Here is a 115,343-nt window from a genome sequence, read left to right as displayed (position 1 = left end):
TTTGTCATTTCTCAAGAAGTCTTAAAAACACAGCCACATATTATTTTCCAAGGCATGATCCAGGCGGTGATAAAATCAGATGCCGCCGCCGTCAAGATCTTGCTGCCACTTTATCAGGCGCAGCCAGGATACGACGAGAATCTAGCCGCATGGGGTAAGGCTATTTTAGCCAAAGAGGAGGGTAATTATCGCGACGCCATCCGTTATTACCGCCGCGTCATCGCCAAGGAACCACAGCTAAACATTGCCCGCCTGCAGTTGGCTATCGCGCTGTTTCAGAATAAAGACCGCGCCTCTGCGCTACTGCAATTCAATAAGCTGCGGGCTAATAGCAACGGCGAAGTGATTAATGAGATAGTGGATAGCTATATCAGGGCAATACAGCAGAAAGACAGCTGGTCGTTCAACCTAGGTGTTAACTATATTAATGAGAGTAACATTAATAATGCGCCAGGCACTAACGTAAAAATTGGCCCATGGCAGGCGGAAAAACGGCAAAGCGGACAGGGCTTTTCTTACTATCTTAGCGCTAGTAAGACCTGGTCATTGCCGGAGGGGTTGTTCAGCGAGATCCGCACGCTGGCCTATGGGAAGTACTTCACTAACAATCATCGCTACGATCAGGCAACGGCCCGTCTGAGCGCCGGTCTAGGCCTACGCGATCTTAACGCCTCCCTGTTGCTATTGCCCTTTATAGAGCGCGAATGGGCATCGGATAATCAGGCGCCCTCCCTTTCTAGCGAGGGAACATCGCCGGGGCTGCGCATTGAGACAGAATACCGTCTGAGTCCTCGCTGGAAAATAGACGTTGACGCTGAGAAAAGTCACACCACAAATAAACGGCGCACACAGCGCGACAGCAAAAACCATCTACTGTCAACGACGCTCTATTATTCCTCGAGCCCCGAGCAATTTTGGTTTTGGGGCAGTGACTACCAACGTGAAAACGTTGAGCGTAAGAGTTTAGCCTTTCAGAGGATAAAGTGGCGGGCGGGCTGGGGAAATGAGTGGCCAGGCGGCATATCCAGCATCATGCAGATAAATTACGCCAACAAGTTTTACGATAGCACAGACTTCTTCGGAATTCAGCAAAGAAATAAAGAGTACGGCGCCCTGATAACCCTCTGGCATCGTGACATTTATTACTTTGGCATCACGCCAAAAATCAATCTGTCATATTTTAAAAGTGACAGCAATCATCCATTTTACGAATACGATAAAAAAATGGCCTTCCTGACCTTTAGTAAGCTTTTCTAACGCTAGGGATAACTATGAAACCACGCTATAACACACTCTTCTTACTCTTATCTTCTGCGCTATTGACCGCCTGCGGTGGCGGTGGCGGTGGCGGTGGCGGTGGCGGTGGCGGTGGCGATGCTGCGCAGGCGCGGGCCATCGCGCCAGCACCGACGGCACCCAAGGTTCTCCCCAGCACTGCTCAGCCCGTCCCGGCCGCGCCGACGGCACCCGAGGTTCGCCCCAGCGCCGCTCAGCCCATCCCGGCCGCGCCGACGGCACCCGAGGTTCGCCCCAGCGCCGCTCAGCCCATCCCGGCTGCGCCGACGGCGCCCGAGGTTCGCCCCAGCGCCGCTCAGCCCATTCCGGCCGCGCCGACGGCACCCGAGGTTCCCCCTATCGCCGCTCAGCCCATCCCGGCCGCGCCGATAGCACCCGAGGTTCACCCCAACGCCGCGCAGCCCATCCCGGCCGCGCCGATAGCACCCGAGGTTCCCCCTATCGCCGCGCAGCCCATCCCGGCCGCGCCGACGGCACCCGAGGTTCGCCCCAGCGCCGCCTTCGGTGAACCAGAGGCGGTATATGAGGCGTACCTGCGGGAGATCGGCCCCCATGACGCCATCCATATATCCGGTTTTAACGCACTCAGCCCCGACAGCGAGTTCACCGTAAAGGTCGAGGGGACCAATATCGCCATCGAGGTCACTCCCCCCATCAAGCTCGATGAAAAGGATAGCCGCGCCATTACCGGTCAGAGAGTCCTGACGCTGCGTGATGCCGATGGCAAGCTGGCGGGTTACTATGGCTATGTGCACACCTATACTCACCGCGAAACGGCGCAGAATGAAGATGATCAGGATCAGACAACCACCAGCCTGGTCTACGCGGTCAACGCCAGCGACAGACGCCGCCCTGAAACCCAGGCGGACTATGTGGGCACCCTGTTCTATAACCACTTCGATATCCCACGTGAGGCCGCCATCCGCCTACACTATCAAGATAATAAGATCACTGGCGCTCTCAAGGGCACGGGTCTAGCCAGCGATATCGACTACGTTATCCGGGACGATGGTGACAATACCGTTAGCGACGAGGGGACCTTCGGCGCCAGGCTGCACCGTGTCAATGCTCAGCGTAACGCGGTTAACGGCCACATCGTCGGCGGCTTCTATGGCAAAGAGGGCGAGGTCGCCGCTGGCGAGGTCAACTTTATCGATGACTACAGCGTAGAACGCGGCGGCGTCTTCGGCGCACAGCGGGTCAAACGCGACTGATCCGGTTTGGGCATGGCCATTCCGCCATGCCCCATCCCCGTCAGCCGCGCGAGCCCGCGTTAGGGGGCTCTCCGGACAGGGCGGGCTCAATGCCCTACACTACCCGCACTCGGCGGGGCATCGCTCCCCGTCCAACGGACGCCGCATGGCGGTCATCATCACGGAGGCCGACAGCATGTCAATCGTCGCCAGATGACGGCATCGCAACCGGTGCAACCGCTGACGCACCAGGCGGGGCGGCGCACGCCCGGTAAGCCACAAGGCACATCCACGGCTGGGAGAGCCGACGCTTAGCCCACCAATCCCCAATAGCCATGCAGACCCATGTAGATCCCCACCGCGCCGATCAACAGGCAGGAGGCGTAAGGCGCCTTCGCGGCCAGCCGATCAAAGCCTGGCCAACGCTTGCTCGCCTGGCGCACGCTAACGGCGGCGGCGACCCCAACCGTGACCAGGGTGATCGCCAACCCGAGGCTGAAGCAGAGCACCATCGTCGCTCCCAGGGCGATCGCCTTCAGCTGGATACAGATCAACAGGATGGTGATCGCCGCCGGACAGGGGATCAACCCCCCGGTCAGGCCGAACAGGACGATCTGCCCATTACTCACCGAGCGCTTACCGACGAAGCTCCGCTGGATCTCCTCGGCATGCGCCTTGGCGTGCGCATCCTGGTACTCCGCGTCGTCATGCCCATGATGATGGTCATCCGGCTCATGGAAGGCACAGTTCAGACGCTGCGGCGCCTCGCGAGGCCCGAGCAACAAACGCACCGTGAAGCTATGCGGCTCCGGGATCGCCTCGACGGATTGGTAGTCGTCGGCACAGGAGCGGAAGCGATACTGTTCCACCTCCCCGCTCTCACGCGTCAGCTGCAACGTCACCTCGTCGGTTGGGGGTAGACGTCCCGCCTCGGCGCGGAGCTGGAAGTAAGCCCCCTGCGCCTCATCGTGAATGGCGAGACGTAAACGCCCTGTCTCGCCATCGAGGTAGCAGCATTCATCATGATGGTGATGATGGTGGTGTGCGAGCCAACCGCGCTCACCGCGCCAGGTGCGTAAAAACATCCAGCACGCCGTCGCCAGGATCACCAGCGCAGAAATCAGCTGTAGCCAGGGCTCGACCGACTGCGCGGTGAAGCGTTGACTGAGGAAGATTCCGCCCAAGGCGATCAGCCACACCACGGCGGTATGGGAAACCGTCGCGGCCAGTCCCAACATCACAGCCTGACGTACCGTGCCTTTAATCGCGATGATAAAGGCCGCCATCATCGTCTTAGAATGGCCTGGCTCCAGGCCGTGGAGGATCCCCAGCAAGATGGCGCTGGGAATAAACCACCAGGCATTTCCTTGCTGTAACAGAGCGGTAAAGGTGTCCATGATAATGATTCTTACTAATGAAATGTGGCCGGCATTCTACTCCCCCCCCAGTATAGAATACTACCCCCCAGTATGTAGGGGTGTTATAGTCCTCCCACGCTACGGTTATGGGAGGGCGCCGATGTCACATACTACCCGGGATAAAAAGAGCCTGCAGACGCGCGTCAACAAGATCCAAGGGCAACTTAATGGGTTGAAAAACATGCTGGATCAGCCACACGAATGTGCGGCGGTATTGCAGCAGATCGCCGCGATCCGTGGGGCGGTCAATGGCTTGATGCGGGAGGTGATCAAGGGACATCTCAGCGAACATATCGTGCATCAATGCGATGAAGAGAAGCGGGAGCAGGATCTGACCGTGGTACTCAAGGTGCTGGATTCATATATTAAATGATCCATCGCCGGCCTGAGCGCCAGCGAATGGCGTGACGTGCCCGTTTAGGCGACGCGGCGTATCCGCAGATACGCCGCCGAAACTGAGTGTGCATGTGAGCCCTACGGCACATCAATGCATGCTGTGCGCTGCCTCGCTACTCTTCGCGCCCTTATCGGGGTGCGCGGCCAACCAGGCCTTCATCTCTTTAATCTCTTTATCTTGTGCCGCAATGATGTCTTTGGCCAGTTTACGCATCTGTGGATCGGTGCCATATTTCAGCTCAACTTTCGCCATCTCGACGGCGCCGACATGGTGAGGGATCATTCCGGCAGCGAAGGCCACATCGGGATCGTTACTCATCATTCCCTTCATCATCTCTTCATGCATCCCGCTCATCGCGGTGTTCAATTCATGATGCATCGCCTTCGCTTGATCGGCCGGCAGTTCGGCGGCGAACGCCGACGTCGCGGAAGCGGCCAGTAACAGTGCGCCAACTACGGTGAATTTCTTCATACCCGACTCCTATTGAGAGAGAATTCTCTTACTGATAACGATTTGTTGCATACTTGTTCCAGTTAACTCTACAGCTTCCCCTAAGGGGAGGGTCAAGCGCCGCTCCTCCTCACCATATTCTTTTTTAGTCTATCAGTTTACTTTTTATTCTTTTGTGCGCGAGTGAGGCGGGACTACCATCCGGCTATTCCTCACTGCCGGACTTCGACGATGATCACCGACTCCATACTAGACCTCATCGGCAACACACCACTGCTACGCCTGCAACGCCTGGAGAGTGGGCGCTGTGAGCTGTTGCTTAAGCTAGAAAACCATAATCCCGGCGGCTCGATCAAGGACCGGGTCGCGCTCGCGATGATCAACGAGGCCGAACGGCGCGGTGAGCTACGGCCGGGGGGCACCCTCATCGAGGCCAGCGCCGGCAACACCGGCCTGGGCTTGGCCCTGGTTGCCTCGCTACGCGGCTACAAGCTGATCCTCGTCGTACCGGACAAGATGAGCCAAGAAAAGATCGCCCACCTACGCGCCTTACAGGTCGATGTCCGCCTGACTCGCTCGGACGTTGGCAAGGGACATCCCGACTATTATCAGGATTATGCTCGACGTCTGGCCGCCAGCCTCCCCGGTAGTCTCTATATCGATCAGTTCGCCAATCCGGCCAACCCGGCGGCCCATGCCCAGACCACCGCGGCCGAGCTGTGGCAGCAGTGCGACGGCCAGATCGATGCCATCGTGGTCGGCGTCGGCTCCGGCGGCACCCTCAATGGCTTGCAGCAATTTTTCGCCCGCCATTCGCCACAGACCCGTTTCATCCTGGCCGATCCCTGCGGCTCGATCCTGGCGGATGCGGTGCAGTTTGGCCGGCACGCGCAGGCCGGCAGCTGGCTGGTCGAGGGGATCGGCGAAGACTTTGTGCCGCCGCTGATGACGCCCGCGGCCATCAGTCAGGTCTACCGTATCCCCGATCGTGAGGCAGTCACCACCGCCCGCGCCCTGCTGACTCATGAGGGTGTCCTGGCCGGATCCTCCACCGGCACCCTACTGGCCGCGGCGCTACGCTACTGCCAAGCCCAAACGACGGCGCAGCGCGTCGTCACCTTTGCCTGCGACAGCGGCAACAAGTATCTCTCAAAGATGTTTAACGACCAGTGGCTTAGCCAACATCAACTGGCATGATAAGTGAAGGAGACGCCATGAACCGATTCGCCACCCAGAGCGTACACAGCGGCAGCCATGATGATGGTTTCGGCGCCGTGATGCCGCCGATCTATGCCACCTCGACCTTTGCCCAACGCGCCCCGGGCGAACACCGAGGCTTCGAATATGCGCGCAGCGGCAACCCGACCCGCCAGGCGCTAGAGCGGGCGCTGGCCGAACTGGAGGGGGGACGCCAGGGCTACGCCTTTGCCTCCGGTTTGGCGGCGATCGCCACGGTGCTGGAGTTGCTGGACAGCGGCAGCCACATCATCGCCTTGGATGACGTCTACGGCGGCACCTGGCGCCTGCTCGAGGGGGTACGCCGACGCAGCGCCGGATTACAGATCAGCTGGGTTAGCCCCGACGATCTGCCGGGGATCGAGGCCGCGATTACCTCTCAGACACGGATGATCTGGGTCGAAACTCCGACCAATCCGCTGTTAAAGCTGGCCGATCTCCACGCCATCGCGACCCTGGCACGCCGCCATAGCTTGCTCAGCGTCGCCGATAACACCTTCGCCTCACCGGCGTTGCAACGCCCCTTGGCGGCGGGCTTTGACATCGTCGTCCACTCCGCCACCAAATACCTCAACGGCCATTCCGACGTGCTGGCGGGTGCGGCGGTGGTCGGCGACGATGAGACGTTAGCCGAACGTCTGGCCTACCTGCAGAATGCGCTCGGGGCCGTGCTCGACCCCTTCGGCAGTTTTCTGACACTGCGCGGTATCCGTACCCTGGCGCTGCGTATGGAGCGCCACAGCGCTAACGCCAGCCAGCTGGCGCCGTGGCTGGAGAGCCACCCGCGCATCGAGCGGGTCTACTATCCTGGGCTGGCAAGCCATCCACAGCATGCGTTGGCCCAACGCCAGATGACGCGCCCCGGTGGGATCATCAGTTGCTTGCTGCGCGACGACGAGACGCAGATCGTCGCACGTATCGCCCGACTGCGCCTGTTTACCCTGGCGGAGAGCCTGGGTGGGGTAGAAAGCCTGATCTGCCAACCCTTCAGCATGACGCACGCCTCGCTGCCGCTGGCGCAACGCCTGGCGCGTGGCATCGTACCGCAGCTGCTGCGCCTCTCCGTCGGCATCGAAGATGTCGCCGATCTGCAGGCCGATCTGGCCCAGGCGCTCGACTGAGCGCCTGTTCCTGCCCGCCATCGTCTAACTCGCCATGAGGTTGGCCCCGCCGTGGGCCGCCCTCTCCGCCCACAGCACTACAGATTTCGCTACCGTTGAGCCGTAACACGCTGTATATTCACATATACAACGATAATGCCATTACCCTTAGCGAGATGGAGATCCTATGGCGACGCTACGACGTCTGTTGCTACTATCCCTCTGTTTTCTGTTTCTTCCCATGGCGCAAGCCGAACGTAGCGTGACCGACCAGCTCGGCCGCCACGTCACCCTGCCCGACCACATTCAACGCATCGTCGTGCTCCAGCATCAGACCCTCAACCTGCTGGTACAGCTCGATGCCGCACCGCAGATCGTCGGCGTCCTCGCCAGCTGGCCGAAACAGCTGGGCCCCGGTTTCGCCCGTCTGATGCCCGGTATCGCACAGCTCCCGACGCCGGGGGATCTGACGCAGGTCAACATCGAGAGCCTGCTGGCGCTGCGTCCACAGGTGGTCTTCGTCGCCAACTATGCGCCGGCCGCTATGATCCAGCAGATCGAGCAAGCCGGGATCCCGGTGGTGGCGATCTCCTTACGCGCAGACGCCCAGGGCGAGCGGGATAAAATGAACCCGACCCTGCACGATGAGGAGCAAAGTTACAACCAGGGGCTGAAGCAGGGTATCCGCCTGATCGGCGAAGTCACGGGTCATCAGGCCCAGGCCGAGGCGTTGATCGATTACACCTTTCGCCAACGGGCGAAGTTTAATGCCGCCGTCGCCGATATCCCCGAGGATCAACGTGTACGGGTGTACATCGCCAATCCGGATCTCTATACCTACGGCGCGGGGAAATACACCGGACTGATGCTGCGCCATGCCGGGGCCGTCAACGTCGCCGCCGCCAGCATCAAGGGGGCGCGTCAGGTGGCGCTGGAGCAAGTTCTGGCGTGGGATCCCCAGGTGATCCTGGTGCAGTCACGCTTCCCACAGGTGGTGCAGCAAATCTTGCACGATCCGCAGTGGCAGGCCATCGACGCGGTCAAACACCGGCGCGTCTGGCTGATGCCGGAGTATGCCAAGGCCTGGGGCTACCCGATGCCGGAGGCGCTGGCCGTCGGGGAGCTATGGATCGCCCACAAGCTCTACCCGCAACGTTACCGCCAAGTCGACGTCAACGCCGAGGCGCAGCGCTATTATCAGCGCTTCTACCGCACCGATTGGCGACCCGATGCCCAGTGAACGCCGCTACCGCGCCTGGCTCATCGCGTTGATGCTGCTGACCGGGCTGTTGCTCCTGGGCTCCCTGGGGATCGGGCGCTATCCGCTCACCCCTTCGCAGATCGTGGGCCTACTGAGCGCCAGCGGCGAGCCACATCCCATCGCCCAACAGATCGTCTGGTCGGTCAGGCTACCCCGCCTGGTGATGGCGCTGCTGGCCGGGGGCGCCCTCGGCTTATGCGGCGCCACGTTACAGGGCGTGTTTCATAATCCGCTGGTCGATCCGCACATCATTGGCGTCACCTCGGGTTCAGCCTTCGGCGGCGCCCTGGCGATCCTGCTGGGCATTACGCCGCTGGCGATGATGGCGTCGACCTTCGGCTTCGGCCTGCTGGCGTTGATGCTGATCTACGGCATCGCCGCGCTTCAGGGGCGAGAGAACACCCTGGTATTGATCCTCTCCGGCATCATCCTCAGCGGTTTTTTCGCCGCTCTGGTCAGCCTGATCCAATACCTGGCCGATAGCGACGAGATCTTGCCCAACATCATCTTTTGGCTGCTGGGCAGCTTCGCCACCGCCAATTGGCACAAGGTGATGTTGCTCGCCCTGCCCGTCTGCGCCGCCGCGTTAGTGCTATTCAAGCTACGCTGGCGCGTCAACCTGTTGGCCTTAGAGGAGAAGGATGCCCTGGCGCTGGGGGTGGCGGTGGTCCCACTACGGCGCGTCATTCTGACCTGCTGCGCCTTGTTGGTCGCGGCGCAGGTCGCCGTCAGCGGCAGTATCGCCTGGGTCGGCCTGGTTATCCCCCACCTGGCGCGCCTGCTGGTCGGGCCCGACCACCGCCATCTGCTCCCCTGTGCCTTTTGGTTGGGCGGCGGCTTCATGATCGTCGTGGACGATCTGGCGCGTACCCTGACCAGCGCGGAGTTACCCATCGGCATCCTCACCGCCCTGCTAGGCGCGCCACTGTTTACCCTGTTACTGATCCGTAACAGCCGCACCCGGAGCCACACATGCCACCATCCCTGAGCCTAACGGCACTCGAATTCGGTTACCAATACGCGCTGTTTCGTCCGCTGACCCTACAGTGTCACCCCGGTGAAATCTGGGCCCTGCTCGGCGCCAACGGGCGCGGCAAGAGTGCGCTACTCGCCACCCTAACCGGCCTGCTTCCCCCCTTGGCGGGGACGATGCACATCAGGCAGGGCAGTAGCCTGGTTCCACAGAGCTTCCGCCCCGCCTTCGCCTGGCGAGTCGCAGACATCGTCTTGATGGGACGCGCGCGCCATGTCGCCCTGCTCGCCCAACCAAGCGCCGACGATCGGCGCCGGGTGATGGCGGCGCTGACGCAACTCGGTATCGCCGATCTGGCCGATCACCCCTTCCCGGCGCTCTCCGGCGGCCAACAACAGCTGGTAATGATCGCCCGCGCGCTCGCCAGCGATGGCCAGAACATCTTATTAGACGAGCCTTGCTCCGCCCTGGATCTGGCCAATCAGCAGCGCGTATTGCAGCTCCTCGCCGATCTGGCACAACGCCAAGGGCGCACCATTCTATTCAGTAGTCACGACCCTCTGCATGTGCAGCAGATCGCCAGCCATGTGTTACTGCTACTGCCCGCGGGAGAATGGCTGGCCGGCCCGAGTGAAACCATCTTGCAGGAGGCGCCGCTCCGGCGCGCCTACGGCATCACGGTGCGCAAGATCCATCTGGCCGAGTTCGACACGCCGCTGCTGGCCCCGCAGTTTGCGCTGCGGCGCACGGCGGCAGAAACCCCGCCTGCCGCAGATACGCCTGCCCCGCCTCGCTCAGCATAACGTGGCACAGGCGCTGGCTGGCGGCATCTGTCGCCAGTTGTGCCAACTGATAGTCACACAGCACATTCCAGGGTTCGGGGAGAGTCAACACGCGTAGATCCGCGGCCTGCGCCAGCTGTTGGCCGTAGTGGGCATAGCCGATAAACAGATCGGTCAACCCCTGGCGGATCAACCAGGCGGCGGCACACTCGCCGGGGGGAATCGTCACGCCGCCACGGCCTCCGACCAAGGGGCGCGCCCGCCGCTTCAACGCCGTCCCCAAACCGGGATACCCCTGCTCCAGGCGTGTAAACAACTGCCAGGCATAGTCGCCACCGGGATCACAATGCGGCGTCGAGGTCGCCACACGCAGCGTCGGATCGCGCAGTAACGCTAACCAGTCGTCGCCCGGCCTACAGGCCGCGGCGCGAGCGCTTAGCATCAGCCGATTCGCGGCCAGGGGAAAGCGGGCTTGCGCCAGTCCGGCATCGATCAGCGCCTGAGCATTGTGGCGGTCGGCGGAGGCAAACAGGCTACAGGGCTCACCGGCCAGGATACGTTCGCGCAATAGCCCGGCCGGACCATAACGCAAGGCGACCCGGAGGCCAGTTTGGCGCGTAAACGCCGCGATTAACGGTGTCAACGCACTACGCAAACTACCGGCCGCCAATACGCTGATCATCGGCTCCATCGTTGTCCCTTCTTCATCATGCACGTCATGCCGCCATTCTACGCCGCTCGACGCGCGAGGCGAGGCAAAAACCTAGCGTCCGTGCGAGAGCGCACCCTCAATAGGTGACAACGTCACGAAATAGAGACCCTACCCCATCACGCCACGCTCTCAATTCGGTACGATACGCCGCAGGATGCCGAAACGCGCCATCAGCCATAGCGTCATCAGCGCCGATGCGTGGATCAGGGTATTGCTCAGCCAGGCATGGTGCCACAGGCCAAAGGTGACCCACTGGCTGATCGCGAGCACCACATACAGGTGCAGGATAAAGACATAGAGCGAGTTCTGCCCCAGCAGGATAAAGAACCAGCCGCAGAGCCCGTTAATCGGACGCCACAGGTAATCGAGGATCAGATACAGGGTAAGCAGCAGACAGGCATCGTTGATCACCCGTAACAGCCCCAACTCATTTTTCCCCGCTAACACATTGTTGATGTAGTCGAAACGGTAGTCGGGAATGAGATGTAGGAAGAAACGTGCGGGAATAAAGGGGTTAGTATTGTTCTGCATCACGAACATCAGTAGCAGGAAAATGACGACCATCGCCCCCATCGTCCGCTTACCCGCCTCGCTCCTGGCCAGCGATTGCAATTCCTGTTTATACCAGCCACACATCATCCCCAAGATATAAATAAACTGCCAGGCCAGGAGTGGAAAGGCATACTCAAACTGGGCGCCGGTGAGGTTAACGGGGTGCAGCTGATAGGCAATGTAGATCTCCAGCGAGATGACGAACAAGGCTCCGGCGTGGCGGCGATGCAGCAACCAGACCACCAGTGGCGTCGCCAGCAACAGATAGAAATAGAGCCCGAGGATCTGGGTCTGTTGCGGCCCGATCTGAAGGAACAGGATCTGGTTAAACCATGCCTCACGCGCCTGGGCGGCGATGGGATACAGGGCATAGGGGATCTCGTCGTGCCGCTGGACGAAATGCGTCACCTCGAAAGTATTCAACCAGGGCAGTTGGCTCAACACCAGAATCGAGACGATGATGACCAGGTTGACCACGTACAGGGTGGCGGCGCGGCGCAGGAGCGAATAAGAGACCGTCACCATATCCTGATGCTGCAACTGACGCCGTTTGGTCTGGCCGAGGACAAAACCGGACAGAATGACGAAAATCTCGGCCCCGGTGGTGAAACCGAAACGCTCCGAGGTAAACAGGTTAAAACAGGAGATGATCTCCACATGGGTCACGATCATCAGCAACAGGGCGAGCCCCCGCATGAAGTCAATACGCCGATCGCGCGGGCCCTCTGCCACATAGCGCCAACGCTGTAGCCACCCTCCGCTCTCCTGCTCGCGTCCGCGCCACCCCGCTATCCACATCATCCTACCGCCCATTCAGCGCCGAGGCCCTGTCGGCCACTCCTCTTGCAGTGTAGAAACAGTCGGGCTAAAACGCCAAATCCGCTGATGCCGCCTAGGCCGCTAATCCGTTGAATCTTGGCTTAAAGCGTGATCGATACAGTTTTCTTGTCGCCTTACGCGCCTGCGCTACACTGATTAATACCAGCGAGATCGCGGTAACGTGGAGCCAGGGAGACTGCCATGTATTTTTATTTTTCTCCATTTGAGAAACGCCGTCCCCCCGCTCCCCTCGCCCATCATCCCGGCGTCGAGTTTCTCTGGCAGATGCTGATCATCGCGGCGCTGCTGCTCGGCGCCAACTATATCCGCTGGCGTTGGATGGATTCGCTGAATTATGAGGCGCTGTGGTACGCCGTCCCGCTGGCGCTGGCCGAAACGCTGGCCTATATCGGCACCTGCCTGTTTACCTTCAACCTCTGGCAAACCCGTGATCCCCTGCCGCAGCCGGCACCTGACGACATCACGCAATGCCTGGCGCAGGCGGATGGCTTGATGCCGCGCCCCCTCAAGGTCGATCTGTTTATCGCCACCTATTCGGAAGATCCCGAGCTGGTGCGCCTCTCCATCCAGGATGCCAAGCGGCTGGTCTACCCCCATCCCCTCGACTACAAGATCCACGTGCTGGACGATGGCCGGCGGGAGACGATGCGTCAGGTTGCCAGCCAAGAGGGGGTAAACTACCTGACACGTGACAACAATGCTGGCTTTAAGGCCGGAAACCTGCGCAACGGCATCGAGCAGACCGACGGTGATTTCATCGTCATCTGCGACGCCGATACCCGGGTGTTTCCCACCCTATTGAGTCACACCCTGGGCTACTTTCGTGATCCTAAGGTCGCCTGGGTACAAACGCCGCAGTGGTTCTACGATCTGGCGGAGGGGACGCCGCTGCCCCACTGGCTGGCGCGCCGGGGCGGACGATTGGGCCAATGGCTGGGGCGCGGCATCGAGCGACTGGTCGGGCCGATCCGCGTCGGCGAAGATCCCTTTCTCAACGATCCGCAGATGTTCTACGACATCATTCAGCGGCGGCGTAACCGAGCCTATGCCTCTTTTTGCTGCGGCGCCGCCTCGATCCACCGGCGCGAGGCCATCATGCAAACCGCGCTGCGCCAATACGCCTTGGACATCGAGAGCGAGATCGCCCGCTACACCGACGATATCGCCAACCCGCAGCTACGTCAGGATCTGCAGCAGGCCATGCTGCCGCACGTCGCCTATGACATGGAGTTGATGCCCTACCGTTTTCATGTCTCCGAAGATATCTACACCTCGATCATGCTGCATGGCGACCTGGAGCACCCTTGGCGTTCGGTGATGCATCCGCAGATCGAATCCAAGATGCTATCGCCGCAGGATCTGCAGACCTGGATGATCCAGCGCTTCAAGTATGCCGCTGGCTCCCTAGATATCTTGCTGCACGACGAGGTCCTCTTCAGCCGTCAACTGCGCCTCTCCTGGGCGCAGAAGTTGCTCTACGGCGCCACCTTCTGGTCGTATCTGGCCTGCACCTGGAACCTGATCTTCCTGATCGCCCCGTTAATCTACCTGTTTAGCGGGATTCCACCCCTGTCGACCTACTCCACCCCCTTTTACCTCCATTTCGTTCCCTACCTGGTCCTGTGCGAGCTGGCGTTTATGTTCGGTACCTGGGGGATCTCGGCCTGGAACGGTAAGGCCTCCTATCTGGCGCTGTTCTCCATGAACCTGCGCGCGCTGGATAACGTGCTCCGCGGCGAAAAGATCCGCTTTCGCGTCACCCCGAAAGAGCGCCAGCAGGGTAACTTCCTGGCACTGGTCAAACCGCAACTGGCGATCGTCATACTGACCTTACTCGCCTTGTGCTGGGGTGCCCTACAACTGGCCTGGGGCAACATCGTCGACCCCTCGGGCTACATCATCAATATCTTCTGGAGCGTGATGAACATCCTGGCGATGATGCCGATGATCCTCGCCGCGCTCTGGCAACCGCCGGCCCATGATAGCGACGCCGACGCCGCTGACAGCAGGGAGTGCTGAGATGGCACTATCGACCAATTTACTCCGGGCCAGAAGCTACATCGCCACCCTGTGCGGCTTCCTATTGGCATTGGGCATCGTACTCTATGTCGAGCGCCATCAGCCGCCTCCCGCCATTCCCCTGACACCCCAGAACCTCGGCACCGATTTTCCCGCCCTGCCGCCGGCGCGGGCCCTCAGCTTTCAAGAGGCGATTGGCGCACGTATCGCCTGGCAGTATTTCGTCAACAATACTCAAGCCAGTGGCCTGGTTAACGCCCTGGACCGGCAATCCTATGTCAGCCTGTGGAGCATCGGCGATCAACTGATGGCGACCCTGGCCGCCGAGCGATTAGGGATCATCAGCCGTGCCGAGTTCGATCGCCGTCTCACGGCGACGCTACAGGCCTTGGCCACCCTGCCGCTCTCCGCGCGCCAACTCCCCTGGCAGTACTATGACAGCATCAGCCTACGGCCCTATCCGCAGCAGGATGAGGGGGGCATTACCTGGTCCGCCGCCGACATCGGCCGCTTGCTCAGCGCGCTACAGGCCTGTCGTAACCACTACCCCGAACAGGGGGTGGCGATCAATCGCCTCCTCTCCGGCTGGCAGTTAGCCCACCTCTTTCAACAGCGCCCCTATGCCCCCTATGCCCTGCGCCACGCCCCACGCTGGCGGCTGATCAGCCGAAGCGGTGCGGCGGGGCTGGGTTATCGTCTCTATCTACAGTCGGCCCTGAGCGGTCTGGCGCCCAGCGCGGGCATCATCCTGCAACAACCGCTGAGCGGGCAGCGTACCATCGATGTGAATGGGGTCATCCAGTCCGATGATGACCAGATCGATGCGACGGCACTACCTTATGATGAGGTGATCACGCTACGCGCCACCCGCCACCCGCTGATCGTGATGGCCCCCTATCTCTTGTCTGCGCTGGAGTATGGTTTCGGACTGGATAATGCGGCCGTGACCTGGCGCATTATCCAGGCGCAACAGAGCCGTTATAACCCCCAGACTGGTAAAAACTTCATCTTCGATGCACGCGAGGGCGCCGCGCCTTCCGCGCTAACCGGCGCGCTCACGCCACCGGGCCAGGTGTTGCAGCTCTCGACCCAGGCCGCCTTCGGCTGGCATGCCCTCTTTGACTCGCCGTGGAGCACCCTCCTGCGCCAACAGGTTCAATCGCTGCCCGTTCCCGGTCGGGGTTGGCGTGATGGGGTACGCCTCGACGGCACGGCCAGTCCGGTGTTAAGCGCCGCGACCAACGCGCTGATCCTGGAAAGTCTGCTATACCAGATACAGGGGCCGCTTTTGTGTGCCTACTGCCAGTCTCCCGATGCAACGCTCGCCACCGGCACGACGAGCGTACAGACGCAATGATGCGATAAGGAATGCCTATGTCACTGCCAACGTCAAACTCCGCTTCTCTCTTACGCCTGCTAGGCGGGCTGTGGCTGACGCTACTGCTGGTGCTCCTTGCGCCCGCGACACAGGCCAGCGACATGAGTATTCTACCGGCGGCCGGTTACCCGGCACGGCATGGCGAACTGACTGCGCAAGAAATGGCGGTGGCGCAGAAGGCCCGGGCCTACTTCGTCACCAACTACCAACCGACTACCGGCCTGGTGAACGCCGCTAACGCCTATCCCTCTACCACCATGTGGGACACGGCCTCCTACCTTGCGGCGCTGGTGGCGGCGCGTGAACTGGGGCTGGTGAATAAGAGCGAGTTCGATCAACGGATGATCAAACTGCTGGCGACGCTGAATAACCTGGCGCTGTTCCAGAATCAGGCGCCGAACAAGGCTTACAACACCATCACCGCCCAAAAGGTTAACTATATCAACCAGCCGGGCGAGATCGGCTTCTCCGCATTGGATCTGGGGCGCATGCTGATCTGGCTCAAAATCGTCAAGGAGCGCTACCCGGAGTACGCCAACGATATCGACAACCTGGTGCTACGCTGGGACTTCAGCCATATCATCGATCCCTGCGGCACGCTGTATGGCGCGATACTCGACGACAAAAATCAACCCCTCTATGTTCAAGAGGGGCGACTGGGGTATGAAGAGTACGCCGCCGCCGGTTTCCAGCTGTGGGGCTTCAATACCTGCCAAGCCTCTCGTGCCGAGCCCTATCAATTGGCCGATATCTACTGTGTCCTGGTGCCCTACGACTCGCGCGATCCGCGCCCGACCCAGCAACACAACTATGTCACCACCGAGCCATATGTGCTGTACGGCATGGAGTTAGGTTGGAATAAGGCCAGCACGCCGGCCGCGGGCAACGACGCAGAGACCCACCCCTGGATACATGACTTCGCCAACCGGGTCTATCAGGCGCAGGAAAACCGTTATCAGATCGCCGGCATCGTCACCGCCCGCTCCGAGCATCAATTAGACCGCGCGCCCTACTTCGTTTACGACACGGTCTTCTCCGATGGCTACGATTGGAACACTCTCACCGATAAGGGGGTCTACACCCCAGAAGACGCCGCCGTCTCGCTAAAGGCGGCGCTGGGGATGTGGGCGCTGTGGCAATCGCCTTACACTGATCTGCTATTCAATACGATTGAGAATGCCAACGATGCCACGAAGGGGTTCTACGAGGGGCTATACGAAAATGGCAGCGGCCCGATCAAGGAGTTCACCGCCAATAACAACGGAATCATGCTGGAGGCGCTCCTGTTTAAGAAACAGGGTCACCTGCTGCCGCCACGGCCAACCGGCGCGGACGACCACGTGCCGGTGCCATCATTATGGGAGAAGACGCTGCTCAATGCCTTCGACGAGAGCAACCAGGCGCGTAGCCGCCCCTTCCTAGCGGCCACGCCTAAGCAAACCAGTTGGTGTAAACAGCAGGGGATCGCCCTACGCAACGCGCCGGCCTGCCCAAGTTGTCAGTGTGCGCAGTGTACCCTCGATGCCCCGATTCAACTGCCACTGGTCAGCGCCTCATGCTTAAAACCCTAACCGGTCTCGCCATCATCGCCGTGCTGGCGCTAACCGCCTGGCTGCTGCCGGGCGGGGTCGCCCCGCTGGATAATGCCTGGCGCTACCTGAGTCACGGTGGCTGGCATCACGCCGGACGCCTGGGCGCCCTCAGCCTTGAGGAGCAACGTTGGGCCGCCATCGCCTGGCGCTACTTCCAGAACAATAACCAACCCGCCAGCGCGCTGGTCAACGGCCAGGATAACTACCCGGTGATCGGCAGCGGCCAGATCGGCGACACCCTGGTAGCGTTGGTCGCCGCGCGCCGGCTAGGGCTGTTGGATGAGGCGGGATTCGATCAGCGCCTCTCCACCCTGCTGGCCACCCTCAGCCGTCTGCCGCTTACCGAACAGGGACTCCCTAACCGCTACTACGACACCCAGCATCTCACCATGGTCAACGCGGCGCATCAGCCCAGCGGCGACAGTTGGTCGGCCGTCGGCATCGCACGCCTGCTGCTGGGGTTGCGCCTGGTCACCATCGAGGCACCGCAGTACGGTGAGTTTGTCGATCGTCTGCTCCTCGGCTGGAACTTCTGCCCACTGCTCGATGCGCAGGGACGGCTATTGGATGGCGAGCGGCGAGATGGGCGCTGGCAAACCCAGCCCATCACCGATGTGGCGCAGAGCCAGTATGCCGCCGCCGCCATGGGGCTATGGGGCTTCGATGCCCAGCGCAGCGCCAATCCCCCCTATAAGACGATCATCATCGGCCCGAACCAGGTCGATGTCGGCACGCGCGACCCACGCCTGGGCGGCGGTAACCTCAGCGCCGATGGCATCCCCTACCTGCTGGCCGGGCTAGAGTTCAACTGGACGCCGCCGGGCAAGGCGGCGCTCTCCCTGCACGACCTACGCCAACGCGCCCAGGCGGTCTACCAGGCGCAGGCCTGGCGTTGGCAGAGCCAAGGCGTACTCACCGCGCGCGCCAGCTATGTGCTCAACCAGGCGCCATGGCGCGTCGATAACGCGATCTTCGCCAACGGCTATCCCTGGAACGTCCTCACAGAGACGGGGCAATATCGCCCCGAGCTGGCGCTGATCGCCACCCGCGCGGTATTCGGCCTGTGGGTACTGTGGGACAGCCCCTACACCGACGCCCTGATGCGGCTGGGCCGCTTCCCGTACGACGAGCAACGCGGCTGGTATGAAGGCCGTTTCGAGAATAACGCGCAATACAATCCCGCGCTGACCCTCACGACCAACGCCATGGTGCTGGAAGCATTACTGTATAAGGTGAACAACGGCCCGCTGATCCCCCGCTTGCCGGCGGCCAAGGGATATCTGGATAGCCTGTTACGCGAGCCCCTTAACTGGCCACGCCATTGTCTGCCCCAGGAAGGGCGCCAACCTTAAGCCAAGGAGTCGTCATGTCCCGTTGTCCGTCCCTCCCGAGCGCACTGCTGCTCATCCTGATCCCGCTGACGGGTACGACACAGACCTTGAGCCTGAACGGCGCCTGGCGCACGCATGACGCCAATCCCCCCTTCGACACGCTCGCCACCCTGCCCGCGTCGGCAAGCGCCTGGCGGACGCTGCGCGTACCGGCCAACTGGTATAGCCAGGGCCTGGATCACCAAGGCGCACTCTGGTATCAGCGCGAGTTTACCCTACCCCCCTTGGCCGCCGATCGCATGGCGACGCTGATCTTTAACGGCGTCGATTACCGCGCCGATGTCTGGCTCAATCGCCGTTATCTCGGCGCTCATCAGGGCTACTTTCAACGCTTCGCCTTAGATGGCAGCGAGGCACTACAGCGCCATAACCGCCTACTGGTGCGCGTCGACAGCCCATTCGAGGCGCCGGGCACGGTTTGGCCGTTACACAAGCAGCTCATCAAGGGAGTCTTAAACCAGCATGATACGCGCCCCGGCGGCGCCTGGTCACCGCAGGGGCAAGACGCCAACTCCGGCGGGATCTGGCAGCCCGTTCGCCTGAAGATCAGCCGACGCGCCGCCATCGATAATCTGCTACTGACGCCGCGGTTTTCCGCCGATGGCCGCCAGGCGACGCTCAATCTGCGCCTGGACTATCGCGCCCAGGCCGCCATGCCCGCCACCCTCACCTTGCGCATGATCCCCTATAACTTCGTCGGCCGTCACTACCGCCTGACCTTGCCGGTGACGCTGCAACGCGACGGCACCCTCGAGGCGCAGATGGCATTGCCGCGCGTCACACGCTGGTGGCCGGACGGTTATGGCTACCCGGCGCTCTATCAGGTGCGCGTCGCCCTCAACGACGATCACGGAATGATGGATGACGTGCAGCAGGTCACCGGGATCCGCCAATTCCGGCAAGATGTCGCGACACAAGCCTGGTATATCAACGGCAAGCGCATCTTCCTACGCGGCACCAACTACATCGCCTCCCCCTGGCTCGGCCAGGTCAGCGCCGCCGACTACCGGCGCGATCTGTTGCTGATGAAACGCGCCCATATCAATACGGTGCGTATCCATGCCCATGTGGCGGGCCAAGCCCTCTACCGCCAAGCCGACGAGTTAGGCATGATGCTCTGGCAGGATATGCCGCTACAGTGGGGCTATGACGACTCGCCCGCCTTCGCCGCCGAAGCCGCCCGTCAGGCTACCGCTCTGGTGCGCCAGTTTGGCTCCCACCCCGCCATCATCGTCTGGGTGGGACAGAATGAGCCCCCCTTCAATGCTCCCTGGATGAAGGAGATGTTCGCCGACTGGCAGCCTAACCTCAACCGCCAGCTCGCTCAGCGTGTCGCCGACGCGCTGGGGCAGGATAGCTCACGCGGACTGCATCCCTGGTCTCGGGTCGACGAGCACTTCTGGCAAGGCTGGTACTTCGGCAAGATCAGCGACGTCTTAAAGCCCGCCTATCGCCCGATCATCACCGAATTCGGCGCCCAGGCGTTGCCCGCGTTGCCGACGTTGATGACCATCATCCCGCCCGCCGACCGCTGGCCTGCCAGCACCGATCCTCGCGATCCCGCCTGGCGCGTCTGGATGTATCACAACTTCCAGCCGAGCAATACCTTCGGCCTGGCGGGTGTCAAGCGAGGAAAGGATCTGGCGAGCTTTATCTATAACACCCAACTGAATCAGGCGCACATCATCCAACTGGCCGGCGAAAGTTATCGGCGGCAGCGTTTCCGCCCGGTCACGACCCTGATGCAGTTCATGTTCAGCGAGAGCTGGCCCTCCATGAATTGGGCCGTGGTGGACTATACCCGCCAACCGAAACCGGGCTACTTCGCCCTACAGCGCGCCTTCCAGCCGATCCTGCCCTCCATCGAGCCGATCACCCTGACCTGGCGCGTCGGCCAACCGGGACACGCCGCATTGTGGGCGATCAACGACACCTGGCGTGCCCATCCCGCCAGTCGACTGGTTTGGCAGCTGCGTCAAGGCGGGGTCAGCCTAGAGCACGGTGAGTTGCGCTTCGACCTGCCCGCCGACAGCGGGCAGAAACTGCGCCAGATCCAGGCGACACCACGCGATCAGCAAGATCTGTGGCTCTACGCCACCCTGTACGATGCCCAGGGCAAGACCTTAGGGGAGAATAGCTACCGCTTCGAGGTGGCCGCGCCCTGACACAAACCCGCCGCCTCACGGTGGGTTAACATGGCGATGCCCCACTCGGGTGAAGAGCGCCGTGGCGAGCGTTAATCGTAGCGCCGATCGGCGCTACGCCATCCATGACGTCATGTGACGTACCCGCCAAGGCGCGCACCGTCAACGCACCGTGCCGCTAGCGCCCTGACGCCGACCCATTGCCACGTCGTCGCTTAAAACGGTAGTGTCCAGCTTACGTTGATGGTGCCTTGGCGGAAGTTGGCGTTGCGATCGCTACGCCAGGCGTAACGGGTACCGCTGTAGTTACCGTAAGAGATGGAGAGATCGCCGGGCTGATAGCCGGAAACATAGCCGAAGCTATAGTTATAATCGGAGTCCCAGGGCTGCTGCTGCGAGCGATCGGGGTAATAGAAGGCTGATAGCCGGAAGAAAAAATGCTGCTTCAAGGTATAACCACAACTCCCCAATAAGGCACTTTTCCCCCGTTTCATCTGATTATCTTGTAGGGAATAGTAACGCGGTCCATAGCTATAACCCACCTGGCAGGTCAGGCTATCTTGCGGAAAGATCAACAGATGTTTATTCCAGCTGTCCGGCAAGGCAAACTTATAGGCGGCGGTAATGGTCCCCTGCTCAATATTGGTGCGGCGCTGACCCTGCTGAGGATAAAAATGGTTATTATCGCCGTAGTTACTGTAGACCAAGCTAAAGGTGCCGGGATGCCAGTCATCATAACCAAAGCTATAGACAAAATCGGGGCGATAGCGATTGAGATGCTGTAACGGCACGCGCACCGTCATATTGGCAAAGAAATAGCTTAACGGTGAGTATTGAAAGCTGGCCAGCATGCGCTGATTGACGATATTGCGCATCTCGCTCTGCTCACTATTCAACGGTACGTTGAGCCATTGGTGAGAGAGTGGCGTGCTGTAGGTCAAGGCGGTAGAAAAACGCGCCTCACTACCGGAAAAGAGACGCGCCCAAGGGGTAGTAAAGATTTTGACAGGCGCTTGTTCCGCTTGACTCGCAGCGCCCAGCGCCAACCCTGGGCTAGCGGCTAATAAAAATAATACAATTACGCTACGATAAACTTGCTTATCCATGGTGTTATCCGACATCGATCCGCCGTCATGTTCCTTACCGTAAGGATAGATAACATTGTGGCCACCCACCAGCTCAGCGCCAATAAAATCACTCTCTCATCATCATCTTAGTCTGCCAGCAACCCCCCATAGGAATAAGCGTAAGAAAATCCATTTCAAGCCACTTTACTGATGGCGTATCGGCACAATGCAGAGCGATTAATCTTTCCTATACTCAAAGAAGCGTGCTCACGAAGAGCCAATGGCGGGCGGATTATGTTTATAAAATACTTTATTATCGGCATACTCAATACGGCCATCCATTGGTTGGTTTTTTTTATCCTGCACCTACAGGGACAGCTGTCACAATCGTTCAGTAATCTATATGCCTTTGCTGTCGCGGTTACCTTCTCTTTTTTCTGCAATGCGCGTTTTACCTTTCGCGATCGTCCTACACTGAAGCGTTATCTCCTGTTTACCAGCTTTATGGGCGCCATCAGCTGGCTAACGGGAGATGTCGGCGATCGCCTGGCGCTTCCCCCGCTTGCGACGGTCGTCGTCTTCTCGCTCATCAGCCTGATCATGGGCTTCTTCTACTCTAAATACATCGTGTTCCGGAGTAAGGCACAATGAAAATCTCCCTGGTGGTTCCGGTATTCAATGAAGAGAGCGCGATCCCGCTGTTTCACCAGGCGGTACGTCAATGCGACGATCTGGCGCCCTATCGCATCGAGATTGTGTTCGTCAACGATGGTAGCAGCGATCAGACCGAAGCAGTTATCGCGCGCCTGATCGACGATGATCCGCTGCTGGTGATGGTTAACTTCTCACGTAACTTCGGCAAAGAGGCGGCACTATTCGCCGGGCTGAAATATGCCAGCGGCGACGCCATGATCCCGATCGATGTCGATCTCCAAGACCCCATCGAGCTGATCCCGCAGATGATCGCCCGCTGGCGTAACGGTGCGGATGTGGTTCTGGCCAAACGCATCGATCGCAGCTCGGATACCCTGATGAAGCGCCTGACCGCCAGCCTCTTTTACCGGGTTCATAACCAGATCGCCTCGACACCGATCGAGATGAATGTGGGAGATTACCGGCTGATGAGCCGCCAAGTGGTCGATGCGGTACTGATGCTGCACGAACGTAACCTGTTTATGAAGGGACTACTCAGTTGGGTCGGCTTCAAGCCCGCCATCGTGACCTACACCCGCCACGAACGGGTGGTCGGACGCAGTAAGTTTAACTTCTGGAAACTGTGGAACCTGGCGCTGGAGGGGATCACCTCCTTCAGCACCATCCCGTTGCGCCTGTGGACCTATATCGGTACCTCGATCGCCGGCTTCGCGCTCTGCTATGCGCTGTATGTGATCATCAAGACGCTGATCTTCGATAACCCGGTGCCCGGCTATCCCTCCATCATGGCCGTGATCCTCTTCCTCGGCGGCATTCAACTGATCGGCATCGGCGTACTCGGCGAGTATATCGGACGGATCTACGTCGAAACCAAGCAACGCCCCCGTTTTATCGTCAAAGAAATCAAGGGTAAAAAATGAACAGCATGCTAAGACGCCCACTCTCCAATCGGGATGCCTTCCTGTTAATCGCCGCGATCCTGCTGTTCTACGTGCTGCCGCTCATCCTGGCTAACGTCTACTACCGCGATGATACCGAACGCATCCTCAACCCGGCGGCGCCTTGGTACACCCTCGGCCGACCCGGCGCCGATCTGCTGATGCGTCTGTTTACCTTTAACCTGTATGAGTTGACCGACAGCGCGCCGTTGACCCTGATCCTCGGCGTCCTGTTCTTCGCCTGGACCCTGACCTGGGTCGCACGCCGTGCCGAGCAACCGCTCAGTTTTGCCGCGCTGTCACCCTATATTCTGTTATTCTTCAACCCATTCTTCCTGCAAAACCTCTCCTATAAATACGATAGTTTCCCGATGATCATCGCGCTGGCGCTCTCCACGCTAGCCTTCTTTTTCCCCCGGGATCGCGGCCTGCTCAGCTACCTGATTCCGACGCTGCTGTTGTTCGTCGCACTGACGCTCTACCAGCCCTGCGCCAACATCTTCATCGGGTTATATGGCGCCAATCTGATGATCAACTTCTTTAAAAACGGCCAGTCCCCTTGGCGTGAGACGCTATGGGTCGGGGTGGTATTACTGGTTACCAACTCGCTCTATGTCTTGATCATCGACCACTTATTGGCCTTGGGCGGCGGTAATCGTGGGAATATGATCGGGCCGCAGGATGCCCTCTACTGGCTGACGCAAGATTGGCTAATGCTGAAGAAGCTGCTGACCTTCGTCCTCAGCCGTGAACTGAAGTTCCTGTTTTACCCCGCCCTGCTGTGCGTACTCTGGGTCTACCTCCTACGCCTCCAGCAGATGTGGCGCGACGATGTACAGGGCCTAAACGGGCTGATCTCCTGGCTGATTACGCTCTGCTCGCCTCTAGTACTCTTCTTCGCCCTGCTCGGCCCATTATTCTTGCTGAAAGAGGGGGTAACCGACGTCCGCGTGTTATGCGGCTTCTCCGCCACCCTGTTCCTGTTCGCCCACGCGCTCTATCAAGTGGTGATGCGCTACCGGCCCAACTGGAGTTGGCTATGTATCTTGCCCCTGTTCTACTTCCTCGCCTTCAGTTTCCAGTATGGCAACGCGGTTAAAAACCAGCGTGACTATGAGGCACGCATCTTCGGGTGGCTAAGTTATGACCTGATCGCGCTCAACGCCACCGCCCACGGGAAGATCCTGGTGAATAACTATCCGGATACCGCGCCGGTAACACAGAAGATCGTCGAACATCAGGCGCTGATCGACATGATGTTCAGTCCGGCCTATAACTGGACCGCCCGGCGTATCATCGCCTCCTATGGCCTCAACAATGTCGATACCGGTTGGGGGCCGGACTACCGCGACAAGTTGAATGCCCTCTGTGGTGCCAGCACGCCGCCCTTGCGCGATAATAAATTCTACGCCATCTACTCATTCAATAACGACACGCTCGTCTGGTTGAAAAATAAATATTTCTCCGTCTGTGGTAAACCCCACTGACCTCGTGTGTTAGCCACACCTCATCCGCTAAATACTGCCTGGCAATCGCCGGGCAGTATTCACAAAACCCAGCCAAAAGAAAAACGGGCGAGGCTAAATCCACCGCCCGCTATTGATATAGGCCAGCAGCCAGGAGCGGAATAAAAAAAACACCGGCCTAAGCGGTGGCATTGATAATACCCCATAGGGGCGAACTAAAAGCCCTAACAAAAGGCGCTGCCGACTCAGAGCGCGTTAAGTCCAACGACAACAAGGCGAAGCCAAAATCGGTTGCTGAGTACCTTCCTAGACCGGGGTTTATGCAGAAATAAAAATTTATAAATTAGTTACATAAAAAAAATTGCCCGGCGCGCAGCGAGCACGCGACACTCATCTGGCTAATACTTGCGAATAATAACAATATGACCTGCCGCGTGATACGCCAACCAGCGCATCGCCAGGCAGGCCGATGATGTCACACAGCACAGCGCGACCGCCAACGGCGGCGCCAAGGAGATCGTATGTTGATCCGTCAAGCCCAGGTCAGCGATGCCGAGCGCATCAATCCCCTATTTATCGCTTATCGTCAGTTTTACCACACCCCCTCCGATGCCGCGCAGACACTGCACTACCTACAGCAACGCCTGCGCAACGGCGAATCGGTGATCTTCTACGCCGAAGATGAGCAAGGGCAGTGTGTCGGTTTCACCCAACTCTATCCCCTGTTCTGCTCTCTGGAGATGAAACGCACCTGGCTGCTCTATGATCTGTTCGTCGATGCACAGGCGCGTCGTCATGGCGTCGCCGGATTGCTGATGCAACGCGCCGAGGCCTTCGCCCGCGAGAGCGGCGCGGCCTTTATCGGCCTGGATACGGCGACGGATAACCACGCCGCCCAGGCGTTGTACCAGGCGCAGGGCTATTGCCGTGATACCGCCTTCTACCACTATCAGTTGAATCTGTCAGCGTCATCCTAACGCACCCTAACGGTGGGGCGGCCCCATCCGCCGCCCCACACGCATCCCGCCTAGCCGCGCGCTCGACTCAACGCGCGCTCAGTCGCCGCGCCAACCGCTCCAACTTCACCATCAGGAGTAATGTGAGCACCACCAGTACGATGGTTAATGCGGCACCGTCGGCAATATTCCCGCGATCGGTCAGGCTAAAGATCGCCACCGGCAGCGTGGCCCATCCCGGCGGATAGATCATCATCGTCGCGCCCAACTCCCCCATCGAAAGCGACAGGCTCAACGCTAGCGCAGACAGCATCCAGGGCGCTAACAACGGTAGGGTGACATGACGCAGACAATAACCGGGCGTCGCCCCCAGACTCGAGGCCACATGCTCCAAGTCTGGCGCCAAGCGAGCCAATCCCGTCGTCACATTGCTAAAGGTGAAGGCCGAGATCAGCACGAAGTGGGCCGCCAACACGATCCACAGCGTACCATTCATCTGTAACGGCCCTTGGCTAAAGGCCACCAAGATCCCCAGCCCCACGGAGACGGAGGGAATGGCGCTCGGGAGATAGAAGAGCAAGCTCAGCCAACGCTGAGTCCTGGCGCCGTAACGTCGCAGCGCCAGCGCCGCCCAGACGCCGCATAGCAGGGCAAACAGGCTGGCGCCAAAGCCGACCGTCAGGCTGGCGAGTAACGCCTGCCAGGCCGCGCCGCTGAGGGCATTCACATAATGTTGCAGCGTGAATCCGCTGGGCAGAATGCCATTCCACTGTTGACTCAGGCTAGACATCAGGATCACCGCCAGCGGTAGCAAGAAGAGCAAGCCAAATAGCGTCGTCGCCAGCGCCCCGGCCACGGCGCGCCCCTTACGTGACCAAATCAGCATGCCTGACTCCTTACGCCACTGTGTGCCGTCGCCAGGCGATACAAGGCAAACAAGCCCAACGACAACACGATATTCATCAAGGCGATCATACAGGCGACGGCATAGTCGGACTCTAAGATCGCCTTGCTATAGACCATCATCGGTAGCGTGTTCACCCCCTTGGCGCCGATGAACAACACGATTCCGAACTCATTGGTGGTCAACAGCAAGCACAGGCTGCCACCCGCCAGCAAGGCCGGCTTCGCCGCCGGGAAGATCACCTGTGCAATCACGCGCGCCGGGCGGGCGCCGAGGATACTGGCGGCCTCCAACTGGCTGTGATCGATCTGGCGCAGGGCGGCGATCAGCGGACGCATCACCAGCGGCGTAAATACCGTGATCTCCGCCAGGATCACCCCCTGGATGGAGTAGAGGAAGTCCAACGGCGGCAGCGCCAAATCGAATAACTGCATCAGCAGACCATTGAACAACCCCGCCGAGCCATAGATAAAGGTGAACGCCAGGGTGATCAAGAAGGTCGGTAAGGCAATGAAGGTCTCCACCACCCGACCGATCAGGCCACTCGCCGGGAAAGGAATAAAGACCAAGATCAGCGCCAACACACTCCCCAGCAACAGACAGCCCGCCGTGGCGCACAGCGCGATCGTCAACGTATTGAACAACGCCGCGATGAAGCGCTTCGACGCCAGTACTTGCCAGAAGGTCTCCAGAGAGAGCTGCCCGGCGCCGTCACGTAGCGCCTGCTCGCCGATCAACAATAGTGGGTAGCAGAATAATATCAGCAGCACCAAGAGCGGTGGTAACAGCCAGAGTACCTGACGCTGCGTTAACGCCGGTTTTGCCCAGTTCATCGATAACTGCATCATGACTCCTCGATCAGGACCGCATCATCGGCTTCAAACCACAGCGCCAAGGCGTCCCCCGGACGGAGCGCCGGATCCCATCGCGTCATCACGACACGGAGCGTCTCACCGGCCACATCGCACAACAGATGGGTCAGATCCCCCTGCCAATGCCAGGAGCGCAGGGTCGCATTCAGACGATGACTCTGCGCACTCTGGGGCGTCAGGGTGATATGCTGTGGACGCAGGCACAACAAGGTGTGCTGACCATGTAATCCGCCACGGCTGAAGGCGCTGACCACCGTTCCGCCACAACTCACGCTCTGCTGGCCGGGTCCATGACGTCTGCCCAACGCCGTTGCCGTCAGCAGATTGGCGCGGCCAAGAAACTCGGCGGCGAAGCGGTTAGGCGGATGGTGATACAGGGCGCGTGTCTCGCCATGGGCGATCAGACTGCCCTCCTTCATGATGCCGATCTTATCCGCCAGGGTGAGCGCCTCGGTCTGATCATGCGTGACATACAGGATGGTCAACTCGGGGAGTTCGCGATGCAGACGGGCGATCTCCTCCACCATCGTGTGGCGGATCTGGGCATCCAACGCCGAGAGCGGCTCATCCAGCAACAGGACTCGGGGGCGAACGGCGATGGCGCGAGCGATGGCCACCCGCTGCTGCTGGCCGCCAGAGAGTTGGTGCGGGTAACGGTTAACATAGTCGCTCATGCCGACGATCTTCAGCGCCTCCTCGACACGCGCCGCGATCAGCGGCTTGGCTTGCTTCTGGGCACGCAGGCCGAAGGCGACGTTATCCCCGACTCGTAGGTGCGGAAATAGGGCATAATTCTGTACCACCATCGCCAAGCCACGCTGATAAGGCGGCAGGTGTGTCACCTCGCTGTCGCCGATGAGAATACGGCCAGCGGCGGGTTGAACGAAACCGGCCAAGGCACGCAGTACCGTCGTCTTCCCGGATCCCGACGGCCCGATCAACGCCAACACCTCGCCCGGCTCGATGGTGAGTGAGAGCGGTTTTAAGACCACATTACCGTGATAAGCCACGCGCAGCGCATCAAATTCGATACGGGACGATCCCTGCAGTGCCGCGCGCGGCGATGTCGTCGATTTCATTAACATGGCGGCTTACTCGCTATCGGTAACGCGGTGCCAACGGGCGATGTCGGCCGACAGCGAGAGGGCGACCTCATCCCAGTCCGGCTGCCAACTTTTCACCCCGGCCAGGGTAGCCTTGGCCGTTTGGTAGTTGGCGTCTTGCGGCGTCACATCATCGCGTACCGGCATCCCCCAGGAGAGCGCGCTGACACGCTGTTGCGCCTCCTGGCTCAACAGGAAGTCGATCAGTCGCTTCCCGTTCTCACTCTGCGGCGCACCCTGTACCAGCGCGATCACATAGGGAATGGCCAACGCGCTACGTTCGCCCTGGGCATCGGCCGGCCAGAAGATCCGGACGTTGGGATTACGCGCCATCTGCGCTAGGTTCATCTGCAAGTCGCCATTGGCCACATACAGCTCGCCCTTATTCACCAGCGCGGTCAACTTGCCCGTCGAGGCGGAGGGCCCGACGTTGTTGGCCTGCAACTGCGCCAGATAGGCGTAGCCCGCCTCCTTGCCAGCGAAACTGTGAAAGACCTGCAACATGACGGCCGTGCCATCGGCGGCCTGTCCCGGCGTCGAGTATTGCAGCTTATTCTTAAAGCGCGCATCCAGCAGATCCTGCCAGCTGGCTGGCGGGGTTTTCAGTCGCTTGTCATTGTAGATAAAGCTCAGGTAGTTCTTCACCAAGGGGGTGTAGTAGTCGGTGCTACCAGGGATCTGATCGGCCGCGGCGGGGCGAAAGGCGGCCAGCAGCTTTTCCGCCGCGGCACGCTGAATAAACGGCGGCGCGGTCACTAACACGTCGGCCTGTGGATTAGTCCGCTCCTTGGCCAGCCGCTCGACGACCACGCCTCCCCCGCCCTCCACATAGCGTACCGTGATACCCGTCGCCTGGGTGAAGGCGGCGAATTGCGCCTGATACCAACTGTTGTTGCCATCGTGCAGCCCATCGATCGAGTAGAGGGTGACGATCGGCGCGGCCCAAATCGGGGCGCTGCCCAGCGCGACGGCAGACAGCAGAGCGAGTGTGGAAAGTTTCATCGTAGTAGCCTCATGGGGACGTTACAGTTTTCTGGCCTATACCAGTTTTACCCATTACGCTAAACGGCTTTTATGACAATAGGATGAATCGACGAGGAAACGAGAACGGGATAGCCGGAAAAGACGCCGGCGAGAGGGAGCCGCTGGCCGAACAATCCATACCGACACGCTGCCTTAGCCAACGGCTGATGCCTAAGGCAGTCGGCAGTCGGCAGTCGGCAGTCGGCAGTCGGCAGTCGGCAGTCGCATGATGCCAGCGTGATACTCCCCAACCAGAGCCGCGCAAAGCGCCCCGCACGCAGCCGTAACGACGCGAAGCCGCGCCAATTAGTGCGTATCGACCTCGATACGCAGGCTATCATGACGCCAATACTCGATGTCGAGATCGAGCACCCGCCCATACTGATCGTAGTTGAGGCGGCGTAGCAACAGCGCTGGGCGCCCCTCCATCACCCCCAAGGCCTGCGCGGCGGGACGCGGCATCGCGCTGGGATAGAAAGAGAGGTGCATGCTGGCATAACACAGTTGGTAATGGCGCTGATACACCTCCGTCAGGCTGCCATTCAGATCGTGGCGCAGCAACTCCGGCACCCGCGCTGGCAGGCAGTGGTTCTCGCAGTAACAGATCGCGCGATCATCGGCATAACGCACGCGCTTGAGTAGATAGATCTGATCGCAGGGTTGCAGCTGCAAAGGTGTCATCGCCTCCAGCGGCACGGCAAGTAACTCCCCGCTCAGTAGCCGGGTCTGTGCGACCCGCCCCTGCTCACGACACAACTGATGGAAGTTGGTGTTCTGCGTCGGATCGAGCCACAGGCGCTGTGGCGTCACAAACCAACCGCGCCGATCGGCGCGATAAATGATGCCGCCCGCCTCCAACTGCGCCAGGCTCTCGCGGATGGTGATGCGTGTGGTATTGAAGCGCGCACAGAGCTCGCGCTCAGAGGGCAACTTATCGCCACATTTCAACGCCCCACTCTCGATATGCGCCTGGAGTTGCGCCTTGATGGAAAGGTATTGCGGGATGTCACCAGAGATCGCTTTCATGCTCGTTCACCGTCACGGTTGTCTGGCGATATTATACAGAGATTGATGAATTTTTTGTTGCAAACCGATTTTCCCTTTGACCCGGAGTGGGCCATGTCGCCATGATAACCCTAATCTGGTATAGACCAATGGTGAAATCATGACTGCTCGTAATACCCTACTGCTCACGCCCGGCCCGCTGACCACCTCATCCAGCGTAAAGCGTGCGATGCTCTTCGATAGCTGTACCTGGGATGATGACTACAACCATGGCGTGGTCGAACCGATCCGCCGTCACCTCACCGCCCTGGCGACCCCTGCCGCCGACTATACCGCCGTCCTGTTGCAAGGCAGCGGCAGCTATGCCGTCGAGGCGGTGCTCGGCAGCGCGCTCGGCCCACAAGGTAAGGTATTGATCATCAATAACGGCGCCTACGGCGCGCGCATGGCCGAGATGGCGACCCTGATGGGCATCGCCCACCAGGTCTACGACTGCGGCGAGCTCGCCCGCCCCGATCTGGCCGAGCTGGCGGCATACTTACAGGCCGATCCGACCATCAGCCACCTCGCGATGGTGCACTGTGAAACCACCACCGGGATGCTGAACCCGATCCGCGAGGTGGGCGAACTGGCGCGCCGCCACGCCAAGATCTACCTGGTCGATGCCATGAGTAGCTTCGGCGGCATTCCACTGGATATGGCCGAGTTGGGCATCGACTTTCTGATTAGCTCGGCCAACAAATGTATCCAAGGGGTGCCCGGCTTCGCCTTCGTCATTGCCCAGCGCGAACGCCTGGCGGCCTGCGCCGGTCGCTCACGTTCGCTGTCGTTGGATCTCTACGCCCAATGGCGCTGCATGGAGGATCACGGCGGCAAGTGGCGCTTCACCTCGCCGACCCATACCGTGCTGGCTTTCGCCCAGGCGCTGCGGGAACTGGAGGCGGAGGGTGGCATCGAGGCACGCCACCAGCGCTATCACACGAATCAGCGCCGCCTGGTCGCCGGCATGCGTCGGCTCGGCTTCCAGCCGCTGTTGGACGACGAGCTACACTCGCCGATCATCACCGCGTTTTATTCACCCAGCAGCCCACACTACCGTTTCGCGGACTTTTACCAGCGTCTTAAACAGCAGGGCTTTATCATCTATCCCGGCAAGGTATCGCAGAGCGACTGCTTCCGCATCGGCAACATCGGTGAGGTCTACCCCGCCGACATCGACGCCCTGCTCCAGGCCATTCAACAAGCCATCTATTGGCAACAGTAAGGACACACCATGCAACGTATTCAGGCCGTTATTCTCGATTGGGCAGGGACTACCGTCGACTTTGGTTCTTTCGCCCCGACCCAGATCTTCGTCGAGGCGTTTCGTCAGGCATTCGACATCGAACTGACCCTGGCTGAGGCTCGGGTGCCGATGGGACTGGGCAAGTGGCAACACATCGAGGCGTTGGGGCGCTTGCCCAGTGTCGATGCCCGCTGGCAAGCCAAATTTGGCCGGGCGATGCGTGCCGACGATATCGATGCGATCTACAACGCTTTCATGCCATTACAGATCGCCAAGGTCGTCGATTTCGCCACGCCAATTAGCGGCGTCGTCGAGACCATCGCCACCCTACGCGCCAATGGGATCAAGATCGGCTCCTGCTCCGGCTACCCCCGCGCGGTGATGGAGCGCCTGGTCGTAGCCGCCGCCCATCAGGGCTATGCACCGGACAACTGGGTCGCAACCGATGACCTCGCCGCCGGCGGCCGTCCCGGCCCCTGGATGGCGCTGCAGAATGTCATCACCTTGGGCATCGACGCCGTCGCGCATTGCGTCAAAGTCGACGATGCCGTCCCGGGGATCCTTGAGGGACTCAACGCCGGGATGTGGAGCGTCGGCCTGGCGATCTCCGGCAACGAGTTTGGCGCCACCTGGGAGGCGTACCACGCCATGGCGGATGACGAAAAGGCGCGCCGCCGCACCCTGGCCGCCGAGAAGCTGTACGCCGCGGGCGCGCACTATGTGGTCGACACCCTGGCGGATCTGCCGGCGGTGATCGCCCAGATCGATCGGCGCCTGGCGCGTGGCGAACGTCCCTAAGCCCCCACCCCGCCCGGCCTCTGCGCCGGGCCTCCTCAGCCGGTAAGCCATGCTCACCCACTGCCACCTTCGCCGTATCCTACCCGGCACCAGCGAGCCGGCGGGTACGGAAGACGCTGGGGGAGCACCCCGCCAGGCGACTGAAGAAGCGGGTGAAGTAGGCGGGATCTTTAAAGCCTAACTGGTAAGCAATCTGATGTACCGAGCGGTCACTAAATAACAGCAGACGCTTCGCCTCGCGTAATTGCCGTTCGAAGATCAATCGCTTCGGCGAACGATTGGTGAAACGGCGGCACATATCAGCCAGGCGTGACTCGGTGATCCCCAGTTGGCGCGCATACTCGGCCACCGGCAGATGCTCGGGGTAACGCGTATCGATCAATTGGTTGAAACGACGAAAACGCTGGATCTCCCCACGCATGACACACAGGTTGCGTTCGCCCAACGGTACGTTGCGCAGCAGCAGCGTAAAGGCCGCCTGCGCTAGCAACGCCAAGGTATGCTCATAACCCGCCAACTGCGCTGTCGCCTCGCGTTGAATCAACGCCCAATAATGATTAAGCGTCGCTAGCTCCTGGGGCTTATCCGCTAACGACAGGCAAACCCCGGGGATATCCAGCCACGCCTCACGCCCTCCTTGATAAGGGTAGAGACTCTCAAGCAACGGCCAGATCAACTCTTGACGCACCGTCAACACATGCCCCTCGCTATCCGGCTCGGTAAAGAAGGCATGTGGCGTCGAAGGCGGCGTCAGCACGAACAACGGCGCCTGTAGCGCATAGCGTTGATCGTCGAGAAACAACTCAATTTGCCCGGTATTCAACACATGCATTTGGAAGAAGTGATCGTGGCGATGGACATGCATATCACGGCCAAAGAATGCTGCCAGACGCGAGAACGATTGATAATAGACGCCTTCCGCCCCCTGTGCCTCATGATAATCGTGGGCCAGATCGAGATTGGCGACAACCGGTTCGTTCATCGTGATAACCCTCCAGGCAAGAACAAACGGGCCCGACTCGGCCCGTGACACTTAGGGCGTAGCGCGAGGACGTGAAGCCTGCATCGGGATCCACCACACCAGAAGGGCACCAACGACCAACAACCCAGCGACAAAGTAGAGGCCAGAGTTGAAGCTCCCCGTCTGATCCTTCAGCCAACCGATCAGCAGCGGACTGATACCGGAACCGATATTGCCCACGGCGTTGATCACGGCGATCCCCACCGCCCGTGCACGCAGACTGATCGACTGATCCGGCGTGGTCCAGAAGATGGCCATCGCCGTGAACGACCCCACGGAGGCCATGATGATGCCGATCAACTGCAACAGGCTATGCTGGGTCGCCGAAGCCAACAGCCAGCCGACGGCGGCGAACAGGTAAGGCAGGCAGGTGTGCAGCTTGCGCTCCTGGAGACGATCGGAGCGGCGGCTCCACCATACCATGCCGGCGATGGTACAGACCTGGGGGATGGCCGCCAACAGGCCGATGACAATGTTACTGCTGCCCTGATTGAAGCTCTGCAGGATCTGCGGCGTCCAGATGTTAACCGCACTCAGGGTGTTGGTCAGGCAAAAGTAAGCCAAGGTATACATGACCACCACCGGGGTGAAGATCTCACGCCACAGGCTGCGCCGTTGCAATGCACGGTGACTCACGCCCCCTTCCGGCTGCACCAGCTCCAGCTTATCCTCCTCCATCATCGCTTGCAGAGTCTGCTTATCGCTCGTCGTCAACCACTTGGCCTTAGCCGGCGTATCATCCAAATAGAACCAGACGACGACCCCCAGCAACACCGAGGGGAATCCCTCCAACAGGAATAGCCATTGCCACCCCTTCAGGTCCAAGATGCCATCCAGCGCCATGATATAGCCGGACGCCGCCGAGCCTAGCGCCATGGTGACGGGCATCGCCACCATAAATAGCGCGTTGGCCCGAGCGCGAAAATAGGCGGGGAACCAATAAGTAAGATAGACCAGCACCCCGGGCAGGAAGCCCGCCTCAGCAATACCGACGATCATTCGCAACACATACAGACTCGTGGGACCGGTCGCAAACATGGTCGCTGTCGAGGCGATGCCCCAACAGACCATGATGGTAGCGATCCAGCGCCGCGCCCCGACGATCCCCAGCATGATATTGCTGGGAATACCGAAGATGACATAAGTGGCATAGAACAGCGTCGTCGCCAGACCAAACATGGTCGCGCTCAACCCGAGATCCCGCCCCATGGTGAGGCCCGCGAAGCCGATGTTAATACGATCGAGAAAGGAGGCGACAAACAACACGAACAGAAACACGATCAGGCGGCGGAATAGCTTATTAATAACAGCCTGTTGTTGTGCATTGAGTTGCTTATGACGCTCGGCGGGATTAGCCGAACTATTCCCTATGGTCGGTGACTCGCTCATCGTGCTGCCCTCAAGTGATTGCCCATTATGGTCGGTATTGCGCCGTGACTCAGTACACACCCGGCGCCGTCTGTGGCCTGGTAGTGCCGAAGCGGGCGGCTAACGCCTCGGCGGCTCGCGCTAAAAGTGTGGTATCGACCCCCACCGCCACAAATAACGCCCCGAGTTCCAGGTAACGTTGCGCCATCTCCGGCTGCGCCATCAAAATGCCGGGGGCCTTACCCGCCGCCTTGATTTGGGCGATCGCCTGCTCGATCGCCGCCTGAACGGTCGGATGCGTCGGCTGGCCGGCCAAGCCCATATCGGCGCTCAGATCCGCCGGGCCGATGAACACGCCGTCCACCCCCTCCACCGCGAGGATCTGCGGGAGATTACCCAGCGCCGTGCGGGTCTCGACCTGTATCAACACACATACCTCATCGTCGGCGCGTTGCAGATAGTCGTCGATCCGGTTCCAGCGTGAGGCTCGCGCCAGGGCACTCCCCACCCCACGGATCCCCTGAGGCGGATAACGCGTAGCGCGTACCGCCGCCTGCGCCTGTGCCGCGTCTTGTACCATCGGGATCAACACGCTCTGTGCGCCGATGTCTAGCAACTGTTTAATCTGCACGGCATCGTTCCAAGCGCTACGTACAACCGGATGACTAGGGTAAGGGGCAATGGCTTGCAACTGTCCGAGGATAGTCTGGACATTATTCGGCGCATGTTCGCCGTCGATCAGGAGCCAATCGAAACCACTCCCCGCTAACAGTTCGGCGCTATAGGGGCTACACAGACCCAGCCAGAGGCCAATCTGCGCGCGCCCATCCCGTAGTGCCTGCTTAAAGGTGTTATGTAATACGGCGTGGTTCATTTTCTCTCCTTAGACAAACCGACAACTGATGGCGCCCAGCGGGCCATAGTCGACATGGAAGGTATCCCCCTGACGTGCCGCCACCGGGCGGGTAAAGGAGCCGGCCAGAATGATCTGCCCCGCCTCCAGCTGCACCTGGTAAGGGGCGAGTCTATTCGCCAACCAGGCCACGCCATTGGCCGGATGATTCAACACGGCGGCGGCGACCCCGGACTCCTCAATCACCCCGTTGCGATACAACAACGCACTGATCCAACGTAGATCTAAGGCCTCTGGCTTGATGGGACGCCCGCCCAAGATCACCCCGGCGTTCGCGGCATTGTCCGCGATGGTGTCGAAGACCTTGCGCGGCCGACCACTCTGGTGATCGACGTTATGGCTGCGCGCGTCGATCAACTCCAAGGCAGGGATGACGTAATCCGTGGCGTTATATACGTCGAACAGGGTACAGTTCGGGCCACGTAACGGCTTCGCCAGAATAAAGGCCAACTCGACCTCGATACGGGGCACGATGAAGCGATCCGTCGAGATCTCTCCCCCGTCGGCAAACAGCATGTCGTCGAGTAACGCGCCATAATCCGGCTCCGTAATCTGCGAGCTGATCTGCATCGCTCGCGACGTTAGGCCGATCTTATGGCCCACCAAACGGCGCCCGGCGGCGATCTTCTGCGCCACCCAGGCACGCTGGATGGCGTAAGCATCCTCAAGCGTGATCTGTGGATACTCCAAGGAGAGCGCCCGGATCTGTACACGGCTCTGTTCCGCCTGATCCAGGCGACGAGCGAGGCTCTCGATGAGCGAGTGAGCTAACATCAATTCGTTCCCTTATCGTCAAGTCCACCGAAGCAGAGGTACTTCACTTCGAGATAATCCTCGATACCATAGCGCGACCCTTCACGCCCTAACCCGGACTGCTTGATGCCGCCAAACGGCGCCAACTCATTGGAGATCAGCCCCTCATTAATGCCGACCATGCCGCACTCCAACGCCTCCGCCACCCGGTAGATCCGACCGATGTCACGCGCATAGAAGTAGGCTGCCAGCCCCGATTCAGTCTGATTGGCCAGTCGGATGGCCCCCTGTTCATCGTGAAATTTGATCAGCGGAGCGACGGGGCCGAAAGCCTCCTCATGGGCGATACGCATCGACTCATCAACGTCACGCAGAATGGTCGGCTGGAAGAACAGACCGCCCAAGGAATGCGGCGCGCCGCCGCTCACCAGGGTTGCGCCCCGTGCCAGAGCGTCGTCGATCAACGCCTGGACTTTATCCAGCGCCGCCTGATTGATCAGCGGCCCCTGCTGCGCGCGGGGATCGCTGGCTGGCCCGACCCGCAGCGTCGCGACCACCTCGGCGAAACGGGTGACGAAGCGTTCATAGATCCCGGCCTGTACCAGGATGCGGTTGGCACAGACGCAGGTCTGACCGCTGTTACGAAACTTCGCCGACAGAGCCCCCTGAACCGCGGCCTCCAGATCGGCGTCGTCGAATACGATAAAGGGAGCATTGCCGCCCAGCTCCAGAGAGAGTTTCTTCACCGTCGCCGCGCTTTGCGCCATCAGCTGCTTGCCGATGCGAGTTGAGCCGGTAAACGACAGCTTGCGCACCAGCGGGCTCTGGGTCATACAGGTGCCGATGGCCGCCGCATCCAGCCCCGGCACGATATTCAACACCCCCGCCGGCAGTCCCGCCGCCTCCGCCAACGCCGCCAGTGCCAGCGCCGACAGCGGCGTCTCCGGCGCTGGCTTTAGCACCACACAGCAACCGGCGGCCAGCGCCGGTGCAACCTTGCGGGTGATCATGGCGTTGGGGAAATTCCATGGCGTGATCGCCGCAACCACGCCGATCGGTTGCTTGATGGTACTGATACGCTGACCGGGAAGCGGACTGGGGATCGTCTCCCCATAAGTGCGCTTCCCCTCCTCGGCAAACCACTCGATAAAGCTGGCACCATAGGCGATCTCCGCCAACGCCTCGGCGTGCGGCTTGCCCTGCTCCCGGCTGAGTAACTGCGCCAGCGCCTGGCGATGCCCCCCGATCAGATCGTACCAACGCCGCAGGATTAACCCACGCTGCTTGGCCGTCTGGGCGCGCCAGGCGGGAAGCGCCCGTTGAGCGGCCCGGATTGCCTGTTGGCAGGCCTCTGCGCCCATATCGCTGACGCGTGCAATGCACGCACCACTGGCCGGATCGGTTACCGCAAAGGTGGCACCGTCGGCGGCATCGAGCCAGCGGCCATCGATGTAGGCCTGGTGGCGCAACAGCACCACGGGTTTACTTCTCATGATTTCTCTCTCCGGGTAACAGGCAGTACAGATGACGCGGGACGCGTTGCACGGCCAGCCGCTGACTTAACCAGCTCAGCGCAGCGCACAGCGCCATCAGCAATGTCATGGTGAACGGGGTATCATCCTGTAGGGCTGACAGCAGCAGGCTGGCGCCAGCCCCCAACGCGAACTGGCACGAAACCGCCAAGGCCGTCGCACTGCCCGCCTGCTCCGCGCGCGGTAACAATAGTTGCGACAGACTATTAGCACCGATAGCATTCACCAGCGATATATACAGCATCACCAAGGGCGCGATCAGCGCCACCCCCTGGCGGTAGCTGGCCAGCAGTAGCAGGCCGAAGATCACCTGAGCACCACTCTGCCAAGACAGCAGGCGTGCCAGGCTGTAGTGACGCAGTAGGCGCACATTGAGCAGCAGCAACAGGATCATCCCCAGCACATTGCCCGCGAACAGCAGGCCATAGGCGTGGGGAGACAGTTGGAAATAACGGATATAGACGAACGGTGAGGCGCTGATAAAGGCGAACATCCCGGCGAAGGAGAACGACAACGTGCCGATGGCCGCCATCGCCCGACGATCGCGCAGTAGCAGACCATAGTGATGAAACGCTACCCACAGGCCGCCCGACGAAGGCGACGCGCTCGTGGGCAATGTCTCCGGCAACAGTCGCCACACCAACAGCCCGCTGAGGCAGCCACAGAGCGTGAGTAACCCAAAGATGGCCTGCCAGTCGAACCAGGTCAGCAGCGCGCCGCCTAACAGCGGCGCCAGCAAGGGTGCCGCCATAGTCACCAGCGTCATCAACGACAACACCCGCGGTAAGACCTGGGCGTGATAGACATCACGAGCGATCGCCCGAGCCATCACCACCGCGGCGCCGCTCCCAAACGCTTGCAGGACGCGCAATGCCACCAGTTGCCATACATTACTCACCTGAGTACAGAGCAGACTCGCGCAGGCGAATAGCAACAAACCGCTCAGTAACAACCGGCGCCGACCGAGGCGATCGCTCAACGGCCCATAGAGCAACATCCCGATACACAGACCGAGAAAAAACGCGCTCAGTGTCAGCTGCATCTGCCCGGTCGTCGCCTGTAGGCGTTGCGCCATGGCGGGCAAGGCCGGCAGATACATGTCGATAGACAGGGGGCCGAACGCCACCAGCGATCCCAGCAGCGGGATCAGCCAGCGGGGCGGACGCTGAACGAAGGCCGAGCTCATGCTACGCATGCCTAGGATCTCGCCACATCCGCAAACAACGCGTGTACGTTGTTTTGCTTGTAACTCAACTCTGCTGGCAACACCTCAATCACCAACGAAAGGGCCAGGTAACGCTGCGCCATCAGGGGGGCGAAGTGCTGCTGGATCAAGGCGAAGAGTTGCTCTCCCACCTGCTGTTGGCACGCCAAGCTGCGTCCGGCGCCGATCTTCAACGTCATATGCACGAAGGCATAATCGTGACGCCCATCGGCCATCTGCCAGGTATCCAGCCAGATGGCGCGGCTACGGATCCCCGCCAGGGGGAAGAGTCCGGTTCCAAAGAGAAATGCATTGACCTGGGCAAACAGCGCCGGCAGATCGGCCTCGCGACGAATATTGTCGCTACACTCAGCGTAGAAATGGGGCATATCGACTCCTCGCGGACTAGGCAGCCACCGCCGGCAACGGGAATACCGCATTCACTTGGCCGGTACCTGAACTGGCGAATAACTCAGTGACGAACTCGACCTGTCCGTCATACCGATCCCAGCCTAATAGGCCAAGCAACATCACCGTGTCATGCATGTTGCCCTCGCCGAAACAGTAGTGGGCATACTCCGGCAACATGGCGCAAAACTCGTCGAAACGCCCCTCTTTCCACAATTTGACCACCCGTTCATCCATCTGACGATCGAACTCACGGGTATAACTGTGCATTCCTTGTTCGGCCCGTTGATCATCAATAAAACGGTGTGATAACGAACCGCTCGCCAGCACCGCTACCTTACCGGCGTACTGTTCGATGGCTTTGGCGATCGCCTCGCCCATCTTGCGACTGTCGGCGAAGTCATGGACGGTACAAAAGGCGGAGATGGAGATCACCTTAAAGTGACGATCGGCATTCATATAGCGCATCGGCACCAGCGTGCCGTACTCCAGCGCCAGGCTGGCGATATTGTGGGCCTGGGCACGAACGCCGAGACGACACGCCTCGTCGGCAATCAGTTGGCCCAGTTCGGGGTTACCGTCATACTCATAGGGCATATCGCGAATAAAATGCGGCAGCTCATGGCTGGTATAGACCCCAGAGAAGTGGGCGCTACAATTGATGTGGTAGGCGCTGTTGACCAGCCAGTGGGTATCGAACACGATGATGGTGTCGACGCCCAACTCGCGGCAACGGCGGCCGATCTCTTTATGCCCCTCGATCGCCGCCTGACGACACCCCTGGTGTTTTCCCGGCAATTCCGACAGGTACATTGACGGCACGTGGGTGATCTTGGCGGCTAACGCTAACTGTCCCATATGATTTCTCCTGAAAGTACGGTGCGTATGTAGTTGTGATAGAACGCATTGCTCCCGGTTGATGAAGGACGCCGCCCGCTACGCCCTTCCCAGGCAACACACCCGTCGGCGAGCGAGTGACGCCAGCAACGCCCCTCGTCGACCGACAACGACGTCACCTCTCATACTCCCCAACGCGGAATCGGATGATCCCCGAGAGAGAGACAGACGTTCTTCATTTCGGCGAACACCTCGAAGCTGTACTCCCCACCTTCACGCCCAGTACCGGAGGCCTTTACCCCGCCGAAAGGTTGGCGTAGATCGCGCACATTCTGGGTATTGATGAACACCATGCCCGCCTCTATGCTGCGTGCTAGGCGATGAGCCTTGCCGATATCCTGGGTCCAGATGTAAGAGGCCAGGCCATACTCGACAGCGTTGGCCAGACGCAATCCCTCCGCCTCGTCTTTAAACGGCAGCAGGCAAGCTACCGGTCCGAAGATCTCCTCCTGAGCGACTCGCATGCGATTGTCGACATCGGCCAACACCGTCGGGCGCAAGAAGTTGCCCTGACGCAGATGCGCGGGTAAATCACTGGGCTTCTCCGGTCCCCCGGCCAACAGCGTGGCCCCCTCTTCGATGCCAAGACGGATATAACCGGAGACCTTCTCCCAATGCTGGCGACTGATCAGTGCGCCGACCTGTGTCTGCGGATCTCGTGGATCACCGACCCGCAAGCGGTTGGCACGCTCGGCGAAACGCCGAACGAACTCCGGGTAGATCTGCTGCTGGATGAAGATGCGTGAACCCGCGGTGCAACGCTCACCGTTGATGGAGAAGATGGTGAATAACGCGGCATCCAGCGCACGCTCGATATCGGCGTCAGCAAAGATCAACACCGGTGACTTTCCCCCCAACTCCATGGAGTACTTCTTCAGGCCAGCACTCCTCATGATGGCACGCCCGGTGGCGGTGCCGCCGGTGAAGGAGATGGCGCGCACATCGGGATGACGCACCAAGGCATCGCCCGCCGTGGCGCCATACCCCTGAACCACATTCAAGACGCCGGCAGGAATACCCGCCTCCAGCGCCAACGCCCCGAGACGATCGGCACTCAACGGTGACAACTCAGACATCTTCAATACCGCGGTATTACCCAATGCCAGACAAGGCGCGACCTTCCAGGTCGCCGTCATAAACGGCACGTTCCATGGCGACACCAACGCGCACACGCCGACCGGCTGAACCAAGGTGTAATTCAGCATCTGGTCGTCGACGGGATAGGTACGGCCATTCATCTGCTGACAGATCTCGGCGAAGAAATCGAAGTTATGCGAGGCGCGTGGGATCAAGACGTTTTTGGTCTGCTGGATCGGTAAACCCGTATCGCGCGTCTCCAGCTCGGCGATCGCCGCTACCTCTTGATCGATCAATGATCCGAGACGCCGCATCAGACGGGCACGCTGCTTCATCGGCAGATTGGCCCACTTGGGGAAGGCCTGTTTAGCGGCGGCGACAGCCTGCGCAATCTCGGTCTGATCACCCGCGGCCACTTCCGCCAAGACGTCGCCCGTCGCCGGATCGAGGGTCGTGAAGTAATCCTGACCAGCGACATTCTTACCGTTAATCCAATGGTTAATACGTTTCATCCTGCGATCTCCTTGTACTCGGCCTCACTGACGATACGGTTACTCAAACGCGCAACGCCCTCCACCTCGACCACCACCTCGTCACCGGGCCGGACATCGGCCAATCCCTTCGGCGTACCCGTGGCGATCATGTCACCGGGTTGCAGGGTGATAAATTCACTCAGGTAAGCGATCAGGTAGGGAATGGAGAAAATCATGTCGCCCGTGTTGCCACGTTGACGCAACTCACCGTTAACCCAGGTGCTGAGCGTCAGGTTATGAGGATCGGGCACCGCCTCGCGCGCCACGATCCAAGGGCCGATCGGCGTCAAGGTATCGCGACTCTTCACGCGTAGATTCGGGCGATAGTAGTTCTCGAGATAATCGCGTACGGCGTAGTCGTTACACACGGTGTAACCCGCGACATACTCCATCGCCTGTGCCGCTGAAACGCGGCACGCGCGTCGGCCGATCACCACCACCAACTCCGCCTCATAGTGCATGTAGTCCAGATTATCTGGTCGTACAGACACCTGGTTATGACCGGTCAACGTATTCGCCGCCTTGATGAATACCAGCGGTTCCTCCGGTGCCTGGAATGCCAGTTCGCTAGCATGGTCGGCATAGTTAAGCCCTAATGCGAATAACGTGCCGCCGGTCACGGGCGGCAGCCACTGCACCTGCTCGGCGCCGAGGGTGGTCCCGTCCGCCAACACTACGCGCTGCTGTTGGTCCACGCGGACTGACAAAATCTCGCCTTGATACTGAATACGCGCCTGCCTCATGCCGCATCTCCCTGTGTGACCACGAGATTCTCCAACGTGGGAAAGCCGGCCGCCCGTACGCTGACGCGATCGCCGGGTTTAATGGTCACCCGCTGTTGGGGTGTACCAAGTAGGATCACATCGCCGGGTTGCAAGGTAGCAAAGTCACTCAATGCACTCAGCAACTGCGGCGCGGAACGCAGCAGATCGGCCGTCGACCAACGGTCAACCTCAACATCATTGATTGCAGTAATGATCGTCAACGTCGCTATTTGCTCGGCAGGCAGTACCACCCAGTCACCCAGCGGACAGAAACCATCACGACATTTAGCCTTGATGGCGGGCCGATAGAAGCTGGATTCCGGCAAGCTGACCTCATTGGCGAGGGCAAAGCCTGCGATAAATTCTGCCGCCTGCTGCACACTGACCTGATGTGCTCGCCGCCCCACCACCAGCGCCAACGTAGCGCCGCTTAACACCTGTTCACCGGCAGGATGTGGGATCGCCGCGCCACTGGGGATGACCGTGTTACGAGGTTTAATAAACCACACCGGCGTCTTAGGTGGCTCCTGATAGGGGGGCGAGTGAAACTGTGCATCCCAGGCAGCCAGTTGACTGCGATGGTTCAGGGCGACAGCAAAGACGGTGCCTTCCATTCCTCTCTCCTTTAGCTTGCACATAACGGGGCGTGACAGGCTTATTGTTAACATATTAATGAAATCCTTTTACACGCTGTACGCGTTTTAAACAACCGCCACGCGCAAAACTGTGATCTCGATAACATTGTATTTACATTTTATTAAATTAATTCTTTGTTATCATGCAGATAGATATATCTTCACAGTGTTTTAGTGCATCGTTATTAACTTAATATTAACCAATGCGCGCAGCATTAATTTCATTAACCTATTAACGATCATGGGTGGTGAGGAATGGCGGGCATCGAGAGAGTGACTAGGCTACAATCGGAAGAAGGCTGAGGGGTATATGGCGACCGGTAGGCGCCTAACGAACGATTGAATGGATTGAAGAACTATGCATGAGTCACTGACCATCGCTCTGTTACAGGCACGCGAAAGCGCGATGGGTTTCTTCCGCCCGATATTGAAACGCTACAACTTAACCGAGCAGCAGTGGCGTGTGATCCGTGTCTTGGCTGGGAATCATTCTGTCGATTTCCATCAATTGGCCAGCCAAGCTTGTATATTACGTCCCAGTTTGACCGGGATCCTGTCACGGATGGAGCGGGACGGGCTGATCTTTCGCCTGAAACCTGTCAACGATCAGCGCAAGTTATATGTCTCCCTCAGCCAGCAGGGACAGACGTTGTATGAGCAGGCTCGCGCGCAGATTGAGGCGGAATACCAAGCCATCGAACGCGCCTTCTCCAGCGAAAAAATGGCGCAACTGACAACGTTGCTGGAAGCGTTTATTGCCCTGGGCACGCGCCAGCAGACGGGACAAGAGAAAATATCCGACGATACTCCTCACCTTGAACCCCAAGATTGAGACGACCTCCCCATACGGCGGCGATATAACGGAAACGGTCAGACGTCCGCCGTCCCTCCGCCGCCACGAACAATCACACCAAAAAAATAACATACTATTAACAGTGTCGTGGCGAGCACCTTGCCTATCACTTCACGCCCTCAGGTAAATAACCCGTTGCAGCAGAATTCCCCATCATGATCACACTTCTATCGCTGCTAGGGAAAAGTACAAGTTTTTACCTGAATTTTACATTTCATTAAACTTATTACTCCCCATAATCGGTAACCGTGCCCCATCGACACGGATGAACGCATAGGCTTACCCGGCCTATCGCCGACGCCACGCGACTGCATAGCACGCTTACTCAATCAAAGGAGCCTGAGCGATGATGACCACCGACAACCCCATGCTGGACAAGTTACGTCCGATTTTGCCGCAGATTGCTGCCAATGCCACGCTAGCTGAGCGCGAACGCCGTGTCCCGGCAGAGAACATCGCCTTGCTAAAAGGCATCGGTATGCATCGCATGTTCCAACCCAAGACCTATGGCGGCCTGGAGATGTCGCTACCGCAGTTCACCGACTGCGTCGCCGCGCTGGCAGGCGCCTGCGGTGGCACGGCTTGGGCCTTCAGTTTGCTCTGTACCCATAGCCATCAATTAGCAATGTTTTCCCAACGCTTACAGGATGAAATCTGGGGCACCAATCCCGATGCCACCGCCAGTAGCAGCATCGCCCCATTCGGTCGCATAGAAGAGGGCGACGGCGGCGTCTATCTCAGCGGTGAAATGGGCTGGAGCAGCGGCTGCGACCACGCCGACTGGGCGATCGTGGGTTTCAATCGTATCGATGCCATGGGCGAGAAAATCTACTGTTTCGGCGTGATCCCTCGTCAGGAGTACCAGATCCGCGATGACTGGTACGCCAGCGGCATGAGCGGCAGCGGATCGAAGACGCTGATCATCGAAAACACGTTTATTCCCGAGCACCGTATCGAGATCGCGAAGAACATGATGGAGGGACGCTCGCGCGGCTTTGGGCTCTATCCGGAGAGTGACCTCTACTATGCCCCCTATCGCCCCTACTTCGCCTGTGGCTTCGCCGCCATCGGCTTAGGGATCGCCGAACGCATGCTCGTTGCCTTTAAAGAGAAGACCCAGAATCGCGTACGCGCCTACACCGGCGCCCGTGTCGGCACCGCCACACCGGCCTTGATGCGCCTGGCTGAATCGACTCATCAGGTCGCCGCCGCTCGCGCCTTCCTGGAGAAGACCTGGCAGGAGCACGCCGCATTTGGCCGTCAGCATCGCTATCCGACCCGCTCCGAGTTAGCCTTCTGGCGCACCAATCAGGCCTATGCGGTGAAGATGTGTATCGCCGCCGTGGATCGCTTATTCTGCGCCGCCGGCGCCACCAGCTGGTTGAGTGATAACGAAATGCAACGCCTGTTCCGCGACGCCCACATGACCGGTGCCCACGCCTACACCGATTACGATGTCTGCGCCCAGATCCTGGGGCGTGAACTGATGGGGCTAGACCCCGATCCCAGCATGGTTTAACCACCGAGGATGTTGTGATGATGCAGACTACAGGGAATTGCCTCGACCCACGCGCCTTGCGTCAGGTGCTGGGAAACTTTGCCACCGGCGTAACCGTAATCACCACCGCCGGCCTCGACGGCGTCGATGTCGGCATGACGGTCAACAGCTTTAACTCCGTTTCACTCGATCCCCCCTTGATCTTATGGAGCATCGATAAGCGTGCTGGCAGCTATCCACACTTCGCTCAGGCCAGCCACTTCGCCGTGAATATTCTCGCCGCCGATCAGATCGCGCTTTCCAACCGCTTTGCGCGCCCGGCAGAAAATAAGTTCGCGGGACTGGAATATGCACGCGGCATCGCCGATATACCGTTACTGCATGACTGCGCCGCCCGTTTCCAGTGCGAAAAGTACCAACAGATCGATGCCGGTGATCACTGGATCTTGATTGGCAAGGTCGTCACCTTCGACGACTTCGGGCGCGCTCCACTGCTGTACTGCCAAGGCGCTTATTCGCTGGTGCTGCCCTATCCGCGCTCCGTCGAGGAATCCCCGGCACCCGGCGCGGAGTCGATGCCGCTCGAGGACAACATCTACTATCTCCTCACCCAGGCCCTACGCAGTTACCAAACCTACTACCAACCGCACCAATATGCCTGTGGGCTACGCATCAGCGAGGCACGCATGTTGCTGGTTCTGGATAGTACTCATAAGATGTCACTGGATCAGTTATTGCACGAAGTCGCAATGCCAGCACAGGCGATCAACGAGGCGGAGGAGGTGCTACGCCGCAAGGGGCTGGTGACAACGCGCGATGGGGATTATCACCTAACGTCGGCCGGCATGGCGCAAGCCGCGCTGTTGCGTGACGTCGCTCAGCAACGCCAACAACAGGTATTGGCCGATTTCAGCTCCGAAGAAATCTCGCTGGTAAAGCAAGTCCTACGCGCTCTGCCGCATGCCTGCCGAGCACTGCACGCTGGCTCGACCTAAGTCGCTTACGCGTTCGGCCTGCCACGCCGAACGCGCTTACGCTCACCAGACCCTCGCCTCTTCCTTCATGTTGCCCTCCTCGATGGCGTCATCCCCACCAAATTGAGCAATCGCTCAACAAATGATTGACTTTGAGCGATCGCTCAAGTAATTTTCACCCGCTCAGCCTAGAGGCAACTGCGAGGAAATCCCATGACGCCGCCGACTCACGCTCCTCATGCCGCGCGCGGTGTGCTCCCCCACGCCTCGCCCAGCGCACGCCACACGTTGCTGAGCATCGCCCGCCGTAACCCGCTCGCCCTGCTCGTCACGTTCGCCCTGATCACCCTAGAAAATCTGCTGTTGGTGACCTATCCACTCTTCGCCGGTTTTGCCATCGATGCCATCATCCAGGGCGAGGGGCTCAAGGCGTCCAGTTACGCACTGATCATTCTGCTCTTCTGGCTGATCGGCGCACTGCGCCGATCCGTGGATACCCGTACCTTCACCCGGCTCTCTAGCACACTGGCCGTATCGGTCATCCTCGCCCAACGCCAGCGACGGGAGACGCCCTCCACTATCATCGCCCGGGTCACCCTCGCGCGCGAATTCATCGACTTCTTCGAACGCCATCTCCCCTTGCTGATGACCAGCCTGATCGCGCTCATCGGTGCGGTGACGATACTGTTGGCGCTCGAATTCTGGCTCGGACTGGCCAGCCTAGGGGTGATGATGCTCGGATTCTTGCTGCTACCCGCCTACGCACAAGGCAATCAACGCCTGCATCGGCGCCTACACGATCGCTTGGAGCGCGAAGCCGGGCTCATCGGCGGCCCCTCCCCCCACGGACTCACGCGCCACTACCAGATCCTGGCGCGGCTGCGGGTGGCTATCTCGGATCGCGAGTCGCTGGCCTACCTCATCGTCGGCATCGGCGCGGCCCTGCTCTTTCTCCTCGCGATCGCCTTACTGAGCCGCCAATCCCAAATCGCGGCGGGCCATGTTTATGCCGTCATGACCTACCTGTGGAATTTCGTCAACAGCCTGGATGAAAGCCCAACCCTCACCGATCAGCTGGCACGCTTGCGTGATATCGCGCAACGCGTCGCCGCGGAATAACTATACTTAAGCGCGCGTGCCCCTTTGGTGTCTCTCACACCGACACGCCGTCGACCGGAGTGAATGAGATGAACCGTAGAGAGATGTTACGCATGATGAGTGCCGCTCTGGCGACGCTATGGCTCGATGCCTTACCGACACACGCCGCCGAACGGCGCCCCACGCGCACCAAGGTGCTAGTGATCGGCGCGGGATTAGCCGGCTTGGCCTGCGCCCGAACGCTGCAAGCGCAGGGGTTCGCCGTCCAGGTGGTAGAGGCCCGCCAACGGATAGGCGGACGTATCTGGACCAGCCACGCCTGGCCGGAGATGCCGTTAGATCTGGGCGCCACCTGGATCCACGGCACCGAGAAGAACCCCCTGACCGGCATTGCCGAGCAGATCGGTGCTCGCCTGCTGCCGACACACTACGAGGAGGCACTGGTCTTCGCTCAAGATGGCCGCCCGCTGAGTGCCAAGGAGGAGCGCGTCTTAGAGCGCCTCAAGTCGGTATTATTCGAGACGCTCCAAGAGGGGCAGTCGGCGCCCCAGGATAAGAGCATCCTGGCCACCGTTGCGGACATCGTCCAGGATGCCAGCCCCAGCGAGCGCCTCAACATCTGGTATCTGCTCAATTCGAACCTGGAGCAGGAGCTCTCGGGCGCGCTCGGCGAGATGTCGACCTATTACTTCGATGACGACTGGGCCTTCGGCGGCGAGGACGCCCTCTTCCCGCAAGGATTTAGCCAGATCACCGATCATCTCGCCCAAGGACTCACCCTCGCCCTCGGCCAAGTGGTCAGCCAAATAGCCTACTCGACGACGGGCGTCAGTGTGCACACCCTGCAGGGTAAGGTATTCCAGGCCGATCGCGTCGTGATCACGCTGCCGCTCGGGGTGCTACAGCGTGGTCACGTGACGTTCGCCCCCGCGCTCCCGGCCGACAAATTGAGTGCCATTCAGCGCCTCGGCATGGGCACGCTGAATAAATGCTACTTACAGTTTCCCCACATCTTCTGGCCCGATGATATCGACTGGTTAGAGTATATCTCCCCGCAACCCGGCGTCTGGAGCGAGTGGGTCAGCTTCGCCCGCGCCGCCCACTGGCCCGTGTTGCTCGGTTTTAACGCGGCGCGCCAAGGCGTCGCCATGGAGACGCTGAGCGATCAACAGATCGTCGCGGACGCCATGGGCGTCTTGCAACGCCTCTTCGGCCCGACGATCCCGCAGCCGCTACGCTACCAAATCACTCGCTGGTCCCACGACCCCTACAGCGCGGGTTCCTACTCCTACTACCGCACCGGCTCGACCCCGCGCGATCGGCGCGCCTTAGGTAAGTCGGTGGCGGATCGGCTCTATTTCGCCGGCGAAGCCGTCTCGCGCCGTTACTATGGCACCGCCCACGGCGCCTTGCTCTCCGGCTTACAGGCGGCGCAAGAGATAGCAAACCATTAGTTTTCGCGGCCGGACATGTAATAATACGCGCCAACGCCGTGCAGCGCATGGCATTCCATAGCGGTATGACGAACGAGGTTACCATGGCGCGTCCATCCACCGAACAACGCAAAAACATGATTATCGAGACGGTCTTGGCCCTGTTTAAGGAGAAGGGGATGGCGGCGGTATCGACGCGCGACGTCGCCGAAAAAGCGGGGCTGGCACGCAGTCATGTCTACCACTATTTCAAGGACTGGAAAGCCCTATCCATCTGTGCGGTGGAGCATTTCTTTCACCATGAGATCGCCGAGCTGGAGCGTTGTCTGGCGCCGCTGACGCCCAGCGAGGCACTCAGCGTATTTATTCGCGATAACCTGCCCGCCCGCCAAGACGCCTCCTGGCGTATCTATCTGGATGCCTGGAACGCCTCGCTGTGCGACCCACAATTTGCCGCCAGCTACAGCCAGATCATCATCGCCTGGCATCGCGCCTTGGAGAACATCCTACTGCGCGGCGTGCAGTCGGGCGAGTTTAACATTGCCGACACCTCGCGTAGCGCGCGTCAAATCATCGCCCTGATCAATGGCTATGCCGATGAGCTGATCCTGGATCCGACCCCCGAGCGCGTCGCCCTAGCGCAGCAGGAGATCATGGACGTCGTGCAGCGCCTGATCCACTAAGCGCGGCACGTTCGGTCGCGACAACCGGCCGCCTCACGGCGGCCCGGCTTAGGCGGCCAACAGGCTGGCACGAACCTTGATCACCACCTTGGCGATGGCCTGCGCCTCCCCCACCCGACAGCCCGGCTTATGCGGTTCGCCCGGCATAAAGATGGCAAACATCCACGGATGTAGCGTGACGCACTGTTCATGGGCGATCTGCTGACATAGCTGATAATCCTCCTCCTCATGCCACGCCTCGCAATCGCGCGCCGTACCGACACATCCGTAGAGGATACGCTCCTCCCCGCGCAACAGCAGTTGAATGTCGATATAGTCCGCATGCAACTCCGCCGCCTTCTCCTGCGGGGATTGCGTGGTCAACTGCATGACATTCATAAAGATATCATCGCCATCCAACGCATAGCGCCCCGGCTCTTTATCCGCTGGCGTCGCCGCCAAGGCACGGCACAACGCCGCGTGTAACTGTGGATGCAGTCCGGCCTCATTCAGCCCCTGCACATCGCCCAACATCATCATTTCTCTCCTTGCGCCAGCCATGCCGCGCCCAATAATCCTGCATCGTGGCGATAATACGCCGCACGTAACGCCACCTGATAAGGCGCCGGTTCTTCCGCTAAAAACTGAGTCACCTGCTGCAAATAGCCCGCAGCCAACCCGACACTGCCGCCGATCACCACGCACTGACAATCCGTCACCGCCTTGATGTCGGCGATCAAGCGCGCCAGACAGCGCGCCGAGCGCTGACGCAATTGGCATGCCTGTGCATCCCCCGCCGCCGCCTGGGCGAAGATCGCCTTGGCGTCACAGCCGGCCAACGCCCCGCGTGCCGCCGCCGCGATCCCGCGTCCCGAGGCGATCGCCTCGACACAGCCCACCCGGCCACAGCCACAACGCGGCCCCTGAGGATCGGCCAGGGTATGGCCGATGTGGCCCGCCAGTCCGCCCTGCCCCTGCACCAGACGCCCATCACGCACCATACCGCCGCCGACACCGGTGGAGACGGTAATAAACAGCATGTCGCGCACCTGTGCCGCCAAGGGCTGATACTCCGCCCAGGCCGCGGCCTGGGCATCGTTCAGCGCCAAGGTCGGCAACCCGGTCAGCTCGCGCAGGGTCTCGACCAAGGGAAAGCGTAGCAAGCCGCCCAGGTTGCTGGGATTGATCGCCAGCAGCGTCCCCTGATGAATGATGCCGGTGGAGGCGATGGCGACGCGTGACGCCTGGTGCTGCAACGGCGCCACCAGCGTCTGGAGCGCGGCGCGTAGCGCATCCGGCGTCTGGCTGGCCGGTGTCGGCAGCTCTCGTCGCTCACGGATCTCTCGATCCGTCCCCACCAAGGCGCAGGCCAGCTTCGTCCCGCCGATATCGATCGCTAACGTACTCATCGTGTTACCCCGCTTAGCGCGGTGTGATGTCCACAACCCTGTTTAAGAAATGACATACGCAATGCCCCTACCCGCCCCTAACAAGCGGCCCGGCATACTGCCGGGCCGATGACGCCACTTATCCTTTACTCTTCGCTACGTTACCCTTGTAGCCACCGAAGGGAACCGCACCGCTGAAGGGTTTGCCGTCGATCGCATCGTGCGTGCGCAGCGCCTCAGGATGCAGCCAACGCTGTACCCGTGAGGGCATGTCGAGGCCAATCAGCAAGATCACCACGAAGGTCAGGCTGAAAGAGAGAGAACACAAGGCGGTACCGAGATCCAGACGTTGGGCGATCAACGCCCCGAGGATCGGCGCCAATGCCCCCCCGAGCGCCCCAACGTTGTAGGTAAAGCCCAGACCGGCCGCCCGTTGATCGGTATCGAAATAGCCGCCGATCAGCTTCGGCAGGATCCCCGAGATACCTTGACCCAACATCTGTTGGAAGAACAACAGGATACCCAGGACCCAGACATGGGTCCCACCGATGGAGAAGACCGGGATAATCAGTAATTGTGAGGCCAGCAGGCTGTAGGCATACGCCTTACGGCTACCCAGCCAGTCACCGAGAAAACCGCCGACACAGCAGCCAACCGCCGCGCCGAAGCCACTGAAGAACAGAACCTGTGCCACGATGGCCGGGGTATAGTCCAGCTCGGTTTTCAGATAGGTGGGCAACAGCGCCTGGATCGGCCAGGAGTAGAGGAAGGCGAACAGTACCACCACCATCAGCATCACGCCGGTAGGCCAACGTTTGCCACTGCTCTGCACCATAAAACTGATGAAGATAGCGGCGCACAACAGCCCCAGGATCGCCACGATGGCTGCATTCTGTAAGTCACCCGCGAAGCAGAACCACAGGGCGATGGCGGCGACCGCCGTCATCAGCATGTTAATCAGCCGATGTTCGCCACGATAGAGGATATCCACCATGGTACGAACCGGCGCCTTACCGGCATGCTTCTCTTTCCAGTCATGTGCCTCCGGAATATTTTTACGCAACCAGAGGGCGAAGATGATCGGCAGGATACCGATGAAGAACAGAGCACGCCAGCCCCAGGTAGGCACCACCAGGCTATAGACTTGGGCTGCCACCACCGCACCGACGGAGAAACCGGAGATCAGGAAGCCGCTGGCCTTGTTACGCAACTGCTTGGGCCAGCTCTCGATGACATAGGTGGCGCTGGAGCCATACTCCCCCGCCATCCCCATGCCGATCACCAGGCGGGCGATAAACATGGTAGTGTAGCCCGGCGCCAGGCCGCAGGCCAAGGTACCGACGGAGAAGAGGATAATACTGGATACCATCGCCAGACGACGGCCATAGCGGTCGCCCATGGCACCCAACATCAGCCCACCGAACCAGCGGGAAATAAAGGCGGCGGAGATCAGGCTGGCCGCCTGTACCGTCGTCAGTCCAAATTCAGCCTGGACATCGGTCAACACCAGGGCGATTAAAACAAAGTCAAAACCATCAAGCAGGTACCCCAACCAGGCGGCGGAAAAGGCTCTCCACTGCGCCCGATTGAGATGGCGATACCACGGGATGTTCTGGGTTGTAGTACTCATATCACTCTCCCGACGCTCTGTTTTTCATTGTTATGCGCAAGGAGGCGCGGACAGCCGGCCTAGGTTCCTAAGTTGTGTGGCCGGAACGACGTCACGCCTCCCGCATGGAGGTTAGGCCATTAACGCGCCCGCTCGGCCATCAGTTGTTCGGCCAACGCCTTCAATGCCGGCAAATAGCAGGCCTCGACAGGCGTAAACGGCTTGCGGCACAGCGGTACGGAGAGGACATCCATATAGTGCAGCACCATCTTCAGGCCACGGAATACCCCGGCCTTGATCAACAGATCGATCACCTGGTTACACTCACTCTGTAGCGAGCGCGCCGTCTGCACGTCACCCGCTCGCAGCGCCTGGGCGATCGCCTGATAACGCCATCCCATGATGTTATAGGTGCTACCGATGCCACCGTCGGCCCCGGCCAGCAGGCCACTGGCGAAGATCTCATCATAGCCGTTGTAGAGCACCAGATCGGGATGGGCGCGGCGGATCTGCTCCATCTGATACAGATCGCCGGAGGTTTGCTTCAACGCCCCGACACCCGGCAGGGTGACCAGGGTATTGATCTGATCGAGCGTCAGTTTCACGCCGCTCAACGCCGGAATGTTGTACACCACCATCGGCAAGCCGTCGGCTGAGTCGATGATGGCGCGATAGTGGTCGCAGTGCTCGGCGAAGCTAAAGGGGTAGTAGAACGGGGTGACCGCCGAGACGGCGTCAAAACCGTAACGCCGCGCCGCCTGGGCCAACTGCTGGCTCTCCGCCGTACTGATCGCGCCGACGTGAGCGATCAGGGTCACCTTCCCTTGTGCCTCATCAGCGACGATCTCCAGCACCTGCTCACGCTCTTCCCGGCTCTGCATGAAGGCTTCCCCGGTAGAGCCACCGACATACAGCCCATCGATACCCTGGGCGATGTTAAACCGCACCAGACGGCGCAGACTCTCGGTGTCCAGCCGCTGTTGATGGTCGAACGGTGTTAACAATGCCGGCATTACGCCTCTTAATTCTCTTGCCATGATGACCTCTGTCGATGATGTAATATTGTCTAACTACATGCCTGTATACCTGTTATACCAGATTAAATAATCGACAGCCCATAGTCGCAGCTTCATTGTGCGATCGAGTTCACTAAATGATCGTTAGGATCGTCACTATTCGTCGGTTGACGACTGGGCGCTCAGGGTTTGCCAACTGGCGAAGACACTGTTGAGATGCGTCTGTAACGCGCGATCGGCCTGGTCGGGGTCATGACGGCGGATGGCGTTGAAGATTTCGATATGTTGTTGATAGCTTGCATTATTATGCTCATGCAGATCGGCATCGGCGACCGCAGGACGCGCCGCCAGCAGCCAATCGAGCAGGGCGACATGGATCGCCATGAAGATCGGATTACCGGGGATCCCGGCCAGTACCCGGTGGAAATCGACGTCGGAGCGAATAAATAGGGCGTTGTCATCCAGCGACTGGCTGTTGATGGTCAAGGCCTGCTCAAGCAAGGCGACCTGCGCATCCGTCGCATGCTCGGCTGCATAACGCACCAGGCTAGACTCGAAAAACAGGCGCAGTTGTTCGAAGTGGGCGATGCCCCCCGGATGAGAGAGAAAATCCTTGGCCATGCCAGAGAGCTCACCGATGATGGTATCGGCGGAGGGGCGCGAGACGCGGGCGCGCTCGCCGTTGTTGATCTGCACCAATCCCTTACGCTTCAAGGCGGCCAAGGCCTCACGCACCGACGGGCGGCCCACGTTGAAGAACGCCATCAGTTCACGCTCGGAAGGTAACTGCTCCCCCTCGCCAAACTCGCGACGGCGGATCATCTGCTCCAACTCCTCCTCGACCATCTCCGATAGCTTCTTACGCACCAACGGACGACGACGCAGGTTATGGCCGATGGCCGCAGGCGAGGAGAGCGTGGTGGGGTCGAAGTCGTTCATAGCGTCCATTCAAGTCAGCAGTCAGTCACGGTAAACTCAGTTATCCTAACACAGGATCGAAAATAGGGGGAAACCTCGCCACGCCAACCCGGTCGGCCACGACACGGCCAGCGGACGAAGGACGATTCCCGGCCCGCTGCTCCCGGCATCGCCGCCGCCACATCGACTGCCCCACGGACGAGACGAAGCTCGCCCACCCGCCCCCCTCACGCCCGTCACAGCAGCACGTCAGTCACGCCAGTCACAGCAGTCACGTCAGTCACGTCAGTCACGTCAGTCACGTCAGTCACGTCAGTCACGTCAGTCACGTCAGTCACGTCAGTCACGTCAGTCACGTCAGTCACGTCAGTCACGTCAGTCACGTCAGTCACGTCAGTCACGTCAGTCACGTCAGTCACGTCAGTCACGTCAGTCACGTCAGTCACGTCAGTCACGTCAGTCACGTCAGTCACGTCAGCAACATATTTTTACATATTGTCATTTCATTGATCCATCACACATTAATCGTATGCAGAATTTATAAAATCATCATACTCATTACGCTTCCCTAACTTGAGGCCACCGCTTTGTCCCGACTCCGTCGCACCCTCTGCGCGCTGCTCAGCTGCGCCACCCTATTCGCTCACGCCGCCGTGGAGCAAATCACCACCGCCTGGCCGACCAATGTCGGACCGCTGAATCCACACCTGTATGCCCCTAATCAGATGTTCGCCCAGAGCATGGTGTATGAACCGCTGGTCAAGTACCAGGCAGATGGTTCAGTGATCCCCTGGCTGGCCGAGCGTTGGCACCACTCCGCCGATGGTAAGGTCTGGACCTTTGTCCTGCGCCAAGGGGTAACCTTCTCCAACGGCGAGCCGTTCGATGCCGAGGCCGCCGCCGCCAACTTCCACGCGGTACTGGCGAACCGCCAGCGCCACGCCTGGCTGGAATTGGCCAATCAGATCGTCGACGTCCGGGCGACCGCCCCGCAGACGTTGCAGATCACCCTCAAAAGCGCCTACTACCCCTTCCTGCAGGAGCTGGCGCTACCGCGCCCCTTCCGTTTCATCGCCCCGTCACAGTTCAAGGCGCAGGGTAGCCATCTCGGTATCCAGCAACCGATCGGCACTGGCCCCTGGATGCTAAAAAGTAGCAGGCTCAATCAATATGATGTGTTGGTGCGTAACGAACGCTACTGGGGCCACAAACCGGCCTTGCGTCAGATCACCGTTAAGGTGATCCCCGATGCCACCACGCGCGCCGTGGCCTTCGAGACCGGCGAGATCGATCTGTTGTATGGCAATGAGGGGCTGCTGCCCCTCGACACCTTCGCCCGTTTTAGCCAGACCCCCGGCTACCGCACGCAGCTCTCCGCCCCCGTCGAGACGGTCGTGCTGGCGCTCAACTCCGCCCAGGCGCCAACCGACGAGCTGGCGGTGCGTGAGGCGCTGAATCACGCGGTCAATAAGCCTGCGCTGATCGCACACGCCCTGTACGGCACCCAACAGGTGGCCGATACCCTGTTCGCCCCCAGCGTTCCCTATGCCGACATTGGGCTCGCGCCACGGCAGTATGATCCCCAGCTGGCTCGCGCGCGGTTAGAACAGGCGGGCTGGCTGCTACCCGCAGGCAAAACGATCCGTGAAAAACAGGGTAAGCCGCTACGCATCGAGCTGGCCTTCGTCGGCACCGACGCCCTGAGTAAGTCGATGGCCGAGATCATTCAAGGGGATATGCGCCAGATCGGCGTTGACATCACGCTCGTTGCGGAGGAGGAGAGCAGCATCTTCGCCCGCCAGCGTGACGGCCGCTTCGGCATGATTTTCAACCGGACCTGGGGCGCTCCCTACGACCCGCACGCCTTCATGAGCTCGATGCGCGTCCCGTCGCACGCCGACTTCCAGGCACAACGCGGCCTGCCCGATAAGGCGCAGATCGATCGGCTAATCGGCGACGTCCTCACCACCAGCGACGAGCAACAGCGCCGGGAGCTGTATCGAGACATCCTGACTCGACTACATCGCCAGGCGGTCTATCTGCCCATCAGCTACGTCTCGACGATGGTGGTCGCGAAGCCGGAGCTCGGCCCCATCCCGTATGCGCCCATCGCCTCGGAGATCCCCTTCGAACAGATCACCCCGGAGGCCCCCTGATGTGGCGTTACGTTGTGCGGCGACTGCTGCTGTTAATCCCGATGATCTTCGCCGCCTCGCTACTCATCTTCCTGATGCTGCGCCTGGGGACCGGCGATCCGGCGCTCGACTACCTGCGCCTCTCCAATCTCCCGCCGACTCCCGAGATGGTCGCCTCCACCCGCGCCATGCTCGGGCTGGATCAGCCGTTATGGATGCAGTACGCCCACTGGCTATGGCGGGCGCTACAGCTAGACTTCGGCCTCTCCTACGCCACCCAGCGCCCGGTGTTGGATGACGTGCTGGGCTTCCTGCCCGCGACGCTGTTATTGGCGGGGGCGGCCCTGCTGCTGATCCTACTCATCTCGATTCCGCTGGGGATCTGGGCGGCGCGCCATCGCGATCGCCTGCCAGACTTCATCGTCCGGCTGATCGCCTTCCTCGGTGTCTCGATGCCGAACTTCTGGTTGGCCTTCCTGCTGGTGATGCTCTTCGCGGTCTACCTGCAATGGCTGCCGGCGATGGGCTACGGCAGCTGGCGTCATCTGATCCTGCCCGCCGCCTCGATCGCCTTCATGTCGCTGGCGATCAATGCCCGCCTACTGCGCGCCAGCATGCTGGAGGTCGCCGGCCAGCGCCACGTCACGTGGGCGCGGCTGCGCGGGCTGGATCGCCGCCAGACCGAGCGGCGTCACATCCTGCGCAACGCCGCGCTGCCCATCGTCACCGCCGTCGGGATGCACATCGGCGAGCTGATCGGCGGCACGATGATCATCGAAAACATCTTTGCCTGGCCCGGCGTCGGCCGCTATGCCGTGTCGGCCATCTTCAATCGCGACTATCCGGTGATCCAGTGCTTCACCCTGATCATGGTGGTGGTCTTTGTGCTCTGTAACCTGGCGGTCGACCTACTGAACGCCGCGCTCGATCCACGTATTCGCCGTCACGAGGGGGCACCGGCATGAATTTTTACCGCTCTGCCCGCGGCTCGGTGCGTCTGGCCCTGCTGCTCATCGCCCTGTTGACACTGATCGCCCTCAGCAGCCACTACTGGCTGCCACACGATCCCTACGCCATCGATCTCGCCGCGCGCCTGCGTGCGCCGGATGGCCAACACTGGCTCGGTACCGACCATCTGGGGCGTGACATCCTCTCACGCCTGCTGGCCGCGACACGCGTCTCGCTAGGCTCGGTACTGGCTTGCCTGCTGTTGGTACTGGCGCTGGGTCTGATCATCGGCGGCAGCGCCGGGTTACTCGGCGGGCGCATCGATCAGGCGAGCATGCGCCTCGCCGACATGTTCATGACCTTTCCGACCTCAATCCTCTCCTTCTTCATGGTCGGGGTGCTGGGCACCGGCCTGACCAACGTGATCATCGCCATCGCCCTGTCGCATTGGGCCTGGTATGCACGCATGGTGCGTAGCCTGGTCATCTCCCTACGCCAGCGCGAGTACATCCTCGCCGCCCGCCTCTCCGGCGCCAGCCATCTGCGGATCTTCGTCGACCACCTGTCGGGGGCGGTGATCCCCTCGCTACTGGTCTTGGCGACGCTGGACATCGGCCACATGATGCTACACGTCGCCGGCATGTCCTTCCTCGGCCTCGGCGTGGCGGCGCCAACCGCCGAATGGGGGGTGATGATCAACGACGCCCGCCAGTACATCTGGACCCAGCCGCTACAAATGTTTTGGCCCGGCCTGGCGCTGTTCCTCAGCGTGATGGCCTTTAATCTGGTGGGCGACGCACTGCGTGACCATCTCGATCCCCATCTGGTAACGGAGCACGCACACTGATGCCGCAACGACTCGATTTACACCAGATCTCCCTCCAGGCGGCGCGCCCGCTGGTGCACGAGGTCTCGCTGACCCTACGACGCGGCCGAGTACTGGCGTTGGTCGGCAGCAGCGGCAGCGGCAAGTCCCTGACCTGCGCCGCCACGCTGGGCGTCCTACCCGCCGGGGTGCGCCAACTGGCCGGTCAGATCCGGCTGGATGGCGTGCCCATCGCCCCCGCCGCGCTGCGTGGCCGCCATGTCGCCACCATCATGCAGAATCCGCGCAGCGCCTTTAATCCCCTGCACACCATGGCCAGCCATGCCCGAGAAACCTGCCTGGCGTTGGCGAAACCGGCAGACGACGACACGCTGACACGCGCCCTGATGGCGGTCGGCTTGGATGATCCCCAGCGGGTATTACAGAGCTATCCCTTCGAGATGAGCGGCGGCATGTTGCAACGGATGATGATCGCCATGGCGCTGCTGAGCGACGCGCCGTTTCTCATCGCCGACGAGCCGACCACCGATCTCGATGTGGTGGCGCAGGCGCGCGTCCTGGATCTGCTGGCGACGATCATGCGCCAACGCGCACCCGGCATGCTGCTGGTCACCCATGACATGGGGGTCGTCGCCCGCCTGGCGGATGATGTGGCGGTGATGGCCGATGGACGGGTGGTGGAGCAAGGCACAGTCGAGCAGGTGTTCCACGCGCCCCACCACGACGTGACGCGGGCGTTAGTCGCCGCACATTTGGCCCTGTATGGCCTGGAGATCGCCGGATGAGCCTACTCAGTACGCAGACCCTCTCCCACCACTATCGCCTCGCGGCATTGGGACGCCAGACACAACCGGTTCTCCAGGCGATCTCGTTGCAACTGCATCGCGGCGAGAGTGTCGCCCTGCTGGGGCGCAGCGGCTGCGGCAAGAGCACGCTGGCGCGCCTGTTAGTCGGGTTGGAGTCGCCCACGCAAGGGCGCGTATGCTGGCATGATACCCCCCTGCCACAGCTCGATCGGCGGGCGAAAAAGGCGTTCCGCCGCGACATCCAACTGGTGTTCCAAGATGCGATCAGCGCGGTCGATCCACGCCAGACGGTACGGGCGATCCTGCGCGAGCCGATGCGCCATCTGCTGTCGCTCTCCTCGGCGGAGCAACGGGTGCGAGCCAGCGAGATACTGCAGGCGGTGGAGTTGGACGAGAGGGTGCTCGACCAACGCCCTCCCCAGTTGAGCGGCGGCCAGCTCCAGCGCGTCTGCCTGGCGCGGGCGTTGGTGGTCAACCCCAAATTGCTGATCCTCGACGAAGCCGTCTCTAGCCTCGACCTGGTGTTACAGGCCGAGATCATCGCGCTACTCAAACGGATCCAGCAGCAGCGGGACACCAGCTATCTGTTCATCACCCATGATCTGCGCCTGGTTGAACGCTTCTGCCACCGAGTGGTCGTGATGGACCAAGGGCAGATCGTCGAGACGCAAACCGTCGCTGAACGCCTGACGCTCACCTCCGCCGCCGGACGGGCACTCCAGCAGGCGGTACTGCCCGCCTTTCCCCCGCGCCGCCATGCACCGGCGGAAGACGCGACGCCCCGCTAACCCTGCCTGGCGCCGTTCAGGCGGCAAGAGGGGGCATCCCCCACGCCCCCTCCCGCCCGGCGCGACGTCCCCTAACGCGCCGCCGGCTGACCGACCATGCGCTCGGGGCGCACCCAACGCGTAAACTCCTCCTCCGTCAGAAAATTCAGCGCCAATGCGGCGGCCTTCAGGGTCAATCCCTCGCGGTGTGCCTTCTCGGCGATCGCCGCGGCCTTGTCATAACCGATGTGCGGGCTCAAGGCGGTGACCAGCATTAACGAGGCCTCCAGCCAGTGTGCAATGCGCTCGCGATTCGCCTCGATGCCGCGCGCGCAATAGTGCTCGAAGCTGGCCATGCCATCCGCCAGCAGGCGTGCCGACTGCAAGAAGTTATAGATCACCATCGGGCGGTAGACATTTAACTCGAAGTTACCCGAGGCGCCCCCCATGGTGATCGCCACATCGTTCCCCATCACTTGGCAGCAGATCATGGTCAACGCCTCACACTGTGTCGGATTCACCTTGCCCGGCATGATCGAGCTACCCGGCTCGTTTTCCGGGATCTGGATCTCGCCGATGCCGCAACGCGGGCCAGACGCCAGCCAACGGACATCGTTGGCGATCTTCATCAACGAGGCCGCTAACCCCTTCAGGGCACCATGCGCCTGCACCAGGGCATCGCAACTCGCCAGCGCCTCGAACTTGTTGGGCGCGCTGACGAAGGGCTGTCCGCACATCTCCGCCAACAACGCCGTGACGCGCGGCGCATACTCGGGCGGGCTATTGAGGCCGGTTCCCACTGCCGTACCGCCCAAGGCCAATTCGGCTAGATGCGGCAAGCTTGCCTCGATGTGTTGGCGAGCGTGATCCAACATGGCGACCCAGCCGGAGATCTCCTGGCCGAGCGTCAGCGGCGTCGCGTCCTGGAGATGCGTACGACCGATCTTCACGATAGCGGCGAAGGCGTGCGCCTTGGCATGCAGCGTCGTCGCCAGCTGCTGTAGCGCGGGGAGCAACTGCTCGCGTAGTGCCACACTGGCGGCGACATGCATCGCGCTGGGGAAGACGTCGTTAGAGCTCTGGCTCTTATTCACATCGTCATTGGGATGCACCCGGCGCGCCATCCCCCGTTCGCCGCCCAACAACTCACTCGCGCGATTCGCCAACACCTCGTTGACGTTCATGTTGCTCTGTGTCCCCGATCCGGTCTGCCACACCACCAAGGGAAACGCCTCCGGGTGCTGACCCGCCAACACCTCATCGGCCGCCTGGCTTATCGCCGCCGCCTTCTCGGCACTCAACAGGCCAAGCTCCCGATTGACCTGGGCCGCCGCCCGTTTGATCCGCACCAAGGCGTGGATCAAGGCGCTCGGCATCTTCTCGTCGGAGATACGGAAATGCGTCAGCGAGCGTTGCGTCTGTGCGCCCCACAACTGCTCCGCCGCGACGGCGACCTCCCCCATCGAGTCGCTTTCAGTACGATACCTCGTCATCCTCCACTCCTCCTCTGATCGTGATCCGCCACAGGGCGTTAACCTGATGCTTTTACCTTAGCCCCATTCCGCCAGACGGCGCAGACACTTCTTGCGCCCCGCACTTTCCCCTCGAACATGACGGTAAAATAGGCGGGCGTCATCACACTCCATCAACTAATTTTTTGAATTAAAAAATACTCATCATCGATTATATTGATGCTGCGAACTTCGCCATGAGCGCCCTCACACCCTGGCGTGCCACCGCCCGCTCGCTGCAAAAATTTTGCCGCTGTGCGGCAAACTATTTTCCTGTCGCAACGCGCTATTGTCGGGAATACTCGCCTCCAGAGATAACGGATGGTTAATTCAACGCACAGGAGAAGTACCATGACGCAACAGACATTCCAGGCTCAACCCTTCGCCCTGCCCTTCGATCCCCAGAGCACCGCGCTGGTGATGATCGACATGCAGCGTGACTTCGTCGAGGCCGGCGGCTTTGGCGAGGCGCTCGGTAATGATGTCTCGCTGGTGCGTAGCGCCATTGCCCCCTGCCAAAAAGTGCTCGCCGCCGCGCGCGCCCATCAGCTGTTGGTGATCCATACCCGCGAAGGGCATCGCGCCGATCTGAGCGACTGCCCCGCCGCCAAGCTCACCCGTGGCGGAAAGACCTTCATCGGCGAGCCGGGCCCGATGGGTCGCATCCTGGTGCGAGGCGAACCAGGCCACGACATCATCCCAGAGCTCTACCCTATCGCCGGGGAGCCGGTGGTCGATAAGCCGGGTAAAGGCGCCTTCTACCAGACCGATCTGCAGCTGATCCTACAAAACCATGGCATCAAGACGCTGATCGTCTGCGGGGTGACCACCGAGGTGTGCGTCAATACCACCGTGCGCGAAGCCAACGATCGCGGTTATCAGTGCATCATCCCGGCCGATTGCGTCGGCTCCTACTTCCCCGAGTTCCAGAAATCCGCGCTGGAGATGATCAAGGCGCAGGGAGCGATCTTCGGCTGGGTCAGCGACGCCGACTCCATCATCGCCGGGTTACAGGGCTAAGTCATATGAGGCCGCCGCTGCTTCCCGCGCTCTCGTGTGGCTATCTTGCCGCCGAGCGTAGCGCGCAGTCGTTGTCGGTACACAGCAGCTTCGCACACGCGCTCAATCTGCGCGATGCCCAAGGAGCGCTGTTCACGCTACTGTGCGGCCAGCGCTACCCCGATTTACCCGATGCGCTGCGGGTCGCCCTGCCGGTAGGCTGGGAGTGGCGGCATATGGCCGTCCGGCACGCCCCCGTCAGGCTGGTGGCGGGCCGCTTATTGGCGGAACGTTTCGAGATCGATCTGCGCCACGCGCCCGTCTGGCGACCCACGGCGCGCAGCGCGACCCGGCCGCTTACGGCGGCGGCGTTTGCCACGCACTACCCGCGGCTGTGTGCGCAGTTACAGCAATACGGCCTGGCACACACCTGTGTCAGCGATCTCGCGTGGCAGCCACTGACGCGCTCAGGCGCGCTTATTCCTCAGGAGACGCCGGAGCGCCTTGAGCTGCAAGTGCCCTGTCTGATTGGCTACGGTAAAGGGCTGACGCCGGATGGTGATGACTACCTGTTGGGTTACCTGGCCGCCCTCACCTGGTGGCCACTCTCCCCGACCTTGGCGGCCCATCGTGAGCGATTACGCGGCATCATTCAGGCACATTTAACCCTGACCACCGACATCAGCGCACACTACCTGAGCCGCGCCCTGCAGGGGCACTTCTCACAACCGATTTACCATCTGCTCAGTCAGCTGAGCACGAATACAGCGCCGGCTGCCCTCCACGCCGCTGCCGAGCGCGTCATGCGCTTCGGTGCCACTTCCGGCGTGGATTGTCTGGCCGGCCTGCTGCACGGCATGCGAACGCTTAACGCCGTGCAGTGAATGATACCTGGGAGTCCTCCGCAGCCGTTTCGCTCGCTGCGCGGCTTCGCTTTGCCCAAATTCAGCGAATTTAGGCGACAGAAACAATGGATATAATGCAATGAATGTGAATTACACCGTCTTCAACAATCTGTATCAGGACTCGGTCTCCCTGATGCAGATCTCTTCACAAATCAGTAAGCTACCTGGGATTCATCAGGCCTCGGTGGTGATGGGCACGCCCACCAACCTGGGGCAACTGCGCGATGCCGGGCTGGGCGACGATATCCAAGCCGGGCCTAACGATCTGATCATCGCCGTGCAGGGCGACACGCAGGCCTGTGCCGACGCCCTGCTGCTGGCGGAACAACGCCTGAACAGCAAGCCGGAAGAGAGCGGCGGCGAGGGCATCAAGACGCCAGAACTGGTCAGCCTCGCCATGGCTCAGGAGGTGATGCCGGACGCCAACTTAGCCCTGATCTCCGTGCCCGGCGATTACGCCGCCGCCGAGGCGCTGAAGGCCTTGAACCTTGGCATGAACGTGATGATGTTCAGCGACAACGTCAGCCTGGAGCAAGAGCGGGCGATCAAGCTGCATGCCCAAGCCTGCCAACGCATGGTGATGGGGCCGGACTGCGGCACCGCCATCGTCAACGGCACACCGCTGGGCTTCGCCAACGTGGTGCGCCGCGGAGCGATCGGCCTCGTCGCCGCCTCCGGAACCGGGCTACAGGAGGTCACCTGCCGCCTCGATCAGCTCGGGACGGGCATCTCGCAGGCATTAGGCACCGGCGGGCACGATCTCAGCGAGGCGATCGGCGGCCTCTCCATGCTGTTCGGCCTGCAGGCGCTGGCGGAGGATGACGACACGCAAGTCATCGTGTTGATCTCGAAGCCGCCGGCTCGCGCCGTCGCCGAACGCATCCTGGCGCAGGCCCAATCCGCGGCGAAACCGGTGGTGGTCAACTTCCTCGGCGCCGCACCCGAGACTATCACGCGCCCGAACGTCACCGCCGCGCCGACCCTGGCCAGCGCCGCCGATATCGCCGTCGCGCTACTCAACCAGCAGGCGCTGCCGCCAACGCAGCCGACGTTATCCGCAGCACAGATGGCCTCACTGCAACAGGCCAGCCAGGAGCTCAACGCCGAACGTCAGGCCATTCGCGGCGTCTTCGCTGGCGGTACCTTCTGTTACGAAGCGCAGCTCATCTGCCAACAACAGGGGCTGATCGCTCACTCCAACACGCCGATCGCCGGCAACGCCCCCCTGAGCGACATCTGGCGCAGTCATGACCATACCCTGATCGACATGGGCGACGATGACTTCACCCGCGGCAAGCCCCATCCGATGATCGATCCAACGCTGCGCAACCAACGCCTGCTGGCGGAGTTGCGCGATCCCAGCTGCGCCGTGGTGCTCTTCGACCTGGTGCTGGGTTACGGCGCCGCCGACGCCCCGGCGCAGGCGCTGCTGGAGCAACTGACGCAGATCGACCGGCAGCACGCTCCGCTGCTGATCGCCCATGTCTGCGGCACCGAGGCCGATCCGCAGTGCCGCAGCCAGCAGATCCAGGCGCTCCGTCAGGCCGGCATCCTGGTCGCCGATTGCAATGCTCAGGCCGCCCAATGGGCCAGTTACGTCGCACACATTCAAGCTCAGAAGAAAAAGGAAGTAAGCGCATGAACACCTTATTTAGTCAGCCGTTAAAGGTCGTCAATGCCGGGCTACAAAGCTTTGCCAACACCATCCAGCAGGTCGGCGGCGAGGTGATCGCCCTCAACTGGCAGCCGCCCGCTCAGGGCGACATCGCAACCGGTCTCGATCTCGCCACCCTGCTGGCGCACCCGCTCGTCGAGCAGGCCAACCAGATCGCCATGGCGCGTTACCTCGAGGCACAGCCGGTATTGATCGACGTCATGAGCGCGCGCGAGGCGATCCCGGCGCTGGCGCAGCAGAAGCGTATTCTGCATGCCGGTCCGCCGATCGACTGGCAGGCGATGTGTGGTCCGGTCAAGGGGGCGATCATCGGCGCCATCCTGTTCGAAGGCTGGGCCGATAGCCACCAGGCGGCCGAACGCCAGATCACGACGGGCGAAATCAGCCTCGAACCCTGCCATCACTACCACGCCGTCGGACCGATGGCAGGGATCATCAGCCCGTCGATGCCATTATGGGTGGTGGAAAATAAAAGCAACGGCCAGCGCACCTTCAGCAACTTTAACGAGGGGTTAGGCAAGGTGCTGCGCTTCGGTGCCAACAGCCAGGAGGTGCTTACCCGCCTAAGCTGGATGCGCGATCAGTTGGCTCCGGCGCTCAAGGCCGCCATCCACCAGCTGGGTGAGCTGGAACTTAAGCCGTTGATGGCGCAGGCGCTGCACATGGGTGACGAGGTGCATAACCGCAACGCCGCCGCCACCGGGCTATTGATCAAGCGCCTACTGCCCGCCCTGCTGGCCTGCGACCTGCCTTTGCCTCAGTTGCAAAGTAGCGTCGCCTTTATCACCGCCAACGATCACTTCTTCCTCAACCTGTCGATGGCGGCCTGTAAGGCGATGATGGACGCCGCCGCCGGGGTGCCTTTCAGCTCACTGGTGACGGTGATGGCACGTAACGGGGTGAACTTCGGTATCCGTCTATCTGGCACCGGCGATCAGTGGTTCCAGGCCCCGGCCAACGCCGTCGAGGGGCTATTCTTCCCTGGCTATGGCGTCGATGACGCCGCCGCCGATCTGGGGGACAGCGCCATCACCGAGACCGCGGGGGTCGGCGGTTTCGCCATGGCCTCCTCGCCGGCCATCGTGAAGTTTGTCGGCGGCACCCCGGCCGATGCCACCAACAACAGTCGACGTATGCAGGCCATCACGCTGGGGAATAACCCCGCCTTTACCCTGCCGGCGCTCAACTTCGCCCCCACCGCCGCCGGCATCGACGCCCGCAAGGTGGTCGATCGCGGCATCCTGCCCATCATCAACACCGGGATCGCCCACAAGCAGGCGGGCATCGGCCAGATCGGGGCGGGGATCACCACCGCGCCGATGCCTTGCTTTAACGCGGCGATCCGTGCCCTGGCCCAACGCGTCGCCCAAGGAGAAGCACAATGAGTAAGCCATTAGCCGTCGTCGCCGTCGGCGGTAACGCCCTGATCCAGGATGAGCGACGCAACAGTATTCCCGATCAATATGCCGCCGTAATGGAAAGCGTACGGCACATCACCGATATGGTCGACGCGGGCTGGGATCTGGTGATAACGCATGGCAACGGCCCCCAGGTTGGCTTCATCCTGCGCCGTTCCGAGTTGGCCAGCGACGAGATCGCCCCTGTCCCGCTGGATTATGCGGTCGGCGACACCCAGGGCGCCATCGGCTACATGTTCCAAAAGGCGCTACACAACGAGCTGGCGCGGCGCGGCATCGCCAAGCCCGTCGTCACCCTGGTAACTCAGACGCTGGTTGATGAGCACGACGCGGCCTTTAACCAGCCGAGCAAACCCATCGGTGGCTTTCTCGACGAGGCGTGTGCGCGAACGCGACAACAGCAACTTGGCTGGAGCGTGATGGAGGATGCCGGGCGCGGTTGGCGACGTACCGTCCCCTCGCCGGCGCCGTTGGCGATCATCGAACATGACACCATCGCCCAACTGGTACGTCAGGGATACATCGTCATCGCCTGCGGCGGCGGCGGTATCCCCGTGGTGCGCGACGCACAACAGCAGCTACGTGGGGTCGAGGCGGTGGTCGACAAGGATCTCGCCTCCGCCCTGCTCGCCAGCCAGCTCGGCGCCGACCTACTGCTGATCCCCACCGGCGTCGAACGCGTCGCGATTAACTTTGCCACACCGCAGCAACAGTGGCTGGATCGCCTCGATCGCGCCCAAGCGCGGACATTGCTCCAGGCCGGCCAGTTCGGCGTCGGCAGTATGCAGCCCAAGATCGAGGCGATCCTCAACTTTATCGACGCCAGTCAGCAACGCGGCAACAACGCCCGTGGCCTGATCACCACGCCGCAGGCGATTAAAGCGGCGCTGGCGCAGCAGAACGGCACTTGGATCATCCCATAAATTTCATCGGAGAACAGCATGACCACCACCACCCTACTGGCCGTTAATGGCACCCTAATGCGCGGCCTGGAACTCAACAAGAACATGCAACAGGCGGGCGGCGTCTTCGTCCGTGAGGATCGCACCGATGCCCACTACCGCCTATGGAGCATTAACGATCGCCATCCGGGCATGATCCGCGTGGCGCAAGGCGGCACACAGGTCGAACTGGAGATCTGGGCACTGCCGTTGGCCAGCTTTGCCGAACTGCTGATGAGCGAACCGGCCGGGTTGACCATCGGTAAGGTCAAGCTTGCCGATGGCAGCGAGGTCTTAGGCGTATTGGCGGAGAATTGGCTCACCGAAGGACAGCGTGAGATCACCGACCTGGGCAGCTGGCGCAAATACACCGGACACTACCACACCGTGTAACGTGCCTTTTAGAGGGAACAAGCTATGCGTAAAACAGCAGCGAATCTCAACACCGCATCGGGCTTTCACATCGCGATGATCCTCCTGGGGATCGCGGTCACGCCGGTGTTACTCTCCTCCTCCAGCCTGGGGAATCAACTCTCCAGCAGCAACCTCATCACCGTGGTACTGCTGGGCGGGCTGATCCTGACCGTCCTTGCGGCGATCACCATCAGCGTCGGCGAGAAGGCGCGTCTCCCCACCTATGGCATCGTAAAGTATGCCTTCGGCGAACGGGGCGCCATCGCCATCAACGTACTGATGGCGATCAGCCTGTTCGGCTGGATCACCGTCACCGCCAATATGTTCGGTCACTCGGTGCATGATCTGCTGGCGCAACATGGCCTGACGTTGCCAGTACCGCTGCTCGTCGCGGCAGGCAGCGTGATCTTCGTCGCCTCGACGGCCTTTGGTTTCGCCGTGCTGGGCCGCGTCGCGCAGATCGCGGTACCGATCATCGCGCTGATGCTGTGCTACATCCTGTATATCGCCACCCAGAGCACAACGAGCGTGCCGGATACCGTCGCCAGCATGAACACCGGCGTAGCGGTCTCGACGGTGGTCGGCACCATCATCGTGCTGGTCGCCACCCTGCCCGACTTCGGTAGCTTCGTCCACGATCGTAAGCACGCGCTGATCGCCGCCATCATCGCCTTCCTGGTCGCCTACCCGCTGCTATATTGGGCCGGTGCAACACCGAGCGCGCTAAGCGGTCAAGGCTCATTATTGGGCGCGATGGCGGTATTCGGTGCGGTGTTACCCGCCGCCCTGCTGCTGATCTTCGCCTGTGTCACGGGGAACGCCGGCAACCTGTTCCAGGGCACGCTGGTGCTCTCCACCCTGTGGCCGAGCCTGCCTAAGTGGCAGATCACCGTGGCGCTGGGGGTGCTCTCCACCCTCCTCGGCAGCCTGGATATCATGGCGTGGTTCATTCCCTTCCTGCTGTTCCTCGGCATCGCCACCCCTCCGGTCGCCGGGATCTATATCGCAGACTTCTTCCTCTACCGCCAAAACGGCTACCAGGAGACGGTGCTTAGCCAGGAGCCTGCCGTTAAGTTGCTGACCTTCGCCGCCTGGATCCTCGGCGCCATCGTCGGCTTCCTCACGGTGAAGGGGGTCTTCACCCTGACGACCATTCCCTCGCTCGACTCCATTTTAGTGGCCTGTGTCGCCTATGCGTTGCTCAGTCGAGTCAACCAACGGCGTTAATTCCCGCGTATAATAGGCGCTATCACGGCTGAACCCATACCGGGTTCAGCCGCTCTTTGCCGACAGGGAAGCCCTATGTTCATCTCCGACGAAACCCTACGTATCATTCAGTTAGTCGCCCGCCATCAAAGCATCACCAGCGCGGCCGAGCAGTTGAATAAGGTGCCATCGGCCATCAGCTATACCATCAAAAAGAGTGAAGAGGCGCTCGGTGCGACGCTATTCCTGCGCAAGGGGCGCTATATCGAACTCACCCCGGCCGGGCGTTACTTTATTGAACATAGCCGCACCATCATCGGCGACATGGAGGCGTTGCGACGCAACACCGTGCTGATCCACGACGGCGTGGAGCGGGAGATCGCCATCGCGGTCAACAATATTATTCCCAATACCGTGCTAGTGACGTTTATCCGCGATTTCGAACAACAATTTCCCACCACCACCCTCACGGTCAATCTTGAGGTGTACAACGGCTGTTGGGACGCCCTCTACAGCCGCCGTGCCGATCTGGTCATCGGCGCCCCTCACGCCGTGCCCAGTAGTGAGGGCATCATCAGCGAGGCGTGAGGGCAAATGGAGTGGGATTTCGTGGTCAGCCCGCTCCACCCGCTGGCCGCCGCGCGCCATCCGCTGGAGAACGCCGAGCTCCGCCACCATACGGCGGTCTGTATCCGCGATACGGCGATCAATTTTCCTCCGTTACAGGCCTGGCTGCTTGAAGGACAAAAGCCGCTGTTCGTCCCGGATTTTACTACCGCCATCGCGCTGATCGAACAGAATGTCGGCATCGGCTATATTCCCCACCATCTGGCGCTGCCATTACTGAATAGCGGCCGCATCCTGAAAAAACCGATGCGGGAGCACAAGCACGCCACCAAACTCTTTCTGGCGGCGCGCTCCGATGGTATGGGCAAGGTGGGTAACTGGTGTATGGATTATCTACAACATCCCAGCATCATCGCTCGCCTAAGCGGTGGTAGTTAAGATCGCGCGCCGAGGTTCCGCCAGCCCCATACCATCAACACCAAGTAGAGCAGCGATAAAAAGAAAAAACTCAACGATAAGCTCAGACGTTCAATACAGATAGCCTGTAACCATGGAATCACCGCGCCGCCAATGCCCGCCATGACCATGGCGGCAGCGGCAAGATGCGCGATTGCCGGATACTTATCGATGGTATGACCAAAGATGATCGGATAGAGAATTGCATTTCCAGCCCCCGTCAAAATGAGCAACCAGCCACCGATGTCATTATTCAAGATAGCGGCTAATGCCACTGCTACAGCGCAACCCAATGTTGCCGCGCTAAAAGCCATGCCATGATTAACGCTTTTCGCCATATAGCCATAGCCCAAACGTCCTAGCAACGCGCCTCCCCAATAGAAGGAGACCAAGGACATGGCAAAGGCCATACTCTAGCCGCTATTGACCATGAAATATTTCACCAGGCTGGTCGCCAATGCGACCTCGACACCCACATAGATAAAAATCGCCGCAACACTATACAACACTGGGCGATGGCGCCTTAATTCGCTCCCTAGCGAAAGTGAGGTCTGCGAACATGCGACATCGGGCAGTCGGAACCAGATAATCGCGCCGCTCAAGAGTAACGAGAGTAACGCGATCGCTAACCATAACAGACTGATCGGCTGTTCCCGAGCCACGGCATCGAAAGGCGCCAAACGTAGCGACAGCGCCACCACCAGCGGTGCCAGCGTCGTGCCCAACGAGTTAACCGCAGAGGCAAGACATAAGTTCGAGATCCGTCGCTGTGGTGCACTCAACAATGCCAAATACGGATTCGCCACAACCTGCATCGCCGCCACACCCGTCGCCACGATAAACATCGCCATCAATGCCGCCAGAAAAGCGTCTCGCCATAGTGCCAACGCTAAGAGCAGACTTCCGACAGCGGTACCACACAATGCCAGTAAGAGCATGCGACGATATCCCCACCACGCGATCGCTCGGGAGCACGGCAGACAGGCCAGGAATGGCGCCAAATAGAAGACTACCGTAATCCAAATAGATTGCTGCCAAGAGAGTGCGAAGTATTGATAGAAGAAAATTATCAATACACTGGTAAACGCTGTAATATTTCCCCATAAGAAAAACACCATCCCTAAGATCGAAAAATTTTTATTCATTTCTTGTCGTTCTCTATCAGAATTGTTATTAATTGAACAATGGAGTGAATCAACGGGAAGTGACAGATGGAATTGGAGAATGTGTTTCGTAACATTAAGTTAAGCAAGACCGAGATCACGGTATTACGCTTCATCCAAAACGATCCTGAGCAATGCCTGAGGGTTGGCATACGGCGGGTCGCCGAACTTTGCTATAGTAACCCCTCATCATTGGTCAGGCTGGCAAAAAAATTAAATTTTAGCGGCTGGTTGGAGTTGGTTTATTTTATTAAGTTCAATATCACATTGCCTAAACTAGATATCACCAATGATATTAACTTTATGAATATCCAACCCTCCGCTAACCTCCCCCTACTATTAGAACGCTTACATCATGATCGTATCCTGATTCACGGCAGTGGGTTCTCACAGCTGATCGCACAGTATATTTACAATAAGCTCCTGGTGATTGGCGCAAATGCTAGTCTCGCCTTATGGCCAGACTATGAAATTTTAGAGCAAAAAAATTCAGTAAAATTTGACTCTATCTGGTTGGTCTCCAAGTCTGGACGAAGTACTTCGGCACTAAACTGGGTCAAAGCCTTACAGGGTAAAGATATTGCATTAATCTGTTTTAGTGGCGATCACCAAAGTCCACTGGCACAAGCTGCTGACACTTCTATCATTATTCATGACCCACAAAAATTTGACGACGATATCTATTGGAGCAACCCCTTCTTCGGCTACTGTATCTTAGGGTTCGAACATCTCCTCAAACTGTGGTTTCGGCAGCACCCCAACGGGGCGCCGTCGAATAATGACGCCCCCACCTCTATCATCGCCAAGTACTAAATGACTCTTCGCTCAGATAAGCGTCAACCAATCGCTTCGCCAGTGACCACGATCCAATCAATGGATGAGCCATTAATGCCTGGATGGCTAAGCTACGGTCCTGAGCCAAGATCGCTGCAACAGCCAGACGCTCGTACTCCTTAACACAGCGAATCATATTTTTCTGCGCCTCGGGAACATGGCTTGGAGTGACCGGTTTCAATCCCTCTTTACTGAGGTCGCAACTAATTTCGATAACATCATCAGGATGTAGAAAATCCAATGTTTGGTGATTTTGTAACGAGACAACAATACGCTTAGTATCGCTACTGGTCACCGCCTCAAGAATATCTAAGGCCACGCCAGCATAGCCACCGCTATCCGCCTCGGCGATGAACTGTGATAACGTCAGTGCCGCTCGTGTGTTGCATTTTTCCTGCTGGGACTCACTTTGCATATAACTATTTTCACGCCGCAGATAATGGCGCATCCAGATGTCAAAAGCCACCTCCGGCTCTTTGTGCACATCAACACCAGAGAGCTCCTCACGCATCTCGTGATTAATTCGCGCAATCATTTCGCCGCGTGTCTCTCGTGCGTTTTTAATTGCCTGAAGCGCCTCCTCTCGATAGTAATAATAATATAAATACTCATTCAGCAACTGCTTATCACAGAGTTCCACCAACTCCTTGGAAAAATACTGCATCGTCGTCTTACGATAAAGCTCAGGATTACTAATCAGCTTATCCGTGACATCCTCGCCTCGCACCCTAAAATGGCGAAACCAGGAAAAATGATTCAGGCCATAACATTCGACACTTAAGTCAGATGCAGAGCAGGCAAGTATCCCCGGCAACTCTCTAATGAGTTCTGAGGGGGCATCACAAATACCATAAACCGGTCGTTTAAATCCTGATTTAATAATCGCTTCGGTTACTAACCCTGAAGGATTAGTAAAATTAAAGAGAATTGCATCAGGTGCAGAATGTTTTTCAATCAAGCGGCAATAGTCTAAAATAGCGGGGATTGAACGTAGCGCCATAGCAAAACCACCAGCACCAGTCGTCTCTTGCCCCAAAGTATTATGGGCTAATGCGATCCGCTCATCGCGCACCCGACTCTCATCTCCGCCGACTCGTAACGTAGTAATGATATAATTACTTCCCTGTAAGGCAGGGATTGCATCATCTGTCAGAGTAAAGTGAATATCCGGACGGATAGCATTAAAGACATAACGGGCAAGTTCACCGAAAGTACTGAGATTATCTTCAGAATTATCGAGAAACACCACCTCTTGTAAACCAATGCGATGAGCATTATATGCCAATGATTTCGCCAAAAATATGGAGCGAACACCGCCCCCGCCTAATACGGTTAATTTCATAACAACTCCCAATTAATTATTAGCTAGCCAGTTATCCACCCGGGTTCTTACCTGTCCAACGCGTACACCATAAATAACCTGAAGCTCATTCTGATTACGTACCACGCCATTTGCGCCCGTGCTTTTTAATAATGGCTCATCGATTTTTTCCGGATCATGCAACGTTACACGTAAGCGCGTAAAACAGTTGTCGACGGAGATAATATTTTCTTTACCACCCAACCCTCGAATAATCTCATCGGTTACGGCTCCCCCAGCTTGACTCTGTTTTTGATGATAGTCTGCCTTACTATATAACTTCACCTCACCCTCATCCTCACGACCAGGCGTTTTCAGTTTAAGGCGGATAACCAGCGTTCTAAAAATTACATAGTAGGCGGCAAATTGCCCGACACCTATCAGGATATACACCGGCCAACGCGTTAGTGAGACGGGTAGCGGCAAGTTATAAATCAAGAATTCAATCAGTCCGGAGGCTCCCCAAGGACGCACGCTCAACAAATCACACAGCGCCTGTGACGCTGCCGTCAGCGTCGCGTGAATCACCCACAACAGCGGTGAGACAAACAGGAAGGTAAACTCTATAGGCTCGGTTATCCCCGTCAGGATCGAGGTAATAATGGCCGGCAACAGGATCGCCTTAGCCATCTTTTTGCGCTCGGGATTAGCGGTATGATAGAAGGCTAACGCCGCACCAGATAAACCAAAGATGGTCGTCATCCCTTGCTGAGAGAAGCGTAATGCCGCATCCATCACCGGCGTCAAATCTGGATGGCGCATATAGGCTAAGAAGATAGCCTGTGTGCCAGAGACCGTCTGACCATCAACGTTTAGCGTACCGCCAATCTGAGTTAACTGAAAAGGAGACCAGACAAAATGGTGCAGCCCTGTAGGGATAAGAAACTTCTCAAAAAAGCCATAAACAAAGACGCCGATCACCCCCGCATTTTTCATAAAGCTGGTTAACGCGCTAATACCATGCGTCATGATCGGCCAAAACCAAGTTAAGGCTATGGCATAGAAAATAATCACCGGCGTCATCACAATCAACGTCAACTTCGCGCCACCATACATGGATAACGCTCCCGGCAACTCAATCGTCGAAACCTTGTTATGGACCCAAGCGATGGTACAACCCAGAATGATCCCTAAAAAGATCCCCATATCGACCACCACAAAACCTAACAGTTGTGTTTGCCCGGTACCATAATATTCACCATTGACTTTTTCAGCGACACCCTGGGTATGTTCCAACCATGAGTGATTCGCACCTAAGAACATAATGAAACACATCACGGCAACCAATGCCACCTCGGTTTTTTTATCTTTCGCTAGGCCGTAGCTGATGCCGACACAAAATAGTAAGCCTAAATTACCAAATAGAGGCCAGAAGGTATCGCCAAGTAGCTGTCCGACCTGATGTAGAAAACTACTTTCAGAAATAAGTGTAGGATTGGTTAGTACCGAACTTAACGCTAAAATCAGTCCGATCACCGGTAGAAATAAAACGGCTCCGATCATGGCCCTGGAGAATCTTTGCATATCCGCCAGAATATGCTGACGCATGGTTACAGACATGGTCACTCCTTATATTTATGAGACTGCTGGCATTTATCAAATAATTATTCCAACGATTTATTTATAGCAATGATGGTAGATGATAGAAACCCGTTGCAGGAAATAGGCACGAGTTAACTCAAAGTGAATACCTGTTTCTGATCTTAGTGCGATATACATCACAGATGAGCACACGCATTCACACCTCAGTATGCAAGCATGGGGCGCTGATTCGACATCACGGACAGGAAAAAGAGAACAATGGATCTCACCCGCGACATCGCTGAGACCAGGGCGGGATGTAAGAGAACACGTCAATCGACGGAGGGAGCATAACCCTACGCCGACAGACGGATATTAGGGTAGTGTGACCTCAGCGAGAGGAGCTCAAAAGCGGAGACGCTCGCTGATCCGCGCCCCCTGAATGATGAATATCCTCCGCGCCTGCCTACCTCACGATCTCGCCGGGATCAGGCGCCACGACAGCGCGGCCAACAGAAACAGGATCAGGCTGGCGATGATCAGTACCGTGCTATGCGCCGACAGAAAGGCCTCGCTGGCGATGTTGAGCACCGTCTCCCGATTATCCGGGCTCAGCTGTGCGGCCACCTGGATGGTCTCCCCCAGCGAGCTACCGAACTCGGTGGGAGCCATCTCGCCCAGACGCTCACGCAGATTGCCGACATAGAACAGCGACAGCAGGATCCCGAATAGGGTCACGCCGAGGCCGGTGCCCAACTCATAGGCCATCCCTTCGATCGCCCCCACCGCCGCCGCCTTATCCTTCGGCGCCGCCGCCAGGATGGTCGAGGTAGCCGACAGGAACGCCATCTCCAGGCCAACCCCCAGCAGGATCATCAACAGCGTCGACGTCACATAGGCTGCCGTCACATCGATCAACGCCAGGCTCAGCAGGGCCGCGCCCCCCACGACTAATCCGATACAGGCCGTGAGTTTAAAGCCGAGTCGGTTTAGCAGCATCACCACCAGGAAGGAGGAGAGGCCAAACGACAGAATAAAGGGGAACATGAAGAGGCCTGCCTGTAACGGCGAATAGCCATGAGTAAACTGCAACTCTTGCGCCATTAACAGCTCAAACCCCACCACCGCCACCATCGAAAATACCACCACCACGGTACTGGTCGACACCATCGGGTTGCCAAACAGGGAGAAGTCGATCAGCGGATGCTCACTCCGCAGGGAGAAGCGAATGAAGCCATACATCACCAATAGACCGATGAGCAACACCGCCAGGTTAAAAAACGTCAATGCCGCGAAGACATGCTTAAGACCGAAGACGATGGCGATGATCGCGCTAATGAATACCAGCGCCTGCAATAGATTGATGCTTTGCCGGTTATTTGTCTCTTGGCGTCGCAACAGATAGACGATCAAGGGGATAGAGAGCAGCACGATGGGAATATTGATCAAAAACACTAACGTCCAATCATAATGATTCAGGATATAACCGCCGACTAGCGGCCCCAATGCCGCGCCACCACCGCCGACAAAGGCCCACACGCCGATCGCCCTATTACGCTCGGCACTCTCGGTAAAGACATCGCGCAGACAGGCGAGCGTCGCCGGTAAGATCATAGAGGCCCCCAGCGCCAACAGCGCTCGGGAGGCAATCAGCATCTGCGCGCTCTGAGAGCGCGCCGCCGCCAACGACGCCAAGCCGAAGATCAGCACGCCGACCAGCATCAGCTTCTTATAACCGATGCGATCACCGAGGCTGCCCATCGGTAACAATAATCCCGCCATCAATAAGGCATAAATATCGATTACCCACAGCAGCTGATTACTGGTTAAATTCAGGCTACGGTTTAACGTCGGCACTGCGACATGCAAAATGGTCGCGTCCAGCGACACGGGCAAGTAGACTAAGATAATAACGAATAATACCGTTATCTTTTTTAACGTGAACATAAAAAATCTTTCCATCCCGAAGTGGTGCACCGATCGGCGCGTCGTTTATTCGACCTTAAAATAGTATTTAACAAACTCAGCAGAGTGCGTCTCCCAGACGATCGGCGTCCCTTTACGAATAATCCAGCTATCCCCTGGGTGATAAGTCTTACGCTCGCCCGTCGCGCTATTGGTTAGGGTCACACTCCCCTGCAACACGGTCGCTAACTCTGAGAAAGGAAATGTCATACTGAACTTATTCTGCTTCACGGCAAAATAACCCGCATCGACGCGACGCGCTGGATCATTAATAAGATATTTACCATAGATTTTCCCATCACCGTCAAGAAGGGTGGCCTGCAGCTGCGAGAGATCGCCCCAGTCATCCAGCTGCGCTAACGTCATATCGGAGCGCGCCTTATCCAAGATAGCGAGCGGTTCAGCAGACGTGGGAGCCGCATAGGCCTGACCCGTCAGCGAGAACAACGCCGTAGTCCACGCCAAAAATAATATTTTCATCGTTTAATTCCTTTAAATAATGACCGGGGTGACTCAGCACATCGGATACCGGCTATAGCGTGGCGACTCATCCGCGTGGCAGACAACTTGCAGTAGGATGACGTCGCTAACGGTATAGCCTCACGGAGATTAATTGCGTCCGTTACGCGTCACGATACAGTGGATAGTCGACATACCCTTTGTGTCCACCGCCATATAAGGTCGTAGCGTCCAATGTATTCAGTGGGAGATCCTCCGCTAAGCGGCGCGGTAAATCCGGATTCGCGATAAAGGGTCGACCAAAACCGAATATATCGCCGACAGCGCTGGCTAACATTTGCCGTGCCTTGTCCGCCGTATACAGACCGCTATACATAATCGGTACCGAGAACGCCTTCCTCAATGCGCGGCGAAACGTTAATGGTAGCCCCTCGCTACCTTGCCAATCGGGCTCGGCGATAGAGAGATAACCGATACGTAAATCCTGCAAAAGTTGCGCGGCGGCGATATAGGTTGCCTGGGGATCGGCTTCCACCAACCCCAAATAGACGCGCTCCTCATCCGTCGAACTGAATAGCGGCGAAAAGCGCACCCCGATACGCTGGCTGTCATAGACCTCACTCACCGCCTGCACGATCTCCCGCAAGAAACGTAGGCGATTGTTCAGCGAGCCGCCATACTCATCGCGACGCTGGTTTGTGTGCTCCGAGATAAACTGATTGATTAAATAGCCATTAGCGGCATGTATCTCAACGCCATCAAACCCCGCCTGTTTGGCATTGATCGCGGCCTGCTTATACAGCGTAACCAACGCCTTCACCTCGGCAGTAGAAAGTTCGCGTGGTTCCGAGGGCGGTACCAGTTTTCCTTCACCTGGCGCCGTTTCAATAAAGACCCGCACCGACGTAGCGGACAATGCCGAGGGCGCAACGGGCGGCTGACCATCCGGTTGTAACGCGACATGCGAGACACGCCCCACGTGCCACAACTGGCAAAAGATCAGCCCACCCTGTTGATGCACACGCTCCGTCACCTGACGCCAACCGGCGATCTGCGCAGCACTATGGATCCCCGGCGTCCAGGCATATCCTTGACCACGAGGCTCGATCTGTGTGCCTTCGGTAATCATCAACCCGGCACCGACACGCTGTTGATAATATTCCACCATCAGAGCACCAGGAATATTGCCGGGTTGCTCACTGCGACAGCGTGTTAAGGGCGGTAGCACGATCCGATTCTTTAAATCCAGATCACCTAAGCGTAGTGGAGAAAAAAGGGTATCATTCTGCATAAATTAAATTAATCCAATTAAATAGTAAAAAACACGCTGACACTACGGAGATAAAATATAGGCCGAGATGTGCCGCTCCAGCGCCTGCTCGGCTTGTTCGATAAGGGCATGATAATGGCCGGGCAAATCAACCACCTCTTCAGCGATGGTGTTATACAGAAACAGCACCTCCGACGCCTTTACGCCATTAAAACTGGCGACATTGGCATTAAGATGTTGTGCCATATGTTGGTCATTAGCTCGCTTAATAAATCCCCTCTCGGTCTCCCCGACTAAGGCAACCCAGAGGATTTTTTTCGCCGGCGGTGAACTCCCGGCACCATAGGTGATGCCATGATTCCAGACCCGATCGATATATCCCTTTAATATTGCCGGCATGGCGTACCACCAGACGGGAAAGATGATAATCATTAAATCATTAGGGGATAACTCGCTGGCTAATTGCTGCACCTGGGGTGAATAGATCTTGCCTGGATTATGCCAATCGGGCTCATCCGCCTCGCCTAGTCGGGGATCAAACCCTACACGATATAAATCTGTCTCCCGCACGCTCATGTCATAGGCACTCGCCCGATCTTTTACGCGCGCGGCGATCTGCGCGGTCAAACTATCGGCACGTGGATTAGCCCAAATCATATGGATCTTTTTCATCTTGTTCCCTCTGATTCCTGGATTCATTATTCAACGGAAGGTCGCCGCGAGATGTCCCTCATACAGATAATACTCCTCGACTTCATCTTCATCCCGCCAATAGAACGTCTCACTCGCGATCTTGTGCAGTCCCTTCTTCTCGTAAAATTGATAATTCGACGAGCTATCCGTAAAGACAAAAAAGGTATCGATACCTTGTGCCTGTAGATAGGTAATAAATTGATGGTACAAACGGTTCCCGAGTCCTAAGCCGCGGAACTGGGCATCGATGGCAAAGAAATTCAATGACGCATGATAGTGACGATGTGTACGCTGCAATAACCGCTGATTGACGCGTAACGTATCAATATATTGCGCAAACACCTCACTTTTACCATTACGAGCGATCAACGCCGACATCGCCGTCAATCGCTTATAGCTAAATTGACTCTCATAGAGAAAGTCGGGCGATTGGCCGACGGTAATAATGCCGATGATCTGCTGCGCGCAGCGCGCCACATAAATTTTTTGCGATGAGAGAATAATGTCATTTAAAAAATACTCGGCCATCGGCGAGACCTGATCATCCTCCAGCCAATCGTCATACTCCCATGTTTTAATAATCAACGTGGTCAGTTGGGCATAAGCGTCGCCATCGATCTGCGAGAGTTCGGCTATCTCAATAGAATTCATCACCGTAGCATTTCCTTATTATTAGGTTGTCCCTCGTCCAGCGCATCGTTTTCGCCGCGCGAGCACTCAGGTGGCGTGTCTCAGTCAGCGTCACGCGAGTAATGTGGGCACTATACACACGATTGAGCGGTTGCTCAATATTAAAAATGAGCAGTCGCTCAATTTGTGCATAATGATTTAATTCAAATAAAATCAATGCATTATATGATTTCCGTGAAAATATCTTGAGGAATATCAGCAGGAAAGGCTCAACAGATTCCATCTCGGCATGCTCCCGCCACCCTACAGCGCGGCCCGCGGCTACAGGCGTGTCAACGTGGGTGCAACGATGCGAGTCACAATGAATGAGTGGTATAGCGCGGTACAGTATTTTGCGCTGACGATGCCCCGCCGGCGGCGTCGACTGCGATCGATCCAATCTGGCCGTCATCGCCACGATGATTCACTGGGGGTGGCCCTAAGAGGAGAGGCATGCGAATGGGCCGCAGCGGCTCGATGGTGGTATGCGAGATCCCGTTGACCAGATGGCGATCCCCCGACTATCAACACCACCCGCAACCACACCACCCGGCCGCCACAGGCCGAAGATCGCCAGGTTGCAACGGCAAGTCGCGGGGCATCATCAACGGTGTTGTCCGTGAGGTCGTCGCTCAGTCAGATCTCGACGCGCAAGAGGAAAGCGGGACAGGAGATGCCATCGCGCTCGCGATCATGGCGCGCGGAGAGAAAAGGCTCATGGCGCGAGCCCCTCTCCACATAGACGCGCCATGCTATCCTCGCCTGCTCTTCCCGCCCGTGCGGCGGGTCGAACGGCACATGGGCCTTTCAGCCCTGACGCGCCTTAAAGCGAGGGTTGCTCTTACAGATGACATACAGCTTGCCGTGGCGACGCACAATACGGCAATCGGGGTGGCGCTGTTTCGCCCTCTTTAACGAAGCCAAGACCTTCATCCGCGCGTCCCCCCGGTCAGTGCGCCGAAACGGCGGGTAAAGCGGGCGACCTGTCCATCCTGACTCACCTGTTTCTGCTTCCCGGTATAGAAGCTGTGCGAGGCGCTGGAGACATCCAGGGTCACATAAGGATAGTCGCGACCATCATGCCAACGATAGCTACGCTGAGTGGCAATGGTGGAGCCTAGCAGGAAGAATGCATCGGCCGCGATGTCGTGGAACAACACCGGACGATACGCCGGGTGGATACCTTTTTTCATCTCAACTCCATTTTGTTATGTTATAACATATGATTTTTGCAGTGTAATGGAAGTCACCACGGATTAGCAAGCCCGGATATCACGCCCGATCACAGCGCGGCCCAAGTCATCGGAGGGAGAAGGCGTCCTATCAAGGCGCACTGCCTGGCGTCGCAGGGACACGCCAACCCACCATGGCGCACTGCGAGATCCCTAACGCCGCACAATGTTAAATAATTTTCATTTACACTGTTACCGATATTGATTAGCGTTATCAACAAAGAGCCCGCTCACGGTATTATCGTCAATGAAAACTCACTACGCCTCATCGTTGCCCCTCGACACGCGCCAGGGAGACGTTGCCGCCGCATCAGCGCATGATGCCTTGGCAACGCTGCCGGTGGACCACAGCCACACCATGCAAAGCGCCTACCGCCGACAGCTACGACGACGCTTGGCACTGCTCGCCATCTTGTTGGCGGCCATCGTCGCCTCGCTGCTACTGGACTTCGCCCTCGGCCCCTCTGGCCTCTCCCCGGCTACGCTATGGCACACGCTCTGGCACCCCGACGCCGCCGATCCCGCGACGCGGGTCATCGTCTGGGATATCCGTTTACCCTATGCACTGATGGCTTTGATGGTCGGCATGGTGCTGGGGTTGGCGGGCGCCGAGATGCAGACCATCCTGAATAACCCGCTGGCCAGCCCCTTCACCCTGGGCGTCTCTTCCGCCGCCGCCCTCGGCGCCGCCCTGGCCATCGTGTTGGGGCTATCGCTGCCCGGATTGGATGCACAGTGGGCGATCTCCGCCAATGCTTTCCTCTGCGCCCTACTGGCCACCCTGTTGCTGTATGTCGTCAGCCGCTGGAGTGGCGTCGCCACCTCCGGCGTCGTCCTGTTCGGCATCGCATTGGTCTTCACCTTCAACGCCCTGGTCGCCATGCTGCAATTCATCGCCAGCGAAGATACCCTGCAAGGGCTGGTGTTTTGGACCATGGGCAGTTTGGCGCGGACCTCCTGGACAAAGTTAGCGTTATTGAGTGCCGCCTTACTGCTCTTGCTTCCCTTCTCCCTACGTAGCGCCTGGCAACTCACCGCGCTACGCCTCGGGGAGGAGCGCGCGAGCAGCTTTGGCATCGACGTCCGCCGGCTGCGCCTGACCACCCTGCTACGCGTCAGCACCCTCTCGGCGCTGGCGGTCGCTTTCGTCGGGCCGATCGGCTTCATTGGTTTGGTGGCGCCGCACATCGCGCGCCTCCTATTCGGCGAAGATCATCGCTTTTACCTGCCCGCCAGCGCCCTCTGCGGAGCATTGGTACTCTCCTTGGCCTCCGTCGCCGCCAAAAATCTGTTCTCCGGCGTCGTGCTACCCGTAGGCATCGTCACCGCGCTGGTCGGCGTCCCCTTCTTCCTCAGCATCATCTTTCGTCATCGGGGGCGTGTATAATGCAGGGTCTACAGATCGATGCCTTGAGCGCTGGCTATGGTGCGCGTACGGTCATTGAACGCCTCAGCGTAGAACAGCTGGCGCGTGGACAAATCTGCGCCTTACTCGGCCCCAACGGCTGCGGAAAATCGACGCTGTTGCGCGCGCTGGCCGGGCTACACCCGGCGCGCGGTAGCCTGCGGCTCAATGGCCAACAGTTAGTGGGCCTGACACCGGCGCACCGTAGCCGCCAGGTGGTCTATTTGCCGCAGTCGCTGCCCGATGGCGTACGCCTGAGTGTGCTGGAGTCAGTCTTGGTGGCACAGCGCGCCGCCGGTGAGGCGCGCGCCGACCCGCAGGCTGTCTTGGCGCTACTGACTCGCCTCGGGATCGACCATCTGGCGCTACATCATCTCGATGCCCTCTCCGGCGGGCAAAAACAGCTGGTTGGACTGGCACAATCGCTGATCCGTCGCCCCGCGTTACTGTTGCTGGATGAGCCGCTCAGCGCCTTGGATCTCAACTACCAGTTCCATGTGATGACGCTGCTGCGCGAGGAGACTCAACGACGTAACATCGTGACCCTCGTCGTGTTGCACGATCTCAACATCGCATTGCGCCACGCCGATCACGCCTTGTTACTCGCGCGCGGGCGGTATATCGCCGACGGGCCACCGCAGTCGGTGATCACCCCGGCGCATCTGGCCCAGGTCTATGGTGTCCAGGCTCGCGTCGAGTCCTGCTCCTCAGGGCATCCCCAACTGATAATCGATGGACTCAGCACGCCGCCGCTACGCTAGCCCTCCGACTCGCTGCGCCACGCCTGCGCGCCGCAGCGAGTCCTATCGCCCTCTTAACGCTTAGCACGCGTCATATCCGCCCTTGCCACCACGGCGCCATGTCCCCCTATCCTTAGATCTGCACATCACCATGTCTCAATGCATCCACGCATCCACGCATCCACGCATCCACGCATCCACGCATCCACGCATCCACGCATCCACGCATCCACGCATCCACGCATCCACGCATCCACGCATCCACGCATCCACGCATCAAAAAATAACCTTCACAAACATAATGTTATATTTTTTTATGGCGAACGCCGCGTCCCCTCTGGCTTCGCCCCATTCTGAAACAATTTGCAACATTTATTCGTTTTCTCACCCCAACCATTCTCGCTAACATCAACAAAATGAGAATCATTACTATTATCATTAATAATTATGTTAGAATTATCACTCTCTGCTAAGTTAGCTCGCCAGCCGGTATTTGGCATTCTCAACTCACTGCTGCATCCGATGCTGGTTGAGATGATCGCCTGCGCCGGCTACGACTTTGTCATCCTCGACATGGAGCACCTGGCTCACGACGAAACGCGACTACAGCACTGCATCCAGCTTGCTCAGAACCAGGGCTGCGCACCGCTGGTACGCGTCCCTGACGCCACGGCCAAGCGTATCGGTCGGGTGTTAGATCTCGGCGCCCACGGCATCGTACTCCCCCAGGTCGAATCCATCGAACAGGTACGCACGGCACGCGATGCCATGCGCTTCCCACCACTCGGACGACGCGGTATCACCGGTGGCAGCGTCACCGGCTTCGGTAGCCGTCCGCTGGACGACTATCTACACCAGGCCAATCAAGGGTTGGTTCTCATCCCGATGATCGAGTCGCCTGCCGGGCTGGCCCTACTCGATGAGCTACTGGCGCTCGAGGGCGTCAGCATGATCCTCGAGGGCGCGCTAGACCTCGCGCTCAGTCTGGGGTTAGGTGCCCAGCCGACTCATCCGCTGGTAACCCGCCAACTGCGCCGATTGGCCCGCCGCTGCCGCGCCGCCGGCATACCCTTCTGTGCCAATCCGCGCAACGAGCAACAGCAAGCCTACTGGCAACGCGCCGGCATCAGCGCCTGGCTATGCGGCGAGGACCGTGGCCTGCTGTTCCGCACATTACGCCAACGGCGCGACACGCTCTGTGCCGCGACATCCCGCGGCACCTCTCGCGCCGCCCTCACCCTGTAACACGGATACTGCCTATGTCTCACTCTGCACCTCTGGTCATCGTCAGCCATGTCGTGAATGCCGCACTCATCGATGGCTTTATTCCTGCGGCTCAGCGGCTGGGATTACCCATACTGCTACTCACCGATCGCGCCGCCGAACACCGCGCCCGACTCGACAGCAATATCGATCTGACGGCATGCGACGTCTTTAATCCGCTCGCCATCCTAGAGACCCTGACGGCGTTGGGAGTCACGCCTTGCGGTCTATTCAGCAACAGTGACCATCTCCAGAGCGCTTGCGCCATCGCCGCGGCCGCCCTCGAACTACCGGGCAAGCCATGGCCGATTTGCTACGCCGCCAAAGAGAAGTGGCGCATGCGCCAGCGGCTGGCGCACCTAGGACTCCCCTCCGTCTGGTCGTTGCCATTGTTGCCCGATACGCCCATCGACCCCGACTGGCCGTGGCCCTTAGTGCTGAAGCCCAGCCAAGGCGTGGCCTCGCTGCACGTCACTCGGGTAGAGAACCCCGCGCAATTAGCCGCGGCGCGCGACGCCTTCCCGCCCGGCAGTACGATTCTGTTAGAGCAGTATCTTCCAGGCCCCCTGTTTACTCTCGAGACACTAGGCGACGGTGAGCGGCTGATCGCCATCGGTGGCTTTGACGTCACCCTCGGTGCTGCCCCCTATTTCATCGAAACCCAGGCGCACTGGCCAGGGGAGCAGAGTCAACGCTGGCAAGCTCAAGCGCTGGCACAACTGCAACGCTTCGGCGTCGGGCTCGGTGTATGCCACAGCGAATTCATCGTCGGTCCACACGGCCCCGTGTTGGTTGAGATCAACTATCGCAGCATCGGCGATGGAAGAGAGTTTCTCTTGGATCGCCTACTGCCCTCAGGCTGGTTCGCCCCTATTCTGCGCCTCCATCTCGGCCAGGCATTACCCGAGATCGAGCTGCCTGCGACGGTGGCGCTAATCCACTATCTGGTCGCCGAGCGCGCTGGCATCCTGCGTCGTCCACCGGCACCGCACTGTCCGCCCGGCGTCAGCTATCAAGCGCTGCGTCGCCGTGGCGAGCGCATCCAACAGACCCACTCCAACAAAGACTATCTGGGCGTGCTCTACCTGCAAGCGGCGGATCGACCGCAGCTACAAGCGCTGAGTGAGCAGGCCCTGCCCTCACTAACCTGGGAGATCGCGCAATGAATCAACGCCACTATATTACGCAGCGCATCATCGACGCCTGCCTTCGCGAGGATGTCGCCGGCCTCGTGAGCCAGGCGACGCTGCGCCAAGAGGGGGATATCCACTGGCTGTACGCCACGCACCTCTCCGTCCCACTGCGCCTGGCTGTGCTCCCGCATGACTATATGCAATCCTGGCGCGCCGCCGCCCCCCACTGGCAGGAGCGGCACGCCGGGGAGTGGCGTGACTGTTCAGGTTACGAGGCATGGCTGACACGCCTGACACCGGCGGACGATCCCGAGGCGCGCCAGCTGTATGCCGCCTACCGTGCCGAGGCTGACGCCGCCTGTCAGCAGGGTGAACTCTGCCGCGCCATCTTCACCGAACAGGCCGCCGCCTTAACGCCCGATCTGGCGCGCTGTAGCTGGGGCGAGCGTCTACGCCATGCCGATCGCATGGCCAGCTTCCTCGACCACCCCTATTACCCCACCGCCCGCGCCAAGTTCGGCTTCAACGCCGAGCAATTACGTGCCTACGCCCCTGAGTTTGCCCCCAGCTTCGCCCTGCGTTGGCTGGCCGTCCCCCGCGCAGCCGTGACCCTTTGCGACGATCAGCCGCTGCCAACCTGGTGGCCGCAACCGGCACAGGTTGGGCTGGATCCTCGTCTCGTCGCCCACCATATCCTGCTGCCGGTACATCCACTGACCTGGCCACAGCTCGACGCGCTACCGCCCGGCAGCCTGGCGGCGCCCGCGGCGTATCTCACGGTCTATCCCACGCTATCGGTCCGCACCGTCCAGCTCGCCGACGACCCCACTTGCCATATCAAGGTTCCCTTGGCGATGCGCACCTTAGGGCAGAAAAATCTACGTCTCATCAAGCCATCGACGCTGTATGACGGGCAATGGTTCGCCGACCTTCTGCCACGGCTGGCGCGACGCGATCCGTTACTGTGCGGACGTCTACGCCACGTCGACGAAAGCGTTGGCGCTCACGTCGGCGACAATAGGCTACTGGCCTTCCTACTGCGCCGCTACCCGGCGCCTCGCGCCGACGAAACGCTGGCACCGGTGGCAGCCCTCGGCAGCCGGCTACCCGATGGACGCAGCTACCTGCGCTTCGTGCTCGCTCAACCCGGCATGCCCTCACTCACCGCATGGTGGCAGGAATACTGTTCGCTAATGGCCGAGGTCCACCTGACCCTCTGGCTACGTTACGGCATCGCGCTAGAGTCCAATCAACAAAACGCCATGCTCAGCCTGGTTCCCGGTCAGCCACTGACGCTGATGATGAAAGACAACGACGCCGCCCGCCTATGGCCGCCCCGTTTTCGAGCCGCCTGCCCCGATCTGGCCGAACGCCTCGTTCTGCTGCGCGACGAACGTATCTGCGTGGATGACGAGCAGGCGCTGGCGCAGATGTTCATTACCATCACCTTACAACTCGATCTGGCGGCCGTGCTGGAAAGCCTCGCCGCCGCCGGTGAACTGGAGCGTTCCGCCGCCTATCGAACACTGCGTCAAGCCCTGGCACAAACCCTGGAGAAGCTGGCGAGTCAGGGCGTCGAGACCGCTTTTGCGCGCCACGTGCTGTTCGACGATCCCCGTCAGCCGGTGAAGTATCTCCTACAAAGCGGCAGCCTGCTCAGTAAGCGCGCCTCGGGGGCGGCGGACATCAATAAGTTTTATGGCCACAGCGGCCCGAACTTCCTGCGTAGCGAGACGGCGTAGCATGGTACCGATCCTGCCTATCGTTCTGGCTTGCCATTTTCTCGCGGCGTTCACCGTCCTCGGCGTACCGCTGTTTCTGCCAGCCCTACTGCGCGGTTTCCACATTGCGCCCGCCAGTCCCTGGATCGGCCTGCTCTACACGCTACCGACGGTCGTCATGGCGCTGAGCGCACCGTTCTGGGGGCGCTTCGCCGATCGCTATGGTTGCCGCCTGTCGTTACAACGAGCGCTGCTGGGGCTAACGCTGGCCTTCATCCTGGCTGGCGCCGCGCCCTCATTGCCTTGGCTGATCATGGCCTTACTCCTGCAAGGTTTGGCCGGTGGGACCTTGGCCGCCGCCAATGGCTACCTGTACCGTCACTATCCGGGTGAAGCGTTGGCGCACGCGCTCAACTGGACACAGTTCTCTGCTCGACTGGCCCTGCTAAGCGCCCCACCACTCCTCGGATTGGCGCTGGGGCAAGACGGGATACACGCGGCGCAAACGCTCTGGCTATGGCTCGCGCTGTTGCCGCTGGCTGGCTTGTTGCTCAGCCTGGGATTACCGGACGATCAGCGCGTGCACCACGCGACACCGAGCGCGCTCCCCAAGCGACGCAGGCGCGCATCCCCCTCTTCCGCGCCGACGGATTACGGCATCCTGCTCACGTTACAATTTCTGTTCAGCTTCGCCATGGTCACCACCTTTCCCTATTTCTTGCCCTACGCCCAGGGCTGGGTCAGGCAACCGGCGCTGATCGGCGTGCTCTATAGCTGGCCTCATCTGCTGTATCTGTTATTGCTCCCCATGGTGCAACGGACGCGCGCGACGCGGCGCCCGCTCGCCTGGGGACTGGGCATGTTGGCACTGTCCGCCCTATGGCAAGGTCACCTCAGCACCATCGCCGCGTTACTGGCTGCCCGTACCCTCTTCGGACTGGGAATGCTGATGACCTATATCGGCCTCAATCGCCACATCGCCACGCGTCTGCGTGACCACGATGCCGCCTACCGTCTGGCGCAATTGGACGCCAGCGCCAAATGGGCCGGCGTCGCGGCAGGCCTGTGTGCTGCCGGCTTAAGCGCCCGCTTCTCGCCGGCCGCCCCGTTTATCGCCTCTGCCGCCGCGGCCCTGGCCGCGCTGGCGCTCTGCCTGCTTTTCCCCTTTAAGGAGCCTTGCCATGACTACCGATGCCCTGACGCCTAACCCTGTCGCCAGCGAGCAGCGCGAGCCTTACACGGCGGCCTGCCACGCCACTTTTACCGCCCTGCTCAATTGCTATATCCGCGAATTCGCCCTCGGCGACGACGGCGTACATCTGTGCCCACGTGGCGACATCCCCCAGGCGTTGAGTTCTCCCTTAATAGAGGGCGAGCCCATACGCCTGACGCTTCCCGCGAGCGCCTGCCTCTTGGCCGTCAAGGCGCGACGCTGGAGCCTGCTGGGACGTGGTGACTTCGATCAGGTCCCCTTTGTGAAACGCTTTGGCCAAGCCTGGCGGCCGCTGACGCCAACACAGGCCTGCGCGCTACTACAACGCGAGATGGCCGCACGCCTTGGGGTGGATCATAACGCGGAGTTGGCCGAGCAGATCGCCAACAGTAGCGCCGTGACGGCGACCTTCCTGGCCGACGACTTCCGCCCGACGCCCGACTACATCGGCAGTGAGCAGAGCCTGATCTGGGGACATCCGCTGCACCCCAGTCCAAAGAGCCGCAGCGGCGTCGACCCACGCGCCCTGCTGGCCTGTTCCCCCGAGGTCGGCGCCCGCTTTCCGCTGTTCTGGTTTCGCATCGATCCCTGTCTGCTCAGCCAGCAAGGACACGACGACATCGGCGCGCTACTGTACGAATTGAGCGGTGCGCACAATCTGTACCCCTGCCATCCCTGGGAAGTCGAGCACATTATGCGCTCTCCGCTGTACCTCCGCGCCGTCCGCCAGGGGATGATCACCCCGCTCGGCGCACGCGGCACGGCGCTGCTACCGACCTCATCGGTGCGTACCCTGTTTCACCCCACCTTGCCGTGGTTCCTCAAGTGCTCGATCCATGTACGGCTGACCAACTGCGTGCGCAAGAACGCCTGGTACGAACTCGAGAGCGCCGTCACCCTAAGCGCCCTGCTCGACGACGCCTTCCGGTGGCTTGAGCGTGCGGTTCCCGGCCTGAGCATATTGCGCGAACCCAACGCGACGACCCTCGACTTCAGCCCCCTCGCCCAAGCGCACGAACAGGCGGCGGTATGCCACCTGCAAGAGTGTTTCGGCATCCTGTATCGCCAGGCTCTGCCCCCCAGCGTTCGGCAGAGCGACCAGGCGCACCTAGCCGGTACTCTCTTTGGCCTCGACCGCGACGGTGACAGCCCGCTGCGCCACCTTATCCGAGAACTGGCCGCCCTACGCGGTCTCGAGTACGCGGAGACGGCGCAACTCTGGCTGGATCGCTATCTGAGCCTGCTACTCCCCAGCGTCCTGTCGGCCTTCTTCGACCAGGGGATTGTCTTCGAGCCGCATCTACAAAATGTGTTGATCGGGCTGGAAGCGCACCTGCCCTGCCGCCTGTGGCTACGCGACCTGGAGGGAACCAAGCTCGATCGAAGCCAATGGGATGCCAGCCGCCTGGCCTCCCTGTCCGACGCGGCTCGCCAGTCGGTGTGGTATAGCCGCCATCAGGGTTGGCAACGCATCGCCTACTGCCTGTTCGTCAATCACCTCTCCGAGGCTCTATTCCGCTTGGCGGACGGCGATCGCTCGCTGGAGCAGCGCCTCTGGGATCGCCTGGCGCACCATCTGCAAGCCTGGCGCCATCAGCCGGAGATCGCCGCGCTACTGGCAGGCGCTCCGCTCCCCAGCAAAAACAACCTGCGGACGCGACTACTGCAACGTCGCGATCGGCAGTCCGACTACACCCCCTTAGCCCATCCGATGAGGAGCCGTCCATGACCCCCGCCGTACGACGTGAAATCCGTAAGCTGCAACAGCAACACAGCCCGTTTTGTGCTTATCTGTATGATCTCACGGCGTTGCGTGAACGCATCGCCGACATGAAACATCGGCTACCCATAGGCTGTGAGCTATTTTACGCCGCCAAGGCCAACGCCGAAGCGCCGATCCTACGCACCCTGGCACCATGGGTCGATGGCTTTGAGGCGGCCTCCGGGGGGGAGCTGGCCTGGCTCGCACAGCAGTCGCTGGACAGCAAATTACTGTTCGGCGGCCCCGGCAAATTGACCAGCGAATTGGCGTTAGCCTGTGAGCTGAAAGTCGACGCCTTGCATGTCGAGAGCCTCAGCGAGTTGCAGCGCCTGGCCATGCTGGCCGAGCAGCGGCGCCAGGTACTGCCCCTGTTATTACGGATGAATATCCCCTTACCCGGCGGGACAGATACCCCGCTGATGATGGCTGGCAGGCCGACGCCCTTCGGCCTGGACACCACCGATCTGGCCGCGGCGCTGCGGTTGATCGCCGACTGCCGCTGGCTGAGGCTACGCGGGTTCCACTTCCATCTACTCTCCCACCAACTCAGCGTCGACAACCATCTGGCATTGATCCAGCACTGCCTGACACAGGTCGGGCAGTGGTGCCGGCAATTTCAGTTATCGATCGAGATGGTCAATCTCGGCGGTGGTTTCGGCATCAACTACCGCGATCCGAGCCACCACTTCGACTGGGACGACTTCTGCCAACGCCTGCCCGCCGTCCGCCACGCCTGCCAGGCGACGTCCTGGCTGCTGCGCTTCGAGTGCGGACGCTACATCAGCGCCCCCTGTGGCTACTATGTTATGGAGGTATTGGACATCAAACGTAACTTGGGCGAGTGGTTCGCCATCGGCCATGGCGGCACTCACCACTTCCGCACCCCGGTGGCCCAGGGGCACGACCATCCATTCCAGGTGGTACGCCGCGAGACGCCCGCGCAAATCCGCGATCAACGCGTCACCCTCGTCGGCCAGCTATGCACGCCCAAGGATGTGCTCGCGCGTCGCCAACCCATATCCGCACTGGCTCCGGGTGACTGGCTAGTCTTCCCGTTGGCGGGGGCCTACGCCTGGAACATCTCTCATCGGCACTTCCTGATGCACGCCGCGCCGCACACGGTTTGGCTGGTATGAGACCCATGGCCACCATCCTGTCCCGATCACTATCTGCATGAGATCCGTTATGAAGCCCATGTCTTTCATGCCCTGGTTGCTCGCCCTGATGCTGGGGTGCGCCGTACCGGCACTACGCGCAGCCCCCCTGACGCTCACCGATCTGGCCGGACGTCAGGTCACCCTCAATGCGCCCGCACAGCGCGTGGTGCTAGGCGACAGCCGTCTGTTACTGGCGATGAGCCTGTTGCGCCCCAACGATCCGCTACGCGGCATCGTCGCCTGGGATGACTCACTGCGTCGACGCGCGCCGGACATGGCGCGCCGCTACGCCCAGCGTTACCCGCACCTGGCGCAGATCCCCGTGTTCGCCAACCCCTACCGCAGCGATCTCAGCGTCGAGTTTCTGCTGCCGCTGCGTCCCGATCTGGCCATCTTCGATCTCGGCCTACTGCCTCGGCTGCGGGAGAGTGGCACCCTGGATCTATTAGCGCGTAGTGGCATCGCGACGCTGTTCATCGACTTCCGCCGCCAGCCGTTGCATAACACCGTTCCCTCCCTACGTCTGCTGGGCGAGGCCCTCGGTGAGTCGGCCAATGCCGAACGCTTCATCGCACATTACCAGCAACGACTCGCCCGCGTACAACAGCGCATCGCCACTCTCCCTGACGACGAGCGCCCCGGCGTGGTGTTCGAAAACCATGCCGGCATGACCGGTAATACCTGCTGCGCGGTCTTCGGTCGCGGCGGTTTCGGACGCTTCATCAGCGCCGCCGGGGGCCGCAACCTACTGGCTGACCGCGTTCCCGAGCACGGCGGCGACATCAATAGCGAACAGTTGATCGCCGCCCGTCCCGACTACTACCTACTCAGTGGCGCCGACTGGAGCCAGCGCGGCGGCCTGTCGTTGGCGGGTCCCCCCTCGGCTATCAGGCCAGTGAGGCCGACACCCGCCCACGTCTACAACAGCTGTTGACGCGGCGCGGCTTCGACACGCTGCCGGCCGTCCGCCAGGGGCGGGTGATGGCGGTGTATCACCAGTTCTATGACAGCCCGTTCAACGTCATCGCCCTGGAGGCCATCGCCAAGTTCCTCCACCCGGCGCGTTTCCACGATGTCGATCCACAGCGTGACTTGCAGATTTGGTACCGGCAGTTCGCCGGTATCGACGTGCATGGCCTGTTCTTTCTCCAGGCCGATGCGGCGTCCTGAACGCCGCCAACTGGCGGCGTAGTGCGCCCAATAATGAGAATAAAAACACTCATCATTTTTATAATTAGACTAAGTAAGGGATAGTAATGAAAATAGCTGGCTACGCTCTCAACCCCGTCGCTGTCGCCCTACTGCTGGCCGGACTCAGTACCGCCCATGCCGAGGAGCGCGTCATCGTTAGCGGCAATCTACTGGGCGATGCGCGCGCCGAGGCGGTGAAAACCTACCCCGGTAGCCGTAGCGTCATCAGTAACCAACAGCTGACACAGGATGCCAACCGCTCCATTGATGACGCCTTGCAGCACGTTCCCAACGTGAAAATTCAAGATGAAACCGGCACCGGAATACTGGCACAGATCGCCGTGCGCGGCCTGCAGGACAGCCGTAGCGGCTACGTGCAGATGTTGCTCGATGGCATCCCGCTGGCATTGGCGCCCTATGGTCAAACGGGATTGTCCCTGTTCCCGGTCACCTTCCAGACCATCGATCGCATCGACGTAGTACGCGGCGGCGCGGCGGTACAGTATGGACCGAACAACGTCGGCGGGGTGATCAACATCATCAGTAAGCCCATTCCCCTCCGTTGGACGAATACCATGTCACAGCGCACGACGCTGGCGGGCCATGGCCGCAATCTATATGACACCTACCTCAGTAGCGGCGGTATGTTGAATGATCGTGTCGGCCTCCAGATCGAGGGCAATCTGATCAAGGGTAGCGCGTTCCGTCAGCACAGCCGACAAACCGTGCAAAACTACCGCATCAAGGGGTTGTGGAACATTAACGATGACAGCAGTCTGAATCTGACCTACCAGTACTACGATGCCGATGCCCAACTTCCCGGCGCCCTCTCTAGCGCGGATTACCAACAGGATCGGACCCAGAGCACCCGCCTGCAAGATGGTTATCAGGGGCGTACTCAACGCCTGAGCGCGGTCTATAACACCCTATTGGATCGGGTCGGTCCCTTCGACTCGGGGGAGTTCAACTGGACGCTGTTCGGCCACCTGTCACACCGCAGTTTCGACGTCGGCCTGAGCCAGCAGCCGGGATTAGTCTGGGCGCCGGATCGTCCGGCGGACATCAAACAAAGCTCGCCGCGCGACTTCAAGGTCTGGGGCACCGAACCCCGCCTGACGCTGTACCACGGGGGAAGCGCCATCAACCAGAAGATCACCCTGGGGGCTCGCTTAATCGATGAAAATATCGACTATCTGGTCCAGCGCCACTATCTGACCAGCGCGCGCCCGGATCAGGTTACGCGTGATTGGAAATTCCGCAATCAGGGGGTGGCTGGCTACCTCAGCGATGCCGTGATGCTATTCGACGACAGCCTAACCCTCACCCCCGGGATACGCTTCGAACAGGTCAACGAACACTATCGCGATAATCAAAGCGGCCAGGTCGTGAAGAACCGCGATCAACAGTGGCTGCCCGGGATCACTCTCGGCTATCAGGCGACCCCCTCCTGGTTCCTGTATGCCAACGCCCAGAAGAGTCTGCGCGCCCCACAGGTCACTCAGATCGTCAAGGGCGGGCAACGTGGCGCGGAATTAGCGTGGAACTACGAATCCGGGGTGCGTTATACCCCCTGGACGACCCTCAGCCTACAGGCCGACTACTACCGCATCGACTACACGGACAGTAAGATCATCTACGACAACGCCAGCGCCACCTTCGTCAACCTGGGGCGGGCGCGTTATCAAGGCATCGAGCTGGAGGCCTTCTATTCCCCCGCCTTTCTCGATGGGCTGAAACTGCACGCCGGTTACGCCTACCTTGACAGCCAGCAATTGGTCGGCGCCAACGCCGGTCGCCAGATGCCTTATGCCTCCCGCCACCAGCTGGTGCTAGATGGCCGTTACCAGTGGCGTGACACCACCTTCGCGCTCTCCGCGTACTATTACAGCGCCGCCTTCTCCGACAAAGAGAATAGCCGCGAGGAGTCGGCGAAGGGCGATGCCGGACGCCTGCCCGCCTATACCGTCTGGAACGCTCAGGTGACTCAGCAGCTATATCATGACCGAGATAGCCAACTGTCCGGCTACCTCACCGTGAATAACCTGTTGAATAAGGACTATTACTACCGCGGGATCGATACCAGCCCTTGGGGACGCCAGCCCGCGCCGGGGCGTTCCGTCACGCTGGGCGTCGACTACACCTTCTAATCATCTAGGTCACTCGCCCCCTGCCCGGCAGGGGGAAGCGCGCCTCCCGCGTTCCCCTGATATCAAGGGAACGCGGGGATGAGCAAGGTCAGGTGGGAGCGCTTAGGCGATCCCTGTGGTCAACCAGAAGCTACGGCTCTGCTGCGCGGCCAACTGCAACACGGTGCCATTGCGCTGCGCCGCCAAGGCCCCCTCCGGCCGGCAGGTCGCCGGCAGGACGAAAGCGGCCACCTGCTGATCGCCGTTGTACAAGATCCAACGCGTCGCATAGTTAAAGTCGCGACTGGAGAAGCGCGTGACAAAGGTGGTGCCGTCCGCTGCCTGCATGCGAAACTCTTGTCGCTCACCGTAACGATCCAAGCGATCGGCGAAGAAGACGATCTCAGGGTCGTAACACGATGGATCGTCCAAGGCGCTCAGCGTCACCTCTCCCTGGCGCAGCCGTTCGATAAAGCGTTGCCACTGCGGCGTCGGCACCACGTGAGCCGGGATCGACTCACGCAGCGTCCAGGCCTGGTCCGGGATCGTCTGGCTGAACACCGCCCCGGGGACATAGGCGTAGTTCATGTGACACATATACTGTAATGGCATCGGCGTCGACGCGAGGTTCGTCACCTGCATGCCGATATCGAACAACGCGCTATCTCGATGCAGCACCACCGTAGGCTGGGCCCGGTAGTGATGACCGAAGCCCATCACATACTCATAGCTGCCGGTGACGCTCAGGCTACCCTCATCCAGCTCCAGCCAGGCCTCATCCATCGGCGCACAAGGCATTTCACCGTGTAGCGGATGATCGTCCTGCGGCGATGGGCAGCCGTTGGCCAGCAGACCGGAGTGGAAGGCGAAACAGCCGTAAGTCTCCACCACCTGCCGCGCCGGCTGCGGTTGACGGAACGGGTTACGCATTGTCAGATCGTGTCCGTCGAAGCAAGCCTGCCAGATCATCTGCCCCATCCAGGGCAGGATCAGCAGATGTCCACGACCGTTCTCTACCCGTAACCCTTCGACGCCGCTGGCATAACGTAACGCCGTTACACGAAAATCGTCATTTTCCAGCAGGATGCGCGGTTGCTCGCTGAACAGTGTGCGCCATAACTGAATTTTGCTTTTCATCACGCCTCTCCTCGTAACGTATCCGCTGCCGTCACGCCCTGCGCTGCCCGGCTCTCACGCCAGAAATAGACACCGACGTAGACAAAGCACAGCATCGATACCAGGAATGAGAGCTGCAACGAATGGAACATATCGGCCACATATCCCTGCACCGCCGGCACCACCGCCGCGCCGACGATCGCCATCACGATGACCGCCCCGGCCATCTCCGTATGCTCATTGTCCACGGTATCCAGCGTGCCGGCATAGATCGTCGCCCAGCAGGGGCCAAACAGAATGCTCACCGCTACCGCGACATAGACCGCACTAAAGCTGGGCGCCAGCGCGACATAGGCCAGCAACAGGGCGCCGATCAGCGAATAGATCACCAGCACCTTTTGCGGGTTGAAACGGGTCATCAGAATGTTGGCGATAAACTTGCCGATGAAGAAGCAGGCGAAGCTATAGACCATAAAGGTCGAGGCGTCGCGTTCGTTGATGTCACCCAGCTCCAACGCCAGTCGAATGGTGAAGGACCAGACCGCGACCTGCATCCCGACATAGAGGAACTGGGCGACGATACCGCGGCGGAAACGGGCGTTCGCCGCCAGATAACGCAGCGTCTCGCCCGCTGAAGGGCGTGGACGCCCCGCCTGTTGCGCCACTTTACAACTGGGGAAGCGCGTCAACAGAAACAGCGCCATCACCACCAGCAACACCATGATCATATACTTATACGGTTCGAGCGTGTTCTCCAGCATTGCCAGTTTAAACGCATGGATCTGTTCGGCATTCATCCCCGCCATCTGCTTCTCGAGGCTATCGCCCTCGGAGAACACCAGGTATTTGCCCAGCAGGATCCCGGCCGCCGCCCCGATGGGATAAAAGGTCTGGCTGATATTCAGACGCAGCGTAGCCTGCGCCTGGGGCCCCAACATGGAGCTATAGGTGTTCGCGGCGGTCTCGAGGAAGCTCAAGCCGATGGCGATGGCGAAAATCGCCGCCAAGAACATCGTATAGGTCGCCATATGGGAGGCGGGGAAGAACAGCGAGCAGCCGGCGATATATAACGCCAGGCCGATCATTATGGCGACCTTATAGCTGCTTTTCTTAATCACCAGTGACGCGGGGATGGCAATCAGAAAATAACCGCCATAGAAGGCGCTCTGCACTAATGCCGAGGCGAAGTTACTTAATTCAAAAACACTTTTAAACTGCGTAATCAGAATATCGTTGAGTGCCGCCGCACATCCCCAGAGTGGGAAGAGACAAGATAATAAAATAAATTGAAACAGCGGGGTACGATTCAGATAGCCATCTGGCATCTGGATGATGCTTTTATTATTCATAATGAATGCTACCTTATTAACAGAGATATTAGACGTTCAACGCCAGAAACTCATTGAACTGCTCGATACTGGGATAAGAAGATTGCGTTCCTTTCCCGGTCACACTGAATGCGGCAAATAAGGCCGCCTTTCTCATCGCCGCCTCCACATCACCCTCCTGTACGTAATAGTGAGCGAAGCAGCCGATAAAGGCATCACCGGCACCGCTGGTGTCCACCGCAGACACCTTGAGCGCCGGAACATGGACCTCCTGCTCGCGCGTCATCCAGAGCGCGCCCTTCTCGCCCAAGGTCACGATGATATTATTCAGCCCCTTCTCTATCAGGCTTCTGGCCGCGATGCGCGTGTGCTCATAGGTGTCCACCGGCAAACCGGTCAGGATCTCTAACTCGGTCTCATTGGGCACAAAGAAATCGCACTTACAGGCATAGGACATATCCAATTCGCGCAGTGCTGGGGCCGGATTCAGTAATACCTGAATACCATGTTTTTTACCGAACTCGATGGCGTGATAGACGGTTTCCAGCTGCACCTCTAATTGCAACACGATTAGCTGGCATTTCTTTAAATCCGCCGCCGCCCGATCAATATCCTCTGGGGAGAGGAATTTATTCGCTCCTTTAATAATCAGAATACTATTACTGGAGTTCGCGTTGACAAAGATTGGCGCCACGCCGCTGCTGGTGCAGGGCACCTTCTCCACGTAGCTGGTATCGATGCCCCAGGATTCGAGATTGCGAATGGTATTATCGGCAAAAATATCATCCCCAACTTTCGTCAGCATCATCACCTTAGAATTCAGCTTGGCGGCCGCCACCGCCTGATTCGCCCCCTTCCCGCCGCAACCGATTTTAAATGCCGGCGCCTCTAGCGTTTCCCCCTCTTTTGGCATCTGGTTGGTATAGGTGATGAGATCCACCATGTTGGAACCAATAACAGCAATATCCATTCTCTTACTCCTTAACAACGTCCAGATAACAATGATAGTGAAGAAACATTATCATGTTACATGAGCAACATTTGTGACTATGATCTCGATTAGTCACGTGGAGTAAAACGGAATACATACAGTGAGATCTGCGTCAGATGATCGGCCGATCATCCCGCGTTAGCATGGGAGAAAGTGATGGATTAAAGTCATTTAATAACAAATAGATAAATTCACCTTATCCGCAACAAGGCTTTTTTTTCATCCTGTCCGGCGCTATAGTAGAAACATAAATGGCCTGTTCCCTCACACGCCAAATGTTACTAGCGAAACATTTGGCTGTGAGCGTGGAGAATCCGCATGGAAACCAAACAAAAAGAGCGCATCCGTCGCCTGCAAGCCTTGCTGCAAAAGTCCGATCGCATTCATCTGAAAGATGCGGCACGTATGCTCGAGGTCTCGGTGATGACCATCCGCCGTGATCTAAGCCCCGATAATCACCCGCAGCCGCTACCGCTCGCCCTGCTCGGCGGCTATATCGTCGCGATGAATGCCCCCCACTCAGCGCTTCCTCAAGCAGAGAGCACGCCGTCGCAACATCATCCGGACGATCTCCCCATCGCCATTCTGGCCGCCGGGCTGATCGCCGACAACGATCTGGTTTTCTTTGATAATGGCCCCGAGATGGCGCTCCTGGTCAGCCTGATCCCCGATGATATCCCGTTTACCGGGATCTGCTGTTCACACGCCGTCTTCCTGGCGCTCCGGGAGAAGCCGCAAGCCTCGGCCATCCTCTGCGGCGGCCGTTACTGCGCCAGAAACGACACCTTCTATGACCACGCCAACCCCTCGATGCTCGATACCCTGAACCCGCGTAAGGTCTTCATCTCCGCCAATGGCGTCGACGAGCGTTACGGTGTCACTTGGCAAGAGCTAGACGACGCAGCGCTCAAGCGCAAGGCTATCGATCATGGGCTCCGTAAGATCCTGCTGGCACGCCATGGTCTGTTCGACGATGTGGCCCCCGTCAACATCGCCCCGCTCGCGGCCTTCGATCTGCTGATCAGCGATAGGGCGCTACCGGGAGAATACGCGACCTGCTGCCGAGCGGCGGGGGTGCGCGTCATCACGCCGGACTCCGAGGCGGAGAGCGAGTCGCCGTGATTCGCACGCACGCCGCCAGGCGTGTGAGTCGCCATGATCTAAGCCAAGCGCCGAGCGGAGAACAACGCGTCTCCCTGGCGCATGACAAGCAACGGCGCCGTCCCCTGGCGCCCGACCGCCCCCATGCCTGATGACATATCCTGACGCCAGGGTGCCGTCGGGGCGGTTCGCCGACAAACTCGCCGTATAATTAAATCCATCAATAATGGAATGAGCCCAGAACCGTAGATAAATTCTGTCCTCACGACGAGGCCCATTCAACGGTCTCCGGACTGACTTCTCCTACCGGGCTTTTCCTAGGCCACCCCCGTACAACCAAAACCAATAACACCAAGATTAAAATATAAAAACTAAAGGCTAAAGACCCTGCCGACAGAACACATAGTAGTAGCTGCTGTCGATGCTGCTGAGGACGTTGCCAAGGATCAGGTAGACGACGTAGTGGTTGTAACGACCGTCGGCCTCAGACGTCCAGTAGTAGGTGCTGTGGAAACCAGAGCCTTGGCTGCCCATAGCCCCCCACTCACCCCACAAATTACCTACAGAGCGTGTACCTCCAACACCACGTGAACCATTTGTCAGTTGTGCCCTTGTGGCCAGTCCACCCCGCGTTGAGCAGTAAGTATTTGCATACGCCCACTCCCTCTGAGTATTCCCATTGTTCGTGAACCATCCATTCAGGGTGAAGGTGTAGCTGGCCAAAACCGTTCCGCTGATTTTATCTTTCACCTGGATAACCTGCGGACCGCTGCGTGCCGTGTTCAGAGTGACGACCCCCGTCGTGTCGACGCTGGTGTAGCCTGTACCATTGTTGCTGCCATCCACCGCCCACTGGTACGCTGTCGGGTTATTGTCACTCAGACTCACCTTAAATTTTGCATTCGCAAATCCCGTTGTCGGAAACCCACTATTATTTGCAAAACTGTACGCATTCGCCACCGGGCTTACCTCCGTGACTCTTGGTGGTACAAATGTAATCTGCTGCGTACCGGGTGTCACAGACAGAGCCCCTGCGTTAAGTTTGGGCGTCACGTTTATTGTACCCACGCTCCCACTTTTGACGCTGACCGTGTAAATGCCGCTTCCCGGTGCGGTCTCCGCGGGCTGGACAAGTGCGGGAGCCCCGCCGCTAAATCCGCTGACCACACTCGCCACCAGGGAGAGACGTGTCGCGATACCGGTCACGGGGCGACCCCCGCTGTCCTTCAACGTCAGGGTGAGCGCAATACTGTCGCTGTTATTGGCAGTAACACTGGTTGTACTGACCGCAAAGGCAGAGCCTGCAGCGACAGGCAGGCCCTGAACCACAGCCGAGGCAGCTGAGCGAACTTCCATGCCGACCGCCGGGTCGGTTATTGACGGGTCTGTCGCGGGCGTATACCCAAACTGAAGCGTATGACCGGCATCACCGGCTGTTAGTCTGTACGATGTCCCTGATGCCACCGGCGTGGTACCGCCTGAGCGATACCACTGTTTCAGACTGTTAAACTCGCTGTCACCATCCACATCTGCAAACCGGGCTGAACCGCCGGATTGCAGCGTGTCCCCCTCCATCGGGTTCCCCGTCGTCGCAACAATAGCCACGTCGCTGACCGTCGGCGCACGACCTCTGACTGTCTCGGTGCTATTCAGCGCGGCCCGCGCCGGGTGCCCGAGCAGCAACCCCAGCATCAGCGCAACGACCGGGCGATACCCTGTCATACGTGTTATTCTCATGTGATTATTCTCTACAGCAGCTCTTAACGCATCGACTCTTGGCTGCGATTCTGCCCTATACGGCCCACTAGACAGTGTGCCTGGTGGGGATATTGCCCCCACTCACGCGACCAACACACCGTATCAATCGCGTTCGCTGGTTTTGTGCTTAATAACGCCTGCTTGTTACGGTTATTTGGTTGCCACCACCTGAATCTTACGTTTCTGGTCTCCCTTCTGGATGGTGTAGGTCGACGCGTTAGCCCCTGCGATATCATCCCAGCCGGTACCACTCGCGTTCTGAATCTGCCACCGGATAGTAGACGTTGCCGTACAATCATCACCCGACGTACAGGTCGCGACTGCGGTCAACGTATCACCCACCAACGGATTCGGACTGCTCATGCCGCTAATAGTGACAGATGCCACAGCGTTGCTATCGATAGTGATAGTGCCGTCACCACTGTCAGAGCCATCGATGGCGCCACCGTGGCTTGAGAAGACCTCGGCACCCGTAGCCGGATCGGTCACTGACGGATCCGTATTCGGAATCACACCCACTTTGATAACACGGCCAATATCGCCTTTCGTCAGTGTATAAGTGGCGTTATTTGCACCACTAATGGGAGCGTCATCGCTGTACCACTGATAGGTCGGTGTTGTCGCGGTATCGCCATCTGGATCTGAGAACGCATTGGCGCTTGCCGTAAGCGTATCTCCCACACTAGCAACCCCATTAGTGTCATTATCCCGAAAGACAATCCCAACATCGCCATACACGGGCGCACGTCCTTTAACCGTTTCGGTTGGTATTGACGTTGTTGCGGCCAATGCCGCTCCGGAAATAGCCAGAATGACCGGGGCCAACAGCGCTTTTTTCTTAAACATCGTAATTCCTATTTTCATTAATGACTTCATACCATTAGGTTGTTACTGCCCGTGTTATTGGCGAGGAGGAGACATCCCTTCCTCTTGTTATACTCAGCGATAATTTCGCAGAGACATTTCATCTTTTTTTCAATCAATCAAAGCGCACGAACACTTATCGCGCCCCCACGATGACCTGAATACGGCGTCGTTGGTCTGCCCCTAGCGGCATGTAAGTTGGCGAGGTTGCTCCTGAGATATCAATGTAAGAGCCACTGTTGATGGCATCCTCTATTTGCCATTGGTAAGTCAGTGAGGTGGGACATCCTGTTGCACACCTGACCTCTGCGGCCAACGAAGACCCAACCAAGGGATAACCATTTACCAATCCCGCCACACTCACCCTGGTGAGCACACTCACGAAGGTCACATCCTGGCTCTGGGTCTGCCCGTTCACCTCAGCTGTGACGACCGTGATGCCGGCGGTGGTGTTGGTCAGCGCAATGTGGGCCACCCCGTTACTGTCGGTCTGTACCGTGACCGTATCGGGTTGCGCGCCATTATTGGTGTGGATCACCACCTCCCGATTGGCCACCGCGTTGCCGCTGGCATCTTTCACTACAAAGTCGACACCGACCGCGGCGCTCCCGTTGGCCAGCGCCTTGTCGCCCGTTACCGTCGGGCTCCCGGTGAAATGGAGCGAGCTGGGGTCGGCGACGAAGGTCACATCCTGGCTCTGGGTCTGCCCGTTCACCTCAGCCGTGACGACCGTGATGCCGGCGGTGGTGTTGGTCAGCGCAATGTGGGCCACCCCGTTACTGTCGGTCTGTACCGTGACCGTATCGGGTTGCGCGCCATTATTGGTGTGGATCACCACCTCCCGATTGGCCACCGCGTTGCCGCTAGCATCTTTCACCACAAAGTCGACACCGACCGCGGCGCTCCCGTTGGCCAGGGCCTTGTCGCCCGTTACCGTCGGGGCCCCGGTAAAGTGGAGCGAGCTGGGGTCGGCGACGAAGGCCACATCCTGGCTCTGGCGCTGCCCGTTCACCTCAGCCGTGACGACCGTGGTGCCGACAGTCGTGTTAGTCAGGGTGGCCATGGCCACACCATCGGCACCGGTCTCAGCGGTGGTGTTGATGGTTGCCCCATTGTCTGCGGTGAAGTTTACCGTCTGTCCCGCAACCGGATTACCGTGCGCATCCGTTACCCGGGCTTGCACGGCATTAGTCACGATACCGTTGGCCAGCGCGTTATTGCGGGTGATCGTCAGGCTCCCCTCCATCAGGGTCGCGCTGCTCGCATCAGCCACAAAGGTAGTGTTTACCGTCTGGCGTGAATCATTCACTTCGGCCGTGACGGCCGTGGTGCCGGCGGTGGTATTGGTCAGGGTGGCAGTGGCCACACCATCGGCACCGGTCTCAGCGGTGGTGTTGATGGCTGCCCCATTGTCTGCGGTGAAGCTGACCGTCTGTCCCGCGACCGGATTACCACGCGCATCCGTTACCCGGGCTTGCACTGCATTGGTTGCGATGCCGTTAGCCAGCGCGTTATTGCGGGTGATCGTCAGCTGCTCACGGACAATCTCTGCCGTATCGGCAAGATCTTGGTCTGTAATATCTTGGTTTTTCTCCGGCAGTACGACTATTTGCATGGTTGCCCGCGGGGACACATTTCCCTGCCTGTCATAAGCCACCGCACTCAATGTATACACATTACTATTACGGCTTGACTGATAAGATGGCAGTGTTATCGTTATTGTCTGTGGTGCAACCTGCACCAATGTCCCTCCTGCGGCAATGAGATCTGCACTACTCCAGTCAATCCGCTCAAGTCCATATTTCGCCCGTACTTGCGCATTCACTGTTAGGGAAGAGATCGACTCACCGGCTTGCTGCTCCGGTAAAACGATATGTATCAACTCCTGCTTCTGATAATCCAAAATGATTTGATTATTACGCTCTACTAAGTCGTATCGACTCCCCATTAGTGTTCGATTAGCTGCCACGAAGGTGGGCGTGATATGAGCCAGCCAAGACTCACCAAACCGATAGTTCAGTTGGATCTGAATCCGGCTATCATTACTACCGCCTTTCCCTGTACGATGCTCTGCACCAACGGTCAACAGAGGAAACGGTGTATAATTCACGCCGGCTGTAATAGCATACGGATCCTTTTGGCGATTAGCGTTACCAAATAGCGCGACATCATCGCCACGATACTGTTCATACACCAATTTTCCGCCAAGTTGAGGGTGTGAGGGGAAATAAGCCTCGGCACGCAAATCATAACCATGAGCAGGGCGTTCATTATAATCTGGAAAAGAACGCGATTGATTCCAACCGGTCAGACCAAAATATCCATTGGCTGATAGCTTTAGGTAATCCATCCACGCTTCAATCCCCGCACCTATTCGGCGATTTTTACCCGTCAGGTCGTTATCAAAAAAAACATTCATACCGAACATCCAGTTATCCTGGAAGGTTCTGAGGCCGACGCCAAGGTTAAACGTATTGCGGCTATCCTTGTTACGTCCACCTAGCTGAGTAAACAAAGTATTTGTCTGGCTATCATAGATGGGAAACAAAACATCAATCGCGCTACCATCCAGCTGGAAGTCGTCATTCATGTTCAACTGGACTTGGGCAGAACCGAATTGATTCAACCACTGTTGAACAGAATTATTAATTTCATTGTTCATAGAACTACGAACTAATCGCGCGGCAGATCTAGCCACATCATCACTGGATAACAAGGTAGCTCCTGTTACCAAGTGAGAACCTAATAGGCTTGATGTCGATGCCTCAGGCTGAGCACTCTCTAAAAACGGAGAGTGTTTACGTGGAACATCCAATTCATCCCCAACCGTTAACGCCTCATATGGCTTAGAATGTATTCGGTATTGGTTGATTTGTTTAAGTTTATCAACGGATAGATGGTACTTTTTTGCCACACTCTCCAGAGTTTCACCAGGCCCCAATCGGTAGGGCTCTGTGGATACAATAGGATTAACGCTCTTAGAGGTTGGTGCATTAGCGAAAGCCGGCGTAAAAGCAATACCACAAGGAATAAACAATTGGATCAAGATATTTGCCCAGGCAATAAAATCACTACGACGCGCTGGCGAATTCCATTCTAAATGGGGCTTCCCAAACATTTTATCAAACCCTCAATTTACCAATAAAAATAACTTAGCACTTTCCACATCCACCATACTCAAGTAGTTCAACAGGACACATGAACTGTTTTAATAAGAGCCGTGTTTGAGGTGAGGATTAACTATATCCGAGCATGGATTACCATGCTATTTGATGCTAAGGATATAGCACATTAGTTATAAATCGACAAAAAACTAAAAATAGCAGAGCTATACTAGTAGCACACATATTAACTCATCTAGACAATCAAGAGATTATGAGTAAAAATACAACTGGCGACTGGATGGCAATAACTCTTAGATGATCGAAATAAAAGATTAATTCATTTTATATCGCCATCAATTAAATCATGAGAAATGCCATCGACTAAGTTAAGTTCTGCTCTCCAGCTAAAGCATGGAAATGCTGACTACATAGAAAATATATGCATATAATAATAAAAAACATTAAAAGAAAGCTCAACAACACTAACTAATAGCAATGCTAAAATGGCAAACAAGAGTAATGACGAGTTATTCCAATTCATATTCACCAAACCATTAATAGATTAATACCTTTGCTCACCTCCATTCTATATAGTTTGCAATTACAATAGCTAGAAATCATAACGATATATTACTATATCAAAAATGCCATAGTCACGACATATAAATAAAGATATGACTTACTCGCACGTTATTAAATTGAATTAATTACTCTCGGACCACATGTGATATTATTTTTATGAACCACCCTCACTCCTCTGACTATCTTTATATTGTTGATATAATCCCGTGACGTTATTAAAGATAGCATCAACGACTAAACCAAGCCGGTATGGTTGTAGTTCGCGTTTTCTATACACCATAAAAATATCTAGGTTAATAGAGTAATCACCCATGAGAACTGGCACAAGCTGAGAACCAACTGGATAATTCACATGAATGTATTTAGGCACAAGAACAAAACCCATGCCATGGGTAGCTATATGAATAGCAGAAAGAAAATTATCACAAACAATACTTCCTTGCGTCACAATACTTGTTTTTTCATCAGTCTTTTTATTTACCAATGAGATTGGATTACAATAATCATCATTAAGCCACGCCTGTTGTAAAACCCATGGATAAAGTTGTAGATCTTGCAATGTTGATATTTTTTTATCTGCTATAAAATCCTTGCTCGCACAGATCGACAACTCCATAGTAAGAAGCTTACGAGCAATAAGATTTTCATCAGTAGGTGAGGTAAATGTTATTAATATATCGCAATCCTTTGGGTATTTCACACCCTCAAAATATTCTTTACTGGCAATTGATCTTGTAGTGAAAACAAGCTTTATATCTTGATGCTCTTGACTAAATCTTGGAATAAAATCCAGACTCAATAGAGTTTGTGCAAAGATAGGAAGATGAATGTTAACTACTCCTCCAGGGGATTTTTTATGATTGTGAATATATAACTTGAGCAACTCATTATTAGCTAAGACTCGATCTATATGAGGTAAAATATCATGACCAAATGTAGTCAGACGTAATGGGCGAGCATCACGATCGAATATTTTAACACCGATTCTTGACTCTAACTGATGCAACATTCGGCTCATATTGGCTTGGGCTAACCCTAAGTTTACTGCAGCTAAAGACACGCTTCCTGTTTTAGCCAACTCCTGAATAATAATCATATCATTCAATTTAAGTAAATCTTTCATGATAAAAATCACCCTATGGTTTGAAACTATACATTCTGCTATAGTTATCTCTACAAAACAATATGGTACAAAATAATTAAAAATTCAAGACAATGCCATAATGTTATATCAAACATAAACAGATAAATTTTATTCTGAGTATGATAAAAAGAAGAACATTGAATAAATGGTGAAAAATATGCTTATACTCAACCCTCACAATGACAGAGGCTTTGCTATCACGCATTGGTGTAACCACATCTAGGGGGCCATTGTTAATGGGATCGTCGCCTCCTGCATCTTGTAGCACAGTGGGACGATAAATCGTCACGACTAAAGCAGAGCGACCATCATGACCATTAAAACCATCGACAGCGATTTGGCAAAAGAGATTTTCTGGATCCACGACATTGACGCACATGGCAGAGGCTGGCTTGGTTAAATAAATCAGAGTTAGGATAAGTATCCCCATTGCAGGTTGCTGCTGTCAGTCAATACGCTCGCTCTCTGGTATTCCTGCCTTCATCATTTTATTCAGCGCACACATCATGGCCCACGCCTCTGCAAGCTGTGCATCATCATCCCGTAGTGTCAATGAACCACCGAACCGTTGTTTGACGCGGTACATCACCGTTTCCGCTATCGACCGCCGGTTATCATCTATTGTCCCTTTCCAGCGTACATCGTTCTCACTCGGCCGCTGATGCGCAACAGCGCGATTACGATCTGCATACTCACCCGGCCAATCACCTGCCCCCTTTCGAGGAGGGATGAGGGGGCAGATGTTCTTACGCCGCAGTTCATCGTGACACCACCGGGTGTCGTAATCAGCCTCCGCCGCCGCTGGCCTGATTTTTCGCAGGGTCTGCCGGATCAGTCCCAGGAAAGCCTCAGCATCGATAACATTGTTCAGTGCCCGGCAATGTTGTCGAGATAAGTCCGATCATCGATAGGACGGCGTGATTTCACTAACTCACTCGCGCTCTCTTTATCATGGCCAACGAGCGCCCAATCGTTGTGAGTGGTTTGATTGGTTGGGAAATCCCCATATCCTTTTTTTCTTTTGGATGAAACAATCTACCGTATGAGCGTAGGGATTATTGTCGATATACCATAATCCGATAGCGCAACCAGATGCCCCACATCCGGCACAATACACAGTAACCGAAGTTATAATTCAAAATAGAAATTATCATAAAGTGCTATCCCGTTTACCTGGCATTTATTTTTCAAGGCAAAAAATAGGTATTATTTATGCCGCACATAAATCACACAATTACTCGTACAGCAACGACAAATAACACTCTGCGGCATTGTTTTTAGACAAGGGAAATTCGCCATGAAAAATAAATGGCTGTTAAAAAGGGTTGAGTATCGCCTAAAAGTATTACGCGCCTGGTTACAAAGCGATAGACGATTTAAAGCCAAGCGCTTTTATGATGATTTTGGCCGAGAGCTACAACTCTCACCACCGCAGACGTTCAATGAAAAAATCATATTCCGTATGATTTTCGATAGAAATAAACGCTTTACGGAGCTGGCTGACAAGGTCATCGCCCGTGATTTCATTCGTCAACAGATCGGCGAAAAGTATGTGGTAGCGACGTTAGGAGTATATTCCGCCTTCGATCATATCGATTTTAATACGCTGCCGCAGAAATTCGTGATTAAATGTTCGCACGATAGCGCCAGCGCCATCGTCTGCACCGATAAAGCACGGTTCGACATAGCCGGCGCGCGTGCAAAAATAAACTTTTACTTATCTCGCAATATGTATGTAACCACGCGCGAAAGACACTATAAAAATATAACTCCGAGAATAATCTGTGAGAAATACTTGGATGTCTTTGCTCAGCGCGATCAAGATATTACTCCCGAACTATTTCGGGTACATTGTTTCTCGGGTCAGCCTAAGTTTATCGAAGTCGATTTTAGTGATAGCCGGGGGCGGGAGTCGGTCAATATTTATGATGAAAACTGGCAACGCCAAGATGTTCGTGTAGGCTATCGCCAAACCCATTACCCCAACAATCTCGATCCGCGTATCAGTAAGCCCGCCAAGCTCGACGAAATGCTGGCTCTCTCACGCCAACTGACCGCCGACTTCGATTATTGCCGGATGGATTGGTTTGTAGTCGGTGACGATATTTACTTCAGCGAATTCACCTTTACGCCCTACGCCGGGCGGATGCGCTTCTTCCCCGCGGAGTTTGACTACCGTTTCGGGGCGGCGTGGCAGCAACAGATCCATCCCGAGAGCAAGCGAACGGCACGATAGATGACGTCGCCCGGCTGATGGGATCGGCCGTGGCGGCCCAGGTGACCGCCGCAACGCCTCTCCCGGCGGGGGGAAAGCCCTCCCGCCCCACGAAGTTACCAGAAAAATCCGCTTAAACCGCGCACCGCGTTCGCGCTAACATCGCCCCCTATCCGCACTAAGGAGATCACCGTACATGAACCGCACAGCCATCGCCGCACTCAGCTTACTGCTCTCCACCCTCGGCAGTACCACCTACGCCGCCGGCAAGCAGATCAACGTCGAATTCCCCCGGGGACAGGACAGCGCGCATTACTCTGGCCGCATCAAGGGGTACGATTACGATAGCTATGTCTTCCGCGCCAACAAAGATCAACACCTGCGTCTCACCCTGTCCAAGGAGACGGTCGATGCGGTGCTATTCGGACCGGGGATCGACGATTCGATCGACTTAGGGAAATACTCGTCGGCCCTGGATAACCAAGGTCGCTACACCTTACCCGCCAGTGGGAAGTATGAGATTCGCGTCTTACAGAGCCGTGCGGAGGCGCGACGCCATGAGCAGAAGCCCTATCGTTTCAATCTGCAAATAACGAACTAACCGCCACCGCATCCGTGGACCCATGCTCCGCCCGCGCGCGTCAACGGCTTTGCGCCCAGAGCCACTGGCGGAGACGCTCGCCAACCTCGCCTGCGCCATTCGCCGCAGGCGCCCGTCAGGCCACTCCGGCAGCACCGCCGCTAGCGAGCGCCCCATCGCCGCCAGCGACAAGGTAAAAACAGCAGCCACCAGGCCAGCGCCCACATCGGCGGCAAGAAACCCTCCATGATGTGCATTGCCAACGCCGGTGGCGCTGCTGCCAGCAGGCATAACGCCCCCCGCGCCGCATGACCCGCGCCTCATTGAGTATTCGTATCGCATCGCGTCTGCCGCCAGCGTTTATTGACCAGGATGGTCGAGAAGTAGGCCAGCGGCTGTTCCTCGTCGACCTCATCCAGATGGCGCCAGCAGCGCTCGCCGGGGAGGGTCGCCTCGGCCATCATCAACGCGCACTCCAGTAGTCCGGCCTGCGCCAGCAACGCCTTAATGCGGGCAAAACGGCCATAGACCTTCATCAGTACCAGGCTGTCATGCTGCTGCAACGCCTGGATGATCTCCGCCTCCGGCGCGGTACAGGCGATCACCGCCAGCGACTGTTGCTCCATCGCCAGCGGCGTTTGCGCCCGCGCGGCGATGGCGGCGAACGAGGTCACGCCGGGTACGATCTCCAGCCACGCGGGGCTGCCGATACGCTGGAGCAGGAAGACCCAGGTGCTGAACAGCATGGCATCACCGAGAGTGATAAAGCCGACGCGCTGCCCGGCCTCGACCGCCTGAATCAGCTCGGCGGCGATGCCACCCCATGCCGCCTCCTTCTCCGCACTGTCGCCGCTCATCGGGAAGTGGCGGCAACGGATCTCGGTCTGCGGCGTGAGATACTCCCGCACGATGGAGAGCGCTAAGCTGTCGCCGCTGCGCCGTCCCGCCGGGGCATAGAGGACATCCAGCGTGGCGAGGAGACGCGCGGCGCGCACGGTGACCAGATCGGCGGCCCCCGGCCCCGTACTCAGGGCGTACAGTCTGCCCGTCATGCCGCCGCCTCCATGCCGCCATTGAGCGCCTGCTGCAGATGTGCGACAAACATCGCCCGAACCGCCGGATTCTCGCCCAAGCCACTCAGCCATGGCGTCGCCGGGATACCCGCCGCATTGAAGCGCGTTTTCCACGAGTCCGCCTGGTCGGAGGCCATGTCATTGATTGCGTGATCGCCGGCGACCAGCATCAGCGGCATCAGATGCACCGCCTCGATCCCCGCGTGGCGTAGACTCGCGATCAACACTTCGACCTCCGGGTAGCTTTCTACCGCGCCGACCCGGCCGGGGAAGCCCTGCGCCGTCATCATGTGGTCGAGGCAGGCATAGGCCGCGAAGGCGTGATGACTGGCGCCGTGGCCCATAAACACCACCCGCTCGCGTGCCGCCAGCGTCGGTATCTGTTGACGCAACGCCTGCATCAACTGTTGATAATCCGCATGGCTGCTCAGCAACGGCCCGCCCAGGGTGAGACGCGCGAACAAGGGGCGCATAATCTGGACCTCGCGCACGATCTTCTCGTACTCATCGCCGTTGATGATGTGCAGCGACTGGATCGCCACATCCTGGTAGCCTTGCTGCGCCAGCCTTTGCAACGCCTGTAAGGGGGTATCGATCGCCAGCCCATCCCGCTCGCGGAGCTTGCGAATGATCATCCCGGAGGTGAAGGCCCGAAACAGCTCCCGATCGGGGCAACTGGCCGCCAGATCGCGTTCGCAGGCCACAATATTCTTCTCGCCGGTCTCGTGATAACTGGTTCCGAAACTCACCACCAGCAGCGCCTTTTTCATCTGATACTCCTTAATTCTCGGCCAACCAGCGCGCCAAACGCTGTTGAAATGCGGACGGACTGTCCAATACGGTTTCCCCCGTCACCGGCGGGGTTGGGCGGCTCACGACGATGCAAGGGATACCGGCATCGAGGCAAGGCAGCACCTTCTCCTGGTAGCCGCCCTCCGCGCCGGAGTCTTTGCTGATCACCACGTCGGCGCGGCAGTGGCGATAGAAGGCGGCATTAAACGCTGCGTCGAAGGGGCCGCACAACGCGAAGATCTGCCCGACGCCCAGGCCGAGCGCGGCGCATTGCGCCACCACCTCGGGCAGCGGCAACACCCGGGCCAGCAAGGTCTTCTCCGGCAGGCCGGCGCACCAACGCGCCAGATCCTTGCTGCCGGTGGTCAGCAACACCCGTTGGCCTAAAGGCCGCGCCAGCGCGCAGGCCGCCTCGATATCCGCCGCACGATGGAGCAATGGGTGCGTCAGCGCGCTGAGCTGTGTCGGCCGCTGGTAGCGGGTCAACGTCACGCCCAGCGCCTGGCAGGCCGCGCCGATGTTGCGGCTCACCAGCTCGGCATAGGGGTGCGAGGCATCGATCACCCAGCGTGTACCGTTCGCCCGTAGCCAGGCCTCCATCTGCGCGCGCTCCATGCGGCCACAGCGCACCTGGCCGAGGAGCCCTGCGGCCAACGCCCCGCCCGTCGGTGTCGCCACCGACAGGGTATAGTTCACCCCCGCCGCATCCAGTTGTTGGCACAACGCCCGGGCGTCGCTGGTGCCGCCGATGACCAGCACCTCGCCCGCCGTCACAGCGTGTACCCGCGCGGCGTGATCATCAGGCCATCCTGCACGTAGGTCGCCTTGTTGCCGACGATCACCAGGCTCGTCATATCCACCGGCGTGAAGTCCATCTCGCCCAGGGTGGTCAGCCACTTCTCCTGCTTCTTCCGCCCGGCGGACTTCACCACCCCGACCGGCGTCTGTGCCGGCTTGCTGGCGGCGAGTAGCGCAAACGCGCGCGCCAGATGCCCTTCCCGCCCTCGGCTGCGCGGGTTGTAGAAGCAGATGACGAAGTCCGCCTCCCCGGCGGCGACGATGCGTTTTTCGATCACCGGCCAGGGGGTCAAGAGATCGCTGAGGCTGATATGACAGAAGTCATGCATCAACGGTGCGCCAAGCAGAGCGGCGGCGGCGATACTGGCGGTCATGCCAGGAATGAGGCGCACCTCCAGATCGCGCCGCTGCTTAGCGACCAGTTCGAGCACCAACCCCGCCATGCCATAGATCCCGGCATCACCGCTGCTGATCAGCGCGACATGATGGCCGGCCTGCGCCAGATCGATCGCCGCCTGGCAACGCTCGATCTCCTTACACATGCCGGTCTTGATCACCTGCTTATCGCCGGTAAAGGCCTTCACCAGGTGGGTATAGGTCTTGTAGCCGACGACGATCTCCGCCGCCTGTAACGCCTCGATGGCCTCCTGGGTCATCATGGCCTGTGATCCGGGACCGATCCCGATTACGGTTAATGTCACTGTGTCACTCCCAACGTGATGGTGACGCCCTGCTCACGCAGGGTGTCACCCAATAAGTGTCCCTGGCTCAACAACCAGGCGGCCGGCGCCGAGACGCTACCGACGCCTAGCGTACGGCGGACGAATGCCGAGGCGGGAAAACGATGCTCATGCGCGCGCAGCGCCTCGACCGTAAACGGGGTAAAGGGCACCCGCCAATGGGCCGCCAGTTGACATAGCCCCGCCTCATCTCGCTTCTGCATCACGCTGCCGATCGCCGTCAGCGCCAACGGATCGATACCCTGCGCCGCCAGTTGGCGCGCCAGCAAGCTCGCCAGCAAGGCAAAGGACGTGTTGCGTCGACAACCGATGCCCGCCACCACCCGCTGGGGCACCAGCTTCCAGTGCGGCAGCGCCACAGGCGGCAGCGTGTCTCGCCACGTGACGCAAACCAGGCCATCCAAGGGCGGAAGCCGCTGTAGATCGTCCACGCGGATAAACCCGCGCAGATCACACTGGCTGAGGGCCTCCGCCCAGACGCTATCCGCCCATAGCCCCACCCGCTGTTGACTCACCAGCATCTGGTTGACCCGCTTGACCGCCGCGCGAAAGTCGTGCATCCGGGCATGCAACTGGATGGCCAGCGAATCCAACGCCGCCAGCTCGTTGACATCCGTGGCGGTGGTGATCACCGCGTCGGCGCCCAGTCGTCCCGCCAGATAGCGCGTCAGCGCGTTCGCGCCGCCGGCATGGCCGGAGAGTAGGCTGATGACATGTTGGCCACGCTCGTCGATCACCACCACCGCCGGATCGCATAGCTTGTCTTGCAGGCAGGGGGCCAACACGCGCACGGCGATGCCGGTCGCGCCGATGAAAATCAGCGCCGAGTAGTGGGCGAAGGCCGTACGCACCGCCTGGGCGAAGCCGCCCTCGCACGGCAGAAATCCCGGCGCCAACAGCGCGTCACTGGTAAAGCAGCTGATCGGTAGCTGCGCCGCCAGCCGTTTCGCCAACGCTACGCCGCCGGGGGTGAGACAAAACAAGGCGATGGATTCAGGCTTGACGGTATTCATGGCTAAAGTCCGCCGCATAGAGTCGGGAGTAGTGATACTCATCGCCCAGGAAGTCCCCGACCAGGATCAACGCCGTCTTGCGGATGCCGGCGGCCTGCACCTGCTGCGCGATGTCCGCTAGGGTGCCGCGCACGGTCCGGCTCTCCGGCCAGGTGGCCTTATAGATCACCGCCGCCGGTGTCTGGGGAGCATAGCCGCCAGCGATCAGCCGTTCGACGACCCGCTGAATACGCTGAACCGAGAGATAGATCGCCATCGAGCTTCGATGGCTGGCCAGCGCCTCCAGTTGCTCCCCCTCCGGTACCGGGGTACGCCCGGCGAGGCGGGTGATGAT

102 protein-coding genes and 5 pseudogenes (2 of these 107 cut by a window edge) are annotated in these 115,343 nt (G+C 58.9%); 52 read left to right on the top strand and 55 right to left on the bottom strand.

Annotation, left to right across the window (positions count from 1 at the left end):
- Together DCL27_RS07465 and DCL27_RS07460 are read left to right on the top strand one after the other, a co-directional pair.
- Positions 1-1,257: the 3' portion of a surface lipoprotein assembly modifier gene (locus tag DCL27_RS07465; RefSeq protein ID WP_035600132.1), read on the top strand. The gene continues 114 nt to the left of window position 1, outside the view; only the last 1,257 of its 1,371 coding nucleotides appear in the window; its start codon lies off the left edge, out of view; it ends in the stop codon at positions 1,255-1,257.
- 14 nt (positions 1,258-1,271) lie between these two features.
- Positions 1,272-2,510 carry a hypothetical protein gene (locus tag DCL27_RS07460; protein WP_223931132.1) on the top strand — a complete coding sequence of 413 codons (1,239 nt, stop codon included), beginning with the start codon at positions 1,272-1,274 and terminating at the stop codon, positions 2,508-2,510.
- A gap of 290 nt (positions 2,511-2,800) precedes the next feature.
- Here the strand turns inward: DCL27_RS07460 and DCL27_RS07455 are convergent, their stop codons facing one another.
- Positions 2,801-3,886, bottom strand: a complete 1,086-nt coding sequence (locus DCL27_RS07455; protein WP_035598044.1) for a nickel/cobalt efflux protein RcnA — start codon at positions 3,884-3,886, stop codon at positions 2,801-2,803.
- Between the two features lie 121 nt (positions 3,887-4,007).
- Between DCL27_RS07455 and rcnR the strand changes: the two genes are divergently transcribed.
- On the top strand, positions 4,008-4,280 hold the full coding sequence (rcnR, locus tag DCL27_RS07450; RefSeq protein WP_005286660.1) for a Ni(II)/Co(II)-binding transcriptional repressor RcnR: 273 nt from the start codon (positions 4,008-4,010) through the stop codon (positions 4,278-4,280).
- A 111-nt stretch (positions 4,281-4,391) separates the two neighbouring features.
- On the opposite strand, the gene copM is transcribed toward rcnR, so the two are convergent.
- On the bottom strand, positions 4,392-4,775 hold the full coding sequence (gene copM / locus DCL27_RS07445; RefSeq protein WP_005286662.1) for a CopM family metallochaperone: 384 nt from the start codon (positions 4,773-4,775) through the stop codon (positions 4,392-4,394).
- Between the two features lie 210 nt (positions 4,776-4,985).
- On the opposite strand from copM, the pseudogene DCL27_RS07440 reads away from it, so the two are divergent.
- From DCL27_RS07440 to DCL27_RS07420, 5 genes and pseudogenes are all read left to right on the top strand, one after another.
- Positions 4,986-5,945: pseudogene (locus tag DCL27_RS07440) on the top strand (PLP-dependent cysteine synthase family protein); the annotation flags it as partial.
- A gap of 23 nt (positions 5,946-5,968) precedes the next feature.
- Positions 5,969-7,111, top strand: a complete 1,143-nt coding sequence (locus tag DCL27_RS07435) for a trans-sulfuration enzyme family protein (protein ID WP_035598050.1) — start codon at positions 5,969-5,971, stop codon at positions 7,109-7,111.
- A gap of 166 nt (positions 7,112-7,277) precedes the next feature.
- The gene (locus DCL27_RS07430; protein ID WP_005294096.1) at positions 7,278-8,330 is read left to right on the top strand and encodes an ABC transporter substrate-binding protein; all 1,053 of its coding nucleotides are present in this window, start codon (positions 7,278-7,280) and stop codon (positions 8,328-8,330) included.
- The gene (locus DCL27_RS07425) at positions 8,320-9,339 is read left to right on the top strand and encodes a FecCD family ABC transporter permease (RefSeq protein WP_035598053.1); all 1,020 of its coding nucleotides are present in this window, start codon (positions 8,320-8,322) and stop codon (positions 9,337-9,339) included. Before DCL27_RS07430 ends, DCL27_RS07425 begins: the two co-directional genes overlap by 11 nt.
- Entirely contained in the window at positions 9,324-10,127 is an 804-nt protein-coding gene (locus DCL27_RS07420) for an ABC transporter ATP-binding protein (RefSeq protein WP_035598061.1), read from the top strand. Before DCL27_RS07425 ends, DCL27_RS07420 begins: the two co-directional genes overlap by 16 nt.
- On the opposite strand, the pseudogene DCL27_RS07415 reads toward DCL27_RS07420, so the two are convergent.
- Positions 10,060-10,797 (bottom strand): annotated as a pseudogene (locus DCL27_RS07415) (substrate-binding domain-containing protein); the annotation flags it as partial. The gene DCL27_RS07420 and the pseudogene DCL27_RS07415 sit on opposite strands and share 68 nt — an antisense overlap.
- A gap of 150 nt (positions 10,798-10,947) precedes the next feature.
- Positions 10,948-12,171 carry an OpgC domain-containing protein gene (gene opgC, locus DCL27_RS07410; protein WP_097364727.1) on the bottom strand — a complete coding sequence of 408 codons (1,224 nt, stop codon included), beginning with the start codon at positions 12,169-12,171 and terminating at the stop codon, positions 10,948-10,950.
- A 219-nt stretch (positions 12,172-12,390) separates the two neighbouring features.
- On the opposite strand from opgC, the gene DCL27_RS07405 reads away from it, so the two are divergent.
- Genes DCL27_RS07405 through DCL27_RS07385 form a run of 5 tightly spaced genes read left to right on the top strand, consistent with a single transcriptional unit; the run spans position 12,391 to position 20,755 of the window.
- Complete coding sequence (locus tag DCL27_RS07405) at positions 12,391-14,229, top strand: glycosyltransferase (protein WP_035598064.1); 1,839 nt, start codon at positions 12,391-12,393, stop codon at positions 14,227-14,229.
- A gap of 1 nt (position 14,230) precedes the next feature.
- Positions 14,231-15,586: a DUF3131 domain-containing protein gene (locus DCL27_RS07400; RefSeq protein ID WP_035598068.1), complete on the top strand. Its 1,356-nt coding sequence runs from the start codon at positions 14,231-14,233 to the stop codon at positions 15,584-15,586.
- Positions 15,587-15,603: 17 nt separating this feature from the next.
- Positions 15,604-17,178: a DUF3131 domain-containing protein gene (locus tag DCL27_RS07395; RefSeq protein ID WP_228594492.1), complete on the top strand. Its 1,575-nt coding sequence runs from the start codon at positions 15,604-15,606 to the stop codon at positions 17,176-17,178.
- Positions 17,163-18,551 carry a DUF3131 domain-containing protein gene (locus DCL27_RS07390; protein ID WP_035598071.1) on the top strand — a complete coding sequence of 463 codons (1,389 nt, stop codon included), beginning with the start codon at positions 17,163-17,165 and terminating at the stop codon, positions 18,549-18,551. The genes DCL27_RS07395 and DCL27_RS07390 overlap by 16 nt, the downstream gene beginning before the upstream one ends.
- A 14-nt stretch (positions 18,552-18,565) precedes the next feature.
- The gene (locus DCL27_RS07385; protein WP_035598073.1) at positions 18,566-20,755 is read left to right on the top strand and encodes a glycoside hydrolase family 2 protein; all 2,190 of its coding nucleotides are present in this window, start codon (positions 18,566-18,568) and stop codon (positions 20,753-20,755) included.
- Between the two features lie 194 nt (positions 20,756-20,949).
- On the opposite strand, the gene DCL27_RS07380 is transcribed toward DCL27_RS07385, so the two are convergent.
- Positions 20,950-21,840: a hypothetical protein gene (locus DCL27_RS07380; RefSeq protein WP_035598075.1), complete on the bottom strand. Its 891-nt coding sequence runs from the start codon at positions 21,838-21,840 to the stop codon at positions 20,950-20,952.
- 255 nt (positions 21,841-22,095) lie between these two features.
- On the opposite strand from DCL27_RS07380, the gene DCL27_RS07375 reads away from it, so the two are divergent.
- The 4 genes from DCL27_RS07375 to DCL27_RS07360 all read left to right on the top strand — a co-directional run bounded on the left by DCL27_RS07375 (position 22,096) and on the right by DCL27_RS07360 (position 25,836).
- The gene (locus DCL27_RS07375) at positions 22,096-22,452 is read left to right on the top strand and encodes a GtrA family protein (protein ID WP_005286713.1); all 357 of its coding nucleotides are present in this window, start codon (positions 22,096-22,098) and stop codon (positions 22,450-22,452) included.
- Positions 22,449-23,375 (top strand): glycosyltransferase family 2 protein, encoded by a 927-nt coding sequence (locus DCL27_RS07370; RefSeq protein WP_005286716.1) that lies wholly within the window; start codon positions 22,449-22,451, stop codon positions 23,373-23,375. Before DCL27_RS07375 ends, DCL27_RS07370 begins: the two co-directional genes overlap by 4 nt.
- 5 nt (positions 23,376-23,380) lie before the next feature.
- Positions 23,381-24,880, top strand: a complete 1,500-nt coding sequence (locus tag DCL27_RS07365; RefSeq protein ID WP_223931133.1) for a glucosyltransferase domain-containing protein — start codon at positions 23,381-23,383, stop codon at positions 24,878-24,880.
- 500 nt (positions 24,881-25,380) lie between these two features.
- On the top strand, positions 25,381-25,836 hold the full coding sequence (locus tag DCL27_RS07360) for a GNAT family N-acetyltransferase (RefSeq protein ID WP_005294070.1): 456 nt from the start codon (positions 25,381-25,383) through the stop codon (positions 25,834-25,836).
- Positions 25,837-25,903: 67 nt separating this feature from the next.
- Here the strand turns inward: DCL27_RS07360 and phnV are convergent, their stop codons facing one another.
- The 5 genes from phnV to phnR all read right to left on the bottom strand — a co-directional run bounded on the left by phnV (position 25,904) and on the right by phnR (position 30,743).
- Positions 25,904-26,701 (bottom strand): 2-aminoethylphosphonate ABC transport system, membrane component PhnV, encoded by a 798-nt coding sequence (gene phnV / locus DCL27_RS07355; protein ID WP_228594491.1) that lies wholly within the window; start codon positions 26,699-26,701, stop codon positions 25,904-25,906.
- Complete coding sequence (gene phnU / locus DCL27_RS07350) at positions 26,695-27,564, bottom strand: 2-aminoethylphosphonate ABC transporter permease subunit (protein WP_035598079.1); 870 nt, start codon at positions 27,562-27,564, stop codon at positions 26,695-26,697. The genes phnV and phnU overlap by 7 nt, the downstream gene beginning before the upstream one ends.
- A complete protein-coding gene (gene phnT / locus DCL27_RS07345) occupies positions 27,564-28,676 on the bottom strand; it encodes a 2-aminoethylphosphonate ABC transport system ATP-binding subunit PhnT (RefSeq protein ID WP_035598082.1) in 1,113 nt (370 codons plus the stop codon). Before phnT ends, phnU begins: the two co-directional genes overlap by 1 nt.
- 6 nt (positions 28,677-28,682) lie before the next feature.
- Entirely contained in the window at positions 28,683-29,696 is a 1,014-nt protein-coding gene (gene phnS, locus DCL27_RS07340) for a 2-aminoethylphosphonate ABC transporter substrate-binding protein (RefSeq protein WP_035598085.1), read from the bottom strand.
- A gap of 327 nt (positions 29,697-30,023) precedes the next feature.
- The gene (gene phnR, locus DCL27_RS07335; protein ID WP_035599264.1) at positions 30,024-30,743 is read right to left on the bottom strand and encodes a phosphonate utilization transcriptional regulator PhnR; all 720 of its coding nucleotides are present in this window, start codon (positions 30,741-30,743) and stop codon (positions 30,024-30,026) included.
- Positions 30,744-30,882: 139 nt separating this feature from the next.
- Between phnR and phnW the strand changes: the two genes are divergently transcribed.
- Positions 30,883-31,986, top strand: a complete 1,104-nt coding sequence (gene phnW / locus DCL27_RS07330; RefSeq protein ID WP_035599267.1) for a 2-aminoethylphosphonate--pyruvate transaminase — start codon at positions 30,883-30,885, stop codon at positions 31,984-31,986.
- 9 nt (positions 31,987-31,995) lie between these two features.
- Positions 31,996-32,805, top strand: a complete 810-nt coding sequence (gene phnX, locus DCL27_RS07325; protein WP_035599269.1) for a phosphonoacetaldehyde hydrolase — start codon at positions 31,996-31,998, stop codon at positions 32,803-32,805.
- Between the two features lie 79 nt (positions 32,806-32,884).
- Here the strand turns inward: phnX and hpaA are convergent, their stop codons facing one another.
- The 11 genes from hpaA to DCL27_RS07270 all read right to left on the bottom strand — a co-directional run bounded on the left by hpaA (position 32,885) and on the right by DCL27_RS07270 (position 43,889).
- On the bottom strand, positions 32,885-33,787 hold the full coding sequence (hpaA, locus tag DCL27_RS07320) for a 4-hydroxyphenylacetate catabolism regulatory protein HpaA (RefSeq protein ID WP_035599271.1): 903 nt from the start codon (positions 33,785-33,787) through the stop codon (positions 32,885-32,887).
- A 51-nt stretch (positions 33,788-33,838) separates the two neighbouring features.
- A complete protein-coding gene (gene hpaX, locus DCL27_RS07315; RefSeq protein ID WP_035599273.1) occupies positions 33,839-35,215 on the bottom strand; it encodes a 4-hydroxyphenylacetate permease in 1,377 nt (458 codons plus the stop codon).
- Between the two features lie 49 nt (positions 35,216-35,264).
- On the bottom strand, positions 35,265-36,068 hold the full coding sequence (gene hpaI, locus DCL27_RS07310) for a 4-hydroxy-2-oxoheptanedioate aldolase (RefSeq protein WP_035599275.1): 804 nt from the start codon (positions 36,066-36,068) through the stop codon (positions 35,265-35,267).
- Between the two features lie 9 nt (positions 36,069-36,077).
- Positions 36,078-36,881, bottom strand: coding sequence for a 2-oxo-hept-4-ene-1,7-dioate hydratase (gene hpaH, locus DCL27_RS07305; protein ID WP_035599277.1), 804 nt, complete (start codon positions 36,879-36,881; stop codon positions 36,078-36,080).
- Entirely contained in the window at positions 36,881-38,353 is a 1,473-nt protein-coding gene (locus tag DCL27_RS07300) for an NAD-dependent succinate-semialdehyde dehydrogenase (protein ID WP_035599280.1), read from the bottom strand. The genes hpaH and DCL27_RS07300 overlap by 1 nt, the downstream gene beginning before the upstream one ends.
- On the bottom strand, positions 38,343-39,578 hold the full coding sequence (locus tag DCL27_RS07295) for a multidrug effflux MFS transporter (RefSeq protein ID WP_005286767.1): 1,236 nt from the start codon (positions 39,576-39,578) through the stop codon (positions 38,343-38,345). The genes DCL27_RS07300 and DCL27_RS07295 overlap by 11 nt, the downstream gene beginning before the upstream one ends.
- Positions 39,579-39,589: 11 nt before the next feature.
- Positions 39,590-39,985, bottom strand: a complete 396-nt coding sequence (locus tag DCL27_RS07290; RefSeq protein WP_034164359.1) for a 5-carboxymethyl-2-hydroxymuconate Delta-isomerase — start codon at positions 39,983-39,985, stop codon at positions 39,590-39,592.
- A gap of 16 nt (positions 39,986-40,001) precedes the next feature.
- The gene (gene hpaD / locus DCL27_RS07285; protein ID WP_005286776.1) at positions 40,002-40,862 is read right to left on the bottom strand and encodes a 3,4-dihydroxyphenylacetate 2,3-dioxygenase; all 861 of its coding nucleotides are present in this window, start codon (positions 40,860-40,862) and stop codon (positions 40,002-40,004) included.
- Positions 40,863-41,023: 161 nt separating this feature from the next.
- Positions 41,024-42,490 carry a 5-carboxymethyl-2-hydroxymuconate semialdehyde dehydrogenase gene (gene hpaE, locus DCL27_RS07280; protein ID WP_005286779.1) on the bottom strand — a complete coding sequence of 489 codons (1,467 nt, stop codon included), beginning with the start codon at positions 42,488-42,490 and terminating at the stop codon, positions 41,024-41,026.
- The gene (locus tag DCL27_RS07275; protein ID WP_005294045.1) at positions 42,487-43,254 is read right to left on the bottom strand and encodes a fumarylacetoacetate hydrolase family protein; all 768 of its coding nucleotides are present in this window, start codon (positions 43,252-43,254) and stop codon (positions 42,487-42,489) included. Before DCL27_RS07275 ends, hpaE begins: the two co-directional genes overlap by 4 nt.
- A complete protein-coding gene (locus tag DCL27_RS07270; RefSeq protein ID WP_035599286.1) occupies positions 43,251-43,889 on the bottom strand; it encodes a fumarylacetoacetate hydrolase family protein in 639 nt (212 codons plus the stop codon). The genes DCL27_RS07275 and DCL27_RS07270 overlap by 4 nt, the downstream gene beginning before the upstream one ends.
- Positions 43,890-44,268: 379 nt before the next feature.
- Here DCL27_RS07270 and hpaR point away from each other — a divergent pair, with 379 nt between their 5' ends.
- From hpaR to DCL27_RS07240, 6 genes are all read left to right on the top strand, one after another.
- Complete coding sequence (gene hpaR / locus DCL27_RS07265) at positions 44,269-44,742, top strand: homoprotocatechuate degradation operon regulator HpaR (RefSeq protein WP_005286786.1); 474 nt, start codon at positions 44,269-44,271, stop codon at positions 44,740-44,742.
- 367 nt (positions 44,743-45,109) lie between these two features.
- Positions 45,110-46,282, top strand: coding sequence for a p-hydroxyphenylacetate 3-hydroxylase oxygenase component (locus tag DCL27_RS07260; RefSeq protein ID WP_005286792.1), 1,173 nt, complete (start codon positions 45,110-45,112; stop codon positions 46,280-46,282).
- A 17-nt stretch (positions 46,283-46,299) separates the two neighbouring features.
- Positions 46,300-47,256 (top strand): p-hydroxyphenylacetate 3-hydroxylase reductase component, encoded by a 957-nt coding sequence (locus DCL27_RS07255; protein ID WP_080582843.1) that lies wholly within the window; start codon positions 46,300-46,302, stop codon positions 47,254-47,256.
- Positions 47,257-47,448: 192 nt separating this feature from the next.
- The gene (locus DCL27_RS07250; protein ID WP_035599289.1) at positions 47,449-48,354 is read left to right on the top strand and encodes an ABC transporter six-transmembrane domain-containing protein; all 906 of its coding nucleotides are present in this window, start codon (positions 47,449-47,451) and stop codon (positions 48,352-48,354) included.
- A 68-nt stretch (positions 48,355-48,422) separates the two neighbouring features.
- Positions 48,423-49,787, top strand: a complete 1,365-nt coding sequence (locus DCL27_RS07245) for a flavin monoamine oxidase family protein (protein ID WP_005286802.1) — start codon at positions 48,423-48,425, stop codon at positions 49,785-49,787.
- Positions 49,788-49,870: 83 nt separating this feature from the next.
- Positions 49,871-50,449 carry a TetR/AcrR family transcriptional regulator gene (locus tag DCL27_RS07240; protein WP_005294040.1) on the top strand — a complete coding sequence of 193 codons (579 nt, stop codon included), beginning with the start codon at positions 49,871-49,873 and terminating at the stop codon, positions 50,447-50,449.
- Positions 50,450-50,497: 48 nt separating this feature from the next.
- Here DCL27_RS07240 and nanQ read toward each other — a convergent pair whose 3' ends face one another.
- From nanQ to DCL27_RS07210, 6 genes are all read right to left on the bottom strand, one after another.
- A complete protein-coding gene (gene nanQ, locus DCL27_RS07235) occupies positions 50,498-50,965 on the bottom strand; it encodes an N-acetylneuraminate anomerase (RefSeq protein WP_035599292.1) in 468 nt (155 codons plus the stop codon).
- Complete coding sequence (nanK, locus tag DCL27_RS07230) at positions 50,965-51,837, bottom strand: N-acetylmannosamine kinase (RefSeq protein WP_035599294.1); 873 nt, start codon at positions 51,835-51,837, stop codon at positions 50,965-50,967. Before nanK ends, nanQ begins: the two co-directional genes overlap by 1 nt.
- A 118-nt stretch (positions 51,838-51,955) precedes the next feature.
- Positions 51,956-53,446, bottom strand: coding sequence for an MFS transporter (locus DCL27_RS07225; RefSeq protein ID WP_005286811.1), 1,491 nt, complete (start codon positions 53,444-53,446; stop codon positions 51,956-51,958).
- Between the two features lie 119 nt (positions 53,447-53,565).
- Positions 53,566-54,462 (bottom strand): N-acetylneuraminate lyase, encoded by an 897-nt coding sequence (gene nanA / locus DCL27_RS07220; RefSeq protein WP_005294036.1) that lies wholly within the window; start codon positions 54,460-54,462, stop codon positions 53,566-53,568.
- Positions 54,463-54,597: 135 nt separating this feature from the next.
- On the bottom strand, positions 54,598-55,389 hold the full coding sequence (nanR, locus tag DCL27_RS07215) for a transcriptional regulator NanR (protein ID WP_005286822.1): 792 nt from the start codon (positions 55,387-55,389) through the stop codon (positions 54,598-54,600).
- Positions 55,390-55,595: 206 nt separating this feature from the next.
- Entirely contained in the window at positions 55,596-55,823 is a 228-nt protein-coding gene (locus tag DCL27_RS07210) for a hypothetical protein (RefSeq protein ID WP_223931134.1), read from the bottom strand.
- 123 nt (positions 55,824-55,946) lie between these two features.
- Here DCL27_RS07210 and nikA point away from each other — a divergent pair, with 123 nt between their 5' ends.
- From nikA to nikE, 5 genes are read left to right on the top strand one after another with little or no spacing between them, the layout of a single operon-like run.
- On the top strand, positions 55,947-57,515 hold the full coding sequence (nikA, locus tag DCL27_RS07205) for a nickel ABC transporter substrate-binding protein (RefSeq protein ID WP_035601126.1): 1,569 nt from the start codon (positions 55,947-55,949) through the stop codon (positions 57,513-57,515).
- Entirely contained in the window at positions 57,515-58,459 is a 945-nt protein-coding gene (nikB, locus tag DCL27_RS07200) for a nickel ABC transporter permease subunit NikB (RefSeq protein ID WP_005294028.1), read from the top strand. The genes nikA and nikB overlap by 1 nt, the downstream gene beginning before the upstream one ends.
- Positions 58,456-59,289: a nickel ABC transporter permease subunit NikC gene (nikC, locus tag DCL27_RS07195; RefSeq protein WP_005294026.1), complete on the top strand. Its 834-nt coding sequence runs from the start codon at positions 58,456-58,458 to the stop codon at positions 59,287-59,289. Before nikB ends, nikC begins: the two co-directional genes overlap by 4 nt.
- A complete protein-coding gene (gene nikD / locus DCL27_RS07190; protein WP_005286837.1) occupies positions 59,289-60,053 on the top strand; it encodes a nickel import ATP-binding protein NikD in 765 nt (254 codons plus the stop codon). The genes nikC and nikD overlap by 1 nt, the downstream gene beginning before the upstream one ends.
- Positions 60,050-60,862: a nickel import ATP-binding protein NikE gene (gene nikE / locus DCL27_RS07185; RefSeq protein WP_005294024.1), complete on the top strand. Its 813-nt coding sequence runs from the start codon at positions 60,050-60,052 to the stop codon at positions 60,860-60,862. The genes nikD and nikE overlap by 4 nt, the downstream gene beginning before the upstream one ends.
- Positions 60,863-60,933: 71 nt before the next feature.
- Here nikE and fumC read toward each other — a convergent pair whose 3' ends face one another.
- Positions 60,934-62,334, bottom strand: a complete 1,401-nt coding sequence (fumC, locus tag DCL27_RS07180; protein WP_109691539.1) for a class II fumarate hydratase — start codon at positions 62,332-62,334, stop codon at positions 60,934-60,936.
- A gap of 369 nt (positions 62,335-62,703) precedes the next feature.
- On the opposite strand from fumC, the gene DCL27_RS07175 reads away from it, so the two are divergent.
- From DCL27_RS07175 to DCL27_RS17710, 8 genes and pseudogenes are all read left to right on the top strand, one after another.
- The gene (locus DCL27_RS07175; protein WP_035597944.1) at positions 62,704-63,372 is read left to right on the top strand and encodes a cysteine hydrolase family protein; all 669 of its coding nucleotides are present in this window, start codon (positions 62,704-62,706) and stop codon (positions 63,370-63,372) included.
- 5 nt (positions 63,373-63,377) lie between these two features.
- Complete coding sequence (locus DCL27_RS07170; RefSeq protein WP_035597942.1) at positions 63,378-64,235, top strand: oxamate carbamoyltransferase subunit AllH family protein; 858 nt, start codon at positions 63,378-63,380, stop codon at positions 64,233-64,235.
- Positions 64,236-64,335: 100 nt separating this feature from the next.
- On the top strand, positions 64,336-65,898 hold the full coding sequence (gene fdrA / locus DCL27_RS07165; protein ID WP_035597940.1) for an acyl-CoA synthetase FdrA: 1,563 nt from the start codon (positions 64,336-64,338) through the stop codon (positions 65,896-65,898).
- Positions 65,895-67,316 (top strand): YlbE family protein, encoded by a 1,422-nt coding sequence (locus tag DCL27_RS07160; RefSeq protein WP_035597937.1) that lies wholly within the window; start codon positions 65,895-65,897, stop codon positions 67,314-67,316. The genes fdrA and DCL27_RS07160 overlap by 4 nt, the downstream gene beginning before the upstream one ends.
- The gene (locus DCL27_RS07155) at positions 67,313-68,272 is read left to right on the top strand and encodes a carbamate kinase (protein WP_035597934.1); all 960 of its coding nucleotides are present in this window, start codon (positions 67,313-67,315) and stop codon (positions 68,270-68,272) included. The genes DCL27_RS07160 and DCL27_RS07155 overlap by 4 nt, the downstream gene beginning before the upstream one ends.
- Before the next feature lie 18 nt (positions 68,273-68,290).
- Positions 68,291-68,683, top strand: coding sequence for an allophanate hydrolase-related protein (locus DCL27_RS07150; RefSeq protein ID WP_035597932.1), 393 nt, complete (start codon positions 68,291-68,293; stop codon positions 68,681-68,683).
- Between the two features lie 24 nt (positions 68,684-68,707).
- Positions 68,708-69,931: a cytosine permease gene (locus tag DCL27_RS07145; protein WP_035597930.1), complete on the top strand. Its 1,224-nt coding sequence runs from the start codon at positions 68,708-68,710 to the stop codon at positions 69,929-69,931.
- Between the two features lie 75 nt (positions 69,932-70,006).
- Positions 70,007-70,915, top strand: a pseudogene (locus DCL27_RS17710) (LysR substrate-binding domain-containing protein).
- Here DCL27_RS17710 and DCL27_RS07130 read toward each other — a convergent pair.
- Both DCL27_RS07130 and DCL27_RS07125 read right to left on the bottom strand, forming a co-directional pair.
- On the bottom strand, positions 70,912-71,343 hold the full coding sequence (locus DCL27_RS07130; RefSeq protein WP_035597928.1) for an MFS transporter: 432 nt from the start codon (positions 71,341-71,343) through the stop codon (positions 70,912-70,914). The pseudogene DCL27_RS17710 and the gene DCL27_RS07130 overlap by 4 nt on opposite strands.
- A 3-nt stretch (positions 71,344-71,346) precedes the next feature.
- Positions 71,347-72,078, bottom strand: coding sequence for an MFS transporter (locus tag DCL27_RS07125; protein ID WP_146196426.1), 732 nt, complete (start codon positions 72,076-72,078; stop codon positions 71,347-71,349).
- 66 nt (positions 72,079-72,144) lie between these two features.
- Here DCL27_RS07125 and DCL27_RS07120 point away from each other — a divergent pair, with 66 nt between their 5' ends.
- The gene (locus DCL27_RS07120) at positions 72,145-72,909 is read left to right on the top strand and encodes a MurR/RpiR family transcriptional regulator (protein ID WP_035597923.1); all 765 of its coding nucleotides are present in this window, start codon (positions 72,145-72,147) and stop codon (positions 72,907-72,909) included.
- Here the strand turns inward: DCL27_RS07120 and DCL27_RS07115 are convergent.
- The 10 genes from DCL27_RS07115 to DCL27_RS07070 all read right to left on the bottom strand — a co-directional run bounded on the left by DCL27_RS07115 (position 72,893) and on the right by DCL27_RS07070 (position 82,060).
- Positions 72,893-74,272, bottom strand: coding sequence for a family 4 glycosyl hydrolase (locus tag DCL27_RS07115; RefSeq protein WP_035597920.1), 1,380 nt, complete (start codon positions 74,270-74,272; stop codon positions 72,893-72,895). The two genes, DCL27_RS07120 and DCL27_RS07115, sit on opposite strands and share 17 nt — an antisense overlap.
- Positions 74,273-74,284: 12 nt before the next feature.
- Positions 74,285-75,850, bottom strand: coding sequence for a PTS transporter subunit EIIC (locus DCL27_RS07110; RefSeq protein WP_080582827.1), 1,566 nt, complete (start codon positions 75,848-75,850; stop codon positions 74,285-74,287).
- Positions 75,851-76,282: 432 nt separating this feature from the next.
- The gene (locus tag DCL27_RS07105) at positions 76,283-77,758 is read right to left on the bottom strand and encodes an MFS transporter (protein WP_005294018.1); all 1,476 of its coding nucleotides are present in this window, start codon (positions 77,756-77,758) and stop codon (positions 76,283-76,285) included.
- A 45-nt stretch (positions 77,759-77,803) separates the two neighbouring features.
- Positions 77,804-78,256, bottom strand: coding sequence for a cupin domain-containing protein (locus DCL27_RS07100; RefSeq protein WP_005286855.1), 453 nt, complete (start codon positions 78,254-78,256; stop codon positions 77,804-77,806).
- A 142-nt stretch (positions 78,257-78,398) separates the two neighbouring features.
- The gene (locus tag DCL27_RS07095; RefSeq protein ID WP_035597917.1) at positions 78,399-79,526 is read right to left on the bottom strand and encodes an alkene reductase; all 1,128 of its coding nucleotides are present in this window, start codon (positions 79,524-79,526) and stop codon (positions 78,399-78,401) included.
- Between the two features lie 42 nt (positions 79,527-79,568).
- Complete coding sequence (locus DCL27_RS07090; RefSeq protein WP_005294013.1) at positions 79,569-80,177, bottom strand: NAD(P)H oxidoreductase; 609 nt, start codon at positions 80,175-80,177, stop codon at positions 79,569-79,571.
- A 30-nt stretch (positions 80,178-80,207) separates the two neighbouring features.
- Positions 80,208-80,849 (bottom strand): GNAT family N-acetyltransferase, encoded by a 642-nt coding sequence (locus DCL27_RS07085; protein WP_005286863.1) that lies wholly within the window; start codon positions 80,847-80,849, stop codon positions 80,208-80,210.
- On the bottom strand, positions 80,836-81,111 hold the full coding sequence (locus DCL27_RS07080) for a hypothetical protein (RefSeq protein WP_035597906.1): 276 nt from the start codon (positions 81,109-81,111) through the stop codon (positions 80,836-80,838). The genes DCL27_RS07085 and DCL27_RS07080 overlap by 14 nt, the downstream gene beginning before the upstream one ends.
- Before the next feature lie 563 nt (positions 81,112-81,674).
- Complete coding sequence (gene ykgO / locus DCL27_RS07075) at positions 81,675-81,800, bottom strand: type B 50S ribosomal protein L36 (protein WP_005286868.1); 126 nt, start codon at positions 81,798-81,800, stop codon at positions 81,675-81,677.
- Positions 81,797-82,060 carry a type B 50S ribosomal protein L31 gene (locus DCL27_RS07070; protein WP_005286872.1) on the bottom strand — a complete coding sequence of 88 codons (264 nt, stop codon included), beginning with the start codon at positions 82,058-82,060 and terminating at the stop codon, positions 81,797-81,799. The genes ykgO and DCL27_RS07070 overlap by 4 nt, the downstream gene beginning before the upstream one ends.
- Positions 82,061-82,457: 397 nt before the next feature.
- Here DCL27_RS07070 and DCL27_RS07065 point away from each other — a divergent pair, with 397 nt between their 5' ends.
- The 10 genes and pseudogenes from DCL27_RS07065 (at position 82,458) to DCL27_RS07020 (ending at position 95,831) form a co-directional block, all read left to right on the top strand.
- The gene (locus DCL27_RS07065; RefSeq protein WP_047060779.1) at positions 82,458-83,486 is read left to right on the top strand and encodes a FecCD family ABC transporter permease; all 1,029 of its coding nucleotides are present in this window, start codon (positions 82,458-82,460) and stop codon (positions 83,484-83,486) included.
- The gene (locus DCL27_RS07060) at positions 83,486-84,265 is read left to right on the top strand and encodes an ABC transporter ATP-binding protein (RefSeq protein WP_035597901.1); all 780 of its coding nucleotides are present in this window, start codon (positions 83,486-83,488) and stop codon (positions 84,263-84,265) included. Before DCL27_RS07065 ends, DCL27_RS07060 begins: the two co-directional genes overlap by 1 nt.
- 426 nt (positions 84,266-84,691) lie before the next feature.
- Entirely contained in the window at positions 84,692-85,489 is a 798-nt protein-coding gene (locus tag DCL27_RS07055; protein ID WP_005286887.1) for an HpcH/HpaI aldolase family protein, read from the top strand.
- A 14-nt stretch (positions 85,490-85,503) separates the two neighbouring features.
- A complete protein-coding gene (locus DCL27_RS07050; protein WP_228594490.1) occupies positions 85,504-86,673 on the top strand; it encodes an ATP-grasp domain-containing protein in 1,170 nt (389 codons plus the stop codon).
- Positions 86,670-88,382, top strand: coding sequence for an IucA/IucC family protein (locus DCL27_RS07045; protein ID WP_035599075.1), 1,713 nt, complete (start codon positions 86,670-86,672; stop codon positions 88,380-88,382). Before DCL27_RS07050 ends, DCL27_RS07045 begins: the two co-directional genes overlap by 4 nt.
- 1 nt (position 88,383) lies before the next feature.
- Positions 88,384-89,568, top strand: a complete 1,185-nt coding sequence (locus DCL27_RS07040) for an MFS transporter (RefSeq protein WP_035599078.1) — start codon at positions 88,384-88,386, stop codon at positions 89,566-89,568.
- Positions 89,543-91,303, top strand: a complete 1,761-nt coding sequence (locus DCL27_RS07035; RefSeq protein WP_005286899.1) for an IucA/IucC family protein — start codon at positions 89,543-89,545, stop codon at positions 91,301-91,303. The genes DCL27_RS07040 and DCL27_RS07035 overlap by 26 nt, the downstream gene beginning before the upstream one ends.
- Positions 91,300-92,472 carry a type III PLP-dependent enzyme gene (locus DCL27_RS07030; RefSeq protein WP_005293996.1) on the top strand — a complete coding sequence of 391 codons (1,173 nt, stop codon included), beginning with the start codon at positions 91,300-91,302 and terminating at the stop codon, positions 92,470-92,472. Before DCL27_RS07035 ends, DCL27_RS07030 begins: the two co-directional genes overlap by 4 nt.
- Positions 92,473-92,521: 49 nt before the next feature.
- Positions 92,522-93,663, top strand: a pseudogene (locus tag DCL27_RS07025) (ABC transporter substrate-binding protein).
- Positions 93,664-93,749: 86 nt separating this feature from the next.
- Positions 93,750-95,831, top strand: a complete 2,082-nt coding sequence (locus DCL27_RS07020; protein WP_035599081.1) for a TonB-dependent receptor family protein — start codon at positions 93,750-93,752, stop codon at positions 95,829-95,831.
- A 102-nt stretch (positions 95,832-95,933) separates the two neighbouring features.
- Here the strand turns inward: DCL27_RS07020 and DCL27_RS07015 are convergent, their stop codons facing one another.
- From DCL27_RS07015 to rbsK, 3 genes are read right to left on the bottom strand one after another with little or no spacing between them, the layout of a single operon-like run.
- Positions 95,934-96,947, bottom strand: a complete 1,014-nt coding sequence (locus DCL27_RS07015; RefSeq protein WP_005286913.1) for an aldose 1-epimerase family protein — start codon at positions 96,945-96,947, stop codon at positions 95,934-95,936.
- Positions 96,947-98,275: an L-fucose:H+ symporter permease gene (gene fucP, locus DCL27_RS07010; RefSeq protein WP_047059683.1), complete on the bottom strand. Its 1,329-nt coding sequence runs from the start codon at positions 98,273-98,275 to the stop codon at positions 96,947-96,949. The genes DCL27_RS07015 and fucP overlap by 1 nt, the downstream gene beginning before the upstream one ends.
- A gap of 28 nt (positions 98,276-98,303) precedes the next feature.
- Entirely contained in the window at positions 98,304-99,224 is a 921-nt protein-coding gene (gene rbsK, locus DCL27_RS07005) for a ribokinase (protein ID WP_035600957.1), read from the bottom strand.
- Between the two features lie 339 nt (positions 99,225-99,563).
- Here rbsK and DCL27_RS07000 point away from each other — a divergent pair, with 339 nt between their 5' ends.
- Entirely contained in the window at positions 99,564-100,367 is an 804-nt protein-coding gene (locus DCL27_RS07000; protein WP_005286922.1) for a DeoR family transcriptional regulator, read from the top strand.
- A 357-nt stretch (positions 100,368-100,724) separates the two neighbouring features.
- Here DCL27_RS07000 and DCL27_RS06995 read toward each other — a convergent pair whose 3' ends face one another.
- The 6 genes and pseudogenes from DCL27_RS06995 to DCL27_RS06970 all read right to left on the bottom strand — a co-directional run.
- Complete coding sequence (locus DCL27_RS06995) at positions 100,725-102,068, bottom strand: invasin domain 3-containing protein (RefSeq protein ID WP_223931137.1); 1,344 nt, start codon at positions 102,066-102,068, stop codon at positions 100,725-100,727.
- Between the two features lie 186 nt (positions 102,069-102,254).
- Positions 102,255-102,950: a ZirU family protein gene (locus DCL27_RS06990; protein WP_223931138.1), complete on the bottom strand. Its 696-nt coding sequence runs from the start codon at positions 102,948-102,950 to the stop codon at positions 102,255-102,257.
- Positions 102,951-103,104: 154 nt separating this feature from the next.
- Complete coding sequence (locus DCL27_RS06985) at positions 103,105-106,086, bottom strand: ZirU family protein (RefSeq protein WP_109691540.1); 2,982 nt, start codon at positions 106,084-106,086, stop codon at positions 103,105-103,107.
- Between the two features lie 722 nt (positions 106,087-106,808).
- Positions 106,809-107,777 (bottom strand): LysR family transcriptional regulator, encoded by a 969-nt coding sequence (locus tag DCL27_RS06980; RefSeq protein ID WP_098143116.1) that lies wholly within the window; start codon positions 107,775-107,777, stop codon positions 106,809-106,811.
- 103 nt (positions 107,778-107,880) lie between these two features.
- Positions 107,881-108,228, bottom strand: a complete 348-nt coding sequence (locus DCL27_RS06975) for a hypothetical protein (RefSeq protein ID WP_005286944.1) — start codon at positions 108,226-108,228, stop codon at positions 107,881-107,883.
- Positions 108,229-108,243: 15 nt separating this feature from the next.
- Positions 108,244-108,672, bottom strand: a pseudogene (locus tag DCL27_RS06970) (transposase); the annotation flags it as partial.
- A 423-nt stretch (positions 108,673-109,095) separates the two neighbouring features.
- Between DCL27_RS06970 and DCL27_RS06965 the strand changes: the two are divergent.
- Complete coding sequence (locus DCL27_RS06965; protein WP_005286951.1) at positions 109,096-110,034, top strand: ATP-grasp fold amidoligase family protein; 939 nt, start codon at positions 109,096-109,098, stop codon at positions 110,032-110,034.
- Positions 110,035-110,209: 175 nt separating this feature from the next.
- Positions 110,210-110,614 (top strand): PPC domain-containing protein, encoded by a 405-nt coding sequence (locus DCL27_RS06960; RefSeq protein WP_035601281.1) that lies wholly within the window; start codon positions 110,210-110,212, stop codon positions 110,612-110,614.
- 299 nt (positions 110,615-110,913) lie between these two features.
- Here DCL27_RS06960 and DCL27_RS06950 read toward each other — a convergent pair whose 3' ends face one another.
- The 6 genes in view from DCL27_RS06950 to DCL27_RS06925 are tightly spaced (at most 38 nt apart) and all read right to left on the bottom strand, a layout consistent with a single transcriptional unit that may run on beyond the window.
- Complete coding sequence (locus tag DCL27_RS06950) at positions 110,914-111,645, bottom strand: cobalt-factor II C(20)-methyltransferase (RefSeq protein ID WP_109691541.1); 732 nt, start codon at positions 111,643-111,645, stop codon at positions 110,914-110,916.
- Positions 111,642-112,436, bottom strand: coding sequence for a sirohydrochlorin cobaltochelatase (gene cbiK, locus DCL27_RS06945; RefSeq protein ID WP_005286960.1), 795 nt, complete (start codon positions 112,434-112,436; stop codon positions 111,642-111,644). The genes DCL27_RS06950 and cbiK overlap by 4 nt, the downstream gene beginning before the upstream one ends.
- A gap of 10 nt (positions 112,437-112,446) precedes the next feature.
- Positions 112,447-113,232: a cobalt-precorrin-6A reductase gene (locus tag DCL27_RS06940; RefSeq protein ID WP_005286963.1), complete on the bottom strand. Its 786-nt coding sequence runs from the start codon at positions 113,230-113,232 to the stop codon at positions 112,447-112,449.
- On the bottom strand, positions 113,229-113,915 hold the full coding sequence (locus DCL27_RS06935; RefSeq protein ID WP_005286966.1) for a precorrin-3B C(17)-methyltransferase: 687 nt from the start codon (positions 113,913-113,915) through the stop codon (positions 113,229-113,231). The genes DCL27_RS06940 and DCL27_RS06935 overlap by 4 nt, the downstream gene beginning before the upstream one ends.
- 38 nt (positions 113,916-113,953) lie before the next feature.
- Positions 113,954-115,009: a cobalt-precorrin 5A hydrolase gene (cbiG, locus tag DCL27_RS06930; protein WP_035597690.1), complete on the bottom strand. Its 1,056-nt coding sequence runs from the start codon at positions 115,007-115,009 to the stop codon at positions 113,954-113,956.
- On the bottom strand, positions 114,990-115,343 hold the 3' portion of the coding sequence (locus DCL27_RS06925; protein WP_035597688.1) for a cobalt-precorrin-4 methyltransferase. Its footprint extends 420 nt past the window's final position; only the last 354 of its 774 coding nucleotides appear in the window; its start codon lies beyond the right edge, outside the window; the stop codon is at positions 114,990-114,992. Before DCL27_RS06925 ends, cbiG begins: the two co-directional genes overlap by 20 nt.

Source organism: Edwardsiella tarda ATCC 15947 = NBRC 105688 (assembly GCF_003113495.2).
GTDB lineage: Bacteria > Pseudomonadota > Gammaproteobacteria > Enterobacterales > Enterobacteriaceae > Edwardsiella > Edwardsiella tarda.
This window is presented reverse-complemented; position numbering and strand designations above follow the sequence as displayed.

What these genes read in the sequence shown, in the direction of transcription:
- DCL27_RS07460 (WP_223931132.1), top strand. Translation starts at nt 1,272, where the DNA reads ATGAAACCACGCTATAACACACTCTTCTTACTCTTATCTTCTGCGCTA.
- DCL27_RS07455 (WP_035598044.1), bottom strand. Translation starts at nt 3,886, where the DNA reads ATGGACACCTTTACCGCTCTGTTACAGCAAGGAAATGCCTGGTGGTTT.
- rcnR (WP_005286660.1), top strand. Translation starts at nt 4,008, where the DNA reads ATGTCACATACTACCCGGGATAAAAAGAGCCTGCAGACGCGCGTCAAC.
- copM (WP_005286662.1), bottom strand. Translation starts at nt 4,775, where the DNA reads ATGAAGAAATTCACCGTAGTTGGCGCACTGTTACTGGCCGCTTCCGCG.
- DCL27_RS07435 (WP_035598050.1), top strand. Translation starts at nt 5,969, where the DNA reads ATGAACCGATTCGCCACCCAGAGCGTACACAGCGGCAGCCATGATGAT.
- DCL27_RS07430 (WP_005294096.1), top strand. Translation starts at nt 7,278, where the DNA reads ATGGCGACGCTACGACGTCTGTTGCTACTATCCCTCTGTTTTCTGTTT.
- DCL27_RS07425 (WP_035598053.1), top strand. Translation starts at nt 8,320, where the DNA reads ATGCCCAGTGAACGCCGCTACCGCGCCTGGCTCATCGCGTTGATGCTG.
- DCL27_RS07420 (WP_035598061.1), top strand. Translation starts at nt 9,324, where the DNA reads ATGCCACCATCCCTGAGCCTAACGGCACTCGAATTCGGTTACCAATAC.
- opgC (WP_097364727.1), bottom strand. Translation starts at nt 12,171, where the DNA reads ATGATGTGGATAGCGGGGTGGCGCGGACGCGAGCAGGAGAGCGGAGGG.
- DCL27_RS07405 (WP_035598064.1), top strand. Translation starts at nt 12,391, where the DNA reads ATGTATTTTTATTTTTCTCCATTTGAGAAACGCCGTCCCCCCGCTCCC.
- DCL27_RS07400 (WP_035598068.1), top strand. Translation starts at nt 14,231, where the DNA reads ATGGCACTATCGACCAATTTACTCCGGGCCAGAAGCTACATCGCCACC.
- DCL27_RS07395 (WP_228594492.1), top strand. Translation starts at nt 15,604, where the DNA reads ATGTCACTGCCAACGTCAAACTCCGCTTCTCTCTTACGCCTGCTAGGC.
- DCL27_RS07390 (WP_035598071.1), top strand. Translation starts at nt 17,163, where the DNA reads ATGCTTAAAACCCTAACCGGTCTCGCCATCATCGCCGTGCTGGCGCTA.
- DCL27_RS07385 (WP_035598073.1), top strand. Translation starts at nt 18,566, where the DNA reads ATGTCCCGTTGTCCGTCCCTCCCGAGCGCACTGCTGCTCATCCTGATC.
- DCL27_RS07380 (WP_035598075.1), bottom strand. Translation starts at nt 21,840, where the DNA reads ATGGATAAGCAAGTTTATCGTAGCGTAATTGTATTATTTTTATTAGCC.
- DCL27_RS07375 (WP_005286713.1), top strand. Translation starts at nt 22,096, where the DNA reads ATGTTTATAAAATACTTTATTATCGGCATACTCAATACGGCCATCCAT.
- DCL27_RS07370 (WP_005286716.1), top strand. Translation starts at nt 22,449, where the DNA reads ATGAAAATCTCCCTGGTGGTTCCGGTATTCAATGAAGAGAGCGCGATC.
- DCL27_RS07365 (WP_223931133.1), top strand. Translation starts at nt 23,381, where the DNA reads ATGCTAAGACGCCCACTCTCCAATCGGGATGCCTTCCTGTTAATCGCC.
- DCL27_RS07360 (WP_005294070.1), top strand. Translation starts at nt 25,381, where the DNA reads ATGTTGATCCGTCAAGCCCAGGTCAGCGATGCCGAGCGCATCAATCCC.
- phnV (WP_228594491.1), bottom strand. Translation starts at nt 26,701, where the DNA reads ATGCTGATTTGGTCACGTAAGGGGCGCGCCGTGGCCGGGGCGCTGGCG.
- phnU (WP_035598079.1), bottom strand. Translation starts at nt 27,564, where the DNA reads ATGCAGTTATCGATGAACTGGGCAAAACCGGCGTTAACGCAGCGTCAG.
- phnT (WP_035598082.1), bottom strand. Translation starts at nt 28,676, where the DNA reads ATGTTAATGAAATCGACGACATCGCCGCGCGCGGCACTGCAGGGATCG.
- phnS (WP_035598085.1), bottom strand. Translation starts at nt 29,696, where the DNA reads ATGAAACTTTCCACACTCGCTCTGCTGTCTGCCGTCGCGCTGGGCAGC.
- phnR (WP_035599264.1), bottom strand. Translation starts at nt 30,743, where the DNA reads ATGAAAGCGATCTCTGGTGACATCCCGCAATACCTTTCCATCAAGGCG.
- phnW (WP_035599267.1), top strand. Translation starts at nt 30,883, where the DNA reads ATGACTGCTCGTAATACCCTACTGCTCACGCCCGGCCCGCTGACCACC.
- phnX (WP_035599269.1), top strand. Translation starts at nt 31,996, where the DNA reads ATGCAACGTATTCAGGCCGTTATTCTCGATTGGGCAGGGACTACCGTC.
- hpaA (WP_035599271.1), bottom strand. Translation starts at nt 33,787, where the DNA reads ATGAACGAACCGGTTGTCGCCAATCTCGATCTGGCCCACGATTATCAT.
- hpaX (WP_035599273.1), bottom strand. Translation starts at nt 35,215, where the DNA reads ATGAGCGAGTCACCGACCATAGGGAATAGTTCGGCTAATCCCGCCGAG.
- hpaI (WP_035599275.1), bottom strand. Translation starts at nt 36,068, where the DNA reads ATGAACCACGCCGTATTACATAACACCTTTAAGCAGGCACTACGGGAT.
- hpaH (WP_035599277.1), bottom strand. Translation starts at nt 36,881, where the DNA reads ATGTTAGCTCACTCGCTCATCGAGAGCCTCGCTCGTCGCCTGGATCAG.
- DCL27_RS07300 (WP_035599280.1), bottom strand. Translation starts at nt 38,353, where the DNA reads ATGAGAAGTAAACCCGTGGTGCTGTTGCGCCACCAGGCCTACATCGAT.
- DCL27_RS07295 (WP_005286767.1), bottom strand. Translation starts at nt 39,578, where the DNA reads ATGAGCTCGGCCTTCGTTCAGCGTCCGCCCCGCTGGCTGATCCCGCTG.
- DCL27_RS07290 (WP_034164359.1), bottom strand. Translation starts at nt 39,985, where the DNA reads ATGCCCCATTTCTACGCTGAGTGTAGCGACAATATTCGTCGCGAGGCC.
- hpaD (WP_005286776.1), bottom strand. Translation starts at nt 40,862, where the DNA reads ATGGGACAGTTAGCGTTAGCCGCCAAGATCACCCACGTGCCGTCAATG.
- hpaE (WP_005286779.1), bottom strand. Translation starts at nt 42,490, where the DNA reads ATGAAACGTATTAACCATTGGATTAACGGTAAGAATGTCGCTGGTCAG.
- DCL27_RS07275 (WP_005294045.1), bottom strand. Translation starts at nt 43,254, where the DNA reads ATGAGGCAGGCGCGTATTCAGTATCAAGGCGAGATTTTGTCAGTCCGC.
- DCL27_RS07270 (WP_035599286.1), bottom strand. Translation starts at nt 43,889, where the DNA reads ATGGAAGGCACCGTCTTTGCTGTCGCCCTGAACCATCGCAGTCAACTG.
- hpaR (WP_005286786.1), top strand. Translation starts at nt 44,269, where the DNA reads ATGCATGAGTCACTGACCATCGCTCTGTTACAGGCACGCGAAAGCGCG.
- DCL27_RS07260 (WP_005286792.1), top strand. Translation starts at nt 45,110, where the DNA reads ATGATGACCACCGACAACCCCATGCTGGACAAGTTACGTCCGATTTTG.
- DCL27_RS07255 (WP_080582843.1), top strand. Translation starts at nt 46,300, where the DNA reads ATGATGCAGACTACAGGGAATTGCCTCGACCCACGCGCCTTGCGTCAG.
- DCL27_RS07250 (WP_035599289.1), top strand. Translation starts at nt 47,449, where the DNA reads ATGACGCCGCCGACTCACGCTCCTCATGCCGCGCGCGGTGTGCTCCCC.
- DCL27_RS07245 (WP_005286802.1), top strand. Translation starts at nt 48,423, where the DNA reads ATGAACCGTAGAGAGATGTTACGCATGATGAGTGCCGCTCTGGCGACG.
- DCL27_RS07240 (WP_005294040.1), top strand. Translation starts at nt 49,871, where the DNA reads ATGGCGCGTCCATCCACCGAACAACGCAAAAACATGATTATCGAGACG.
- nanQ (WP_035599292.1), bottom strand. Translation starts at nt 50,965, where the DNA reads ATGATGTTGGGCGATGTGCAGGGGCTGAATGAGGCCGGACTGCATCCA.
- nanK (WP_035599294.1), bottom strand. Translation starts at nt 51,837, where the DNA reads ATGAGTACGTTAGCGATCGATATCGGCGGGACGAAGCTGGCCTGCGCC.
- DCL27_RS07225 (WP_005286811.1), bottom strand. Translation starts at nt 53,446, where the DNA reads ATGAGTACTACAACCCAGAACATCCCGTGGTATCGCCATCTCAATCGG.
- nanA (WP_005294036.1), bottom strand. Translation starts at nt 54,462, where the DNA reads ATGGCAAGAGAATTAAGAGGCGTAATGCCGGCATTGTTAACACCGTTC.
- nanR (WP_005286822.1), bottom strand. Translation starts at nt 55,389, where the DNA reads ATGGACGCTATGAACGACTTCGACCCCACCACGCTCTCCTCGCCTGCG.
- nikB (WP_005294028.1), top strand. Translation starts at nt 57,515, where the DNA reads ATGTGGCGTTACGTTGTGCGGCGACTGCTGCTGTTAATCCCGATGATC.
- nikC (WP_005294026.1), top strand. Translation starts at nt 58,456, where the DNA reads ATGAATTTTTACCGCTCTGCCCGCGGCTCGGTGCGTCTGGCCCTGCTG.
- nikD (WP_005286837.1), top strand. Translation starts at nt 59,289, where the DNA reads ATGCCGCAACGACTCGATTTACACCAGATCTCCCTCCAGGCGGCGCGC.
- nikE (WP_005294024.1), top strand. Translation starts at nt 60,050, where the DNA reads ATGAGCCTACTCAGTACGCAGACCCTCTCCCACCACTATCGCCTCGCG.
- fumC (WP_109691539.1), bottom strand. Translation starts at nt 62,334, where the DNA reads ATGACGAGGTATCGTACTGAAAGCGACTCGATGGGGGAGGTCGCCGTC.
- DCL27_RS07175 (WP_035597944.1), top strand. Translation starts at nt 62,704, where the DNA reads ATGACGCAACAGACATTCCAGGCTCAACCCTTCGCCCTGCCCTTCGAT.
- DCL27_RS07170 (WP_035597942.1), top strand. Translation starts at nt 63,378, where the DNA reads ATGAGGCCGCCGCTGCTTCCCGCGCTCTCGTGTGGCTATCTTGCCGCC.
- fdrA (WP_035597940.1), top strand. Translation starts at nt 64,336, where the DNA reads ATGAATGTGAATTACACCGTCTTCAACAATCTGTATCAGGACTCGGTC.
- DCL27_RS07160 (WP_035597937.1), top strand. Translation starts at nt 65,895, where the DNA reads ATGAACACCTTATTTAGTCAGCCGTTAAAGGTCGTCAATGCCGGGCTA.
- DCL27_RS07155 (WP_035597934.1), top strand. Translation starts at nt 67,313, where the DNA reads ATGAGTAAGCCATTAGCCGTCGTCGCCGTCGGCGGTAACGCCCTGATC.
- DCL27_RS07150 (WP_035597932.1), top strand. Translation starts at nt 68,291, where the DNA reads ATGACCACCACCACCCTACTGGCCGTTAATGGCACCCTAATGCGCGGC.
- DCL27_RS07145 (WP_035597930.1), top strand. Translation starts at nt 68,708, where the DNA reads ATGCGTAAAACAGCAGCGAATCTCAACACCGCATCGGGCTTTCACATC.
- DCL27_RS07130 (WP_035597928.1), bottom strand. Translation starts at nt 71,343, where the DNA reads ATGGCCTTTGCCATGTCCTTGGTCTCCTTCTATTGGGGAGGCGCGTTG.
- DCL27_RS07125 (WP_146196426.1), bottom strand. Translation starts at nt 72,078, where the DNA reads ATGAATAAAAATTTTTCGATCTTAGGGATGGTGTTTTTCTTATGGGGA.
- DCL27_RS07120 (WP_035597923.1), top strand. Translation starts at nt 72,145, where the DNA reads ATGGAATTGGAGAATGTGTTTCGTAACATTAAGTTAAGCAAGACCGAG.
- DCL27_RS07115 (WP_035597920.1), bottom strand. Translation starts at nt 74,272, where the DNA reads ATGAAATTAACCGTATTAGGCGGGGGCGGTGTTCGCTCCATATTTTTG.
- DCL27_RS07110 (WP_080582827.1), bottom strand. Translation starts at nt 75,850, where the DNA reads ATGTCTGTAACCATGCGTCAGCATATTCTGGCGGATATGCAAAGATTC.
- DCL27_RS07105 (WP_005294018.1), bottom strand. Translation starts at nt 77,758, where the DNA reads ATGTTCACGTTAAAAAAGATAACGGTATTATTCGTTATTATCTTAGTC.
- DCL27_RS07100 (WP_005286855.1), bottom strand. Translation starts at nt 78,256, where the DNA reads ATGAAAATATTATTTTTGGCGTGGACTACGGCGTTGTTCTCGCTGACG.
- DCL27_RS07095 (WP_035597917.1), bottom strand. Translation starts at nt 79,526, where the DNA reads ATGCAGAATGATACCCTTTTTTCTCCACTACGCTTAGGTGATCTGGAT.
- DCL27_RS07090 (WP_005294013.1), bottom strand. Translation starts at nt 80,177, where the DNA reads ATGAAAAAGATCCATATGATTTGGGCTAATCCACGTGCCGATAGTTTG.
- DCL27_RS07085 (WP_005286863.1), bottom strand. Translation starts at nt 80,849, where the DNA reads ATGAATTCTATTGAGATAGCCGAACTCTCGCAGATCGATGGCGACGCT.
- DCL27_RS07080 (WP_035597906.1), bottom strand. Translation starts at nt 81,111, where the DNA reads ATGGAATCTGTTGAGCCTTTCCTGCTGATATTCCTCAAGATATTTTCA.
- ykgO (WP_005286868.1), bottom strand. Translation starts at nt 81,800, where the DNA reads ATGAAGGTCTTGGCTTCGTTAAAGAGGGCGAAACAGCGCCACCCCGAT.
- DCL27_RS07070 (WP_005286872.1), bottom strand. Translation starts at nt 82,060, where the DNA reads ATGAAAAAAGGTATCCACCCGGCGTATCGTCCGGTGTTGTTCCACGAC.
- DCL27_RS07065 (WP_047060779.1), top strand. Translation starts at nt 82,458, where the DNA reads ATGCAAAGCGCCTACCGCCGACAGCTACGACGACGCTTGGCACTGCTC.
- DCL27_RS07060 (WP_035597901.1), top strand. Translation starts at nt 83,486, where the DNA reads ATGCAGGGTCTACAGATCGATGCCTTGAGCGCTGGCTATGGTGCGCGT.
- DCL27_RS07055 (WP_005286887.1), top strand. Translation starts at nt 84,692, where the DNA reads ATGTTAGAATTATCACTCTCTGCTAAGTTAGCTCGCCAGCCGGTATTT.
- DCL27_RS07050 (WP_228594490.1), top strand. Translation starts at nt 85,504, where the DNA reads ATGTCTCACTCTGCACCTCTGGTCATCGTCAGCCATGTCGTGAATGCC.
- DCL27_RS07045 (WP_035599075.1), top strand. Translation starts at nt 86,670, where the DNA reads ATGAATCAACGCCACTATATTACGCAGCGCATCATCGACGCCTGCCTT.
- DCL27_RS07040 (WP_035599078.1), top strand. Translation starts at nt 88,384, where the DNA reads ATGGTACCGATCCTGCCTATCGTTCTGGCTTGCCATTTTCTCGCGGCG.
- DCL27_RS07035 (WP_005286899.1), top strand. Translation starts at nt 89,543, where the DNA reads ATGACTACCGATGCCCTGACGCCTAACCCTGTCGCCAGCGAGCAGCGC.
- DCL27_RS07030 (WP_005293996.1), top strand. Translation starts at nt 91,300, where the DNA reads ATGACCCCCGCCGTACGACGTGAAATCCGTAAGCTGCAACAGCAACAC.
- DCL27_RS07020 (WP_035599081.1), top strand. Translation starts at nt 93,750, where the DNA reads ATGAAAATAGCTGGCTACGCTCTCAACCCCGTCGCTGTCGCCCTACTG.
- DCL27_RS07015 (WP_005286913.1), bottom strand. Translation starts at nt 96,947, where the DNA reads ATGAAAAGCAAAATTCAGTTATGGCGCACACTGTTCAGCGAGCAACCG.
- fucP (WP_047059683.1), bottom strand. Translation starts at nt 98,275, where the DNA reads ATGAATAATAAAAGCATCATCCAGATGCCAGATGGCTATCTGAATCGT.
- rbsK (WP_035600957.1), bottom strand. Translation starts at nt 99,224, where the DNA reads ATGGATATTGCTGTTATTGGTTCCAACATGGTGGATCTCATCACCTAT.
- DCL27_RS07000 (WP_005286922.1), top strand. Translation starts at nt 99,564, where the DNA reads ATGGAAACCAAACAAAAAGAGCGCATCCGTCGCCTGCAAGCCTTGCTG.
- DCL27_RS06995 (WP_223931137.1), bottom strand. Translation starts at nt 102,068, where the DNA reads ATGACAGGGTATCGCCCGGTCGTTGCGCTGATGCTGGGGTTGCTGCTC.
- DCL27_RS06990 (WP_223931138.1), bottom strand. Translation starts at nt 102,950, where the DNA reads ATGTTTAAGAAAAAAGCGCTGTTGGCCCCGGTCATTCTGGCTATTTCC.
- DCL27_RS06985 (WP_109691540.1), bottom strand. Translation starts at nt 106,086, where the DNA reads ATGTTTGGGAAGCCCCATTTAGAATGGAATTCGCCAGCGCGTCGTAGT.
- DCL27_RS06980 (WP_098143116.1), bottom strand. Translation starts at nt 107,777, where the DNA reads ATGAAAGATTTACTTAAATTGAATGATATGATTATTATTCAGGAGTTG.
- DCL27_RS06975 (WP_005286944.1), bottom strand. Translation starts at nt 108,228, where the DNA reads ATGGGGATACTTATCCTAACTCTGATTTATTTAACCAAGCCAGCCTCT.
- DCL27_RS06965 (WP_005286951.1), top strand. Translation starts at nt 109,096, where the DNA reads ATGAAAAATAAATGGCTGTTAAAAAGGGTTGAGTATCGCCTAAAAGTA.
- DCL27_RS06960 (WP_035601281.1), top strand. Translation starts at nt 110,210, where the DNA reads ATGAACCGCACAGCCATCGCCGCACTCAGCTTACTGCTCTCCACCCTC.
- DCL27_RS06950 (WP_109691541.1), bottom strand. Translation starts at nt 111,645, where the DNA reads ATGACGGGCAGACTGTACGCCCTGAGTACGGGGCCGGGGGCCGCCGAT.
- cbiK (WP_005286960.1), bottom strand. Translation starts at nt 112,436, where the DNA reads ATGAAAAAGGCGCTGCTGGTGGTGAGTTTCGGAACCAGTTATCACGAG.
- DCL27_RS06935 (WP_005286966.1), bottom strand. Translation starts at nt 113,915, where the DNA reads ATGATGACCCAGGAGGCCATCGAGGCGTTACAGGCGGCGGAGATCGTC.
- cbiG (WP_035597690.1), bottom strand. Translation starts at nt 115,009, where the DNA reads ATGAATACCGTCAAGCCTGAATCCATCGCCTTGTTTTGTCTCACCCCC.